Origin of the sequence: Streptomyces sp. NPDC001922 (genome assembly GCF_042891165.1) — a bacterium.
In the GTDB taxonomy this organism is placed as follows: Bacteria; Actinomycetota; Actinomycetes; order Streptomycetales; family Streptomycetaceae; genus Streptomyces.
In genome coordinates this window covers 277,479-392,821 of sequence record NZ_JBIASV010000006.1, presented here as the reverse complement: position 1 = coordinate 392,821, position 115,343 = coordinate 277,479, and the positions used below count along the sequence as shown (strand labels likewise).

The 115,343-nt window shown below is 72.5% G+C and carries 96 protein-coding genes and 1 pseudogene; 51 read left to right on the top strand and 46 right to left on the bottom strand.

Annotation, left to right across the window (positions count from 1 at the left end):
- Positions 1-184 precede the first annotated feature (184 nt).
- The 18 genes from rpmE (at position 185) to ACFYYR_RS13510 (ending at position 17,778) form a co-directional block, all read left to right on the top strand.
- Positions 185-403: a 50S ribosomal protein L31 gene (rpmE, locus tag ACFYYR_RS13595; RefSeq protein ID WP_388851215.1), complete on the top strand. Its 219-nt coding sequence runs from the start codon at positions 185-187 to the stop codon at positions 401-403.
- Between the two features lie 117 nt (positions 404-520).
- Entirely contained in the window at positions 521-1,597 is a 1,077-nt protein-coding gene (gene prfA, locus ACFYYR_RS13590) for a peptide chain release factor 1 (RefSeq protein WP_388851212.1), read from the top strand.
- A gap of 59 nt (positions 1,598-1,656) precedes the next feature.
- Positions 1,657-2,562, top strand: a complete 906-nt coding sequence (prmC, locus tag ACFYYR_RS13585; RefSeq protein WP_351509918.1) for a peptide chain release factor N(5)-glutamine methyltransferase — start codon at positions 1,657-1,659, stop codon at positions 2,560-2,562.
- Between the two features lie 74 nt (positions 2,563-2,636).
- On the top strand, positions 2,637-3,284 hold the full coding sequence (locus ACFYYR_RS13580; RefSeq protein ID WP_388851209.1) for an L-threonylcarbamoyladenylate synthase: 648 nt from the start codon (positions 2,637-2,639) through the stop codon (positions 3,282-3,284).
- Entirely contained in the window at positions 3,281-3,970 is a 690-nt protein-coding gene (locus ACFYYR_RS13575; protein ID WP_388851206.1) for a protein-tyrosine-phosphatase, read from the top strand. Before ACFYYR_RS13580 ends, ACFYYR_RS13575 begins: the two co-directional genes overlap by 4 nt.
- Before the next feature lie 442 nt (positions 3,971-4,412).
- Positions 4,413-5,705, top strand: a complete 1,293-nt coding sequence (glyA, locus tag ACFYYR_RS13570) for a serine hydroxymethyltransferase (RefSeq protein WP_388851203.1) — start codon at positions 4,413-4,415, stop codon at positions 5,703-5,705.
- 126 nt (positions 5,706-5,831) lie between these two features.
- A complete protein-coding gene (locus ACFYYR_RS13565; RefSeq protein WP_388851409.1) occupies positions 5,832-7,205 on the top strand; it encodes an MraY family glycosyltransferase in 1,374 nt (457 codons plus the stop codon).
- Between the two features lie 277 nt (positions 7,206-7,482).
- Positions 7,483-7,920 (top strand): hypothetical protein, encoded by a 438-nt coding sequence (locus ACFYYR_RS13560; RefSeq protein ID WP_351509912.1) that lies wholly within the window; start codon positions 7,483-7,485, stop codon positions 7,918-7,920.
- Positions 7,921-8,199: 279 nt separating this feature from the next.
- Positions 8,200-9,000: a F0F1 ATP synthase subunit A gene (atpB, locus tag ACFYYR_RS13555; RefSeq protein ID WP_388851406.1), complete on the top strand. Its 801-nt coding sequence runs from the start codon at positions 8,200-8,202 to the stop codon at positions 8,998-9,000.
- A gap of 78 nt (positions 9,001-9,078) precedes the next feature.
- Entirely contained in the window at positions 9,079-9,330 is a 252-nt protein-coding gene (locus ACFYYR_RS13550; RefSeq protein WP_351509907.1) for a F0F1 ATP synthase subunit C, read from the top strand.
- A gap of 42 nt (positions 9,331-9,372) precedes the next feature.
- The gene (locus ACFYYR_RS13545) at positions 9,373-9,915 is read left to right on the top strand and encodes a F0F1 ATP synthase subunit B (protein ID WP_388851198.1); all 543 of its coding nucleotides are present in this window, start codon (positions 9,373-9,375) and stop codon (positions 9,913-9,915) included.
- A complete protein-coding gene (locus ACFYYR_RS13540) occupies positions 9,912-10,727 on the top strand; it encodes a F0F1 ATP synthase subunit delta (RefSeq protein ID WP_388851195.1) in 816 nt (271 codons plus the stop codon). The genes ACFYYR_RS13545 and ACFYYR_RS13540 overlap by 4 nt, the downstream gene beginning before the upstream one ends.
- A gap of 143 nt (positions 10,728-10,870) precedes the next feature.
- On the top strand, positions 10,871-12,442 hold the full coding sequence (gene atpA, locus ACFYYR_RS13535; protein WP_388851192.1) for a F0F1 ATP synthase subunit alpha: 1,572 nt from the start codon (positions 10,871-10,873) through the stop codon (positions 12,440-12,442).
- Between the two features lie 2 nt (positions 12,443-12,444).
- A complete protein-coding gene (locus tag ACFYYR_RS13530) occupies positions 12,445-13,362 on the top strand; it encodes a F0F1 ATP synthase subunit gamma (RefSeq protein ID WP_388851189.1) in 918 nt (305 codons plus the stop codon).
- A gap of 5 nt (positions 13,363-13,367) precedes the next feature.
- Entirely contained in the window at positions 13,368-14,810 is a 1,443-nt protein-coding gene (gene atpD, locus ACFYYR_RS13525) for a F0F1 ATP synthase subunit beta (RefSeq protein ID WP_388851186.1), read from the top strand.
- Between the two features lie 124 nt (positions 14,811-14,934).
- Entirely contained in the window at positions 14,935-15,312 is a 378-nt protein-coding gene (locus tag ACFYYR_RS13520; RefSeq protein ID WP_351509896.1) for a F0F1 ATP synthase subunit epsilon, read from the top strand.
- Between the two features lie 151 nt (positions 15,313-15,463).
- Positions 15,464-15,940 carry a DUF2550 domain-containing protein gene (locus tag ACFYYR_RS13515; protein WP_388851183.1) on the top strand — a complete coding sequence of 159 codons (477 nt, stop codon included), beginning with the start codon at positions 15,464-15,466 and terminating at the stop codon, positions 15,938-15,940.
- 515 nt (positions 15,941-16,455) lie between these two features.
- A complete protein-coding gene (locus ACFYYR_RS13510; RefSeq protein ID WP_388851180.1) occupies positions 16,456-17,778 on the top strand; it encodes a M20 family metallopeptidase in 1,323 nt (440 codons plus the stop codon).
- Here the strand turns inward: ACFYYR_RS13510 and ACFYYR_RS13505 are convergent.
- Positions 17,775-18,437, bottom strand: coding sequence for a response regulator (locus tag ACFYYR_RS13505; protein WP_388851178.1), 663 nt, complete (start codon positions 18,435-18,437; stop codon positions 17,775-17,777). The two genes, ACFYYR_RS13510 and ACFYYR_RS13505, sit on opposite strands and share 4 nt — an antisense overlap.
- Positions 18,434-19,636 carry a sensor histidine kinase gene (locus ACFYYR_RS13500; RefSeq protein ID WP_388851175.1) on the bottom strand — a complete coding sequence of 401 codons (1,203 nt, stop codon included), beginning with the start codon at positions 19,634-19,636 and terminating at the stop codon, positions 18,434-18,436. Before ACFYYR_RS13500 ends, ACFYYR_RS13505 begins: the two co-directional genes overlap by 4 nt.
- A 155-nt stretch (positions 19,637-19,791) precedes the next feature.
- Here ACFYYR_RS13500 and ACFYYR_RS13495 point away from each other — a divergent pair, with 155 nt between their 5' ends.
- Positions 19,792-20,400 (top strand): hypothetical protein, encoded by a 609-nt coding sequence (locus tag ACFYYR_RS13495; protein ID WP_388851173.1) that lies wholly within the window; start codon positions 19,792-19,794, stop codon positions 20,398-20,400.
- A gap of 88 nt (positions 20,401-20,488) precedes the next feature.
- Here the strand turns inward: ACFYYR_RS13495 and ACFYYR_RS13490 are convergent, their stop codons facing one another.
- Genes ACFYYR_RS13490 through ACFYYR_RS13480 form a run of 3 tightly spaced genes read right to left on the bottom strand, consistent with a single transcriptional unit; the run spans position 20,489 to position 21,799 of the window.
- Positions 20,489-20,701: a DUF397 domain-containing protein gene (locus ACFYYR_RS13490; RefSeq protein WP_388851170.1), complete on the bottom strand. Its 213-nt coding sequence runs from the start codon at positions 20,699-20,701 to the stop codon at positions 20,489-20,491.
- Between the two features lie 37 nt (positions 20,702-20,738).
- Positions 20,739-20,954, bottom strand: a complete 216-nt coding sequence (locus tag ACFYYR_RS13485) for a DUF397 domain-containing protein (RefSeq protein ID WP_388851167.1) — start codon at positions 20,952-20,954, stop codon at positions 20,739-20,741.
- Positions 20,933-21,799: a Scr1 family TA system antitoxin-like transcriptional regulator gene (locus ACFYYR_RS13480; RefSeq protein WP_388851164.1), complete on the bottom strand. Its 867-nt coding sequence runs from the start codon at positions 21,797-21,799 to the stop codon at positions 20,933-20,935. The genes ACFYYR_RS13485 and ACFYYR_RS13480 overlap by 22 nt, the downstream gene beginning before the upstream one ends.
- Positions 21,800-22,136: 337 nt before the next feature.
- Between ACFYYR_RS13480 and ACFYYR_RS13475 the strand changes: the two genes are divergently transcribed.
- A complete protein-coding gene (locus ACFYYR_RS13475) occupies positions 22,137-22,487 on the top strand; it encodes a hypothetical protein (protein ID WP_388851161.1) in 351 nt (116 codons plus the stop codon).
- A 117-nt stretch (positions 22,488-22,604) separates the two neighbouring features.
- Here ACFYYR_RS13475 and ACFYYR_RS13470 read toward each other — a convergent pair whose 3' ends face one another.
- The gene (locus ACFYYR_RS13470) at positions 22,605-23,177 is read right to left on the bottom strand and encodes a cob(I)yrinic acid a,c-diamide adenosyltransferase (RefSeq protein ID WP_388851158.1); all 573 of its coding nucleotides are present in this window, start codon (positions 23,175-23,177) and stop codon (positions 22,605-22,607) included.
- A gap of 81 nt (positions 23,178-23,258) precedes the next feature.
- On the opposite strand from ACFYYR_RS13470, the gene ACFYYR_RS13465 reads away from it, so the two are divergent.
- The 4 genes from ACFYYR_RS13465 to ACFYYR_RS13450 all read left to right on the top strand — a co-directional run bounded on the left by ACFYYR_RS13465 (position 23,259) and on the right by ACFYYR_RS13450 (position 27,845).
- The gene (locus ACFYYR_RS13465) at positions 23,259-23,399 is read left to right on the top strand and encodes a hypothetical protein (protein ID WP_388851155.1); all 141 of its coding nucleotides are present in this window, start codon (positions 23,259-23,261) and stop codon (positions 23,397-23,399) included.
- Between the two features lie 152 nt (positions 23,400-23,551).
- The gene (locus ACFYYR_RS13460; protein WP_388851152.1) at positions 23,552-24,400 is read left to right on the top strand and encodes a 3-hydroxyacyl-CoA dehydrogenase family protein; all 849 of its coding nucleotides are present in this window, start codon (positions 23,552-23,554) and stop codon (positions 24,398-24,400) included.
- A gap of 136 nt (positions 24,401-24,536) precedes the next feature.
- Positions 24,537-24,860, top strand: coding sequence for an STAS domain-containing protein (locus ACFYYR_RS13455; RefSeq protein ID WP_388851149.1), 324 nt, complete (start codon positions 24,537-24,539; stop codon positions 24,858-24,860).
- A gap of 228 nt (positions 24,861-25,088) precedes the next feature.
- Positions 25,089-27,845, top strand: coding sequence for an ATP-binding protein (locus ACFYYR_RS13450; RefSeq protein ID WP_388851146.1), 2,757 nt, complete (start codon positions 25,089-25,091; stop codon positions 27,843-27,845).
- Between the two features lie 133 nt (positions 27,846-27,978).
- On the opposite strand, the gene nucS is transcribed toward ACFYYR_RS13450, so the two are convergent.
- Complete coding sequence (nucS, locus tag ACFYYR_RS13445; RefSeq protein ID WP_388851143.1) at positions 27,979-28,641, bottom strand: endonuclease NucS; 663 nt, start codon at positions 28,639-28,641, stop codon at positions 27,979-27,981.
- Positions 28,642-28,853: 212 nt separating this feature from the next.
- Here nucS and ACFYYR_RS13440 point away from each other — a divergent pair, with 212 nt between their 5' ends.
- Positions 28,854-29,246, top strand: coding sequence for an SCO5389 family protein (locus ACFYYR_RS13440; RefSeq protein ID WP_388851140.1), 393 nt, complete (start codon positions 28,854-28,856; stop codon positions 29,244-29,246).
- Between the two features lie 102 nt (positions 29,247-29,348).
- Here ACFYYR_RS13440 and ACFYYR_RS13435 read toward each other — a convergent pair whose 3' ends face one another.
- Positions 29,349-30,377 carry an LLM class flavin-dependent oxidoreductase gene (locus tag ACFYYR_RS13435; RefSeq protein ID WP_388851137.1) on the bottom strand — a complete coding sequence of 343 codons (1,029 nt, stop codon included), beginning with the start codon at positions 30,375-30,377 and terminating at the stop codon, positions 29,349-29,351.
- Between the two features lie 203 nt (positions 30,378-30,580).
- Here ACFYYR_RS13435 and ACFYYR_RS13430 point away from each other — a divergent pair, with 203 nt between their 5' ends.
- Positions 30,581-30,928 (top strand): ATP/GTP-binding protein, encoded by a 348-nt coding sequence (locus tag ACFYYR_RS13430; protein ID WP_388851134.1) that lies wholly within the window; start codon positions 30,581-30,583, stop codon positions 30,926-30,928.
- 41 nt (positions 30,929-30,969) lie between these two features.
- Here ACFYYR_RS13430 and ACFYYR_RS13425 read toward each other — a convergent pair whose 3' ends face one another.
- The 8 genes from ACFYYR_RS13425 to mce form a co-directional block, all read right to left on the bottom strand.
- A complete protein-coding gene (locus tag ACFYYR_RS13425) occupies positions 30,970-31,962 on the bottom strand; it encodes an ABC transporter permease (RefSeq protein ID WP_388851131.1) in 993 nt (330 codons plus the stop codon).
- Positions 31,959-33,221: an ABC transporter ATP-binding protein gene (locus ACFYYR_RS13420; RefSeq protein WP_388851128.1), complete on the bottom strand. Its 1,263-nt coding sequence runs from the start codon at positions 33,219-33,221 to the stop codon at positions 31,959-31,961. Before ACFYYR_RS13420 ends, ACFYYR_RS13425 begins: the two co-directional genes overlap by 4 nt.
- A 193-nt stretch (positions 33,222-33,414) precedes the next feature.
- On the bottom strand, positions 33,415-34,326 hold the full coding sequence (locus ACFYYR_RS13415) for a hypothetical protein (RefSeq protein ID WP_388851125.1): 912 nt from the start codon (positions 34,324-34,326) through the stop codon (positions 33,415-33,417).
- 64 nt (positions 34,327-34,390) lie between these two features.
- Positions 34,391-35,161 (bottom strand): ABC transporter permease, encoded by a 771-nt coding sequence (locus ACFYYR_RS13410; RefSeq protein WP_388851121.1) that lies wholly within the window; start codon positions 35,159-35,161, stop codon positions 34,391-34,393.
- Between the two features lie 3 nt (positions 35,162-35,164).
- Entirely contained in the window at positions 35,165-36,193 is a 1,029-nt protein-coding gene (locus ACFYYR_RS13405; RefSeq protein WP_388851118.1) for an ATP-binding cassette domain-containing protein, read from the bottom strand.
- 98 nt (positions 36,194-36,291) lie between these two features.
- Positions 36,292-37,227 (bottom strand): cellulose-binding protein, encoded by a 936-nt coding sequence (locus ACFYYR_RS13400; protein WP_388851114.1) that lies wholly within the window; start codon positions 37,225-37,227, stop codon positions 36,292-36,294.
- A 115-nt stretch (positions 37,228-37,342) separates the two neighbouring features.
- Positions 37,343-41,143, bottom strand: coding sequence for a polarized growth protein Scy (scy, locus tag ACFYYR_RS13395; protein WP_388851403.1), 3,801 nt, complete (start codon positions 41,141-41,143; stop codon positions 37,343-37,345).
- A gap of 227 nt (positions 41,144-41,370) precedes the next feature.
- Positions 41,371-41,811, bottom strand: coding sequence for a methylmalonyl-CoA epimerase (gene mce / locus ACFYYR_RS13390; RefSeq protein ID WP_351509850.1), 441 nt, complete (start codon positions 41,809-41,811; stop codon positions 41,371-41,373).
- Between the two features lie 136 nt (positions 41,812-41,947).
- On the opposite strand from mce, the gene ACFYYR_RS13385 reads away from it, so the two are divergent.
- Both ACFYYR_RS13385 and meaB read left to right on the top strand, forming a co-directional pair.
- Positions 41,948-43,159, top strand: coding sequence for an acetyl-CoA C-acetyltransferase (locus ACFYYR_RS13385; RefSeq protein ID WP_388851110.1), 1,212 nt, complete (start codon positions 41,948-41,950; stop codon positions 43,157-43,159).
- A 207-nt stretch (positions 43,160-43,366) separates the two neighbouring features.
- Positions 43,367-44,320 (top strand): annotated as a pseudogene (gene meaB / locus ACFYYR_RS13380) (methylmalonyl Co-A mutase-associated GTPase MeaB); the annotation flags it as partial.
- Between the two features lie 579 nt (positions 44,321-44,899).
- Here the strand turns inward: meaB and ACFYYR_RS13375 are convergent.
- Entirely contained in the window at positions 44,900-45,532 is a 633-nt protein-coding gene (locus tag ACFYYR_RS13375) for a PepSY domain-containing protein (protein ID WP_388851106.1), read from the bottom strand.
- 126 nt (positions 45,533-45,658) lie between these two features.
- Here ACFYYR_RS13375 and ACFYYR_RS13370 point away from each other — a divergent pair, with 126 nt between their 5' ends.
- Together ACFYYR_RS13370 and ACFYYR_RS13365 are read left to right on the top strand one after the other, a co-directional pair.
- The gene (locus ACFYYR_RS13370) at positions 45,659-46,324 is read left to right on the top strand and encodes a response regulator transcription factor (protein WP_388851103.1); all 666 of its coding nucleotides are present in this window, start codon (positions 45,659-45,661) and stop codon (positions 46,322-46,324) included.
- Positions 46,317-47,756 carry a sensor histidine kinase gene (locus ACFYYR_RS13365; protein WP_388851100.1) on the top strand — a complete coding sequence of 480 codons (1,440 nt, stop codon included), beginning with the start codon at positions 46,317-46,319 and terminating at the stop codon, positions 47,754-47,756. The genes ACFYYR_RS13370 and ACFYYR_RS13365 overlap by 8 nt, the downstream gene beginning before the upstream one ends.
- A gap of 80 nt (positions 47,757-47,836) precedes the next feature.
- Here the strand turns inward: ACFYYR_RS13365 and ACFYYR_RS13360 are convergent, their stop codons facing one another.
- The 4 genes from ACFYYR_RS13360 to ACFYYR_RS13345 form a co-directional block, all read right to left on the bottom strand.
- Positions 47,837-48,313: a MarR family transcriptional regulator gene (locus ACFYYR_RS13360; RefSeq protein WP_351509837.1), complete on the bottom strand. Its 477-nt coding sequence runs from the start codon at positions 48,311-48,313 to the stop codon at positions 47,837-47,839.
- A gap of 118 nt (positions 48,314-48,431) precedes the next feature.
- The gene (locus ACFYYR_RS13355; protein ID WP_388851096.1) at positions 48,432-49,220 is read right to left on the bottom strand and encodes an AIM24 family protein; all 789 of its coding nucleotides are present in this window, start codon (positions 49,218-49,220) and stop codon (positions 48,432-48,434) included.
- Entirely contained in the window at positions 49,217-49,867 is a 651-nt protein-coding gene (locus ACFYYR_RS13350; RefSeq protein WP_388851093.1) for an AIM24 family protein, read from the bottom strand. Before ACFYYR_RS13350 ends, ACFYYR_RS13355 begins: the two co-directional genes overlap by 4 nt.
- A gap of 130 nt (positions 49,868-49,997) precedes the next feature.
- Complete coding sequence (locus ACFYYR_RS13345; protein WP_388851090.1) at positions 49,998-50,636, bottom strand: AIM24 family protein; 639 nt, start codon at positions 50,634-50,636, stop codon at positions 49,998-50,000.
- A 155-nt stretch (positions 50,637-50,791) separates the two neighbouring features.
- Between ACFYYR_RS13345 and ACFYYR_RS13340 the strand changes: the two genes are divergently transcribed.
- Together ACFYYR_RS13340 and ACFYYR_RS13335 are read left to right on the top strand one after the other, a co-directional pair.
- Positions 50,792-51,136, top strand: a complete 345-nt coding sequence (locus tag ACFYYR_RS13340) for a DUF3817 domain-containing protein (protein ID WP_388851087.1) — start codon at positions 50,792-50,794, stop codon at positions 51,134-51,136.
- Positions 51,133-51,426, top strand: a complete 294-nt coding sequence (locus ACFYYR_RS13335; protein WP_388851084.1) for an MTH1187 family thiamine-binding protein — start codon at positions 51,133-51,135, stop codon at positions 51,424-51,426. Before ACFYYR_RS13340 ends, ACFYYR_RS13335 begins: the two co-directional genes overlap by 4 nt.
- A 70-nt stretch (positions 51,427-51,496) precedes the next feature.
- Here the strand turns inward: ACFYYR_RS13335 and ACFYYR_RS13330 are convergent, their stop codons facing one another.
- A complete protein-coding gene (locus ACFYYR_RS13330) occupies positions 51,497-52,486 on the bottom strand; it encodes an ArsR/SmtB family transcription factor (RefSeq protein ID WP_388851081.1) in 990 nt (329 codons plus the stop codon).
- A gap of 306 nt (positions 52,487-52,792) precedes the next feature.
- On the opposite strand from ACFYYR_RS13330, the gene ACFYYR_RS13325 reads away from it, so the two are divergent.
- The 3 genes from ACFYYR_RS13325 (at position 52,793) to ACFYYR_RS13315 (ending at position 55,509) form a co-directional block, all read left to right on the top strand.
- Positions 52,793-53,302: a MarR family winged helix-turn-helix transcriptional regulator gene (locus ACFYYR_RS13325; protein WP_388851078.1), complete on the top strand. Its 510-nt coding sequence runs from the start codon at positions 52,793-52,795 to the stop codon at positions 53,300-53,302.
- A 100-nt stretch (positions 53,303-53,402) separates the two neighbouring features.
- The gene (locus ACFYYR_RS13320) at positions 53,403-53,735 is read left to right on the top strand and encodes a DUF3817 domain-containing protein (RefSeq protein ID WP_388851075.1); all 333 of its coding nucleotides are present in this window, start codon (positions 53,403-53,405) and stop codon (positions 53,733-53,735) included.
- Positions 53,736-53,808: 73 nt separating this feature from the next.
- Complete coding sequence (locus ACFYYR_RS13315) at positions 53,809-55,509, top strand: methylmalonyl-CoA mutase (protein WP_388851072.1); 1,701 nt, start codon at positions 53,809-53,811, stop codon at positions 55,507-55,509.
- A 36-nt stretch (positions 55,510-55,545) separates the two neighbouring features.
- Here ACFYYR_RS13315 and ACFYYR_RS13310 read toward each other — a convergent pair whose 3' ends face one another.
- From ACFYYR_RS13310 to ACFYYR_RS13290, 5 genes are all read right to left on the bottom strand, one after another.
- On the bottom strand, positions 55,546-59,778 hold the full coding sequence (locus ACFYYR_RS13310; protein WP_388851069.1) for a caspase family protein: 4,233 nt from the start codon (positions 59,776-59,778) through the stop codon (positions 55,546-55,548).
- Positions 59,775-60,812 (bottom strand): antibiotic ABC transporter ATP-binding protein, encoded by a 1,038-nt coding sequence (locus tag ACFYYR_RS13305; protein WP_388851066.1) that lies wholly within the window; start codon positions 60,810-60,812, stop codon positions 59,775-59,777. The genes ACFYYR_RS13310 and ACFYYR_RS13305 overlap by 4 nt, the downstream gene beginning before the upstream one ends.
- Before the next feature lie 33 nt (positions 60,813-60,845).
- Complete coding sequence (locus ACFYYR_RS13300) at positions 60,846-62,306, bottom strand: sensor histidine kinase (RefSeq protein ID WP_388851063.1); 1,461 nt, start codon at positions 62,304-62,306, stop codon at positions 60,846-60,848.
- A complete protein-coding gene (locus tag ACFYYR_RS13295) occupies positions 62,303-63,031 on the bottom strand; it encodes a response regulator transcription factor (RefSeq protein WP_388851060.1) in 729 nt (242 codons plus the stop codon). Before ACFYYR_RS13295 ends, ACFYYR_RS13300 begins: the two co-directional genes overlap by 4 nt.
- 288 nt (positions 63,032-63,319) lie before the next feature.
- Positions 63,320-63,973 carry a TetR/AcrR family transcriptional regulator gene (locus ACFYYR_RS13290; protein ID WP_388851057.1) on the bottom strand — a complete coding sequence of 218 codons (654 nt, stop codon included), beginning with the start codon at positions 63,971-63,973 and terminating at the stop codon, positions 63,320-63,322.
- Positions 63,974-64,275: 302 nt separating this feature from the next.
- On the opposite strand from ACFYYR_RS13290, the gene ACFYYR_RS13285 reads away from it, so the two are divergent.
- The 4 genes from ACFYYR_RS13285 (at position 64,276) to ACFYYR_RS13270 (ending at position 68,281) form a co-directional block, all read left to right on the top strand.
- Positions 64,276-65,247 carry a tetratricopeptide repeat protein gene (locus ACFYYR_RS13285; RefSeq protein ID WP_388851054.1) on the top strand — a complete coding sequence of 324 codons (972 nt, stop codon included), beginning with the start codon at positions 64,276-64,278 and terminating at the stop codon, positions 65,245-65,247.
- Between the two features lie 570 nt (positions 65,248-65,817).
- Positions 65,818-66,435, top strand: a complete 618-nt coding sequence (locus tag ACFYYR_RS13280) for a DUF6230 family protein (protein ID WP_388851051.1) — start codon at positions 65,818-65,820, stop codon at positions 66,433-66,435.
- Positions 66,436-66,525: 90 nt separating this feature from the next.
- A complete protein-coding gene (locus ACFYYR_RS13275) occupies positions 66,526-67,020 on the top strand; it encodes a DUF6114 domain-containing protein (protein WP_388851049.1) in 495 nt (164 codons plus the stop codon).
- Complete coding sequence (locus tag ACFYYR_RS13270; protein ID WP_388851047.1) at positions 67,013-68,281, top strand: hypothetical protein; 1,269 nt, start codon at positions 67,013-67,015, stop codon at positions 68,279-68,281. The genes ACFYYR_RS13275 and ACFYYR_RS13270 overlap by 8 nt, the downstream gene beginning before the upstream one ends.
- Positions 68,282-68,682: 401 nt before the next feature.
- Here the strand turns inward: ACFYYR_RS13270 and pyk are convergent, their stop codons facing one another.
- From pyk to pta, 3 genes are read right to left on the bottom strand one after another with little or no spacing between them, the layout of a single operon-like run.
- Positions 68,683-70,110: a pyruvate kinase gene (gene pyk / locus ACFYYR_RS13265; protein WP_388851045.1), complete on the bottom strand. Its 1,428-nt coding sequence runs from the start codon at positions 70,108-70,110 to the stop codon at positions 68,683-68,685.
- Between the two features lie 60 nt (positions 70,111-70,170).
- On the bottom strand, positions 70,171-71,325 hold the full coding sequence (locus ACFYYR_RS13260) for an acetate kinase (RefSeq protein ID WP_388851042.1): 1,155 nt from the start codon (positions 71,323-71,325) through the stop codon (positions 70,171-70,173).
- Positions 71,322-73,424, bottom strand: a complete 2,103-nt coding sequence (gene pta / locus ACFYYR_RS13255; protein ID WP_388851039.1) for a phosphate acetyltransferase — start codon at positions 73,422-73,424, stop codon at positions 71,322-71,324. The genes ACFYYR_RS13260 and pta overlap by 4 nt, the downstream gene beginning before the upstream one ends.
- Positions 73,425-73,720: 296 nt before the next feature.
- On the opposite strand from pta, the gene ACFYYR_RS13250 reads away from it, so the two are divergent.
- The gene (locus tag ACFYYR_RS13250) at positions 73,721-74,746 is read left to right on the top strand and encodes an ATP-dependent 6-phosphofructokinase (protein WP_388851036.1); all 1,026 of its coding nucleotides are present in this window, start codon (positions 73,721-73,723) and stop codon (positions 74,744-74,746) included.
- 144 nt (positions 74,747-74,890) lie between these two features.
- On the opposite strand, the gene ACFYYR_RS13245 is transcribed toward ACFYYR_RS13250, so the two are convergent.
- Positions 74,891-75,349, bottom strand: a complete 459-nt coding sequence (locus ACFYYR_RS13245) for an ATP-binding protein (protein WP_388851033.1) — start codon at positions 75,347-75,349, stop codon at positions 74,891-74,893.
- A 200-nt stretch (positions 75,350-75,549) separates the two neighbouring features.
- Here ACFYYR_RS13245 and ACFYYR_RS13240 point away from each other — a divergent pair, with 200 nt between their 5' ends.
- From ACFYYR_RS13240 to ACFYYR_RS13230, 3 genes are all read left to right on the top strand, one after another.
- Positions 75,550-76,830 carry a hypothetical protein gene (locus ACFYYR_RS13240; protein WP_388851030.1) on the top strand — a complete coding sequence of 427 codons (1,281 nt, stop codon included), beginning with the start codon at positions 75,550-75,552 and terminating at the stop codon, positions 76,828-76,830.
- Positions 76,827-77,372: a GNAT family N-acetyltransferase gene (locus tag ACFYYR_RS13235; protein WP_388851027.1), complete on the top strand. Its 546-nt coding sequence runs from the start codon at positions 76,827-76,829 to the stop codon at positions 77,370-77,372. Before ACFYYR_RS13240 ends, ACFYYR_RS13235 begins: the two co-directional genes overlap by 4 nt.
- 286 nt (positions 77,373-77,658) lie before the next feature.
- Positions 77,659-78,771 (top strand): methyltransferase domain-containing protein, encoded by a 1,113-nt coding sequence (locus ACFYYR_RS13230; protein ID WP_388851024.1) that lies wholly within the window; start codon positions 77,659-77,661, stop codon positions 78,769-78,771.
- 120 nt (positions 78,772-78,891) lie between these two features.
- On the opposite strand, the gene ACFYYR_RS13225 is transcribed toward ACFYYR_RS13230, so the two are convergent.
- The 5 genes from ACFYYR_RS13225 to ACFYYR_RS13205 form a co-directional block, all read right to left on the bottom strand.
- On the bottom strand, positions 78,892-79,896 hold the full coding sequence (locus ACFYYR_RS13225; protein ID WP_388851021.1) for a carbohydrate ABC transporter permease: 1,005 nt from the start codon (positions 79,894-79,896) through the stop codon (positions 78,892-78,894).
- A gap of 1 nt (position 79,897) precedes the next feature.
- A complete protein-coding gene (locus ACFYYR_RS13220) occupies positions 79,898-80,851 on the bottom strand; it encodes a carbohydrate ABC transporter permease (protein WP_388851018.1) in 954 nt (317 codons plus the stop codon).
- Entirely contained in the window at positions 80,848-82,206 is a 1,359-nt protein-coding gene (locus ACFYYR_RS13215) for an extracellular solute-binding protein (protein WP_388851399.1), read from the bottom strand. Before ACFYYR_RS13215 ends, ACFYYR_RS13220 begins: the two co-directional genes overlap by 4 nt.
- A 248-nt stretch (positions 82,207-82,454) precedes the next feature.
- Complete coding sequence (locus ACFYYR_RS13210) at positions 82,455-83,156, bottom strand: response regulator (RefSeq protein ID WP_388851015.1); 702 nt, start codon at positions 83,154-83,156, stop codon at positions 82,455-82,457.
- The gene (locus ACFYYR_RS13205) at positions 83,153-84,994 is read right to left on the bottom strand and encodes an ATP-binding protein (protein ID WP_388851012.1); all 1,842 of its coding nucleotides are present in this window, start codon (positions 84,992-84,994) and stop codon (positions 83,153-83,155) included. Before ACFYYR_RS13205 ends, ACFYYR_RS13210 begins: the two co-directional genes overlap by 4 nt.
- Before the next feature lie 149 nt (positions 84,995-85,143).
- On the opposite strand from ACFYYR_RS13205, the gene ACFYYR_RS13200 reads away from it, so the two are divergent.
- Complete coding sequence (locus ACFYYR_RS13200) at positions 85,144-86,547, top strand: cation:dicarboxylate symporter family transporter (protein WP_388851009.1); 1,404 nt, start codon at positions 85,144-85,146, stop codon at positions 86,545-86,547.
- A 203-nt stretch (positions 86,548-86,750) separates the two neighbouring features.
- On the opposite strand, the gene glgB is transcribed toward ACFYYR_RS13200, so the two are convergent.
- The 5 genes from glgB to ACFYYR_RS13175 form a co-directional block, all read right to left on the bottom strand.
- On the bottom strand, positions 86,751-88,979 hold the full coding sequence (gene glgB, locus ACFYYR_RS13195) for a 1,4-alpha-glucan branching enzyme (protein ID WP_388851396.1): 2,229 nt from the start codon (positions 88,977-88,979) through the stop codon (positions 86,751-86,753).
- 637 nt (positions 88,980-89,616) lie between these two features.
- Positions 89,617-91,524: a maltokinase gene (locus tag ACFYYR_RS13190; protein ID WP_388851006.1), complete on the bottom strand. Its 1,908-nt coding sequence runs from the start codon at positions 91,522-91,524 to the stop codon at positions 89,617-89,619.
- Between the two features lie 390 nt (positions 91,525-91,914).
- Positions 91,915-93,657, bottom strand: a complete 1,743-nt coding sequence (gene treS, locus ACFYYR_RS13185) for a maltose alpha-D-glucosyltransferase (RefSeq protein ID WP_388851003.1) — start codon at positions 93,655-93,657, stop codon at positions 91,915-91,917.
- Positions 93,654-95,642, bottom strand: a complete 1,989-nt coding sequence (locus tag ACFYYR_RS13180; protein WP_388851000.1) for an alpha-1,4-glucan--maltose-1-phosphate maltosyltransferase — start codon at positions 95,640-95,642, stop codon at positions 93,654-93,656. Before ACFYYR_RS13180 ends, treS begins: the two co-directional genes overlap by 4 nt.
- 364 nt (positions 95,643-96,006) lie before the next feature.
- On the bottom strand, positions 96,007-97,218 hold the full coding sequence (locus tag ACFYYR_RS13175; protein WP_388850997.1) for a S8 family peptidase: 1,212 nt from the start codon (positions 97,216-97,218) through the stop codon (positions 96,007-96,009).
- 294 nt (positions 97,219-97,512) lie between these two features.
- On the opposite strand from ACFYYR_RS13175, the gene glgP reads away from it, so the two are divergent.
- Entirely contained in the window at positions 97,513-100,140 is a 2,628-nt protein-coding gene (gene glgP / locus ACFYYR_RS13170) for an alpha-glucan family phosphorylase (protein ID WP_388850994.1), read from the top strand.
- A gap of 161 nt (positions 100,141-100,301) precedes the next feature.
- Here glgP and ACFYYR_RS13165 read toward each other — a convergent pair whose 3' ends face one another.
- From ACFYYR_RS13165 to glgX, 4 genes are all read right to left on the bottom strand, one after another.
- Positions 100,302-101,945: a M4 family metallopeptidase gene (locus ACFYYR_RS13165; protein WP_388850991.1), complete on the bottom strand. Its 1,644-nt coding sequence runs from the start codon at positions 101,943-101,945 to the stop codon at positions 100,302-100,304.
- A 287-nt stretch (positions 101,946-102,232) separates the two neighbouring features.
- A complete protein-coding gene (locus tag ACFYYR_RS13160) occupies positions 102,233-104,446 on the bottom strand; it encodes a M4 family metallopeptidase (protein ID WP_388851393.1) in 2,214 nt (737 codons plus the stop codon).
- Positions 104,447-105,030: 584 nt separating this feature from the next.
- Positions 105,031-105,486 (bottom strand): NUDIX hydrolase, encoded by a 456-nt coding sequence (locus ACFYYR_RS13155; RefSeq protein ID WP_388850988.1) that lies wholly within the window; start codon positions 105,484-105,486, stop codon positions 105,031-105,033.
- 120 nt (positions 105,487-105,606) lie between these two features.
- The gene (gene glgX, locus ACFYYR_RS13150; RefSeq protein ID WP_388850985.1) at positions 105,607-107,937 is read right to left on the bottom strand and encodes a glycogen debranching protein GlgX; all 2,331 of its coding nucleotides are present in this window, start codon (positions 107,935-107,937) and stop codon (positions 105,607-105,609) included.
- Positions 107,938-108,103: 166 nt separating this feature from the next.
- Here glgX and ACFYYR_RS13145 point away from each other — a divergent pair, with 166 nt between their 5' ends.
- The 5 genes from ACFYYR_RS13145 (at position 108,104) to ACFYYR_RS13125 (ending at position 114,286) form a co-directional block, all read left to right on the top strand.
- Positions 108,104-109,312, top strand: a complete 1,209-nt coding sequence (locus ACFYYR_RS13145) for an Ig-like domain-containing protein (RefSeq protein WP_388850982.1) — start codon at positions 108,104-108,106, stop codon at positions 109,310-109,312.
- A gap of 365 nt (positions 109,313-109,677) precedes the next feature.
- A complete protein-coding gene (locus ACFYYR_RS13140) occupies positions 109,678-110,913 on the top strand; it encodes an Ig-like domain-containing protein (protein ID WP_388850979.1) in 1,236 nt (411 codons plus the stop codon).
- Positions 110,914-111,028: 115 nt separating this feature from the next.
- Positions 111,029-111,796, top strand: a complete 768-nt coding sequence (locus ACFYYR_RS13135) for an enoyl-CoA hydratase/isomerase family protein (RefSeq protein WP_388850976.1) — start codon at positions 111,029-111,031, stop codon at positions 111,794-111,796.
- 286 nt (positions 111,797-112,082) lie between these two features.
- Entirely contained in the window at positions 112,083-112,586 is a 504-nt protein-coding gene (locus tag ACFYYR_RS13130) for an ATP-binding protein (protein ID WP_388850973.1), read from the top strand.
- Between the two features lie 512 nt (positions 112,587-113,098).
- A complete protein-coding gene (locus ACFYYR_RS13125) occupies positions 113,099-114,286 on the top strand; it encodes a PQQ-binding-like beta-propeller repeat protein (protein WP_388850970.1) in 1,188 nt (395 codons plus the stop codon).
- Between the two features lie 64 nt (positions 114,287-114,350).
- Here the strand turns inward: ACFYYR_RS13125 and ACFYYR_RS13120 are convergent, their stop codons facing one another.
- Positions 114,351-115,001, bottom strand: coding sequence for a GNAT family N-acetyltransferase (locus tag ACFYYR_RS13120; RefSeq protein WP_388850967.1), 651 nt, complete (start codon positions 114,999-115,001; stop codon positions 114,351-114,353).
- A gap of 124 nt (positions 115,002-115,125) precedes the next feature.
- Here ACFYYR_RS13120 and ACFYYR_RS13115 point away from each other — a divergent pair, with 124 nt between their 5' ends.
- Complete coding sequence (locus tag ACFYYR_RS13115) at positions 115,126-115,338, top strand: EF-hand domain-containing protein (protein WP_388850964.1); 213 nt, start codon at positions 115,126-115,128, stop codon at positions 115,336-115,338.
- Positions 115,339-115,343 lie beyond the last annotated feature (5 nt).

Below are 115,343 nucleotides of genomic sequence, written 5' to 3'. Positions count from 1 at the left end.
GGAACACTGTTCCGGCAGGTCACCGACGGTGACCGGACCATCGGCGCGGCCGGTGGAATAGATGCGGCCGACCCCCGGTTTTGGGAGATACGGCCAGTGCTGGCAGACTGGTATGTCGGCCCCGGTTCACGCACAGGCATCCCGCCCGTACGACCCGGAGCCCTCCCGAACCTAGGAGAATCCCTTGAAGCGCGACATCCACCCGGAGTACGTGGAGACCCAGGTCAGCTGCACCTGTGGAGCCTCGTTCACCACCCGTAGCACCGTCACCGAAGGCGCCATCCGCGCCGACGTCTGCTCCGAGTGCCACCCGTTCTACACGGGCAAGCAGAAGATCCTCGACACCGGTGGCCGCGTGGCCCGCTTCGAGGCCCGCTTCGGCAAGGCCGCAGGCAAGAAGTAGCGACTCGCAGCGCCGGTCCTCGGTCGCCCCGCACAGGGGTGACCGGACCGGCGCTTTGTCGTCCCGCAGGCCCGGGCAACCCACGCATCCAGCCCTTCACTCAAGGAACGAGTCCCGATGTTCGAGGCGGTCGAGGAACTGATCGGCGAGCACGCCGATCTGGAGAAGCAGCTCGCCGACCCCGCGGTCCACGCCGACCAGGCCAACGCGCGCCGGCTGAACAAGCGGTACGCGGAGCTGACACCGATCGTCGGCACCTACCGGTCCTGGAAGCGGACCGGCGACGACATCGAGACCGCGCGGGAGTTCGCCGCCGACGACCCGGACTTCGTGGCCGAGGTCAAGGAGCTGGAGCAGCGGCGCGAGGAGCTGACCGAGAAGCTGCGGCTGCTGCTCGTCCCGCGCGACCCCAGCGACGACAAGGACGTCATCCTCGAGATCAAGGCGGGGGAGGGCGGCGACGAGTCCGCGCTCTTCGCCGGCGACCTGCTGCGCATGTACCTGCGCTACGCCGAGCGCCACAACTGGAAGACCGAGATCATCGAGGCCAACGAGTCCGACCTCGGCGGCTACAAGGACGTCCAGGTCGCGGTGAAGCTCAAGGGCAACGCCACCGCCGAGCCCGGCCAGGGCGTCTGGGCGCGGCTCAAGTACGAGGGCGGGGTGCACCGGGTCCAGCGGGTGCCCGCCACCGAGTCGCAGGGCCGCATCCACACCTCCGCCGCGGGCGTGCTCGTGCTGCCCGAGGCCGAGGACGTCGACGTCGAGATCAACGCCAACGACCTGCGGATCGACGTCTACCGCTCGTCCGGCCCCGGCGGCCAGTCGGTCAACACCACCGACTCCGCGGTGCGCATCACCCACATCCCCACCGGCGTCGTCGCCTCCTGCCAGAACGAGAAGAGCCAGCTCCAGAACAAGGAGCAGGCGCTGCGCATCCTGCGCGCCCGGCTGCTCGCCGCGGCGCAGGAGGAGGCCGAGAAGGAGGCCGCGGACGCCCGCCGCAGCCAGGTCCGCACCGTCGACCGCTCCGAGCGCATCCGGACGTACAACTTCCCGGAGAACCGCATTTCCGACCACCGGGTGGGGTTCAAGGCGTACAACCTGGACCAGGTGCTCGACGGCGAGCTGGACCCGGTGATCCAGGCCTGCGTCGACGCCGACTCCGCCGCCAAGCTGGCCGCAGCCCAGTAGGGCGCGGTCCGCCGCACCACCCGCAAGCCGTCAACCCTGAGCCGTCGTCGGAGGACCGGATGTCGCAACAGTCCGGGGGGCACCACGACCCCCAGCCGCTCCGTCGTGAGCCGCACCCGCGCTCGGTGCTGCTCGCCGAGGTGGCGCAGGCCACCCAGCGGCTGGCCGACGCCGGTGTCCCCTCGCCCCGCTTCGACGCGGAGGAGCTGGCGGCGTTCGTGCACGGGGTGAAGCGCGGGGCGCTGCACGCGGTGTCCGACGCCGACTTCGACGCCCGCTACTGGGAGGCGGTGGCCCGCCGGGAGGCCCGCGAACCGCTCCAGCACATCACCGGCCGCGCCTTCTTCCGCTACCTGGAGCTCCAGGTCGGCCCCGGTGTCTTCGTCCCCCGGCCGGAGACGGAATCGGTGGTCGGCTGGGCGATAGACGCGGTGCGCGCCATGGACGTCGTCGAGCCGCTCATCGTCGACCTGTGCACCGGCTCGGGCGCGATCGCGCTCGCGCTGGCCCAGGAGGTGCCGCGGTCCCGGGTGCACGCCGTCGAACTCGACGAGGGGGCGCTCCGCTGGGCGCGCAAGAACGTCGAGGGCTCGCGGGTGCGGCTGCACCAGGGGGACGCCTTCAGCGCGCTCCCGGAGCTGGACGGCCAGGTCGACCTGGTGGTCTCCAACCCGCCCTACATCCCGCTCACCGAGTGGGAGTACGTCGCCCCCGAGGCCCGCGACCACGACCCCCAGCTGGCGCTCTTCTCCGGCGAGGACGGGCTCGACACCATCCGCGGCATCGAGCGCACCGCCCACCGGCTGCTGCGCCCCGGCGGGGTGGTCGTCGTCGAGCACGCCGACACCCAGGGCGGCCAGGTGCCGTGGATCTTCACCGAGGAGCGGGGCTGGGCCGACGCGGCCGACCACCCGGACCTCAACAACCGTCCGCGGTTCGCCACGGCGCGCAGGGCCACGCCGTGAGCGCGCCCCTCGCCGCGACAGCGGCCGGACGACAGCAGACCCAGCAGGAGCCCCGGAACAGGGAGGCCCGTTAGATGGCACGGCGTTACGACTGCACCGACGCGACCGATCGCAAAACCGGTCTGCGGGAAGCCGCCTCCGCCGTCCGCCGCGGCGAGCTGGTCGTGCTGCCCACCGACACCGTCTACGGCATCGGCGCGGACGCCTTCAGCTCCGAGGCCGTCGGCGATCTGCTGGCCGCCAAGGGCCGCGGCCGCCAGATGCCCTCGCCGGTCCTGGTGGGCTCCCCGAACACCCTGCACGGGCTGGTCACGGACTTCTCCGAGCAGGCCTGGGAGCTCGTCGACGCCTTCTGGCCGGGCGCCCTCACCCTCGTCGCCCGGCACCAGCCGTCGCTCCAGTGGGACCTGGGGGAGACCCGGGGCACCGTCGCCGTGCGGATGCCGCTGCACCCGGTCGCGATCGAGCTGCTGACCGAGTTCGGTCCGATGGCGGTCTCCAGCGCGAACCTCACCGGGCACCCGGCTCCGCAGGACTGCGACGCCGCCCAGGAGATGCTGGGCGACGCGGTCTCCGTCTACCTCGACGGGGGCACCACCCCGGCCGCCGTGCCGTCCTCGATCGTCGACGTCACCGGCACCGTGCCGGTGCTGCTGCGCGCGGGCGCGATCAGCGCCGAGCAGCTCCGGGAGGTCGTACCCGACCTCGAGGTGGCCAATTGACACTCCCTGAGGGGCGTGGCATAGCGGATCGTGGCGCGGCCGGTGCGGACGGCACCGGCGCCGCGCGCGGCACCTTCCGCATCCTCCACGTCAGCACCGGCAACGTCTGCCGCTCGCCGATCACCGAGCGGCTGACGCGGCATGCCCTCGTGGACCGCCTCGGCGAGCCCCTGGGCCCGCACGGCACCCACGGCCTGATCGTGGAGAGCGCGGGCACCTGGGGGCACGAGGGGGCTCCCATGGAGGCCCACGCCGCCACCGTGCTCAGCGACCTCGGCGCGGACCCGGACGGATTCACCGGCCGGGAGCTCCTCGACGAGCACGTCATCCGCGCCGACCTGGTGCTGACGGCCACCCGCGACCACCGGGCGCAGGTCATCTCCATGGGCCACTCCGCGGGGCTGCGGACCTTCACGCTGAAGGAGTTCACCCGGCTGGTGCGTGCCATAGACCCCGCCACGCTGCCCGACCCGGAACCGGCGGGCGCGGTGGTGGACCGGGCGCGCTCCCTGGTCCGTGCCGCGGCGGCGCTCCGGGGCTGGCTGCTGGCCCCCAGCCCCGAGGCCGACGAGGTGTACGACCCGTACGGCGCGCCCATCACCTTCTTCCGCAGCATCGGCGAGGAGATCAACCAGGCCCTCGACCCGGTGGTCACGGCGCTCACGGGCGTCTCCGCGCGGGGCTGAGGCGCTTCCGGGCGGAGACGGCTCCGAGCGGCGGTCTCCGCCGAACGTCTCTCGCGACGGTCGCGCTCATCGGTGTCCTCGTACGGAGCCGGCGCGTCCGCACCGAGAGCCTGCGCAGGCGGTCGCCCTGGCCGGCGTTCCTGCACGGGCGAGGCGGCCCGCGCGGACACGTCCCCCAGCGGTGCTCCCCGCCGAGCACCTGCGGTGACGGCGCGGCGGTTCTACATTGGCTAGTGCTGTGACAGGGAAGGTCCGCCGGAGAGTTCACGGCGTCCGGGACCGGGTCACCTCCCGAGGCGGCGGGGGAGCCGTCCCGGGCGGCGGGCCGTCCCGTCACCGGACGGCTCCGGCACCGCAGCGAGGTGCCGTACCGGGCGCGACGGGCGCCGGTGAGCCCTCCCGGCCCCGGCACCGGACCACCCCTCCATGCCCGGAGTCAGCCATGCCGGTCAGCACCGCGGACACCACACGCACCCACTGGGGCCCCGACTTCGACGCGCTGCGCCGCCAGGACCCCGAGCTCGCCGGGCTGCTGCTCGCCGAGCTCGAACGCCAGTCGGCAGGCCTCCAGCTCATCGCGGCGGAGAACTTCACCTCCCCCGCGGTGCTCGCGGCACTCGGCTCCCCGCTCGCCAACAAGTACGCCGAGGGCTATCCGGGCGCCCGCCACCACGGCGGGTGCGAGCTGGTCGACCTCGCCGAACGGCTCGCCGCGGAACGGGCCACCGCGCTCTTCGGAGCCCAGCACGCCAACGTCCAGCCGCACTCCGGATCCTCGGCCGTGCTCGCCGCCTACGCCGCCCTGCTGCGCCCCGGCGACACCGTGCTGGCCATGGCGCTGCCCCAGGGCGGCCACCTCACCCACGGCTCCCCGGCGAACTTCTCGGGCCGGTGGTTCGACTTCGTCGGGTACGGGGTGCACCCGGCCGGCCACCCGGAGGCCGGCGTGATCGACTACGCCGCGCTCCGCTCCCTGGCCCGCCGGCACCGGCCGAAGGCGATCGTCTGCGGCTCGATCTCCTACCCGCGGCACCCCGACTACGCCGCGTTCCGGGAGATCGCGGACGAGGCCGGCGCCTCGCTGATCGTGGACGCGGCGCACCCCATCGGCCTGGTCGCCGGGGGAGCGGCACCCAGCCCGGTGCCGTACGCCGATGTGGTCTGCGCCACCACGCACAAGGTGCTGCGCGGGCCCCGGGGCGGTCTGCTGCTGTGCGGCGCCGGGATCGCCGAACGGATCGACCGGGCGGTCTTCCCGTTCACCCAGGCCGGCGCCCAGATGCACACCGTCGCCGCCAAGGCGGTGGCCTTCGGAGAGGCCGCGGCCCCCGCCTTCGCGGCCTACGCCCACCAGGTGGTCGCCAACGCGCGGGCGCTGGCCGACGGGCTCGCGGCGGAGGGGCTGGCGATCACCACGGGCGGCACCGACACCCACCTGATCACGGCGGACGTCGCACCGCTGGGCCTGGACGGGCGCACCGCCCGCGGCCGCTGCGCCGCGGCGGGGCTGGTGCTCGACACCTGCTCGCTGCCCTGCGGGGCGGCCCCGCCCGCCCCGGCGACAGGCATCCGGCTGGGCAGTGCCGCGGTGACGACCCAGGGGATGGGGGAGGCGGAGATGGCCCGGATCGCGAAGCTGCTCGGGGCGGCCCTGCGGGAGGACCCGGGGGCCGGGCCGGGCGTGGCCGAGCTGGCGGCGGCCTTCCCGCCGTACCCGGCGCCCGTGGCCGCGTAGTGGAGGGGCCGTGGAACCGCCGAGCCGGTCCGGGGTGTCCCACCTCATGTGCAGCCGTGTTCCGGCCACCCCGGCAGCCCTCCCGCGAGAAGCTAGGGTGAGGGGCTGAGATGGCCAGCGAAACCCCTGGGGCAGCCCGTGCGTGAATACCTGCTGACGCTGTGCGTGACGGCCGCGGTCACCTATCTTCTCACCGGACCGGTGCGCAAGTTCGCCATCGCGGCCGGTGCGATGCCGGAGATCCGCGCCCGTGACGTGCACCGCGAGCCGACGCCGCGACTCGGCGGCATCGCCATGTTCGGAGGGCTGTGCGCGGGTCTGCTGGTCGCCGCGCACCTCGCCGACGTCCGCAAGGTGTTCGAACTGTCCAACGAGCCCCGGGCGCTGCTCTCCGGCGCCGCCCTGATCTGGCTGCTCGGGGTGCTGGACGACAAGTGGGGCGTCGACGCCCTGATCAAGCTCGGCGGGCAGATGATCGCCGCCGGCGTGATGGTGATGCAGGGTCTGACGATCCTGTGGATCCCGGTGCCGGGTGTGGGATCGGTCGCACTCACCCCGATGCAGGGCACGCTGCTGACCGTCGCCCTGGTGGTCATCACCATCAACGCGGTGAACTTCGTGGACGGCCTGGACGGCCTCGCCTCGGGCATGGTCTGCATCGCGGCCGCGGCGTTCTTCATGTACGCGTACCGCATGTGGTTCGGCTACGGCCTGGAGGCGGCGGCCCCGGCGACCCTGTTCGCGGCCATCCTGATGGGCATGTGCGTGGGCTTCCTGCCGCACAACATGCATCCCGCGCGGATCTTCATGGGCGACTCGGGCTCGATGCTGATCGGCCTGGTGCTGGCCGCGGGCGCGATCTCCATCACGGGCCAGGTCGACCCCGACGCCCTGAAGCTGTTCACCGGTTCGGAGCGGGCGGCGGTCCACGCCACGGTGCCGGTCTACATTCCGCTGCTGCTGCCGCTGACGGTGCTGATGGTCCCCGTCGCCGACCTGGTCCTGGCGATCGTCCGCCGCACCTGGAAGGGCCAGTCGCCCTTCGTCGCCGACCGCGGGCACCTGCACCACCGGCTGCTGGAGATCGGCCACTCCCACAGCCGGGCCGTCCTCATCATGTACTTCTGGTCGGCGCTGATCGCCTTCGGCGCGGTCGCGTACTCGGTCAACTCGGCCAGTGTGTGGATCCTGCTGGTGATCGTCGCGCTGAGCGCCCTGGGGCTGGTGCTGCTGCTGATGCCGCGCTTCACCCCCAAGGCACCGCGCTGGGCCTACGCGTTCATCCCGCCGCGCTACCGCAGCGGCGGGGAGTCGACGGTGGCGGCGTCGGGGCCGGGAACGCTCGCTTCCGGTGCTGCTCCGGCGGATGCCGCGGCCTCCGGCAGTGCCGCCTCCGGCACCGACGGGGAGCCGGCGCAGCAGGAGGGCGAGGAGCTCGCCCCGATGCCGGCGGGCGTGAATGGTGCCACAGCGATCGGCGCCCGCTCCCGCAACTGGTAACAAAAGGGACACGATAAAACCCGGACATGCTGCCCCTTAGTAGACATTTCATCGGGCGTCAGCTCATCGGTGCGCGGGTTAGCTCGTATGTGTGACGGGTAGCACACCGACTAGGTAAAGACCTCATCAAATAGTTTGTGATACCGTTCACTAAACCCGGTGCTAGAGCAGAAGGACCGTCCTGTAGCGGCCCTTTGCTGTGAGGTACGCCCTCGGCCGGGCCCTACGCTCGTCCATGACGACACTCGTGCCCCCGTCTCCCGCCGGAGTTGCCGCCATGCCTGAGAACGACGCCCGCATGCTCCTACGAACTGCCGTGCCCACGGCCGCAGTCGGCGTGATCGCCGTCGTTGTCGGTTTCGTGCTGGCCGGTGGCAAGGGGGCTATCGGCGCGGCGGTCGGTGTGGTGGTGGTCTCCCTGTTCATGGGTATCGGACTGCTCGTTCTGCAGCGGACCGCGCGCACGTTCCCTCATCTGTTCCAGGCCATGGGCCTGTTGCTCTACACGACGCAGATTCTGCTGCTCTTCGTGTTCATGGCCGTGTTCAAGAACACCACGCTGTTCAATCCCCGGGCCTTCGCGATCGCGCTGATCGCGGCGACGCTGACCTGGGTCGGAGCACAGGTGCGTGCCCACATGAAGGCCAAGATTCTCTACGTCGAGCCCGCGTCCGCCGAGAGCCGGAAGTCCGAGCCGACAGGGTCGACGGCGTGACAGGTAGGGCCGGAATAAACACGGGCCTGAGCGCCTGCTATCGTCCGGTGCCAACTGCGGCATCGCGGGCGCAGGCGGCTGAGTCCCCCACTTTCACGGGACGGAACCGGCAGCCCATGCAGCTGATGCCTTTCAGGTCACTCGGCCCGGTGCCGACCAGCCGCCCTCACATTCGTAAGACCAGTCCAGTGCCGAACCGCGGCTGCGCGCCGCGCCGACACAACGAGGTTGCCGTACCCATGCGCCACGCTGAAGGAGCTCGCGGTGAGTGCTGACCAGATGCTCGCCTTCGAGACCGATTGCCACATCTTCGACGGGTGCGGCTTCAATGAAGTGTCCCCTGGCCTGCACTCCTTTGTCTTCAAGCCGATGTTCGAGGCCGGCGGCATCGAGTTCAACAAGCCGATGCTGCTCGCGCTGTTGAGCACGATCATCGTGGTCGCGTTCTTCTGGGCGGCGTTCAACAAGCCGAAGCTCATCCCCGGCAAGCTGCAGATGGTCGGCGAGGCCGGTCTCGACTTCGTCCGGCGCAGCGTGGTCTACGAGACCCTCGGCAAGCGGGAGGGCGAGAAGTACGTCCCGCTCATGGTCTCGCTGTTCTTCCTGATCTGGATCATGAACCTCTGGGCCATCATTCCGATCGCCCAGTTCCCCGCGCCCTCGATCATCGGATTCCCGGTCGCGTTCGCGGCGATCGTGTATGTGCTGTGGGTCAGCCTGACCTTCAAGCGGCACGGCTTCGTCGGTGGTCTGAAGAACATCGGCGGCTACGACAAGTCGCTCGGCCCGGTTCTTCCCGTGGTCATGTCGATCGAGTTCTTCTCGAACCTGCTGATCCGGCCGTTCACCCACGCGGTGCGGCTCTTCGCGAACATGTTCGCCGGTCACGTCCTGCTGCTGATCTTCACCATCGCCAGCTGGTACATGCTCAACGGCATCGGTATCGCGTACGCCGGCGTCTCGTTCGTCATGGTCATCCTGCTGACCGCCTTCGAGCTCTTCATCCAGGCGCTGCAGGCATACGTCTTCATCCTCCTGGCCTGCAACTACATCCAGGGTGCTCTCGCCGAGCACCACTGATCAGCAGCCAGCTCCCAAACCCGATAGGCGTCCGGTGGCCAACCCCCACCGGTCCGTGAAAGAGAAGGAAGATTCGGCATGTCCGCTCTCCAGACCCTCGCCGCAGACGCTGTCCAGATCAAGGGCAACCTCGGTTCGATCGGCTACGGCCTCGCGGCGATCGGCCCCGGCGTCGGCGTCGGCATCATCTTCGGTAACGGCACCCAGGCCCTGGCCCGCCAGCCCGAGGCCGCCGGTCTGATCCGTGCCAACCAGATTCTCGGCTTCGTCCTCTGTGAGGCGCTCGCGCTGATCGGTCTGGTCATGCCGTTCGTCTACCCGTACAAGTAATCGCGGCGAACGTTCCCGCCCGATTCGACGAAAGGCATTGATGTGAGCGCTCTGGTCCACCTGGCGCAGGAGGAGCAGAACCCCCTCCTCCCGGCGATCCCAGAGATCGTCATCGGCCTCCTCGCCTTCGCGATCGTCTTCTCCTTCCTCGCCAAGAAGCTCCTCCCGAACATCAACAAGGTTCTGGACGAGCGGCGCGAGGCCATCGAGGGCGGGATCGCCAAGGCCGAGGAAGCCCAGACCGAGGCCCAGGAGGTGCTCGAGCAGTACAAGGCTCAGCTCTCCGAGGCACGGCACGAGGCTGCCCGTCTGCGCCAGGAGGCGCAGGAGCAGGGTGCCGCGCTCATCGCCGAGATGCGTGCGGAAGGCCAGCGGCAGCGTGAGGAGATCATCGCTGCGGGCCACACCCAGATCGAGGCCGACCGGAAGCAGGCCGCTCAGGCGCTGCGCCAGGACGTGGGCAAGCTCGCCACCGACCTGGCCGGCAAGCTCGTGGGCGAGTCCCTCGAGGACTCCGCCCGGCAGAGCCGCACGATCGACCGCTTCCTCGACGAGCTCGAGGAGAAGGCCGAGGCCACCCGATGAATGGAGCGAGCCGCGAGGCACTGGCCTCCGCACGTGAGCGTCTCGACGCGCTGACGGACAACACGTCCGTCGACGCCGCGAAGCTCGCCGAGGAGCTGGCCGCCGTCACGAGGCTGCTCGACCGCGAGGTGTCGCTGCGCCGGGTTCTCACCGACCCGTCGCAGCCCGGTGAGGCCAAGGCGGAGCTGGCCGCTCGGCTGCTGGGCAGCCAGGTCGGCGGCGAGACCGTCGACCTGGTCTCCGGCATGGTCCGCTCCCGCTGGTCGCGCTCCCGTGAGCTGGTGGACGCGCTCGAGGAGCTGGCGGGCATCGCCGACCTCGTCGCGGCCCAGCGGAGCGATGCCCTGGACGACGTCGAGGACGAGCTGTTCCGGTTCGGCCGGATCGTCGCCTCCGCGCCGGACCTGCGGGCCGCGCTCACCGACCGGGTCGCCACCGTGTCCGCCAAGGCGGAGCTGGTGCGCACCCTGCTCGGCGGGCGTGCCAACCCGGTCACCGAGCGTCTCGTGGTGCGTCTTGTGACACATCCGCGGGGCCGTAGCCTGGAGGGAGGGCTCGACGCCCTCTCCAAGCTGGCCGCGGAGCGCCGGGACCGTATGGTCGCGGTCGTCACCTCGGCCGTGCCGCTCGGCGACGGGCAGAAGCAGCGCCTCGGCGCCGCCCTCTCGAAGCTGTACGGCCGCCCGATGCATCTGAACCTCGACGTGGACCCCGAGGTCCTCGGCGGGATCCAGGTCCGTGTCGGCGACGAGGTCATCAACGGGACCATCGCGGACCGCCTCGAAGAGGCGACCCGGCGGATGGCCGGCTGACGGTCACCAACTCAAAAGCAGCTGTAGAAAACGTACTGTTAGCGGCCCGAGTTGGGCCGTAGTCGCAGTGACATCTCGGGGGGTGACACCCCCGTACCCCCCAGAGAACACTTCGGGCCCAACAAGGAGAGCAGGGAACCCAGATGGCGGAGCTCACGATCCGGCCGGAGGAGATCCGGGACGCGCTGGAGAACTTTGTCCAGGCGTACAAGCCGGACGCGGCCTCGCGCGAGGAGGTCGGTACGGTCAGCGTTGCCGGCGACGGCATCGCTAAGGTCGAGGGCCTTCCCTCGGCCATGGCGAACGAGCTGCTGAAGTTCGAGGACGGCACCCTCGGTCTCGCCCTCAACCTCGAGGAGCGCGAGATCGGTGCGGTCGTCCTCGGCGAGTTCAGCGGCGTCGAGGAGGGCCAGCCGGTCACGCGCACCGGTGAGGTCCTGTCCGTGGCCGTCGGCGACGGCTACCTGGGTCGCGTCGTCGACCCCCTCGGCAACGCGATCGACGGCAAGGGCGAGATCGAGACCGAGGGCCGCCGCGCCCTCGAACTGCAGGCCCCGGGCGTCATGGCCCGTAAGTCGGTGCACGAGCCGATGGAGACCGGCCTCAAGGCCGTCGACGCCATGACCCCGATCGGCCGCGGCCAGCGTCAGCTGATCATCGGCGACCGCCAGACGGGCAAGACCGCCCTGGCGATCGACACGATCATCAACCAGCGCGACAACTGGCGTTCCGGCGACCCGGACAAGCAGGTCCGCTGCATCTACGTCGCCGTCGGCCAGAAGGGCTCCACCATCGCGTCCGTGCGCGGCGCGCTGGAGGAGGCCGGTGCCCTCGAGTACACGACGATCGTCGCCGCCCCGGCGTCCGACCCGGCCGGCTTCAAGTACCTCGCCCCCTACACCGGCTCGGCCATCGGCCAGCACTGGATGTACCAGGGCAAGCACGTTCTGATCGTCTTCGACGACCTCTCGAAGCAGGCCGACGCCTACCGCGCCGTCTCCCTGCTGCTGCGCCGCCCGCCGGGCCGTGAGGCCTACCCGGGTGACGTCTTCTACCTGCACTCCCGCCTCCTGGAGCGCTGCGCCAAGCTCTCCGACGAGATGGGCAAGGGCTCGATGACCGGTCTGCCGATCGTCGAGACCAAGGCGAACGACGTCTCGGCGTTCATTCCGACCAACGTCATCTCCATCACCGACGGTCAGTGCTTCCTGGAGTCCGACCTGTTCAACGCGGGCCAGCGCCCGGCGCTGAACGTGGGTATCTCGGTCTCCCGTGTCGGTGGCTCCGCGCAGCACAAGGCCATCCGCCAGGTCTCCGGCCGCCTCCGTGTGGACCTCGCCCAGTACCGCGAGCTGGAGGCGTTCGCCGCCTTCGGTTCCGACCTGGACGCGGCCTCCAAGGCGTCGCTGGAGCGCGGTAAGCGCATGGTCGAGCTGCTGAAGCAGGGCCAGTACGCGCCGTACTCCACCGAGGACCAGGTCGTCTCCATCTGGGCCGGCACCACCGGCAAGATGGACGACGTGCCGGTCGAGGACATCCGCCGCTTCGAGCGGGAGCTCCTCGACTACCTGCACCGCGAGCACAAGGGTCTGCTGACCGGTATCCGCGAGGGCGGGAAGATGTCCGACGACACGCTGCAGGCCATGGCCGACGCGATCGCGAGCTTCAAGAAGCAGTTCGAGACCGCGGACGGCAAGCTCCTGGGTGAGGGCTGAGTATGGGCGCCCAGATTCGCGTCTACAAGCGCCGGATCAAGTCCGTCACCGCCACGAAGAAGATCACCAAGGCGATGGAGATGATCGCCGCCTCCCGCATCGTCAAGGCGCAGCGGCAGGTGGCGGCCTCCACTCCGTACTCCCGTGAGCTGACGCGCGCGGTGACGGCGGTGGCGACCGGCTCCAACGACAAGCACCCGCTGACCACCGAGGCGGAGAGCCCGGTCCGTGCCGCGGTCCTGCTCGTGACGAGCGACCGTGGTCTGGCCGGCGGCTACTCCTCCAACGCCATCAAGGCGGCCGAGGCGCTGACCCAGCGCCTCACCGCCGAGGGCAAGGAGGTCGTCCCGTACATCGTCGGACGGAAGGGTGTGGCCTACTACAGCTTCCGCGAGCGCAAGATCGCGGATTCCTGGACGGGCTTCACCGACAGTCCGACGTACGCGGACGCCAAGAAGGTGGCCGCTCCGCTGATCGAGTCCTTCGTCGCGGACACGGCCGAGGGCGGCGTGGACGAGCTCCACATCGTCTTCACCGAGTTCGTGTCGATGATGACGCAGCAGCCGGTGGACAACCGTCTGCTGCCCCTCAGCCTCGACGCGACGGAGCAGAAGCCGGAGAGCGGCAAGGACGAGATCCTTCCGCTGTTCGAGTTCGAGCCGTCGGCGGAGGACGTCCTCGACGCCCTGCTGCCGCGGTACGTCGAGAGCCGGATCTACAACGCTCTGCTGCAGTCGGCCGCTTCCGAGCACGCCGCCCGCCGCCGTGCGATGAAGTCGGCGACCGACAACGCCGAAGAGCTCATCAAGTCGCTCACGCGGCTTGCCAACGCGGCCCGCCAGGCCGACATCACCCAGGAAATCAGCGAGATCGTCGGTGGCGCGAGCGCCCTGGCCGACGCGACCGCGGGGAGTGACTGACAACTATGACCACCACTGTTGAGACGGCCACGGCGACGGGCCGCGTCGCGCGGGTCATCGGCCCGGTCGTCGACGTGGAGTTCCCCGTCGACGCGATGCCGGACATCTACAACGCGCTGACCGTCGAGGTTGCCGACCCGGCCGAGGACGGCAAGCAGAAGACCCTGACCCTCGAGGTTGCCCAGCACCTCGGTGAGGGCGTGGTCCGCGCGATCTCCATGCAGCCCACCGACGGTCTGGTCCGCCAGGCCCAGGTGACCGACACCGGCGACGGCATCACCGTCCCGGTCGGCGACTTCACCAAGGGCAAGGTGTTCAACACCCTCGGTGAGGTGCTGAACGTCCCCGAGGAGAACGGCAACGAGTCCGAGCGGTGGGCCATCCACCGCAAGGCTCCGGCGTTCGACCAGCTCGAGTCCAAGACCGAGATGTTCGAGACCGGCCTGAAGGTCGTCGACCTGCTGACCCCGTACGTCAAGGGCGGCAAGATCGGTCTGTTCGGTGGTGCGGGCGTCGGCAAGACGGTCCTCATCCAGGAAATGATCATGCGTGTGGCCAAGCTGCACGAGGGTGTTTCCGTGTTCGCCGGTGTCGGTGAGCGCACCCGTGAGGGCAACGACCTCATCGGTGAGATGGAGGAGTCCGGCGTTCTGGACAAGACCGCGCTGGTCTTCGGCCAGATGGACGAGCCCCCGGGCACCCGTCTCCGCGTCGCGCTGGCCGGTCTGACCATGGCGGAGTACTTCCGTGATGTGCAGAAGCAGGACGTGCTGTTCTTCATCGACAACATCTTCCGCTTCACCCAGGCCGGTTCCGAGGTGTCCACCCTGCTCGGCCGTATGCCGTCCGCGGTGGGTTACCAGCCGAACCTCGCGGACGAGATGGGCCTCCTGCAGGAGCGCATCACCTCGACCCGTGGTCACTCGATCACCTCGATGCAGGCGATCTACGTGCCGGCGGACGACCTGACCGACCCGGCCCCGGCGACCACCTTCGCGCACCTCGACGCGACGACGGTGCTCTCCCGGCCGATCTCGGAGAAGGGCATCTACCCGGCGGTGGACCCGCTGGACTCGACGTCCCGCATCCTGGACCCGCGCTACATCACGCAGGAGCACTACGACTGCGCCTCGCGCGTCAAGGGGATCCTGCAGAAGTACAAGGACCTCCAGGACATCATCGCGATTCTCGGTATCGACGAGCTGGGCGAAGAGGACAAGCTGGTCGTCCACCGCGCCCGTCGTATCGAGCGGTTCCTGTCGCAGAACACCCACGCGGCGAAGCAGTTCACCGGTGTGGACGGTTCGGACGTGCCGCTCGACGAGTCGATCGCCGCGTTCAACTCGATCGCGGACGGCGAGTTCGACCACTTCCCGGAGCAGGCCTTCTTCATGTGCGGTGGTCTCGACGACCTCAAGAAGAACGCCAAGGAGCTCGGCGTCTCCTGAGCCCCGTGCTCGAACGGTGTCAGGGGCGGGCCCGCCCCGCCCCTGACATCCGCGCCCGTTACTCTTGACACCCCAGTCCTTTACTGGACGCCTGCCACGGCAGGCGGAGACCCGAGGAGCCACGTTGGCTGCTGAGCTGCACGTCGAGCTGGTCGCCGCGGACCGCAGTGTCTGGTCCGGCGAGGCCACCCTGGTCGTCGCACGTACCACATCGGGTGACATCGGCGTCATGCCCGGCCACCAGCCGCTGCTCGGTGTGCTGGAGTCCGGCCCGGTGACCATCCGTACGAGTGGCGGCGGTACTGTCGTCGCGGCGGTGCACGGCGGATTCATCTCGTTCGCCGACAACAAGCTTTCCCTGCTGGCGGAGATCGCCGAGCTGGCGGACGAGATCGACGTCGCCCGTGCGGAGCGCGCCCTGGAGCGAGCGAAGTCGGACACGGACGCCGCCGCCGAGCGGCGCGCCGAGATCCGGCTGGTCGCGGCGACGGGCAGCCGCTGACGGCCCGGCGACACGACACTCTCCCCCGGACCCGGTCCGGGGGTGCTTCCTCAGCCGCGGACCGGCCTGGACTCCTCCAGGACGGTCCGCGGCTGAGGTGGATCCCGAGGTCATACTGGCCCGGCGAGATGAGGCGAGGAGGTCGGTGCAGATGTTCCTCGCACTGCTGCTGAGCAGTGTGGGCATCGCGCTCGTACTGCTGGGGCTGTTCGTCTTCGGCCTGCGCCGGAGACTGATCCAGCGGTCGGGCGGGACGTTCGACTGCAGCTTGCGCTGGAACGTTGCCGGGAGCACCGACGAGGCCGAGGCCGGCCTGTCCGGACCGGAGCCCAGCGGCCGGGGCTGGGTGTACGGGGTGGCGCGCTACAACGGCGACCGGGTGGAGTGGTTCCGGGTCTTCTCCTACGCGCCCCGCCCGCGCCGGGTGCTGGAGCGCTCCGCGATCGAGGTGCTCTCGCGCCGGACTCCGCAGGGCGAGGAGGAGCTGGCGCTGCTGTCCGACGCCATCGTGCTCCGCTGTCTGCACCGCGGCACCCATCTGGAACTCGCCATGAGCGAGGACGCCCTCACCGGCTTCCTGGCCTGGCTGGAAGCGGCACCTCCGGGCCAGCGTGTGAACGTGGCCTGATTTTTTTCTCTCGGGCCCCAGGGCGCCTCCCCGGCCCCGGACTCTTCTCTCCCCCGGGCTCCTCGGCCCGGTTCCTCTCCCGGTCGGCCCCTCCCGGTCGGCCCCTCCCGATCCCGCCCGGCACCGGACATGCGCCTCCCGCTCGGAGCCCCGCCGGGCTCGCGGGGGCCTCATCGCCGCGGTCCGGACGCGACGAGCGGCCCCGGCCGACAGCTGCCCGCCTTCCGCGTCTCGGCGGCATCCCCCGGGCCGCTCCCGCGGACTCGCCCCATCGGCCACACGTGCCCCGGAGCGTGTCCGACGGGTCGCCCGACAGGTCTGCGTCCCATGGCTGGGGTTACCCCCACCCCCACGTGGTGGCTCGCCGGATGGGCAACGCCATCCGCGTGGAGTGATCGTTTACCGACAGGTCTTCCGCTCGCCGGGCGGCGACGGCACGACACGCAGTGCCGGGACGGAGCCGAATTCCGGCGGACGCTCCGGAAGACCACGTGACGGATCACGGAGGGGGAACCATGAAGCGTCCCACGGAGCACGCTCTGGAGCGCCGCACGCTGCTGGCCGGAACGGCGGCGGCCGGTGCGGCCCTGGTGTGGGGATCTGCGGGGAGGGCGGTCGCCGGCGCGTGGAGGGGGCCGGTGGCACAGGGCGCGGTGGACGCCGAGGTGGCGCGCGTGGAGCGCGGGTTGATCGAGCTGCGGCGGGACATCCACCGGCACCCCGAGATACCGGGGCAGGAGCGGCGTACCGCCGGCGTGGTGGCACGGGAGCTGCGAGCGGCCGGGCTGGCCGTCACCACCGGGGTGGGCGGCCACGGCGTCGTCGGTGTCCTGCGCGGCGCCCGTCCGGGCCGGACGGTCGCGTACCGGGCGGACATGGACGCGGTGCCGCCCAAGGACATCGTCGGGGGCGGCCCGGCGCCGGCCCACCTCTGCGGGCACGACATCCACACCACGGTGTCGATCGGCGTCGCACAGGTCCTGGCGCGGCTGCGGCAGCGACTGAGCGGCACGGTGGTGTTCCTCTTCCAGCCGGCCGAGGAGACGTTGTCCGGGGCCCGCGCAGTGCTCGACGCAGGCGTCCTGGAGCGCACCGGCGTCGAGGAGATCCACGCGCTGCACTGTGGACCCTTCCCCGTCGGCCGGTTCGCCGTGACCCCGGGCCACGGGATGCCGGGCCAGGACAAGGCGGAGGTGACCCTCCCCGGGCCGGACGCGCACGACGCCGCGCGGCGCCTGGCCGCCGAGATCGGCACGCTCGCCACGGTGTCACTCCCGCAGACCCCCGCGGACATCGAGCGGATCGTCGCCGACGCCCAGACGCCCAACGGGCCGCTGGCCCGGTTCGTGGCCGTGCGGGCCGGAGCACAGGGAGCCAAGGTGAGCGTCTCGTACCGTTGCTGGCCGCAGGAGCGTTACACGGAGGTACGCGAGGACATCCGCCGACTGGCCAGGTCGTACCCGGGGGCCGGGGTGAGCTTTCCCGGCGAGCCGTTCCCCGCCATGGTCTGCCCGGAACACGATGCGCGCATGCTCGCCCGCCGGCTGCGCCGCACACGGGGCCGGGACGCGGTCACCGTGCTCCATGCCGCGTTCCCTCCCTTCAGCGGCGAGGACTTCGCCCTCTACCTGGACCGTGTCCCCGGCACGTTCACCTTCCTCGGCGTCCTTGCCCCCGGCGCACCCGTCACCGCCGGCTACCCGCACTACCCCGAGTTCGCCCCGGACGAGCGGGCCATCGGCATCGGCGTACGGGCGATGACGGGCTGGATCGCGCAGCGGACCCACAGGGGCCAGGACCTGCCCGGCCGGTCAGCCGCCCCGGAGGACACCCCTTAGCGGCCCACGCCCAACTCCCGTGCCAGGACGGCCGCCTGCACCCGGCTGCGCAGCTCCAGCTTGGCGAGCAGCCGGCTCACATGGGTCTTCACCGTCGCCTCGGCCATGGTGAGCCGGACGGCGATCTCCGCGTTCGACAGGCCCTCGCCGATGCACGCCAGCACTTCCCGCTCCCTGCGGGTCAGCGCGTCGAGGACGGCCGGATCGGGGGTTTCCGCGGTCGGCGCGGGTGCCGCGCGGGGTGCGGCGAACTCCGTGATCAGCCTGCGGGTCACCGCCGGAGCGATCAGGCCGTCGCCGCGGGCCACGGTGCGCACGCCCTCGATCAGCCCGGCCGCGTCGCTGTCCTTGAGCAGGAACCCGGCGGCGCCCGCGCGGAGCGCGCCGAAGACGTATTCGTCCAGGTCGAAGGTGGTGAGCACCAGGACGTCGGCCAGCTGCTCGGTGACGATCCGCCGGGTGGCGGAGACCCCGTCGAGCCGGGGCATCTGGACGTCCATCAGGACCAGATCGGGCCGGAGCTCGCGGGTGAGCCGGACGGCCTCCTCGCCGTCCGCCGCCTCGCCCACCACCTCGATGCCGTCGGCGGAGCGCAGGATCAGCACCAGGCCCGCCCGGACGGCGGACTGGTCATCGGCCACGAGCACGCGGATGGTCATGGGGCGGGGACTCCTTCGTCGACGGGCAGTTCGGCGCGGACCTGCCAGATCTTCCGGTGGCTGGCGGCCGGGGCGGGGCCGGCTTCGAACGTGCCGCCGAGCAGCGCCACCCGTTCCTCCATGCCGACGAGCCCGGAGCCCGAGCCGGGTGCCCGCGGGCCGGAACGGTCCCCGGCCTCGCTGGTGACCAGGACGGTCAGCGGGCTGCCGGGCTCCCGCGCGATCCGGACGGCCACTTCGCCGGGGGAGGCGTGCTTGAGCGCGTTGGTGAGGGATTCCTGCACGATCCGGTAGGCCGCCAGCTCGACGGGCGCCGGAAGGGCCTGCCCGGGGGCGCGGCCGTCGTCCAGCGCGAACGTCAGTCCGCTGCCGGTGCCGTTCGTCCGTGCCTGGTCCAGCAGCGCGTCGAGGCCGTCGAGCGTGGGGGCGGCGGTGGGGGCCTCCGCGGCATCAGGGTCGCGGAGCAGCCCGATGAGGCGGCGCATTTCGGCCAGTCCCTGGACGCTGTTCTCCCGGATCACGGTGAGCGCCTCGTTCGCCGCCTTCGGCTCGCCGATGGACAGCGCGGCGGTGGAGTGGATGGCGATGGCGGAGAGGTGGTTGGCGACCAGGTCGTGCAGTTCGCGGGCCATCCGGGAGCGCTCGGCGGTCACGGCCTCCCGGCGGTCCATCTCGGCGAGCAGCGCGGTCTGCTCGGCGCGCAGCCGCGCGGCCTCCGCGGCGTCGCGGTGATTGCGGACGGAGGCGCCGGTCGAGGCCGGGCCGAAGGTGACCAGACCGGTCACCACGCCGATGAGCAGGGCCTCCGGCTGCCGGATCCAGACCAGCGCCACCAGGGTCGCGGCGACGGTGATGAAGCCGGTGATCACCGGGATGCGGCGGGCGGACGCGGGTGTTCCGTAGACCACGGCGGCGTACATGACGTCGGTGAACATCATCGTCGTCGCCAGACTGCCGGTGGTGAACTGGTCGCCGATCATCGCGGCGGTGGCGACCAGCAGGGCGACCGGTTGCGCGGACCGGCGGAACAGCTCGGTGGCGGCGGTCACCGCGATCGGGATCAGCGCGGTCCAGACCGGCAGGAGCGAGCGCCCTCCCCAGCTGTGCAGCCCGAGCGACCACAGCAGCACACCGCTGAGCAGCCCGCCGACGGCGAGCAGCACGTCGTCCCGGTGCGGGCGGGCGAAGGAAAGGGTCACCCCGCCATCCAACACGCCCGGCGGGAGCGGACGCCTCCACGCAGGGAGTGAGACCGGGTACATCGAAGGATGCAGTGGCGGTTCGTCACTGGCGACGACGAACGGGGCCCGGACCGCGGCGAAGCTGGAGGGGAACCCGCGAGGAGGTCCCCGTCGTGATCGTCATGCTGATCATCGCCTGTGAGGTCGGCTTCTGGCTGCTGCTGGCCGGAGGCCTGAGCCTGCGCTATCTGGCCAAGATGCCCCGGACCGGAGCGGCGGTCCTGCTGTGCGAGCCGCTGCTCGAACTGGTGCTGCTGGTGGTCACCGCGATCGACCTGAAGAACGGCGCGGAGCCGGACTGGAAGCACGGTCTGGCGGCCGTCTACATCGGCTTCACCGTCGCCATGGGCCACCACTTGATCAAGTGGGCGGACGCGCACTTCGCGCACCGCTTCTCGGGTGCGCCGAAGCCGGCCAAGCCGCCGAAGTACGGGATGGCACGCACCGTGCACGAGTGGAAGACCGCCGGCCGCTGGATCCTCGCCGGGGTCGTCGCCATCGGCCTCCTCCAGTGCGCGGCGCTCTACGTGGGCGACGACGGGAACACCGAGTCGCTGCGGGCGTGGCAGACCAGGATGGGCTGGCTGATCGGCATCAACCTGCTCATCGCCGGCAGCTACACGCTCTGGCCGAAGAAGGACCCGGGGGGCGCGGGCGGGGCCGCCGCGGACAGTCGCGAGAAGGAGCTGAGTTCGGGCCGGGTGACGCGCGAGCATCGGTGACTTCCGCAGCGGAGGGACGAAACCGGCTCCCCGCCCTCGTCCGGGGCGGGGAGCCGGGTGTCGTGGGTACGGATGCCCAGAGGGGGCGTCAGCCGGACAGCGAACCGTCCCGCATGCCCTCGACGAACGACGTCCAGGAGGCGGCGGGGAAGACGAGGGCGGGTCCGTGGGGGTCCTTGCTGTCGCGGACGGGGACGATGCCGGGGAGGTTCCTGGCAACCTCTACGCACTCGCCGCCGTTGGAATTGCTGTAGCTGCTGGTGTGCCACTGGGCGGTGCTCAGGTCAAGGGTGCTGCGCATGGCTGGTAGTCCTCCATCGTGATCGTCCGGCTCGCGGTCAGGCGAAGGGGAAAGCCTCCTCCTTGACGGCGTCGATGAACGACGTCCAGGAGGCGGGGGAGAAGACGAGGGCGGGTCCGTGGGGGTTCTTGCTGTCGCGGACGGGGACGATGCCGGGGAGGCCGTCGGCGACCTCGATGCAGTCACCCCCGTTGGTGTTGCTGTAGCTGCTCTTGCGCCAGTGGGCGGTGCTCAGGTCGGGGGTGCTGCGCATGGCTGGTAGTCCTCCATCACCGATCGAATCAACGCTGCCGACTCCGTCAGCGAGTGGGCGTTGGCCCGGAGCACATCGTAGTGACGGCGATGCTTGAACACCGCTTGTGGATCTTCGTAGAGACGGCCCGCCTCGATGCCCTCCTCGTAGACCACGGCCGAAGCGCCGGTAAGGGTCAGGATCGTCAACGACCCACCCAGCAAGGGGTGTGCACCGCTCTTGAAGGGCATGATCTGCACCTCGCTGGTGGCGGTCGCCGCCTGGTCGAGCAACGAGGCCAACTGTGCGTACATGCATGCACGGCTGCCGATCCGGCGCCTGAGTACGGACTCGTCGAGGATGGCCCATCGGTGCGGCGATGAATCGGACTTCAGCCTCTCCTGCCGGGCCATGCGAGCTGCGACACGCTCTTCGACCTGTTCGTGGGACAGGTCGGGCTGGCTGCGGAACAGCGCGCGGGCGTAGTCGGCAGTCTGGAGCGTGCCCGGCACCACATGCGCCACGTAGTTCTCGATGACGGTGGCCTTCGCCTCGAAGTCCATGAACCTGCGGTACTGATCCGGATGCGCCTCCCGCTTCGCCAGGTCGTACAGCCGGGCGAAGAGGCCGTCGGTTCCGAACGCCGCGTCCAGCGCCCGCGACAGCTCCGGCGGGGGCATCAGTTCGGCGGTCTCGACGCGTGCCAGGCCGCTCTTGCTGGAGTTCACGATCTTGGCCAGTTGCACCAGCGAGAGCTGCGCCGCCTCGCGGTGCCGGCGCATCTCCGCGCCGTAGAAGTGCCGTGCGGAGCGGTCGGGGGTCAGTGACTGCGACTGGAACTTCACGTTCGAAACCTCTCGTCCCACGTGCGAGTTCGGGACGGTGCCTGCCGTCCCGCGGCCGACAGAGGGACGGTCACCGCCCACTCGGGCCGGATGGCACAACGCGTTCGTTGCCACACTCAAAGTAGTCGCCGCGTGGTCACCCGACAGCGGAACGGAGCGGGAGGACCCGTAGGCGTGACGGACCCCCGGCGCCGCGTGCCGGGGGAGGGGCCGACCTGAGGAGAGCAGCCGACATGAATCAACGCATCGGGAGCCGGTGCCCGCAACGGCGCGGGCGGCGGCCACGGCCGACACCACCGGGGCAGTCCGCCCACGGCAGTGCGTGCCGTTGCGGGAAGGCGGTGGGACCGTGCGCCGGTTGACGTGTTCCGGGGAGTCGTTGCTCCCGTCGGCTCCGCTGCCCACTCCCGAGTCCCGGTTCCGGCTCCTGCCGTGGACGAGCCCCGACGGCAGGCCCTGCTATCTGAGTGCTGACAACCCCCGCAGCAGGCTGTCCCGGCTCGCGGACGATGTGGAGGCCGCGCAGCTGTCGTCCGGGGCTCAGGTGCTCGGCGGGGCCGAGGCCGTGCTCGCCGATCCCCGGGCCGGTGTCCGTGAGCTGCGCTTCACCACCGCGCGGCTGACCGAGTCCCTCCGGGACGCGCTGCGGGTCGCCGACAGCCGTGGCGGACGGCTGCCGGTGCCGACGGAACCGGAGGACGGGGGCTGAGTCCGTCACCGGCCCCTGGATGCCCCGGGCTCCGGAACGCCCCTGGCCCCCGGACCCGGCCCCCGAACGCCCCGGCTCCCGGAGTCCCGGGGCCGGGTTCCGGCCGGCCCGTCGTCCTCAGCGGTTCTCGCCCGGCACCCACAGCACGTCGCCGATCTCCTTGTTCGCCGTGCGGGCCAGGATGAACAGCAGGTCGGAGAGGCGGTTGAGGTAGGTCGCGGTGAGCGGGTTCATGAGGTCGGCGTGCTGCTCCAGCGCCGCCCAGGTGGACCGTTCGGCGCGCCGCACCACCGTGCAGGCCTGGTGCAGAAGCGCGGCGCCCGGGGTACCGCCCGGCAGGATGAAGCTGCGGAGCTTCTCGACGCCCTCCAGGAAGCGGTCGCAGTCCGCCTCCAGCTTGTCGACGTAGGTCTGTTCCACGCGCAGCGGCGGGTACTGGGGGTTCTCGACCACCGGGGTGGCGAGGTCGGCGCCCACGTCGAAGAGGTCGTTCTGCACCCGGACGAGGACCGTCACGATCTCCTCGGGCAGCTGCCCGAGGGCGATGGCCACGCCGATCGCCGCGTTGGCCTCGTTCGCGTCGGCGTACGCGGCGATCCGCGCGTCCGTCTTCGCGGTGCGGCTCATGTCGCCCAGGGCGGTCGTGCCGTCGTCCCCGGTCCGGGTGTAGATGCGCGTCAGATTGACCATGGGTCGAGCGTAGGCCCTGTCGTCGGATTCCCGCCTGACCCGCGGTGCCGTGCACGCATCCCCGGCTGGCTGCAGCACACCGTGATGCGCGGCGTGCGGCGGGCGATGACGTCCGGCATGGGGCCCGCCGAGGCGTCCCGGGCGGTGCTCGACCGGCTCGACGCGATCGAGGATCTGCTGAGTGAAAACGTGCTCAACTACGCAGTCCGGTCAGCCGAATGAGTCGCGTCCGTGTGATGTCCGTCATGTGAGACGTGACGCGCATCTCTTCCCCGCCATCCGGGCCCTCACGGACGCTAAGGTCCGCCGGAGAGTCGAATTGTTCAGGGTTACCGGGGGGCGCCCCCGGGCCGTCACGGCATGAGGGAGCAGCAGTGGCCAGGAAGCTCGCCGTCATCGGAGCCGGACTCATGGGGTCCGGTATCGCGCAGGTCTCGGCGCAGGCGGGGTGGGACGTCGTGCTGCGCGACGTCACCGACGAGGCGCTGACCCGTGGCACCGACGGCATCAAGGCGTCGTACGACAAGTTCGTCTCCAAGGGGAAGCTCGACGCCGAGGCCGCGGAGGCCGCGCTGGGCCGGATCACCACCAGCACCGACCTCGACGCGGTCGCCGACGCGGACGTCGTCGTGGAGGCGGTCTTCGAGAAGATCGAGGTCAAGCAGGAGATCTTCCGCGCCCTCGACGGCCTGGTGAAGGAGGACGCGGTGCTCGCGTCCAACACCTCCGCCATCCCGATCACCAAGATCGCGGCCGTGACGGACCGTCCCGAGAAGGTCGTCGGCGCCCACTTCTTCTCGCCGGTCCCGATGATGCAGCTGTGCGAGCTGGTGCGCGGCTACAAGACCAGTGACGAAACCCTCGCCACCACCCGGGAGTTCGCCGAGAGCGTGGGCAAGACCTGCATCGTCGTCAACCGCGACGTCGCCGGCTTCGTCACCACCCGCCTCATCTCGGCGCTCGTCGTCGAGGCCGCCAAGCTGCACGAGTCCGGTGTCGCCTCGGCCGAGGACATCGACATCGCCTGCAAGCTGGGCTTCGGCCACGCCATGGGCCCGCTCGCCACCACCGACCTGACCGGCGTGGACATCCTGCTGCACGCCACCGGCAACATCTACACCGAGACGCAGGACGAGAAGTTCGCCCCGCCGGAGAGCATGCGTCGGATGGTCGACGCCGGTGACATCGGCCGGAAGAGCGGACAGGGCTTCTACACCTACTGAGGCGCCGTCACCCTCAGGGGTCACCCCTGAGGGTGAAATCTGTACCGGTTCGCTTACAGGCGGCAACTTTGCCGTGCGAGAGGCAGTCAGTTCTGTAGACCTTTGACCACGCACGCACCACATTCGGGGAGCGCATATGCACATCAGGGGCGACCACGCCGAGCTGGTCGTCGGGGGCCGCCTCGACGTCCGCAGCGCGGCGGACGCCCGAACGGCCCTGCACACCGCCGTCGACACCGGCCGGGGCGATCTCGTACTCGACCTGACCGAACTCGACTCCTGGGACGCCACCGGTCTCGGAGTCATCATGGGGGCGCACCGCCGGGCCGGCCGGGCCGGCCGCCGGCTCGTGCTGCGCGGCGTACCGCCCCAGATGCAGCGCCTCCTGGTCGCCACCCGGCTGCACCGCATCCTCTCCATCGAGGGCGGCATCGAAGCCGAGTCGCTGCCCCGGGTCTGACCCGCCCGGCTCACCGGGGCGGCGCTCCGGGCGCCATCCTCATCAACATGTGACCTACTGCACCGCGTGGTTCCGCTCCTCGTGCTGGATACTGTGCGATGGTCCGCGGTTCGGCTCCCGTCGTGTTCGGGAGCCCGCGGCGGACCACCGGACCGGAAGCGGGCGGCGTGCGTGCGGAATGGCCGGGAGCACAACGGCACGCGACCCGGATCTGGGGGGCTTTGAGCGATGGACCCGAACGACCGGGAGCCGGAGGAGCACGGCCAGGACAGCGAGCTCCGACGCCACGAGCTCCGGGGCCACGACATCGAGGGCGGCGGGAACCAGGGCGGCGAGACCCAGGGCCGCGACATCCAGGGCCGTGAGCGTCCTGACGCCGCCCGGCCCGGCGGCGCTTCGCCCCGGTCGCCGCGCGAGGCGGTGGCGCCCGCCTTCGCGCCCGGTGAGCGGGACGGCGGCAAGGGCACCGGCACCGTCCGCACCGTCCAGCTCGAGGCGGACGCGTACCTGGTGACGGTCAATCCGGTCGACGGCAGCGAGATCGAGCGCCGCCCGCCCGGCTACCGCACCGAGGACACCCCGGGCGACGGCTCCGGCCGCCCCGGGCGCACCAGCGGCGAGGACCGCGACGCGCTGCGCCGGGCCGCCATGCCGCCGGTTCCGCCCGGCCCGGCCGCGCCCGCGCTGCCGCTGCTGGAGCGGGACGAGGAGCGCGAACGGCTGGTGCGGCTGCTCTCCCGCGGGCGGTCGGTACGCGTCACCGGCCCGTCGGGCTCCGGCCGCAGCGCCCTCCTCGACGCCGTCGCCGCCGACTGCGCCGACCTCGCCCCCGACGGGGTGGTCCGGCTCTCCGGCTACCGCAGGACCCCCACCGAACTGCTCCACGAGCTCTGCGCGACCGTCCACCACGCCCCCCGGTACCGGCCCGGACGGGACGAACTGCTGGCGACGGTGCAGGGGATCGGCGCCGTCGTCGTCCTCGACGACCTCGAATTCGGCGGCGGCGGCCTGGACGAACTGCTCGCCGCCACGCCCGAGTGCGCGTTCCTCCTCGCCGCCACGCCCGATGTGGCGGCGCCCGCCACGGACTCGCACCTCGAGGAGGTGTTCCTCGGCGGACTCAGCCGCGCGGCCTGCCTGGAGCTGCTGGAGCGGGCCGCGCAGCGACCGCTCTCCGAGGACGAGGCCGCCTGGGCGGCGGACCTCTGGTTCGAGTCCGAGGGGCTGCCGCTGCGCTTCGTCCAGGCCGGTGCGCTGCTCCGGCAGCACGACGCCCGGCGCGCGGAGCTCGACGGGCCGCTTGCCGATGAGGGCGACGAGCGCGATACCGGCGAGGGGACGGCGGACGCGGCCGAGGAGCCGTCCGGCGCCGCGCGGGACACCCCGCTGCCGACCCTGCCCGAGGCCGCGGCGCCCGCCGCGCTGCTCGCCTCCCGGCTGAGCGAGGCGGCCCGCGACACCCTGCGCTTCGCGGTCGCCCTCGCCGGCGAATGCCCCCACCAGGCCCATCTCCCCGCCCTCGTCGGCGACACCCGGGCCGACGCCGCCGTCGGTGAACTGCTGGCCTCCGGACTGCTCACCCCGGTGGGGGCCCACTACCGCCTCGCCGCCGGCGTCGCGGACCGGCTGGCGGACGCCGGCTACGCCGAGGACGCGGCCGGGCACGCCCACAGCGCCGCCCAGCACTACGCCTGGTGGACCGGGCACCCCTCCGTCACGCCGGAGCGGGTGGCGGCCGAGGCGGACGCGATCCTCGCCGCGATGGCCGTCCTCGTCGGCAGCGAGGAGGCCGGGCACCCCAGCGCGGCCGTGCTGCTGGCCCGTACCGCGGCCCCCGCGTTCGCCGCTTCCGGACACTGGGGCGCCTGGGAGCGCACCCTGCGGCACGGCCAGGAGGCCGCCCGGCTCTCCGGCGAGGTCGCCGAAGAGGCGTACTTCCACCACGAGTTGGGGGTGCTCGCGCTGTGCACCGGCCGGCTGGACCGGGCGCGCGCCGAGCTGGAGGCGTCCATCGCGCTGCGCGGCGCCCTGGCCGACCGCCGCGGCGCGGTGGCCGGGCGCCGGGCGCTGGCCCTCGTCGCCGACCAGGCCGCCGGGTTCGTGCCCGGCACGGGCAGCCCGGCAGCGGCCGAGGAGAGCGTGGAGACACCGGTCTCGCGGACGGCGCGGGTGACCGCGGCGCTCGCCCGGAAGTCGCCGGAGGAGCCGGCCCGCACCGTCCCGGCCCGGCTCTCCGGCGGTTCCGCCGCCGGGAAGGCCGAGGTCGCCGGGAGCGCGGTTGCTTCCGCGGCGGCCGGACCCGGGAAGCCGGGCCCCGCCGGGAAGCCGGGGACCGGGAAGCGGAGCGGCTGGCGGCACACGGTCCTCAGCGGCGCGCGGCGCAATGTCGTCGCGGCCGGTGCGGGCGCGCTGCTCGCGGCCGTGCTCGGCACCGTGGTGACCCTGGGCTTCGCCTCCGGCGGCGACGACCGGCAGCCGGACCGGGTGCGGACCGAACAGTCCGCCGACACCGACGACGGCCGCAACGGGCTGATCGCCGACGAGCCGCCCACCCAGGGGTCCACGAGCCGTCCCCGCACTCCGGTGGAGGACGCCGCCCCGGCCACGACGGGCGGCTCGCCGAGCACCGGCGGGACTCCGAGCGGCACGCCGTCGACGAGCGGTTCGCCCAGCCCGTCGGCGTCGAGCGAGGATCCGGACGAGCCGACGAGGCCGCCCTCCTCCAGCCGGCCGCCGTCCTCGTCCCGGCCGCCGTCCTCCCCGTCCACCTCGCGTCCGCCGTCCTCCCCGGCGCCGTCGGGGACCCCGTCGGCCCCGCCGAGCGGCACCACGTCGAACACCGCCGGCGGCTCCCCCTCGGGCACCCCCGACGGCACGCAGTCGGTGACCGGCAGCGCCCCGGCGCCGTCCGGCGCGGCGGTGCAGACGGCGGGCGGAGCCACGGAAACGGCGAGCGGAGGCACGGAAACGGCCCCGGTCGCCTGACCGGGGCCGCGCGGGGGCCTGTCGCGCAACGGTGCCGCGGGCGAGGGCCCGGGGCACCGGCGGTATGCGTGAAACGGCGGGCCGTCCCGCCGGGAGGGCCCGGCCGCTCGGGGGCTCCGGCCGGGCCGACGGCTCAGAAGAGCCGGAGCTTGTCGTCCTCGATGCCGCGCATCCCGTCGTAGTCGAGCACCACACAGCCGATGCCGCGGTCGGCGGCCAGCACCCGCGCCTGCGGCTTGATCTCCTGGGCGGCGAAGACACCCTTCACCGGGGCCAGATGCGGGTCGCGGTTGAGGAGTTCGAGATAGCGGGTGAGCTGCTCCACCCCGTCGATCTCACCCCGCCGTTTGATCTCCACGGCCACCGTGGTGCCGTCCGCGTCCCGGCACAGAATGTCGACCGGCCCGATCGCTGTGGGGTATTCACGCCGAATCAGCGAATAGCCCTCACCGAGGGTTTCGATCCGGTCCGCGAGCAGTTCCTGGAGGTGCGCCTCCACGCCGTCCTTGATCAGACCGGGGTCGACGCCCAGTTCGTGCGAGGAGTCGTGCAGCACCTCCTCCATGGTGATGATGAGCTTCTCGCCCGCCTTGTTCACCACGGTCCACACCTGGTCGTCGCCCTCTTTGAGGGTGCACGGCGGGGACATCCAGTTGAGGGGTTTGTAGGCCCGGTCGTCCGCGTGGATCGACACACTTCCATCGGCCTTCACAAGGATCAGCCGGGGTGCCGAGGGGAGGTGGGCGGTGAGCCGGCCCGCGTAGTCGACGGAGCAGCGGGCAATGACGAGACGCATGGTCGGCCACGCTACTCGACCGGGCCGGGTCCACGCGATTCGCCCTGGATGGACCCCTTCGGTGATGGCCGGTTGTGTGCCCATTCTCCTGGTGCCGGGGCGGTGCTGGACATACCTTTGACGCGGGAAGTCGCCGAATGGGCACGCTGCGTCGCGAACTCCCGTCCCTGCCCGTAAGACCCCGGGACCCGGGGTCGCGAGAGGAGAACCCCATGTCGCTCGACGTCTCACCGGCCCTGCTCGAGAAGGCCGAGCGAGGCGAGGTCGACGAAGCGGAATTCGTCGACTGCGTCCGGACCTCCCTGCCTTACGCCTGGGAGCTGATCAGCTCTCTGGTGGCCCAGCTCAAGGTGGACGGCGGCGAGTTCGCCGACAACCAGGTGCCCCCGCCGGACGAGCAGGCGCGCGGCCAGCTCCTCCGGGCGCTGGCGAGCGATGCGATACGCGGCGCGCTGCAGCGGCACTTCGGTGTGCGGCTGGCGTTCCAGAACTGTCACCGTGTGGCGGTCTTCCCGGTCGACCCGTCGGCGGACGAGCGACTGGCCCGGTTCACCTCCGTACGCGGGCAGCTCCTCAACCAGTCGCCCACCCTCCGGGACTGCTGACGGCGGCACCGCTCCGCGTACCGGGGAGGTGCATCGGGCAGGGACGGCAGCACCCGGCTGCCGGCGCCTGCGCGATGCACGGACCGGCGGGCCGCCGCTGCCTCAGCGCAGCATCGGCAGCACCTCACCGCCCAGCCGGCGCACATTCTCCTCGGTCGCGGCGAGGTCACCCGTGCCCTCGACCATCAGGGCGAACCGGCTGACCCCGGTGCTCTCCGCCGTGGCCGCCAGGCGGTCGGCGCAGAGCCTCGGGGGCCCCACCGGGTGGAGCCCGCACAGCAGCTCGGTGTAGGCGTGCGGATCGCGCATCCGGCGCGCCCGGCCGTCGACCGTGACATGGGCGCCCAGCCCCTGCTGCAGCCAGCCGGGCATCGCCTTGGCCAGCGCCTCGGACGCCTGCGCCCGGGAGTCCGCGATCTGCAGCACGCCCGCCGACACATGCCCGGCGGCCGCCACCTCCTCGGGGGAACGCCCGGCCGCCAGCGCCGTCCGGCGCCAGAGCGCGACCGCCTCGGCCTTCTCCTCGTCACCGCAGTGCATGCCCAGCAGCATCGGCAGCCCGCGCTCGGCGGCCAGCCGGACGCTCGCGGGGGAGGTGCAGGCGACCACCACCGGCGGGCCCTCGGGGGCTTCCAGCAGTTCGTCCGCCCGCGGTACGACGGGCACTTCGCGGAAGGAGTACCGCTCGCCGTCCGCCCCGACGCGCGGCTCCCGCAGCCAGCGCAGCAGCAGATCGAGGGATTCCGGGAACCCCGTCTCGTACGCCGGCAGGCCGGAGCCGAACACCTCCAGATCGATCCAGGGCCCGCCCCGGCCCACGCCCAGGGTGAACCGGCCGCCGGACGTCAGATGCAGCAGGGCCGCCTGCTCGCCCAGGGTCACCGGATGGCTGGTGGGCAGCACGCTGACCGCGGTGCCGACCCCGATCCGCCGGGTCCGGCCGAGCAGCAGCGCGGCCAGCGTGACCGCCGACGGGCAGACGCCGTACGGCACGAAGTGGTGCTCGGCGAGCCAGACCGCGTCGAGCCCCGCCTCCTCGGCGGCCTCGGCCGTCCGCACCGCGCGGTGCAGTGCCTCCCCCTGCCCCTGGCCCGGGAACTGGGCGGCCAGTGCAAACGTTCCTACGCGCATCGCCTTCTGCCTCCTTGCGGCCGACGCGGCTCTCCCCCCTGGTGGCATTAACGGCTGACACGTGCCAAAGGCACGGCCCGGAAAGAAGTTTTGCGGATTATCGGGGTGATCACGGGGCGGTCTCCGGGGTGCCTGCCGTCCCCGGTCCGCCGCGTACGCTGGGGCACGGCTCAGCAGACCCCGGAATGCTCGCGAGGTGCCCCGTGTCTCCGCGTCGAAACCGCCCCCGCGGCGGTGACCGCCCCACTCCGCACACCGACGGGGACCGCTCCGGCCCCCAGCGCCCGCTCCCCGGCCTCGCGGGCTGGGGCAGCACGGAGAGCTGGCAGGGCGAGGACTGGGTGGTGCGCCCGGTGGGCGGCGCGGCGGCGGCCAAGCACTACCGCTGCCCGGGGTGCGACCAGGAGATCCCGCTGGGTGTTCCGCATGTGGTGGCCTGGGCCCAGGCCCGGCCGGTCGACGACCGGCGGCACTGGCACCGGGCGTGCTGGAACGCACGGGACCGCCGCACCACGCGGGTGCAGCGGTCCCGTCAGGCTCCGCGGTACTGAACGACGTCCCCGGTGGCCCGGGGCTCAGCCGCCCGACCGGATCAGACGTCGCGCTGGTGCAGCATCGCGAACGCGCCGGCCAGCGCGGCCGCCGTGACGCCCGCGAGGATCCAGAGCAGGTCCCAGCCGGTGCCGTCGCCTCCGCCGCCCATCGGCATGCGGTAGAGCGAGGCGAGACCGTTCAGCGGGGAGTACTCGATCAGCTTCTCCCGCACGGTCTGCAGGCTCTCGGTGGCCATGAACAGGGCGAGCAGCAGCGGCAGCAGCACGACGCCGAGCATCGTGGTGATGGCGCCGGCCGAGTGCCGCAGCAGCGAGCCGACGGCGAGCGACAGCAGGCCGAGCAGCGCCACGTAGAGCCCTGCTCCGACGGTGGCGCCCAGCCACTCGCCGCTGGTGGCGATCACCACGCCGTCCACCACCGACCCCTTGGGGAGGGCGGCGAACTCGGACGGCTCCCGGCCGCCGAGCATGGACGACTGGATGAGCGCGGTCAGCCCGGTGGCCACCGTCGTCATGACGAAGGAGAGCAGGAAGAAGACCGTCGCCTTGGCCGCCAGCACCCGGCCGCGCGAGGGGCAGGCGGTCATGGTCGTACGGATCATGCCGGTGCCGAACTCGGAGGTCACCACCAGCACGCCGAGGGTGATGATGCAGATCTGGCCGAGCATCAGACCGAAGAAGCCGCCCGCGAGGAGCGGGGTCTGGGCCTGTTCCGAGGAGCCGAGCCCGGCCGCGGTCAGCGCTCCGACGCCCACCACGATCAGGAACATGATGCCGAGCGTCCACATGGTGGATCGCACGGTCCGGATCTTGGTCCACTCCGAGGCCAGTGCATGGAAGAAGTGGGTGCCGCGCACCGGAATCGGCGAGGCGTAGCCCCCGGGCGCCCCGGCGGCGAACTGCGGAGCCGGCGGCTGACCGGCGGGCCCCTGGTGCGGGGCGGGAGCGTGGCCCTGCCACCCCGGGGGCGGCACCGGTCCGCCCGGTCCGTCCGCCGGCGCCGTGCCCTGCTGCTGGTACGGGGTGCTCATCGGCCGTCCTCGCTGTCACGCTTCGTCATGTCGGGGGCGCCGGCCGGCGCCTGCGGCGCCGCCGGGGGAGCGGTGGGGGCGGGCTGCGCGGCCGGCTGCGGCTGCGCGTACGGGTTCGGCTGTCCGGGGGCGGCGCCGTACGGGCCCGGCTGCGGCGGCGCGAAGCCGCCGGGCGGCGGGGCGTAGCCGCCGGCCGGCACCGGACCGCCCGGTCCCGGCTGTCCCGGGGGCGCGTAGCCCGGCGCGGGCTGTCCCGGCGGGGCGTACCCGGGGCCGGCCTGACCCGGTATTCCGGCCTGACCCGGCACTCCGGGCTGCCCCGGGACTCCGGCCGGCTGGTCGAGGGTGGAGCGGTAGTCCACGGCGCCCTGCGTCATCTGCATGTACGCCTCCTCCAGCGACGCCTGGTGCGGCGACAGCTCCCACAGCCGGACGTCCGCCTCGTGGGCCAGGTCGCTGATCCGCGGCAGCGGAATCCCGCTCACCCGCAGCGCGCCGTCCGGCTCCGGCTGGATCTGGCCGCCCGCCTCGCCGAGCGCCGCCGTCAGCTTCTCCCGCTGCGCCTGGTCGCCCTCGGGGGTGCGGACCCGGGCGAAGTCGGCCGAGTTGGCCGAGATGAAGTCCTTCACGCTCATGTCGGCGAGCAGCTGGCCGCGCCCGATCACGATCAGGTGCTCGGCGGTGAGGGCCATCTCGCTCATCAGGTGGCTGGAGACGAAGACCGTCCGGCCCTCGGCCGCCAGCTTCTTCATCAGGTTGCGCACCCAGAGGATGCCCTCCGGGTCGAGGCCGTTGACCGGCTCGTCGAAGAGCAGCACCTGCGGGTCGCCGAGCAGCGCCGCGGCGATGCCGAGCCGCTGGCCCATGCCCAGGGAGAACCCCTTGGACCGCTTCTTCGCCACCTCGTGCAGGCCGACCAGGCCCAGCACCTCGTCCACCCGGGAGGCCGGGATGCCCGACAGCTGCGCCAGGCACAGCAGATGGCTGCGGGCGCTGCGGCCGCCGTGCACGGCCTTGGCGTCGAGCAGCGCGCCCACCTGGCGCGGGGCGTTCGGCAGCTTGCGGTAGGGATGCCCGCCGATCGTCACCTGGCCGCTCGTCGGCCGGTCCAGCCCCAGGATCATGCGCATGGTGGTGGACTTGCCGGATCCGTTCGGCCCCAGGAAGCCGGTCACCGTCCCCGGCCGTACCTGGAACGACAGGTTGTACACGGCCGTCTTGGCGCCGTAGCGCTTCGTCAGGCCGACTGCCTCGATCATTATCCGCCCCTCGCCGGATGGGTCGGGGACACGAACGTCTGCAGAGAGCCCCCGTAAGAGTTAGGAGGATAACGACAGCTTGACGGTTCCCGTCCAATCGCGCGGAGCGCCGGACGGGCCCGGACCGAGGCCGCCCGCCCACGGTCCGCGGTGGGGTCCGAACGTTCCTCCGCCGCGCGGAAACCCCTGGTGATCAGCCGGGCAGCGGCTCGTCGAGCGGCGGCAGATCGTCGTAGAGCGGCAGGTCGTCGTGGAGCGGCAGCCCGGCGCTCCGGGCCGGGTACGGGCCGAAGTCGGCCGGCGGCAGCAGCAGGCCCTCCTCGGCGAAGAGCCGGGTGGCCCGCCGGCGCAGCTCCGGATCGGCGCCCGCCCGGCGCACCCAGCTGAGCGCATCGGGCCCCAGCAGCGCCGTCAGCCGGGGCGAGGCGGCGAGCAGCGCGGTGAGCAGCGCGGCCTGGTCCTCCGTGCCGGGGCGCGGCCCCCCGTCCGGGCCGGCGAGCACACCGTGCCGGCTGACGTACAGTCCGGCGGCGGCCGGCCGTTCCCCCGACGGCAGGGTCATCGCGAAGCGGTCGCCGGGCAGCGTCACCCGCCGGTAGTTCGCGGCCTCCGACGCGTCCACCGCGGCCAGCTGCTCCGGGTCCAGCCAGCTCAGCACGGCGACGGCCGCGGCGTCCGCGGCGACCGCCGTCCCGGACGGGTACGGGGCCCGGGCCACGTAGCCGGGGCGGCTGACGTGCCCGGAGCAGCCCACGGCGACCCCCGTCACCCGGACCGGCACCAGCGGCACGACCGCGGACACCCCGCGGCCGGTGAGCTTGTGGACGAGCTGCGCGGGGGAGGCGTTGGAGCCGACCGCGATCACCGGATGCCGCCGGCCGGTGCCGGGCCGGCCCAGCGCGGCCAGCACGTCGTCGAGCGGGCGCCCCGGGCCGCCGGTGCCCGTCACCGGCCAGGCGCCCGGGCGCCGCCGCCGGACGGCGAGCGGCAGCAACTCCGCCCCGGTGAGCAGGTACGGCCCGGTGACCGGCCGGCCGGGGTAGCTCAGCGGCCGCTCGGCCGGGACCTCGGCGAACCCCAGGGCCGCCAGACGCCGGTCCGCCACGCGGTGCCCCTCTCCCCGCGCGGGGTCCGGGGCAACGGAGGCGCCCCGGCCGCGCGGACGCGTCTCAGGCGTCGCGGCTGCGGATCACCAGACAGCCGCCGACCAGCGCCGCCGCGACCCAGGCGACCATGATGGCCAGCCCGCCCCACGGTCCGTACGGCGGACTGTCGTCCAGCGGGGGAACCACCTGCATGACGGCGTTCCCGGCCTGGTCCGGGAGGTACTGGCCGATCTCGCGGGTGGCGTCCACATTGCCCAGGATGTTCGAGACCAGGAAGAAGAACGGCATCAGGATGCCGAGCGAGAGCAGCGGGCTGCGCAGCACGGCCGCGATCCCCATCGAGAACATCGCGATGAGCCCCATGTAGAGCCCGCCGCCGAACACCGCCCGCAGCACCCCGGGGTCGCCGAGCGCGGCCCGGTGCTCGCCCAACAGGGTCTGGCCGAGGGCGAAGGCGCCGAAGCTGGTCACCATGCCCACGGCGAGCGCGAGGGCCGAGGCCACGGCGACCTTGGAGAGCAGAAAGGTGCCGCGCCGGGGCACGGCGGCCAGCGAGGTGCGGATCATGCCGCTGCTGTACTCGGCGGAGACCACCAGCACCCCGAAGACGATCATCGCGAGCTGGCCGATGCCCATGCCCGCGAAGCTGAGGAACGTCGGGTCGAAGGTGAGCTGTTCCTCCGCCGACAGATCACCGAAGCTCGCGTTCGCCACGATGCTGATCAGCGCGCCCAGGGCCAGCGTCACCACGAAGGCCAGGCTCAGCGTCCACACCGTGGACCGTACCGACCGGAGCTTGGTCCACTCCGACCGGAGCACCTGCGACACCGCCATCGCTCAGCCTCTCTTCCGTCCGTCACGGCCCGCCCCGCGCCAGTCGGCGCCCCACGCGGCCCGCTGCCCGACGGGCACCCGCGGCCCGGCCTCCCCGGTCCCGGCCGCCGGGCCCGTCACCTCGCCGTCGCCGTGCGCGTGGTACTCCACCGACCCCGCGGTCAGCCGCATGAACGCCTCCTCCAGGGAGGCGTGCTGCGGACTCAGCTCGTGCAGCACCAGCCCGTTGCGGGCCGCCAGCTCGCCCACCGCGGCGGCGTCCGTGCCGTCCACCTCCAGCGCCCCGTCCACCCCGGCCGCCGGGGTCAGCCCGGCCGTGTGGAGCACGTCCCGCAGCCGTTCCGGTTCGGGGCTCCGCAGCCGGACGAACGAGCGGGAGTGCTCGGTGATGAAGTCCGCCATGGAGGTGTCGGCGAGCAGCCGGCCCTGGCCGATGACGACCAGATGGTCGGCGGTGAGGGCCATCTCGCTCATCAGATGGCTGGAGACGAAGACCGTCCGGCCCTCCGCCGCCAGCCGCTTCATCACATTCCGGATCCAGTGGATGCCTTCGGGGTCGAGCCCGTTGACCGGCTCGTCGAACATCAGGATCCGCGGGTCCCCGAGCAGCGCCCCCGCGATGCCCAGCCGCTGGCCCATCCCGAGCGAGAAGCCCTTGGCGCGCTTCCGGGCCACCGACGCCAGACCCACGGTGTCGAGCACCTCGTCGACCCGGCGGGGCGGAATCCCGTTGCTCTGCGCCAGTGCCAGCAGATGGTGGTACGCGCTGCGGCCGCCGTGCACCGCCCCCGCGTCGAGCAGGGCGCCGATGTCCGTCAGCGGGTCACGCAGCTCCGCATAGCGCCGGCCGTCGATCCGGACGTCGCCGGCGGTGGGGTGATCCAGACCGAGCACCATCCGCATGGTGGTCGACTTGCCGGAGCCGTTCGGCCCCAGAAAGCCGGTGACGACCCCCGGCCGCACCGTGACGGTCAGCCGGTCGACGGCCAGCGTGTCGCCGTACCGTTTCGTCAGCCCTTCGAGCTCGATCATTTCCACACGCTAGGCACAGCACGGCGCCCTCCGCCACCGGAGAGGGGCGGAGGGCGCCGCACACGGACCTCGCCGGACCGGGGGCCCGGCGCAGGGCTTCAGCGGGTCTGCTGGGCGGGGACCCCGTGCGTGACGGTCTCCTCGTCGGGGCTGCCGGCCGCGGCGACCGCCGCACCGGTCAGCGTCGCCAGCATCTCGCGGACGTTGGTCAGCTGCGCGTTGATGCTGTCGCGGCGGTTGGTGAGCGCCGCCAGCTCCCGCTCCGACTCGCTGCGGACCCGGTCGGCCTTCGCGTTGGCGTCCGCCACGATGTCCTCGGCCTGGCGCTGCGCGGTCTCGACCGTCTGGCGGGCCCGGCGCTCCGCGTCCGTCCGCAGCTTCTCCGCCTCCAGGCGCAGCTGCTCGGCCCGGTGCTCGATCTCGGCGAGACGCTTCTCCGCCTTGGCCTGACGGGACGCCAGGTCGCGCTCGGACTGCTCGCGGCGCTTGGCGAGGTTGGTCTCGAAGTCGGCCGCCGCCTGAGCGGCCTTGGCCCGGGTCTCCTCGAAGAGGGTGTCCGCCTCCTCGCGCTTGGACTGCGCGTCCTTCTGCGCCTCGGCCCGCAGGGACGCCGCCTCGCCCTTCGCCTTCTCGACGATCCGGGCGCCGTCGTCCTCGGCCTTCGCCTTCCGCTCGGCCGCGAACGTCTCGGCGTCGTTGCGCACCTGCTGCGCGGAGGACTCCGCCAGCTCCCGGTGCTGCTCGGCGGCCCGACGGGCCTCCTCGCGCAGGTCCTTCGCCTCTTCCTCGGCGAGCCGGAGGATCTTCTCCACCCGGGCGCCGAGACCGGCGTACGACGGTTCCGCGTCGTTGACCTGGGCCTGGGCATTCTGCGTCTCGAGATGCAACTCCTCGATGCGCTTTTCCAGAGAGGTGATACGGGAGAGTGCACTGTCACGGTCGGCGACGAGCTTCGTGATGCGGTCGTCCACCTGCCCGCGGTCGTATCCACGCCGCACGAGCTCGAAGCCGAAGGGGGAGGAAGTGTCGCTCATGAGGTTCCTGTCGAAAGAGACCGGTGAGGTGATAGGTGGAATCCTAGGGGCGCAAGCGGCGTGTCATCGAGTCAACGCAGGTTTGATCTGGAGAATGACCCCTCTTTCGGGTGGCTCACCCCTCGGACTGCTTGCCACCCGAACGCGAAGCGCCCGCTCCGGCAGCCGCCTTGACGCCGTTCTCCTTGGTGCCGCCCGGTGTCTCAAATGATTCCAACGCCTCCAGCACGTCCTGGACACGGGAGATCTCCGCATTGATGTCCTCACGGCGCCGCACCAGCTTTTCGAGCTCGCGTTTCCCCTCGTCGAGCATCCGCTCGGCCTCCTCCGAGGCCTCGGTGCGCAGCTGGTCCGCCTCCCGGAGGATCGCCGCCTTCTTCTGCTCGGCCTCCTTGAGCAGCCCCTCGGCCTTCTTCACCGCGGCGATCCGGACCTTGCTCGCCTCGCTCGTCGCGTCCGAGACCATCGACTTGGCCTTCTCCTGGGCCTCCGCCAGCTGGTCGTCCGCCGCCTTCACGAGCTTGTCCACCCGCTCGCCCGCGGACTTCAGGGCCTCCGCCGACTCCCGGCGGGCCCGCTCGTGCAGCTCCTCCATCTCGGCCTCGACCCGGGTCCGCAGCTCCTCGGCGCGCTCCCGGATCGCGGTGGCGTCCCGGCGGGCCTCGCCGAGCAGGGTGTCGGCGTCCGTACGGGACTTCTCCACCCGGGAGTTGGCCTCGTTCGTCGCCTCCGCGACGAGCCGGTCCGCCTCCGTGCGGGCGGCGCCCACCATCGTGTCGGCCTGCTCCTCGGCGGCAGCGGCGGTGCGCACCGCCTCCTCCTGGGCCTTGGCCATGAGCTGGTCCGCCTGCTCGGCGGCCTCGCCGCGGCGCTTGCCCGCCGCCTGCCGGGCCTCGTCCAGCAGCCGGTCCGACTCCTCCTGGGCCTCCTGGCGCATCCGCTCGGCCGCCGCCTCGGCGTCGGCCTTGATCCGGTCGGCCTCCGCCCGGGTGACCTGCGCGTGCTCCTGCGCCGAACCGACCGTGGCGGCCGCCTCGTTGCGCAGGTTCTCCGCCTCGTTCGCGGCCTCCGTCATCAGACGGTCGGCCTGCTCCGCGGCCTCGCCGCGGCGCCGGTCCGCCTCCGCACGGGCCTCGTCCAGCGTGCGCGTGGCCTCCTGCTGGGCCGACTCCAGCCCCTGGGCGGCCTCGGTGCGCAGCCGCTGGGCCTCCTCGGTCGCCTCGCCGACCGTGCGCTCGGCCTCGGCCGTGGCCTCCGTGACGAGCCGGTCCGCCTGCTCGGCGGCCTCGGAGCGCTTCTGGTTGGCCTCCTCGCGGGCCGCCGACCGCAGCCGGTCGGACTCCTCGATCGCCTCCGAAACCGTCCGCTCCGCCAGCGACTTGGCGGCCTCCGCCTCGCCCTGCGCCTCGCGCCGGGTCCGCTGCGCGTCCTCGGACGCCCGCTCCCGCTCCGCGTAGGCGTCGGAACGGACCCGGTCGGCCTCCTCCTGCGCCTCCGTGCGGGTGCGCTCCGCCGCGTGCTCGGCCGCCGACCGCAGCCCGGCGATCTCCTCCTCGGCCTGCTCGTGCAGCCCCGCGACGGAGTCCCGCACCTGCTGCGCGGTCTGCTCGGCCGCGGACACCAGCTCCGCGGACCGCCGCTCCGCCTCCTCGACCAGACGCTGCGCCTCGGCCTGCGCCTCCTCGACCCGGTGACGGGCCGTCGCCAGCAGCTCCTCGCTCTGCTCGCGCGCCGCCGACCGCTCCTGGTGCGCCTCCTCGCGGGCGTCGCCCAGCATCGTCTCGGCCTCGCGCCGGCGGCGGGACGCCTCCTCCTGGGCGGCGGCCAGCGCCTCCGCGGCCTCGGCGCCGGTGCGTTCGGCCGCCGCGGCGGCCTCCGCCCGCATCCGGTCCGCGGTCTCCAGGGCCTGCGCCCGCAGCTCCTCGGCCTCGGCCGCGGCCTCGCTGCGCAGCCGGACGGCCAGCGCCTCGCCCTCGGCACGGGAATTGGAGGCGTCCGCGGCGGCCTCGGTGCGCAGCCGCTCCGCCTCGGTCTCGGCCTGCTGCTGGAGCGTCCGCTGCCGCTCGGCGGCCTCGGTGCGCAGCCGCTCGGTCTCCTCGGCGGCCTCCTTCCGCAGCCGCTCGGCCTCGGTACGGGCCTCCCGCAGCGCCTCCTCGGCCTCGGTGACCCGCTCCTCGGCCGCGGTGTGCAGCCGGGTCAGCTCCTCCTCGGCCTCGGCCCGCCGGTCGCGGGCGGCCTGCTCGGCCTCCTCGCGCAGCTGCCGCGCCTCCTCGGCCGCCTCCTCCGAGGTCTTCAGGGTCTGCGCCGCGGCCTCCGAGCGCAGCTCCTCGGCCTCGGCACGGGCCCGCTCCAGGGCGTCCTCGGCCTGCCGGCGCAGCGTCGTGGCGCGCTCGATCGCCTCGGTGCGCACCCGCTCGCTCTCGCTGCCGGCGCTGGTCCGGAGCTGCTCGGCGTCCTCCTTGGACTTGGCGAGCAGCCCCTCGGCGGTGCTGGCCGCCTCCTCGATCTGCTGGACCGCCTCGCGCCGGGCCTCGCTGCGGATCCGCTCGCCCTCGGCGACCGCCTCCGACCGGAGCTGCTCGGCCTCGCCGCGCAGCCGGCGGGCCTCCTCCTGCAGTTCGACGGCCTTGGCGCGGTACTCCTTGGTGTCGTCCTTCGCCGCGCCCTTGAGCTGCTCCGCGCTGTCGTGCGCCTCGGCGCGCAGCCGGTCGGCCTCGGCCTCCGCCTCGCGGCGGATCCGGTCGGCCTCCTCGGTCGCGGCCCGGGTGGTGTCCTTGGCGTCCTCCGACGCCTTGGTCAGCACCTCCTCCGCGCTGCGGGCCGCCTTGGCGAGCTGTGCCGCGGAGTCCTCGGCGGCGCTGGTGCGGGCGGTCTCCTGGGCCTCGGCGAGGACCCGCTCGGCGTCCGCCTGTGCGTCGGTGCGCAGTTGCTCGGCCTCGGCCTTGAGCGCCTCGGCCTCCTTGGTGGCCTCGCCCACCAGCCGGGCGATCTGCGCCTTGGCGGTCCGGGTGCGCTGCTCGTTCTCCGACTCGGCGGTGCTGAGCCGCTTCGCCGCGGCGGCGGACGCCTCCTCGCGGACCCGGTCGGCCTCGGCCCGCGCCTCGCGCAGCGCCTCCTCGGCCTCCTTCATCCGCTGCTCGGCGGTCCGGGTCAGCTCGGTCGCCTGGCGGCGCGCCTCGTCCGACTCGGTGGTGGTGGAGGTGCGCAGCTGCTCCGCGTGGTCGGTGGCCTCCTGGGCCTGCGTCGACGCGGCGTTGAGCAGCCGTTCGGCGTCGGTCCGCGCACGGCGCAGAATGCTCTCCGCCTCGCTGCGGGCCGCCTCGGACTCCGAGACCAGCCGCTCCCGGGCCTGCTCGGCCAGGCGGTGGGCCTCGGCCCGGGCGGCGGCCAGCGCCTGCTCGGACTCGGCCCGGGACTCCTCCATGAGCCGGCGGGCCTGGGCCTCGGTCCGGGCCCGCAGCTGCTCGGCCCAGGCGACGTTCTCGTTGACGTGCGACTCGACGGTCTGCCGGCGCTCGGCCAGCTCCTCGTCCAGCCGCTGCCGCCGGGCCACCGCCTCGGCGTGCAGCTCGGCCTCCAGCCGGGCCTGCCGCTCGGCCTGGTCCTGCAGCAGGTGCTGGGTCTGGGCCCGGGCCTCGCGCAGCTCGCGCTCGGCGTCCGCCCGCAGCTGGTCCGCCTGGATCTGGGCATTACGGAGCATCTGCTCCGCCTGATAACCGATGTCCCCGGTGTCGTAGGCAGGACGGGTCGCGAGGTTGCGGCGCGCCTCGTGCAGCTTGGCGCGCAACACCTCGACCTGGTAGCCGAGGTCGTCGGCGTGCTGGACGGCCTTCTCCCGCTCGGTCTTCAGCCGCTCCATCTCGGCCTCGAACTTCGAGAGGTGGTCGTCAGCCTCGTAGCGGTCGTAGCCCCGCACTGCGCGGTCCCATCCGTCCCCTGGTCGCGTCGACACCGGCGATCGTCCTGCCTTTCCAGGAGCCGGCCCGTTCTCCGATCTGCACTGTCCTTCGCGGTACGTGCTCTGATGCTGCTCTAGTACGTGCCTGTCGGAGAATGGTGTCAGATCGTCGGCGAGGTATGGGTCACAGCCCCCAACCCGAACCCCGGCCGAGCGGCCACTCTACCGGCCGGGGGACGAAGAGGTCAGTGGTCGTCGGCGGAGGCGGGGTTGGCGGTGACCAGTTCGGTCAGGACACCGTGGCAGTCCTTGGGGTGCAGGAACGTGATCCGGGAGCCCATGGAGCCGGTGCGCGGCTCGTCGTAGAGCACCCGGACGCCCTTGCCGCGGATGTCCGCGGCGTCGGCGTCCACGTCCGCGGTGCCGAAGGCGATGTGGTGCACGCCCTCGCCGTTCTTGGCCAGCCACTTGGCGACCGTGGAGTCCTCCCGGACCGGTTCCAGGAGCTGGAGGTAGGAGGCACCGCCGTCCGAGGTCTCGTTGATCTTCAGCATGGCCTCGCGCACGCCCTGTTCCTCGTTGACCTCGGTGTGGAACACCTCGAAGCCGTACGTGGCACGGTAGAACTCAACAGTCTTGTCGAGGTCGAAACAGGCGATCCCGATGTGGTCGATTCGCGTCAGCATGGCTCCAGTGCACCGCCCGTTCATGTGGTTACGCAACGTGCGCGCGATCACACCTGCTGACCGGTGACCAGGCGCGTACCGCTCAGTACATTGACGAAAACCCTCGTTAACTTCCTTCCCCCGAAGGGGCCGCACCATGACTGGTACGACCGGCACCACCTCTGTGATCGTCGCAGGCGCCCGTACGCCCATGGGGCGTCTGCTCGGATCCCTGCGCAGCTTCTCCGGAGCCGACCTCGGCGGCTTCGCCATCAAGGCCGCGCTGGACCGGGCGGGCATCGGCGGCGACCAGGTCCAGTACGTGATCATGGGCCAGGTGCTCCAGGCCGGAGCCGGCCAGATCCCCGCCCGGCAGGCGGCGGTCAAGGCCGGAATCCCGATGAGCGTGCCCGCGCTGACGGTCAACAAGGTCTGTCTGTCCGGTCTGGACGCCATCGCGCTGGCCGACCAGCTGATCCGCGCGGGCGAGTTCGACGTCGTGGTCGCGGGCGGCCAGGAGTCGATGACCAACGCCCCCCACCTGCTGCCGAAGTCCCGTGAGGGCTACAAGTACGGCGCGGTGGAGATGCTCGACGCCATGGCGTACGACGGGCTGACCGACTCCTTCGAGAACGTCGCGATGGGCGAGTCCACCGAGAAGCACAACACCCGGCTGGGCATCAACCGTCCGGAGCAGGACGAGATCGCGGCCCAGTCCCACCAGCGGGCCGCCGCGGCGCAGAAGAACGGCCTGTTCGAGGCGGAGATCACCCCGGTGGAGATTCCGCAGCGCAAGGGCGACCCGGTGATCTTCGCCAAGGACGAAGGTATCCGGGCGGAGACCACCGCCGAATCGCTCGGAAAGCTGCGGCCCGCGTTCGCCAAGGACGGAACGATCACTGCGGGAAGCGCCTCGCAGATTTCCGACGGTGCGGCCGCCGTTGTGGTGATGAGCAAGGCCAAGGCCGAGGAACTGGGCCTGGAGTGGATCGCCGAAATCGGCGCCCACGGGAATGTGGCCGGTCCGGACAACTCCCTGCAGTCGCAGCCGTCGAATGCGATCGGACACGCCCTGGGCAAGGACGGACTGACCGTTGAGGATCTTGATCTGATCGAGATCAACGAGGCGTTTGCCGCGGTGGCGGTCCAGTCAATGAAGGACCTGGGAATCTCCTCCGAAAAGGTGAACGTCAACGGTGGCGCGATTGCCCTGGGCCACCCGATCGGCATGTCCGGTGCGCGGATCGTGCTGCACCTGGCGCTGGAGCTGAAGCGGCGGGGCGGCGGCACGGGTGCCGCGGCGCTCTGCGGCGGCGGCGGTCAGGGCGACGCCCTGATCATCCGGGTGCCGCGGAACGGCGCGAAGTAGTCGGCGGGACGGATGGATCCGGGCCGTGGGCCGATAGGGCCCGGGCCGCGGCCCGGACGGCCTTCCGGGCCGTGGAACGGTCCGGTTCGGATCCCCGGCCGGCAGGGCTCGGGCCACGGGCCGGCAGGGCTCGGGCTGCGGCCCGGGAGGCGGAACGGCAGGGGCCGGCGCTCGGCGCGACGGCCCGGGCGAGCGAGGAGCGGAACAGTGGTTGACGTCCCCACCCTGGTCGAGCAGGCACGCCAGGGGCGCCCCCGGGCCGTGGCCCGGCTGATCTCGCTGGTCGAGGGGGCGTCGCCGCAGCTCCGCGAGGTGATGGCGGCGCTCGCCCCGCTGACGGGCGGGGCGTACGTCGTCGGGCTGACCGGCTCCCCCGGAGTCGGCAAGTCCACCTCCACCTCGGCGCTCGTCTCCGCGTACCGGCGGATCGGCAAGCGCGTCGGGGTGCTCGCCGTCGACCCGTCTTCGCCGTTCTCCGGCGGTGCGCTGCTGGGCGACCGGGTGCGGATGAGCGACCACGCGTCCGACCCCGGGGTCTACATCCGGTCCATGGCCACCCGCGGCCACCTCGGCGGACTCGCCTGGGCCGCGCCGCAGGCGATCCGGGTGCTCGATGCCGCGGGCTGCGACGTGGTGCTGGTGGAGACCGTGGGCGTGGGGCAGTCGGAGGTCGAGATCGCCTCCCAGGCCGACACCAGCGTGGTCCTCCTGGCCCCCGGGATGGGGGACGGGATCCAGGCGGCGAAGGCCGGAATCCTGGAGATCGGCGACGTCTACGTGGTCAACAAGGCCGACCGGGACGGGGCCGACGCGACCGCGCGCGAGCTCAACCACATGCTGGGGCTGGGCGAGGCACGGGCCGCGGGGGACTGGCGTCCGCCGATCGTGAAGACCGTCGCGGCGCGGGGCGAGGGCATCGACGAGGTCGTCGAGGCGCTGGAGAAGCACCGGGCCTGGATGGAGGAGCACGGCGTGCTCTCCGAGCGGCGGGCGCGGCGGGCGGCGGGCGAGGTCGAGACGATCGCCGTCACCCGGCTGCGGGAACGCATCTACGACCTGCACGGGGACCGGCGGCTCGGGGCGCTCGCGGAGCGGATCGTGGCGGGGGAGCTCGATCCTTACGCGGCCGCGGACGAGTTGGTGGCCGGGCTGACGGAGGGGGCGCCGGGGGCGGCGGGCTCAGCGGGCTCGGGCTCAGCGGGCTCGGGTTCGGGCTCTGGGGGCTCGGGGAGCTGACTCGGCGGGCGCGGTTCGGCGCCCCTGGTACGTGGCGGAGCCCCCGAGGTGGTCCTCGGGGGCTCCGGTGTTGGGGGCGGCGGGTTGTGCGGGCGCGTTGTGCGGTGCGCGGTGTGCGGTGCGCGGGATGCGCGGGCCGGGTGGGGTGTGTGCTCGGGCGGTGCGTGGTGACGGGGGCCGGGGCACTCCGGGGTGGGGGGTCCTGGAACGTATATTTACGGGCCTGGCGGCCCACAAATACACGGCAGCTTCCAGGACCCCCCACCCCTGCGACCCCGGCCCCCTCCCGCCGGTGGGCAACTTTCCCGGCCCTGGGGCAGAGGTGAGGTGCTGCCCCCCTCGGCCGCCTGTTCCGGTCTTCGGGTGGGGAGGGTGGCACGGCCCCGGCCCTCGGGCGGGTGTGTGGTCTGCCCGCCGTCGGGCTGTGGTGCCGGCCGTTTCCCGTTACCGGATGGGGGAGCGGTCGCCGGGCTCCCCCATCCGGTGGGTGGTTGGCGGGGGCCGTCAGTCGTCGTCCGAGTCCTGGTCGTCGTCCGAGTCGTCGTCGTGGTCGACCGTGACGGTGGCCTTGGCGGTGTTCTGGTCGACGCGGACGTCCTGGTCCTGGCCCTGCTTGTTCCGGAGTTCGACCTCCCAGGCGCCGTCGTCGAACTCGACCGAGGTGACCTTGCCGGGGGCGGCCTTCTGGGCGGCCGCGATGGCTTCGCGGACGTCGGTCTTCGCGTTCTTCACGGCGTTGCCGTTGTCGTCCTCCTGCTCGGTGTGGTTGCCGAGCACCCGGCCGTTGCCGGCGTCCAGCTTCAGCTCGTGCCAGGTGCCGTCGGCGCCGAGGACGTCCACGTCCCAGACGACGCCCTGCGCGGTGTCGTCCAGCTCCGCCGAGGCGACGGTGCCCGGCTGGGCCTGCAGCGCCTTGGCCACGGCCTGTGCCGCGTCCGTCGTGGCGGCGCGGGCTTCGCGGACGTCGTCGGTGTCCCGGTCGTCCGCGTCCCGGTCGTCCGTGTCCCGGACGTTCGTGGACGTGGCGCTCGTCGGGGTCTGCGCAGCCGCGTCGTTGCCCGGGACGGCGAACGCCGTGACGGTGCCGCCGATCAGCGTCGCCGCGGCGACGGTGGCGATGACGATGTTGCGCTTCATGTGTTCCTCCCGCTGTGGTTCGGTATCGCAGTCGGTTGCGATGTGGACCACCGTGCCGAAGTGATGCTGAAGCGGGGCTGAAGCCTCCTGAAGCTCTCTTCAGGTGGGCTTTGGGAAGCTGGGCGCATGCGTTTGTTGATCGTGGAGGACGAGCGGCGGCTCGCGCTGTCGCTGGCCAAGGGCCTGACGGCCGAGGGGTTCGCCGTCGATGTGGTGCACGACGGGAGAGAAGGTCTGCACCGCGCGAGCGAGGGCTCGTACGACCTGATCGTCCTCGACATCATGCTGCCGGGGATGAACGGCTACCGGGTGTGCGGGGCGCTGCGGGCAGCCGGGGACGACGTGCCGATCCTGATGCTGACCGCCAAGGACGGCGAGTACGACGAGGCCGAGGGCCTCGACACCGGTGCCGACGACTACCTGACCAAGCCGTTCTCGTACGTGGTGCTGGTCGCCCGGGTCCGGGCCCTGCTGCGGCGGCGCGGGCGGACCGCCTCGCCGGTGCTGACCGTGGGCGGGCTGAGCGTCGACACCGCCGCCCGCCGGGTCACGGTCGACGGCGCGGAGGCGACGCTGACCACCAAGGAGTTCGCCGTACTGGAGCAGCTGGCGCTGCGCGCCGGTGAGGTCGTCTCCAAGGCCGAGATCCTGGAGCACGTCTGGGACTTCGCGTACGACGGCGACCCGAACATCGTGGAGGTCTACATCAGCGCGCTGCGGCGCAAGCTCGGCGCGAAGACCATCGGCACCGTGCGCGGGGCCGGATACCGGCTGGTGGGCGACCGTGCGTAGGGTCTTCGGCACCGTACGGGCCCGGGCGGCGCTGGGGGCGACGGCCGTGGTCGCGGCGGCTCTGATCGCCGCGGGTGTCGCCGTGCTGATGGTGCTGAGCGGCAATCTGCGCGACCAGGCGGACCTCCAGTCGCAGGTCGCGGCGCGGGAGGTCGCCGGGCAGGTGGCGACCGGGGTGCCGTACGGCCGGCTGGACCTGCCGGACGGTGACGAGCACCCCGTGCAGGTGGTCACCGAGGACGGGGTGCTGCGGGCGGCCAGTGAGGACCTGCAGGCCGTCACCGGCACCGGGACCGCCGCGGTGAAGCCGGGCGGCGCGGCCTCCCGGCCTCAAGAGGGCGAGGACGACGACGGGGACGAGGACGAGGAGGACGCCCCGCGGAGCGGTGAGATCTCCTCGGACGAGCGGGAGAGCCGCGGCGGCACCGCGACCGTGGAGGGCGAGAGGCAGGAGTACCGCTTCGCGTCCGTCGAGGCGACCACGCCACGCGGGGAGACCGTGACCGTCCACGCGGGCACCCCGCTCGCCACCGAGCAGGGGGCCGTCGGCGAGGTGCGCACGGCCATGCTGATCGGACTGCCGCCGCTGCTGCTCGTGGTGGCCGGGGTCACCTGGCTGGTCACCCGGCGGGCGCTGCGCCCGGTCGAGGGCATCCGCGGCGAGATGGCCGCCATCACGGCCTCGACCGACCTGTCCCGGCGCGTGCCGGAACCGGACTCCCGGGACGAGGTCGCCCGGCTGGCCCGGACCACCAACGAGACGCTGGCCGCTCTGGAGACGTCGGTGGAGCGGCAGCGGCGCTTCGTCGCCGATGCCTCGCACGAGCTGCGCAGCCCGATCGCCAGCCTGCGGACCCAGCTGGAGGTGGGGGTCGCCCACCCGGAGCTGCTGGACGTCGAGGGCGCGGTGGAGGACACCGTACGGCTCCAGCAGCTCGCCGCCGACCTGCTGCTGCTCGCCCGGCTCGACGCGGGGGAACGGCCCCGGGAGGGCGGCACGGTGGAGCTGGCCGCCCTGGTGCGGGAGGAGCTGGCCCAGCGCGGCGGAGGGCCGGTGCGGCTGCGGGCCGAGGCCGTGGAGGCACCCCTCGACGTGGCCGGTTCCCGGAGCCAGTTGGCGCGGGTGCTGGGCAATTTGCTGGACAACGGCCGGCGGCACGCGGCGACGGAGGTGACCGTCTCGCTGCGGACCGAGGGCGGCTGGGCGGTGCTCGGCGTCGCGGACGACGGCAGCGGTGTGCCCGAGGAGCAGCGGGAGCGGATCTTCGAGCGGTTCGTCCGCCTGGACGACGCCCGGAGCCGGGACGACGGCGGCGCCGGCCTCGGTCTGGCCATCGCCCGGGACGTCGCGGAACGCCACGGCGGCACCCTGACGGTCCGCCGGTCGGCGGCGGGAGGCGCGCTGTTCGAGCTGCGCCTGCCCGCCGGCTGAGGCCGGGAGGTGCGGGGCGGCCGGTCTGCCGCTCCGGGCACCTCCGGGGCTGTTGTTCGGGTCGGCCCGAACAACAGCCCTCAGCTGCGGCTGCGCTGGTCGCGGAGGTGGTCGGCCACCGGGGTCAGGGACTCCCGGAGCGCCTCCAGTTCGGCGGCCGGGAGCAGGTCGATGAAGTGCCGCCGCACCGAGGCGACATGGTGCGGTGCGACCCTCCGCATCGTGTCCGAGCCCTCGTCCGTCAGGCAGGCGTAGAGGCCGCGCCGGTCGGACTCGCAGTGCTCGCGGCGGACCAGCCCCGCGTTCTCCATCCGGGTGATCTGGTGGGAGAGTCTGCTCTTGGACTGGAGCGTGGCGGCGGCGAGGTCGCTCATCCGCATCCGCAGCTCCGGTGATTCGGAGAGGTTGACCAGGATCTCGTAGTCGTTGTTGGTCAGGCCGAACGGCTGCAGATCCTTTTCGAGCTGGTGCATCAGCAGCTTGTTGACGTCCAGGTGGGTACGCCAGGCGCGCTGTTCGTCGTCGCTGAGCCAGAGGGTGGCCGTCTCGGTCTCCATAGAATGATTCTACCTACAAAAGTTGAAATACGGACCATTTTTGGTGTGTGGCGTCCGTTCCCCCAGGACGCCCGCCCGTGTGTGCAGGCGTTCGACGTTACACTCCGCAGACTACCGCTCACAGCCCGAAGCGACGCTGGAGGCCCCCCAGTGAACCCGGCAGCTGGGGCAGGCCGGGGGCGCCGGCGGGGGTGCCGCCGTGGCCGCCGGAGTGACCGCCGCCCGGTACGCCCTCCTGGTGCGGCACCAGGCCGGTGTTCTGCTCGGGCATCAGCAGCTCCGTGGACTGGAGCAGCACCTGTCCCGCCCCCGCGAACTCGAATTGGTGCTCCTCGCCCGAGGTGCCTCCGATGCCGGTCAGCGCGCGCAGCCCGCCCATGACCCCGCGCAGGTAGCCGTGGTCGTAGTGGTGGCAGGGGGAGGGGCAGTCGGCCCAGCCCACCAGGGCCCGCGGGTCGACCCGGATCGGCGGCTCCACGAAGACGACCGGGCCGTTCGACGCGGCGACGAACGTGCCGGTGCCGATCAAGGTGAGGAAGCCCGGGACGATCGACTGCTTGAGGGACAGCCCCGGCTGGAAGGCCAGCAGGTTGCCGGCGCGGATGGTGAGATTGCCGTCCTCGAGGTCGTAGGAGTTGACGTCGAAGGCCCGGTCGGCGAGGAGCATCTTGCCCTGCCCCTCGGCGACCACCCAGTCCGAGGCGTGCAGCGGGGAGTGGAAACTGCCCGCGACCAGCCGGTCCAGACGGCCGTGGCCGACCCCCTCGAAGTCGATCCGCCCGTAGTAGGCGATCATCTTCCCCTTCTGGAGGAACCACTGTCCCTTCAGGTCGACACAGAAGGTGTAGGCATTGACGTTGTCGTTGACCGGCAGGGTGTGCGGGTCGTGGACGACGGGACCGGTCACAACTTCTCCTCGGAGGCCTGTACGTACACCGCGCCGCTGCCGGAGAGCTCCAGCTGGAACGCCTCGCCCGAGCCGCGCCCCACCATGTCGCGCCAGCCGAGCGCGGTGGACAGCTTGTTCCGCACGTCCCCGTGGTGCGCGACGTACGCCTGCGGGTCGACGTGCACGGGGCGGTCCGGGGTGATGGGCAGCTCGATCACGCCGCCGTGGGCCATCACCGCCACCGAACCGTGCCCCTTGAGGGTGGTGGTGAACAGGCCCTGGCCCGTCACCTGGCCGCGCACCATGCCCAGCACCCCGCCCTGCGAGCCCATGAACATCGTGCCCTGCTCCAGGGTGCCGTCGAAGGCGAGCAGCCGGTCCGCCTCGACGTACAGGGTGTCGCCCGCGAGCTCGATCACCTGGATGTGGTGGCCGCCGTGGCCGAACATCACGGTGCCGCTGCCCTCGACGGTCATCAGCGGCGCCGCCTCGTCGGCGATCCGGCGCCCGATCATCGAGGTCAGGCCGCCCTGGCCGCCCTGCGTGTTGGGCGTGAAGGTCACCTCGCCCCGGTAGGCGAGCATCGCGCCGCGCTGGCTGAACATCCGCTCGCCGGGCCGGACGCGGGCCTCGACCATCTTGGAATTGATCTCCTGAAAGGGCATCAGGCCCCCCTCTCGCTGTGCGGCCGGTGGATCCGGTGCTCCGGTGCGGCGGCGGACGGCTGCCCGCCGGCCGGACGCGGCACGGCCGGCGGTGCCGCGGCCGGGTGTCCGGCGGTCGGCCGGGTCGCGCTCACACCTCACCGCCGAGGGTGTTCCGCTCGCTGGGCTGGACGTAGACCAACCCCTCGCCCTCGAAGCGGATCTGGAACGCCTCGCCCGAGCCCTCCCCGAGGAACGTCCGGAAGGTGACGCCCGACTGGAAGTGCTGCTGCAGATTCCCGGTGTGCGCCACATAGGCGCCCGGGTCCACCTGGAGCGGGTAACGGTCGCTCACCCGCAGCACCACGGCGGGGCCGTCGGAGAGGATCGCCGCCTGGCCGGTGCCCTCCACGGTCGTGGTGAACAGGCCGTTGCCCTGGGAGGCGCCCCGTACCCCGGTGAACGAGGTGCCGGTGCGCAGGGCCGAGTCCGTGCACAGCAGATTGCCGGCCTCGACGTAGAGCGTCTCGCCGCGCAGCGACACCAGGTTGATCTCGCTCGCGCGGTCCGCGAAGTAGCAGGTGCCGTGCCCCGACACCTCCATGACCTCCATCTGTTCGCCGGTGAGCCGGCGGGTCACCATGCCCCGGATGCCCTCACCGCCGCCGGACATCTTCTTGAACGCCATCCGGCCGTCGTAGGCGACCATCGCGCCGTTCTTCGCCTTCACGGCGTCACCGGTCATGTCGACGGCGAGCACCTTGCTGCCTTGGAGTCGAAACTGAGCCACGGGGATGAAGGTATCCGCCCGAAGCGGGTCCGAACAGGGCCATCGGCTCGGACCGGACCCGGGGCGCGGCCCGGGCCCGGGCGGCTGGCACAATGGGCCTTCGCTTGTGCAAGTGTTCACAAGCCGTGCCCGCCCGCCACTCGGAAGAGGTTCCCGTGGACATCAAGACCGCCACTGCCGTCCGACGCCTGCGTCTGGTCTCGGTCCCCGAGGCAGTGTCCTTCCTCCTGCTGCTGGTCTGCTCCGTGCTCAAGCGGACCACCGAGTTCAACGCGGTGCCGGTCATGGGCGCGGTGCACGGCGTGCTCTTCGTCCTCTACCTGGTCTTCCTGCTCGACGCCTGGAGCAAGACCAAGTGGCCGCTGAAGACGGTGGCCCTCTACTTCGTGCTGTCGGTGCTGCCGGCCGGCGGTTTCGTCGCGGACCGGAAGCTCAAGCGCGAGGTCGAGGCCGAGGTGATCGCGAGCCGGGCGCGCCGCGAGGGGATCGTCAACGCATGATCGTCGCCTTCTCGGTCACCCCGCTGGGGGTCGGCGAGGACGTGGGGGAGTACGTCGCCGACGCCGTCCGGGTGGTCCGCGAGTCCGGGCTGCCCCACCGCACGGACGCCATGTTCACCTCGGTGGAGGGCGAGTGGGACGAGGTCATGGACGTCGTCCGCCGTGCGGTCGCCGCCGTGGAGGCCCGGGCGCCGCGGGTCTCGCTCGTGCTGAAGGCCGACATCCGCCCGGGGGTCACCGACGGGCTCACCTCGAAGGTCGAGACGGTGGAGCGGCACCTGTCGGCCTGACGGCACGTGAAGGCTTCGGCGGCCGGGTGTCCGTCCGCCTGCCCGCCGGGTGCCGCCGTGCCCGGTGCTCTCACGCCGCTTCGGACGCCAGCGCGATCCCGAGCGGCGTGCGCTCGTACAGCACCTGATGGCCGTAGCGGTTGGAGGTCAGCAGGCCCGCGTCGCGCAGCGCCGAGAGGTGCGCGGAGACCGAGGAGGGCGCGAGTCCCAGCCGCTGGGCGAGCCCCGTCGTCGTCGCCGGTTCGGCGAGGGCGGTGAGCACGGTGGCGCGGCCCCGGCCCAGCAGGGTGGCGAGCGCGTCGGGCGTGGCGCCGTCCGGCTCGGACCACAGTCCGGCGGCGCCGCGCGCCGGGTAGACCACGGTGGCCGGCCACGACGGGCCCACGTCGCACACCACGTCCGGCCGGACGAAGGCGCTCGGCATCAGCAGCAGCTCGTCGCCGTCGAGCGTGTGCTCCGGCGTGCCGCTGTGCCGCGACCGCACGGTGAGGGTGGTCTCCGACCAGGAGATCCGGGGGTGCAGCTCGGCGAAGAGCCGTTCGGGCCCGCCGTCGGCCAGCCGTCCGGCGTGGAAGGCGATGTCGGCCTCCAGCAGGGCGCGCAGCCGGGGCCAGTGCGGAGCGATCAGGACCTTCCAGGCCAGTTCCAGCAGGGCCGCGAGGTCGGCGGCCGCGCGGGCCGGGTCGGCGAGCAGGGCCCGGCCGGGCCGGGTGTCGGCCGCGCCGGGTGTGGCGGCCAGGGCCCGGATCAGCTCCGCGCGGACCCGCTCGGGGGCGGTGCCGCGCACCCGGTCCAGCTCGTCCTCGATCGTGGTGGCCGGGCCGCCCGGCGGCGGGCAGAGGAAGGCCGGGCCGCGGCCGCGCTCGGGCGTCAGCAGCCGGAGCGGACGGAGGTCGAGGCCGGCGGCGCCGTCCCGCAGCCGGCGCAGCCACGGGAGGTGGGAGCCGTGGCGGTACGGGGTTCCGAGGGCGCGCACCGCCTCCTGGAGCTCCCAGAGCGGGGACAGGGCGAACCGGCAGTGCGGCCGGTCGTCGGAGTCGAAGCGGAGATGGAACGGCACGGGGCGCCCTCCCTCCGGACCGAACTTTCGGCTCAGTCCGAAACTGTATGGTCGGGCCGCATTTACCCAGCAGGGTGCCGCTCATGCATCGGCCCCGTCCCGAACGGGCCGAACGGGTGACGCCGGGGACGGCCGGCGGGTGTGCGCGACGGTGGGCGGAGGCGTTCCGGAGGTCCGGCCGGCGCCCCCGCCGGCCAGCGGGTTCTCCGTGCGGCGGCCGGCGGGGGCGGGCTGCGGTGTCCGTCCCGCGGCCCGAGGGCTGAGACGGGGCTGACCGCCATATGGCCGACCGCTAAGGTCGGTGGCGTGCCGAAGCCCCTCAGCCTTCCCTTCGATCCCATCGCCCGAGCCGATGAACTCTGGAAGCAGCGATGGGGGTCCGTGCCGTCGATGGCGGCCATCACCTCGATCATGCGGGCCCACCAGATCCTGCTCGCCCAGGTCGACGCCGTGGTCAAGCCGTACGGCCTCACCTTCGCGCGGTACGAGGCGCTGGTGCTGCTGACCTTCAGCAAGGCGGGCGAGCTGCCGATGTCGAAGATCGGCGAGCGGCTGATGGTGCACCCGACGTCGGTGACGAACACCGTGGACCGCCTGGTGAGGTCCGGGCTGGTGGACAAGCGCCCCAACCCGAACGACGGGCGCGGCACCCTCGCCTCGATCACCGCGAAGGGCCGGGACGTCGTCCAGGCGGCCACCCGCGAGCTGATGGACATGGACTTCGGGCTGGGCGTGTACGACGACGAGGAGTGCTCGGAGATCTTCGCCATGCTGCGCCCGCTGCGGGTGGCCGCGGCGGACTTCGAGGAGCAGTAGGGCCTGCCGGGCCCGGGTGCCGAGGGGCCCCGCCGGGGCGCCTCGGGGGGAGCGGGAGGGCGGCCGAAGACCGCCCGGAACCTCCGGTTACGCTCGGGCCATGAAGAAGAGCGTGCTGACCCGCTACCGGGTCATGGCCTACGTCACCGCCGTGATGCTGCTCGTGCTGTGCACCTGCATGATCTTCAAGTACGGCTTCGACACGGGTGCGGACATCACGTTCGTGGTCTCCCAGGTCCACGGCGTCCTCTACATCATCTACCTGGTCTTCGCCTTCGATCTGGGCTCCAAGGCCAAGTGGGGGTTCGGCAAGCTGCTCTGGGTCCTCCTCTCCGGCACCATCCCCGGGGCCGCGTTCTTCGTCGAGCGCAAGGTCACCCAGGAGGTGGAACCGCTGGTCAGCGGCGGTACCCCGGCGGCCGCGCAGGCCTGAGGCGACCGCCCGCACCGGAGTGCGGGCGGTTTCCCATCGACAATTACTAGGACGTCCTAGTAAATTCGAGGGTATGGACGCCGACGCCATCGAAGAGGGCCGCAGCCGCTGGCAGGCCCGGTACGACGCAGCCCGCAAGCGGGACGCGGACTTCACCACGCTCTCGGGGGACCCCGTCGAGCCTGCCTACGGGCCGCCGCAGGGCTCGGACGTGCCCGGCTTCGAGCGGATCGGCTGGCCCGGCGAGTACCCCTTCACCCGGGGCCTGCACGCCACCGGCTACCGCGGCCGGACCTGGACCATCCGCCAGTTCGCCGGCTTCGGCAACGCCGAGCAGACCAACGAGCGCTACAAGATGATCCTGGCCAACGGCGGTGGCGGCCTCTCCGTCGCCTTCGACATGCCGACGCTCATGGGCCGCGACTCCGACGACCCCCGCTCGCTGGGCGAGGTGGGCCACTGCGGAGTCGCCATCGACTCCGCCGCCGACATGGAGGTCCTCTTCAAGGACATCCCGCTGGGCGATGTCACCACCTCGATGACGATCAGCGGCCCGGCCGTGCCCGTCTTCTGCATGTACCTGGTGGCCGCCGAGCGGCAGGGGGTCGACCCCGGGGTCCTGAACGGCACCCTCCAGACGGACATCTTCAAGGAGTACATCGCGCAGAAGGAGTGGCTCTTCCGGCCCGAGCCCCATCTGCGCCTCATCGGCGACCTGATGGAGCACTGCGCGCGCGGCATCCCCGCGTACAAGCCGCTCTCCGTCTCCGGCTACCACATCCGCGAGGCCGGGGCCACGGCCGCGCAGGAGCTCGCGTACACCCTCGCCGACGGCTTCGGCTACGTGGAGCTGGGCCTCAGCCGCGGTCTGGACGTCAACGCGTTCGCCCCCGGGCTGTCCTTCTTCTTCGACGCGCACCTCGACTTCTTCGAGGAGATCGCCAAGTTCCGCGCCGCGCGCCGGATCTGGGCCCGCTGGATGCGCGACGTCTACGGCGCCACCTCCGAGAAGGCGCAGTGGCTGCGCTTCCACACCCAGACCGCGGGGGTGTCGCTCACCGCCCAGCAGCCGTACAACAACGTGGTCCGCACCGCCGTCGAGGCGCTGGCCGCGGTGCTCGGCGGCACCAACTCGCTGCACACCAACGCGCTGGACGAGACCCTCGCCCTGCCGTCCGAGCAGGCGGCGGAGATCGCGCTGCGCACCCAGCAGGTGCTGATGGAGGAGACCGGCGTCGCCAATGTCGCCGACCCGCTCGGCGGCTCCTGGTACATCGAGGCGCTGACCGACCGCATCGAGGCCGACGCCGAGAAGATCTTCGAGCAGATCAAGGAGCGGGGACGGCGGGCCGTGCCGAACGGCGAGCACCCGATCGGCCCGGTCACCTCCGGCATCCTGCGCGGCATCGAGGACGGCTGGTTCACCGGCGAGATCGCCGAGTCCGCCTTCCGGTACCAGCAAGCCCTGGAGAAGGGCGAGAAGAAGGTCGTCGGCGTCAACTGCCACACCCCCTCGGTCACCGGTGACCTGGAGATCCTGCGGGTCAGCCACGAGGTCGAGCGGGAGCAGGTCCGGGTGCTGGCCGGACGGAAGGCCGCCCGGGAGGACGACCGGGTCCGCGCCGCGCTGGACGCGATGCTGCGGGCGGCCCGCGACGGCGGCAACATGATCGAACCGATGCTGGAGGCCGTCCGGGCCGAGGCGACCCTCGGGGAGATCTGCGGCGTCCTGCGCGACGAGTGGGGCGTCTACACCGAGCCGCCGGGCTTCTGAGCCGCGGCAAGGCGTGACGGGCCGTTCCCCCCGGGGTCACCCCAGGGGGAACGGCCCTCGCCGTGCGGGGTGCGCCGCGGCCCGTTCGAGGACGAGGACCTCGTAGCCGGTGCCGACGATCAGCTCGCCGCCGGCGCCGACGGCCACCGCGTTCGTCCGGTGGGGCAGCGCGTAGTGCTGGACGAGGCGGCCGCCGAGCAGGTCCCATACCTGGAGATCGTGGTAGCCGACGGCGGCGACGACGGGGGTGCCGTCCCGCACCGTGCAGGCGAGGGCGTTGACCCAGGGCATGCCGCCGTCGAGCCGGAAACGCTCCGTCCGGGTCCGCAGGTCCCAGACGCTCGCGCCGTGGTGCGCGGATCCGGTGATCACCAGGGGCGTGTCACCGACCACCGTGCACACCATCGCGTTGATCTGGTCCGTGCATCCCACCAGCTCGCCCTGGGTCTCGCCGGTGAGCAGGTCCCAGAGCTGGACGGTCCGGTCGCCCGACGGCAGCCCGCCGTGCACGACGGCGGTGGGTCTGCCGTCCAGCACGGTGCAGGCCAGGAGGCCGGCGCTGCCCGCCGCCACCGTGATGTTCGGGATCATCCGACGGGTCGACAGATTCCAGGCGCGCAGCGGCTGGGACTCCCGGCCGTGGGAGCGCTCGGCGATCACGGCGACCGGCTCGCCCCGCAGGACCGTGCAGGCGACGGCCGGCTTCCACGGGGACCCGGTGGCCACCGTCCACGCCGTGCCGTCGGTCAGTCCACGGACGCGCACGGTGCCGTCGTGGCCGCTCGTCACGGCCACCGGCGCGCCGTCCACCTGCACGCAGGCCACGGAGTCCACCCAGCCGCCGTGGTCCTCCCACCGGGCCAGCTGTCTGCCGCTCGCGAGGTCCCACATCCGGACGGAGTGGTCGTGGCCCGCGGACACCGCGACCGGGACCCCGCCGACGACACAGTCGGCCACGCTCTCCACCGAGCTGTTGTGCCCGCCCGGGTCGACCGCCTGCGGGCTCAGCACCAGGTCCCACAGCCGGACGGAACCGTCGCTGCTGGCGGTGACCACCACCGGGGAGCCGTCGAGCGTGGTGCACACCACGTGGTGCACCCAGTCGCCGTGGCCGTTGAGCCGGCCGAGCAGCGCACCGGTCCGCAGGTCGACGACCAGCACCCCGCCGTCGCCGAGACCCAGCACGGCGACCGCGGTGCCCTCGACCTCGGCGCAGGCGATGGCCGTGACCCAGCAGGCCGGCAGTGGGAGTTCCGCCCGCGCGGTGCCGGACTCCGGGTCCCACAGCATCAGAGGCCCGTTCCGGACACCGAGGAGCACGGTCGGCAGGCCGTCGAGCCGGGTGCAGGCGACGGCGTAGGCCTCGGGGTCCGGTGCCAGGGCGCGGGTGCGGCCGGTGCGCAGATCCCACAGCTGCTCGCGGGTGTCGGTGCCGGGAGCGACGGAGAGGACCGTGTCGTCCAGCGCCAGGCACGCGATGCCGACGTCCTTGCTCGACCACCGCGATTTCACCTCCGCGGTGCGACGGAGGGTGCCGGTGCGCAGCTCCCAGAGCCACCAGGTGCCCAGGAATCCGTGTCCCACGACCACGGGGTCGCCGTCCACCGCCGTGCACGCGAGCCCCACCACGTGGTCGCCGGAGACCGGGAACCGGCGCACCTCCGCCGCGGTCCCCAGGTCCCAGACCCGGACGGTGCCGTCCTCGCTGCCGGTCACCGCGACCGGGTCGCCGTCCAGCACCGTGCAGGCGATCGCGGTCACCGAAGCCGTGTGCCCACGCAGAACGGCGACCCGGCTCCCGGTGCCGAGATCCCGCACCTCGGCGAGGTCCGGCCGGGCGTTCGTCACGGCGACGGGCGTGCCGTCGACCACGGCACAGGCCAGCGCCGGCGGGTAGTCCGGATCCGAGGCGATCTCCGCGCGGAACGCGGTGCTCGTCTGACTGCTCGTCGCCCACCGGGGCCGCCACTCCAGCCGCCGGTCCAGCTGCTCCCGGTGGACCGACGAACGGAACCGGGCCGCGTCGACGGCCAGGATCTGCGCGCGCTCGGTGAACGTGGCGTGCCGGTACAGATGGGCGCTCGTCCGGTACATGGCCCGGACCGCCGTCGCCGCCGGATCGGTGACCTCCTCCAGGGCGGAGAGCAGGGCGTGGGGCTCGGTGTGGACCAGCAGCCCGGCGTCGCCCAGCAGCCGTTCGAACTCCCGGGCGGCCGTGGCGTGCCCCGGGAGGTGGGACAGGACGTAGGGGTGGGCGCGCGGCCAGTCGCGCTCCCCGTCCGGCTCCGCGGGCACCGACGCCAGCAGCGCGTCGGTGATCCGCCGCTGGTTCTCTGTGTCCCTGCGCGGGTTGCGCAGGTACTCCGCCAGGGCCTCGTGGAAGAGGCGGAACACGGACCGCTCGTCGTCGACCGGCACCTCGACGACGTAGGCCCCGGCGTGCCGGAACAGCCAGTCGATGTCCTCGTCCGAACAGGGCACCCCGGACAGCGCGGTGGCCAGCGGGCCCCACAGCGAGTCCCAGGGCAGGCCGTCGCCCTCCGCGTAGGCGAGCGGGGTGAGCAGCCGGCGGACCCGCTCCTCGTCCTCGCCGTAGCGGGCGAGGTAGGCGTGGAAGGCCTGGCCGGCCTCCGAGGGCAGCCGCTCCTCCCAGCCCGGGACCGTGGTGTCCACCACCAGGTCGCCGTGGAGCAGCGCCCGCACCGTCATCCGGGCGACCAGGAAGGACCGGCCCGCCCGGCGGGCCACCGCGGCCGCGACGACGGACGCCGGTTCGCCCGGCCCCCGGTACGCGCACCCCGCGGCGGGGCCGGCGCCGGTCAGCACGCTCCGGACGTACTCCTCGACGTCCTCGGGGCCGGTGTACGCGTCGGTGTCGAGGTCGACGATCTCCACCGCGCTGCCGAGGTCGGGCACCGTCTCGCGGCGGCTGCCCACGATCAGCCGGACCTGCGGCAGCGCGGAGAGCGGGCGGAGCAGTTCCCGGGCGATGCGCCGGGGTTCGCTGCCGCCGACGCCGGTGCCGGCCTCGTCGAGGGCGTCGATGAGCACGGTGCAGGGGGTGGCGCGGTCCGCGAGGCCGGAGAGCAACTGCTGGACGGTGTCGGCCGCGACGTCCAGCGTCGCGGCCAGCCGCTCGGCGAGGGCCTCCAGCGTGCTGCCGCGGGCGTGCACGGCGGCGGTGACGCAGCCGGGCGGCGGCAGCACATGGTCCGGAGCGGGGGGACGCCGGGCGGGGTCGGCGTCCGCCAGGGCCAGCAGTCGGCCCAGGACCGCCGACTTGCCGGATCCGGGGCCGCCGGTGACCACCCGGGCCCGGCCGTCGTGCTGCGGCCGGTGCAGCCATCCGGCGAGCACCGCCAGCGCCTGGAGCCGTCCGGTGAAGTGGTCCCCTTTCTCGCTGGCGTACTCCACGCCCCGGCTCCGCGGGTCGAAGTGGGCGGCCCACTCCCGGGCCGCCCGGATGTCCAGCAGGTCCGGCGGAAGGCCCGGCCGGTGGGCCGGGTTGGGGAAGAAGGGCGGCGGCACGCGCACATCGGTGGCGCTGCACCGGGCGCTCTGGTGCGGGTGGTGCGCGCGCAGGTGGGTGTCGACCCGGCCGGTGATCTCCACCGGGTCGAGGTGCGGCTGCCGCATCCCGGCCCGGCTGATGGCCAGCGCGTGTTCCAGCGCCGGGACGAACGCGTGGTCCACGGCCTGTTCCCGGGCCCGGGCGGCGGCCATCAGCCAGGGGCCGTCGCCGTCGTGGGGGCGGGCGGCGACCAGATCGTGGGCGACGGCGGCCATCTCCGCGGTCCCCGCGCCCGCGTAGCAGGTGTCGAGGAGCATCAGGACGTGGCCGACCGGGGACGAGGCGAGCAGCCCGGCGAGGTCGCCGGACCGGACCGCGGTGCTCTGCGGCAGCGCGATCCGGCTGCCGCCGCACATCAGATAGTGCTGCCGCCGCTGCGGGTGCTTGATGCCGTGGCCGGCGTAGTACAGGACCAGCACGTCCCGTTCGGAGCGGTCGGGGTGCTGGAGCCACTCCTCCAGCTCGGCCAGGAGCCGCTGGGCGTCCGGGTTGCGGCCCAGGTGGGGCAGGATCCGCTGGTAGCCGAGTGGTGCGAAGAGGGCGGTGACGCGGTCCACGTCCTCGTCGACCCCGGGGAGCTCGTCGAGTTCCGGCTCGGCAGGGTAGTGGCGGGTCCCGGCGGCGAAGAGGAACCGCTGTAACTCTCCCGGGTCCTGTCCCTGGTCCCCGCCGGGGCCGTGGGGCGGCGCGGCGGTCACGGCGCGGGCTCCCCGGGGGCGGCCGGCTCCCGGACGCCCGGACGCGTGCCGCCGGACGCCGCCCCGGTACCGCCCGGCTCGGCCGCGCCGGCACCGTCCGGTTCCGCCGCCCCTGCACCGTCCGGTCCCGCCGCTTCGGACAGTCCCTCGGCGATCGCGGCACCGGTCTCCACGGCCGTGAGATACGCCGTCATGCTGTGCATGGTGGTGCCGTTGTGCACCCGGTGGTCGCGGACGCGGGGACCGAACCGCGGGGCCAGGTCGCGGACCAGGGCCACGATGTCACCGGCGTCGGCGACGTTGTGCCAGTGCCGCAGGCCCGGGGGCCAGACGCCGGTGCCCTCGCGCGGAGGCGGCTGCAGCCGGTCGAACGTCAGGTTCCGGATGCCCAGCGGCGAGCCGAGCGTGACCAGCGAGACGACCTGGCCGGTCCGCCGGGCGCACAGTGTCTCGTAGGCGACGACCGAGCCCAGCGAGTGGCCCACCACCACCCGGGTGTCGGGGCCGATCAGCGCGTCGGTGCGGGCCCGGACCGCGGCCCGCAGATCGCCGTCCGTGAGGTAGCGGCGGAACTGCTTGAGGTCCGCGATCAGCAGCGAGTCCGACACGGCCCGGAAGAACCGGGAGCGGGTGAGCGCGTCCAGGGCGCGCTGCACGGTGGCGGTCGTCAGCGGCCGGGAGGCGGCGTAGCCGAGCATCCCGCGGGTGGCGGCGTCCGGGCCGAGCACGGCGGGGTCGGTCGCCGCGGCCGCCTCCCACCAGGCCAGCAGCAGCTCCGTCTCGAACCCCGGCTCGACGTCGGTGGCGTCGAAGTCCGGCACGCCGCCGCGCGCCCCGGACCGGCGGAAGAGGTGCCCGTAGCCCACGCACGCCACATCGCCCGCCGTCAGGGTCGGGACCCGGGCGGCGAGTGCCGGGTCACGCTCCAGGGCCAGGTTCAGCCCGCCCCGCAGCGCCGCTTCCAGAGCCGGCTGCAGTGTCTCGGCGGTGTCCAACTGCCGCCCGACTCCGTGCACTACGACGACGCGCGCCACCGGCGCCCCCTCCCGCTGCGGTGTGTCCCCGTCTCACCCTAGGGGCCCGAGAGGCGGTCGGTCCGGCGGTTGCGCCGCCGGGTGCTCAGCGGCCCCCGCCGCTTCCGTGAAGCGGACCCGGAACAGCGCGCCGCCGCCCGGGGCCCGTTCCGCCGTGGCCTCCGCGCCGTGGGCGAGGGCGATCCGGCGGACCATCGCCAGCCCCAGGCCCGAGCCGGGCAGGGCGCGGGCGGCGTCCGCCCGGTAGAAGCGGTCGAAGACGTGGGGGAGGTCCTCGGCGGCGATGCCCGGGCCGTGGTCCCGGACGGTGAGTTCGCAGCCGCCGCCGTGCGCGGTGAGCTCCACCTCCACCGGGCCGCCCGGCGGGCTGAACTTGGCGGCGTTGTCCAGCAGATTGCCCAGCAGCCGGCTGAGCCGGGCGGGCACCCCGGCCACCGTCAGCGGCCGCGCCCCCGGCTCGATGGCCACGGTGAACCCCACCGCGGGCCAGTGCTCCCGCGCCGTCCCCACCCCGTGCTCCAGCAGCGCCGACAGCCGGACGTCCTCCAGCAGCGGCTGCGGCTCCTCCTCCCGGGCCAGCTCGATCAGATCGCCCACCAGCCCGGTCACCTCCCGCATCTGCCGCTCCAGCGCACCCGAGGCACGCTCCCGCTGCGCCGGGGTCAGCCGGTCGCCGCGGGCCAGCAGTTCGGCGTTGGTGCGCAGCGCCGTCAGCGGGGTCCGCAGCTCGTGCGAGGCGTCCGCGACCAGCTGCCGCTGCGCCGCCACCGACTGCTCCAGCTCCCCGAGCATGGTGTTGAAGCTCGCCGCCAGCCGGGTCACCTCGTCCTGCCGGCCGGGCGGGCCCGGCGGCAGCTCGATCCGGTGCCGGGCGTCGCGGGTCGCCGCGATCCGCTCGGCCGTCGCGGTCAGCCGGGCGACCGGCGCCAGACCGGTCCGGGACACCCAGTAGCCCAGCGCCCCGGCGAGCAGCACCCCCGCGCCCCCGACGGCGCCCAGCATCCAGGCGGCCCGCCGCACGCCCTGCTGCACCGTGTCGGAGCGCAGCGCCACCTGGAGCGCCCGGTCCTCGCCGAAGGTGGTGGTGAGCATCCGGGCCGGGTGCCCCTCCACGCGGATGTTGCTGTAGTACGGGGCGCGGTCGCCGGCCGCGACCTCCCGGACGGGCGCGGTCACGGCCAGGGGATACGGCGCGGACGGATCGCGGGCCGGGTCGGCGGGGACGATCTGCGAGCAGGCGGGCGCCGAGAGGAAGACGCACTCGCCGTGCACCACTTGGGGTCCCTCGTCGCGGTTCTGCTGCTGCACCGGCGTCGCCGACTGGGTGAGGTGGAGGTCGAGCTGGTGGTACAGCTCGTGCCGGATCACCAGGAACGCCGCCCAGCAGACCCCGACCGCGACCAGGGCCACCGCGGCCGAGGCGACCGCCGCCAGCCGGGTCCGCAGCGGCCTGCGGCGGCGCCAGCGGGCACCGAGCGAGCGGCGGCCGGTCATGCGAGGTCCAGCCGGTAGCCGACGCCGTGCACGGTGTGGACGAGCCGCGGCTCGCCGCCCGCCTCCAGCTTGCGGCGCAGATAACCGACATAGACCGCCAGGGAGTTGGTGTCCGGGCCGAAGGCGGCGCCCCAGACCCGCTCCAGGATCAGCTCCCGCGGCAGCACCTGGCCGGGGTGGGCGAGCAGCATTTCCAGCAGGGCGAATTCGGTCCGGCTGAACTCCACCCGCCGTCCGCCGCGCGTCCCGGTCCGGGTCGCCGGGTCCACGACGAGATCGGCGAAGGCGCTCTGCCCCTCCTCGGGCCCGGCCGGCGGCGCGGCCCGGCGCAGCAGGGCGCGCAGGCGCGCGGTCAGCTCGTCCAGCGCGAAGGGCTTGACGAGGTAGTCGTCGGCCCCGGCGTCCAGGCCGTCGACCCGCTCGCGCACGGCGTCGAGCGCGGTGAGGACGAGGATCGGCGTACGGTCCCCGAGTGCCCGCAGCCGGCGGCACACCGCGAGGCCGTCCAGCACCGGCATCATCACGTCCAGCACCATCGCGTCGGGCTGCCGGTCGCCGACCGCGCGCAGTGCCTCCAGCCCGTCGGCCGCCCCGCACACGGTGAACCCCTCGACGCAGAGGCCGTCCTCGACGGCGGCCCGCACCTCGGGGTCGTCGTCGACGACCAGGATCAGGGGCGCGGGCGGGGCCGCCGGTGCGGGGCCCCTGCCCCGGCCGGAGGTCATCCGCGCACCGCGGGCCGGGCGGGCGGCGTCCGGCGGCCGCGGCGGGAGAGCTCGGTGTTCATGGTCCCAGGCTGCCAAACGGCGTTCTCAGAAAGTTCTTAGGACCGGCCGGCGCGACAGGAGCCCGGCGGCCCGGCGTGGCCGGCGCCTCGGCCCGTCCCCCGTCCGTCGGCGGCCCGTCCGTTCGCCGGCCCGGTGTCGGCCCGGCCGTCGGCTCGTCGGTCCGGTGCCCACGTGCTCCGCCCGCCCGGCCGGGGCCGGTTCCGCGGTGACCGGCCGGGACCCGGCTCAGCCCGCCCGGCCGTCGCGGGCCACCGCGGCCAGGCCGCCCAGCAGCAGGGTCGTGAAGTCGTGGGACCAGCCGGCGTCCACCGGCTCCGCGCTCACCAGCGTGCGGTGCACCACGGCTCCCGCGATCACGTCGTAGATCAGGTCCATGTTGCGGGCCGCGGCGGCCTCGCCGTCCGGGCCCGAGAGGTCGGGCGGCAGTTCACCGCGCTGCTGCGCGCGGTCCCGGCCGAGGACGACCAGGTCCTTCTGCCGGTCGACGATCGCGGACCGGATGCGCTCGCGCAGCGCCGCGTCGTGCGTGGACTCGGCGACCACCGCCATCAGGGCGGTCTTGGTCTCCGGCCGTTCCAGCAGCGCGCCGAACTGCAGCACCACGCTCTCCACGTCGGCCTGGAGGCTGCCCAGATCGGGGAGTTCGAGTTCGTCGAAGAGCACGGCGACCGCGTCCACGACGAGTTCGCTCCGGTTCGCCCACCGCCGGTACAGGGTGGTCTTGGCGACCCCGGCGCGTGCCGCGACATCGCTCATGGTGAGCTTGCCCCAGCCCAGTTCGACGAGCGCGGCGCGGGTGGCGTCCAGGATCGCGGCGTCCGCCTCGGCGCTGCGGGGCCGGCCCGTTCGGCCGGGGCTGCGGGGGGTGGTGCGGCACATGCGGGCGACCATACCGGTTGGTAGGGGTTCTGCCGGGGAAGACTGCCGTGAGCGAGATCACCGCCCATCGGGGGAGGCGGTCTTGTGGGCACGGGGTCGGATGCAGTTACGCTACGACTCGTAGCGAAAGAGCGACGATCACTCCGGCGCGCGGGTGGGGACCTGCCGCCGCCCACGAATCCACGATTCGGCCGTCTCCGCTCCGTCCGTCCCCGCATTCCGGCGGGTCACCGGGCGAACGCGGTGCGTGTATCGGCCACCGCACTTTTCCGATCTTTGCGCGGAAGGGGGAGGATGTACTCATGCAGCCACGGAACATGTCCATGAGCGGAGTCGTCGACCTCGCCGCGGTGAAGGCCGCCGGGGAAGCCAAGCAGAAGGCCGAGCAGGCCCGGGCCGAGTCGGCCCGCAACGGCGGCACCGGTGCCGCCGCCGCCCGTCCGGTCTTCGATGTCGACGAGGCGGGCTTCGAGCAGGATGTCCTGCAGCGCTCCACCGAGGTCCCGGTCGTCATCGACTTCTGGGCCGAGTGGTGCGAGCCGTGCAAGCAGCTATCCCCGGTGCTGGAGAAGCTGGCCGCGGAGTACGCGGGCCGATTCGTTCTGGCCAAGATCGACGTCGACACCAACCAGGCGCTGTTCCAGCAGTTCGGCGTGCAGGGCATTCCGGCGGTCTTCGCGGTGGTCGCCGGGCAGGCGCTGCCGCTCTTCCAGGGCGCGGCCCCGGAGTCGCAGATCCGCCAGGTGCTCGACCAGTTGATCCAGGCGGCCGAGCAGCGCTTCGGCATCGTCGGCGCCCCGATCGAGCCCGGCGCGGAGGGCGAGGCCGAGACCGAGGTGCCCGAGCGCCCCGCCGGTCCGCACGACAGCGCGCTCGCCGCGGCCCACGAGGCGCTGGACGCCGGTGATCTGGGCGGCGCGGTCCAGGCGTACCGGAATGTCCTCTCGGACGATCCGGCCAACACCGAGGCGAAGCTCGGACTCGCCCAGGCGGAACTGCTGCAGCGGGTGCAGGGTCTGGACCCGCAGGCGGTGCGCAAGGCGGCGGCCGACCGCCCGGACGACGTCGACGCCCAGGTGGCCGCGGCCGACCTGGATCTGGTGGGCGGTCATGTCGAGGACGCCTTCGGCCGGCTGGTGGAGACGGTGAAGCGCTCGGCCGGTGACGAACGCGAGAAGGCGCGGCTGCGGTTGCTGGAGCTCTTCGAGGTGATCGGCGGAGACGATCCGCGCGTGACCACTGCCCGTGGAGCGCTGGCTCGCGTACTCTTCTGATCGGTCGTCACCAGTGGTGACGTCGTGATCACAGCGGTCGCGTTTTACCAAAACTTGGTAATCGCGGCCGCTGTTACTTGTAGTAAGGGAACCGCGGGCGCTTGTCCGTGTATGTAGCTATTCCTCCTCCGGTATCGGGCGCATTCCCCGCGACGCTATGTGCCTGGCCGAGACCCATCGGCCATGCTTCGGTTATCTCGCCGTTACTCACTAGTAACGAGCCCCTTGTGTCGCGGCTTGTAATGCACCACGATCGGCCACGCTCGGTCCATTCCCGTCACCCGGCAACCAGTCGGTGTCATGGGGTTCCTGGGTCCCCACCGAGCGGCCGGCGGCAGATGGCGCCGGCCTTGGACAGGGGGGTCTCTGCCACCGGCAGGGCCTGTCCAGCAGGTTGCGCGGGAGCGTGGCCAGTGGTTGTCGCTCGGGGGTGATCGCCGGTGTTTTCGGACGCAGTTCGCGCCCGGAGGGCGGCGCTCTCCTTCCCGAGGACGTAGCACTTCTCCCATCCCAGACGGGGCCGTCCCATTGGCCCCGGCCGGAGATGTACGTCCGAGAAGGAGGAAACTCATGGAGTCCCAGGCTCGTGGCGGGACCAGATGGAAGCGGTTCGCCGTTGTCATGGTCCCGAGCGTCGCTGCCACCGCAGCGATCGGCGTGGCCCTGTCGCAGGGTGCGCTCGCGGCGTCGTTCCAGGTGTCCGGCCAGCAGTTCAAGGTGTCTGCTGAGCGGCTCGAAGGCAAAGGCTTCATCCAGTACGGGGCCTACGACGAGCAGGTCGGCGGGAAGAACCAGCCCGTCGCGGTCTCCGCGTTCAAGCACGCAGAGATCAACAAGATGTGCCAGTCCGTGGTCACCCCGGACATCCCGCTCGTCGGTACGGTCACGCTGCAGCTGAACGCCGGTGGCAAGGATCCGGTCACGGCCGAGAACCTGTTCATCGACGTTGCCCAGCTGGACGCGAACGCGACCTTCCGGAACATCAACATCGGTGTCGCGGCGGGGGCCAGCAACAAGGGCCCCGGCATCAACAAGGATGACCACGCCAGCCGCGGTGGCTTCGCTCAGGAGGCCGACTCGGCGACCCTGACCGACGTCAAGCAGACCGCGTGGGCCACCAGCGCCGGAACCTTCAAGCTGAGCGGGCTCAGCATGAAGATCCACAAGGGTGTCAAGGAGTGCTACTAAGCACTCGCCGGGCGGGCGGGGGCGGCTTCGTCCCCCGCCCGCCCCCCACCACTCATTTCGTACAACGCCGGTCCCAGGGAGCTGTTTTCCATGAGCGCCGAGTCACCAGGGCAGCGTGACCGAATCAAATACTGGCGGCTTCGCTTTCATGGTTGGCGCGGCAGCCGGCCGTTCTGGGCGGGCCTGCTGACGATGCTGGGCGGAGTGCCGATCGCCTATCTCCCGTACGCACACCTCAAGGTGGGCCAGCTGACCGTGCGGATGGCCACCACCGCCGGGGCGGGCTCGCTGATCATCGGCGTCCTGCTGATCACCCTCGGACTCACCATGTGGTACCACCACATCGTCCGGGTGTTCGCGGGCGTCGCCACCATCCTGTTGGCCCTGGTCTCGATTCCGGTGTCCAACCTCGGCGGCTTCATGATCGGCTTCCTGCTGTCGCTGGTGGGCGGTGGGCTGTCCCTCGCCTGGGCGCCGGGCGCCCCCGCCGAGAAGGCGGACACGTCCGGCACCGCGTCCGACGATCCGTTCACGGCCCCGAGCGGGAACACCGTCGAGGTCGCCGGCGGGAGGCACCGTGGGTAGCGACGAGGTCCCCTTCGGCGCCGCCGGAGGCGATGCGGCACGTGTGAGAACGGGGCCGCGCCACGCGGCCCCCAGGAAGTCGCTGCTCACCAAGCTGCAGATTCCTGCGAGCAAGGCACTGGCCCTGGCCGCGATGCCCACGGCGGTGTTCGTCGGCATGGGGCTCACGCCGAAGCTCGCTCAGGCCGACGAGATGCCCAACAGCCCCTTCGCGTCCGGTCCCTGTGTGACCCGTTCCGACGAGGCACAGGACGAGAAGAAGGACGAGAAGGAGCCGTCGGACAAGGAGTCGGCGACGCCCGGTGCCGGGCCGTCGGCCGGGCCGAGCACGAAGCCGTCGACCGAACCGTCCCCGGAACCGTCCTCCGGTGGTGACTCCGCGGAGAAGCCGTCCACCGGTACGGACGAGCCGGCCGGCGAGGAGCAGGAGCCCTCGGCCGAGCCGACGCCGGAGGAGACCAAGAACCCGCTGGACCCGCTGGGTGTCGGCGACAAGATCAAGGACCTCTTCGACGGGGACGACGACGAGGAGGAGCCCTCGCCGACCGCGAGCAGCTCCGCGTCGGACGAGCCGGATGCCACCAGCACGGCCGCCCCGAAGCCCGAGGAGTCGGAGAAGCCGGCCGCGGGCGCCGTCGAGGACACGACGGACAAGACCGAGAGCGCCATCCGCGACGCCGCCGGCAAGGCCGGGGCCAAGGTCGAGGACGTCTCCGAGAAGGCCAAGGAGTCCGCCGAGGGCGAGGAGTCCGGCGCGGAGGACGGCAAGAAGCCGTTCCCCTGCCCGACCCATGACGCCGAGGCGCTGGCCAACGCCGATCTGGACGAGGGTGCCCCCCTCCTGCCGGACGAGCCGTGGCAGCTGGAGAGCTCCAAGCTCACCCTGCGGGGCCTGGACTACAAGGGCATCGTCGAGGTCAAGACCTACAGCGGCAAGGTCAAGAAGGTCCTGAAGTTCACCGCTGAGGAAACGGACATCGACGACCTGCACCAGCTCGTCGAAGGGCCGCTGGGCACCACGAGCCACGTCCAGGCGCGCAAGGGCTCCAAGTCGACCATCCGCGACGGCACGGTCACCATGTACACCGAGGAGCTGAAGGGCAAGCTGTTCGGGCTGATCCCCGTCACCTTCAGCCCCGACACCCCGCCCCCGCTGAACGTACCCCTCGCCGTCTTCACCGATGTGCATGTGCGGCAGGCGGGCCAGTTCGGCGGCACGCTCACCGTGCCCGGTATGCACCTGTTCAACTCGGCGGGCTGAGACCTCCGGGACGGGCCGGCACCTCCGGGACGGGCTGAAGTCCCCGGGGCGGGCGGAGACCTCCGGGAGCCGCAACAGCAGTGGGGCACCCCTTCGGTGAAGGGGTGCCCCACTGCGCTGTCCGGCCGCCGTGCCCGCACTCGGCCCGGGGCGCTCGCGTCCGTGCCGGGCGCCGTGCGCTGTACCCGGCGAACCGCTCCGTGCGCTGTACGCCGGCGAACCGCGCCGTGCGCGGCCGGTGTTCGCGCCCTGAGCCGCAACTCGGCTCCACCGCCGCGCCCCCGTAGCTGCCCGGACGGATTCCGTATCGGTGCCCCAGGGCTGCGATTCCGCGCGGACGCCCGCGAACACGCCGGTGGGCGGCACCCCCCGGATGCCGCCCACCGCCGGTCCGTGCCGGGTCAGGCCTTCTCGCCGCCCAGGTGGTGCACCCGCACCATGTTGGTGGTGCCGGGGACGCCGGGCGGGGAGCCCGCCGTGATGATCATGGTGTCGCCCTCGGTGTAGCGGCCCAGCTTCAGCAGCTCGGCGTCGACCAGGTCGACCATGGAGTCGGTGTTCTCCACATACGGCACCACGAACGACTCCACGCCCCAGCTCAGGGTGAGCTGGTTGCGGGTCGAGGCGTCGGTGGTGAAGGCGAGGATCGGCTGCTGCGCGCGGTAGCGGCTCAGCCGGCGCGCGGTGTCACCGGACTGGGTGAAGGCGACCAGCGACTTGGCGCCCAGGAAGTCGGCGATCTCGCAGGCCGCACGGGCCACCGAACCGCCCTGGGTCCGCGGCTTCTTGCCCGGCACCAGCGGCTGGAGACCGCGGGAGAGCAGCTCCTCCTCGGCCGCCGCCACGATCCGGGACATCGTCTTGACCGTCTCGATCGGGTACTTGCCGACCGACGACTCCGCCGACAGCATCACCGCGTCCGCGCCGTCCAGGATCGCGTTCGCCACGTCGGAGGCCTCGGCGCGGGTCGGGCGCGAGGAGTTGATCATCGACTCCATCATCTGGGTCGCGACGATCACCGGCTTGGCGTTCCGGCGTCCCAGCTCGATGAGCCGCTTCTGCACCATGGGCACCCGCTCCAGCGGGTACTCGACGGCGAGGTCACCGCGGGCGACCATGACGCCGTCGAAGGCCATCACGATCTCCTGCATGTTGTCCACCGCCTGCGGCTTCTCCACCTTGGCGATGACCGGGACGCGGCGGCCGACCTCGTCCATGATCCGGTGCACGTCGCGCACGTCGGAGGCGTCGCGGACGAAGGACAGCGCCACCATGTCGCAGCCGAGGGCCAGGGCGAAGCGCAGGTCCTCGACGTCCTTCTCGGACAGCGCGGGGACGTTCACCGCCACGCCGGGCAGGTTGATGCCCTTGTGGTCGGAGACCACGCCGCCCTCGATGACGATGGTGCGCACCTGCGGGCCGTCGACCTCGACGACCTGGAGCGCGACCGCGCCGTCGTTGATGAGGATCGTCTCGCCCTTCGAGACGTCCCCGGGCAGCCCCTTGTAGGTGGTGCCGCAGATGCTCTTGTCGCCCGGCACGTCCTCGGTGGTGATGACGAACTCGTCACCGCGGACCAGCTCGACCGGGCCCTCGGCGAAGGTCTCCAGCCGGATCTTCGGGCCCTGGAGGTCGACGAGCACGCCCACCGCGCGGCCGGTCTCCTCGGAGGCCTTGCGGACGCGGTGGTACCGCTCCTCGTGCTCCGGGTGGCTTCCGTGGCTCATGTTGAAACGGGCCACGTTCATACCGGCCTCGATCAGCGCCTTCAACTGATCGAAGGAGTCGACGGCGGGGCCCAGAGTGCAGACGATTTTGGAACGGCGCATGGGGCGATCCTATCGGTTTGTTTCGGAGCGGAATATAGGTGCTGTGCGAAGATCCGAGGATCAAGCCTGGACCAGGGCGTATGCCTGGGTGGCGATCTCCATCTCCTCGTCGGTGGGCACCACGGCGACCGCGACCCGGCTCTCGGCGGCCGAGATCAGCCGGGCCGACGGGCTGCGGACGGCGTTGCGCACCGCGTCCACCTCGACACCCAGCGCCGTCAGACCCCGCAGCGCGGCCTCGCGCACGGCCGCGGAGTTCTCTCCCACGCCCGCGGTGAACGCGATGGCGTCTACCCGGCCGAGTACCGCGGTGTACGCGCCGACATACTTGCGCAGCCGGTGCACATAGACGTCGAAGGCGAGCTGCGCCGTGACGTCGCCCTCGCCCATCCTGCGGCCGATCTCCCGCATGTCGTTGTCGCCGCAGAGGCCGAGCAGGCCGCTCCGCTTGTTCAGCAGGTCGTCGATCTCGTCCGTGGACAGGCCGCCCACCCGCGACAGATGGAAGATCACCGCCGGGTCGATGTCGCCCGAGCGGGTGCCCATGACCAGGCCCTCCAGCGGGGTGAGGCCCATGGAGGTGTCCACGCAGGTGCCGCCGCGGACCGCGGACGCGCTGGCGCCGTTGCCCAGGTGCAGCACGATGACGTTCACCTCGGACGGGTCCTTGCCGAGCAGCTCGGCCGTGGCCCGCGAGACGTAGGCGTGCGAGGTGCCGTGGAAGCCGTAGCGGCGGACGCCGTGCGCGTCGGCGGTGGCGGTGTCGATCGCGTAGCGGGCCGCGTACTCCGGGAGCGTGGAGTGGAAGGCCGTGTCGAAGACGGCGACCTGCGGCAGGTCCGGCCGCAGCTCGCGGGCCACCTTGATGCCGGTGATGTTGGCCGGGTTGTGCAGCGGGGCGAGCGGGACGAGCTCCTCGATCGCCGTCACCACCTCGTCGGTGATCAGCGTGGGCTCGGTGAACCGGATGCCGCCGTGCACCACCCGGTGGCCCACCGCCGCCAGCTCGGGGGAGTCCAGCCCGAGCCCCTGGGCGGCCAGCTCGTCGGCGACCTGCTTGAGCGCCGCGGCGTGGTCGGCCACCGGACCGTCGCCGATCCGCTCCACCAGGCCGGACGCCAGCCGGGTGCCGCCGGCCATGTCGAGCAGCTGGTACTTGACCGACGAGGAGCCGGAGTTGAGGACGAGGACGCGGGTGCCTGGGGTGCGGTTCACGCGGTCTGAGCCTTCTGTGTACGGGCCTTCTGGTTCTGGGCCTGGATGGACGTGATGGCGACGGTGTTGACGATGTCCGAGACCAGGGCGCCGCGGGAGAGGTCGTTGACCGGCTTGCGCAGGCCCTGGAGGACCGGGCCGACCGCGACCGCGCCCGCCGAGCGCTGGACCGCCTTGTAGGTGTTGTTGCCGGTGTTCAGGTCGGGGAAGACCAGCACGGTGGCCTGGCCCGCGACCTGCGAGCCGGGCAGCTTGGTCGCGGCGACGGCGGCGTCGACGGCGGCGTCGTACTGGATCGGGCCCTCGACGGGCAGGTCGGGGCGCCGCTCCCGGACGATCTCGGTGGCCTTGCGCACCTTGTCCACGTCGGCGCCGCTGCCGGAGCTGCCGGTGGAGTAGGAGAGCATCGCGATCCGCGGCTCCACCCCGAACTGCGCGGCGGTGGCGGCCGACTGGATGGCGATGTCGGCGAGCTGCTCGGCGTTGGGGTCGGGGTTGACCGCGCAGTCGCCGTAGACGAGCACCCGGTCCGCCAGGCACATGAAGAAGACCGAGGAGACGATCGCCGCGTCCGGGGCTGTCTTGATGATCTCGAAGGCGGGCCGGATGGTGGCGGCCGTGGAGTGCACCGCGCCGGAGACCATGCCGTCGGCCAGGCCCTCCTGGACCATCAGGGTGCCGAAGTAGGAGACGTCGGCGACGATGTCGTGGGCCAGCTCGTAGCCGACGCCCTTGTGCGCGCGGGCCGTCGCGTACAGCTCGGCGAACCGTTCCCGCAGCGGGGAGGTCTGCGGGTCGATGAGCTGCGCGTCGGCCAGGTCGATGCCCAGCTCGGCCGCCCGCTTGCGGATCGCCTCCTCGTCGCCGAGCAGCGTCAGGTCGCAGACGTCGCGCCGCAGCAGGACGTCGGCGGCCCGCAGCACCCGCTCCTCGGTGCCCTCGGGCAGGACGACCCGGCGCCGGTCCGCTCGGGACCGCTCGATCAGGTCGTGCTCGAACATCATCGGCGTGACCCGGGCCGAGCGGGCCACGGAGATGCGGTTCGTCAGCGCCACCGTGTCCACATGGCGTTCGAAGAGGCCCAGCGCGGTCTCGGCCTTGCGCGGCGAGGCGGCGTTGAGCTTGCTCTGCACCGCGAACAGCTCACCGGCGGTGGGGAAGCTGCCGCCCGGCACCGAGACCACCGGGGTGCCGGGGGCCAGCCGGGAGGCGAGCGCCATGATGTCCGGCCCGGGCCGCTCATCCAGGGTGAGCAGGACACCCGCGATCGACGGGGCGTTGGCGGAGTGGGCCGCGAGCGAGCCGATGATCAGGTCCGTGCGGTCCCCGGGGGTGACCACCAGGCAGCCCTCGGTCAGGGCGTTGAGGAAGTTCGGCAGCATCGCGCCGCCGAAGACGAAGTCGCGCGCGTCCCGGGCGAGTCCGGCCGCGTCGCCGAGCAGCACCTCGGCGTCGAGGGCGTGCACGATCTGCTGCACGGTGGGGGCGGACAGCGAGGCGTCCTCGGGGAGCGCGTAGCAGGGGACCGGCAGCCGCGCGGTCAGCCGCTCCGCGACGGCCGTGCGGTCCGCGGGGGCGACCCGGTTGACGATCATCGCCGAGATCTCGCAGCCGAGCGCGTGGTAGGCGGCGTACGCGTTGCGCACCTCGGCCCGCACCGACTCGGCGGGCTGGTTCTGGCCGCCGACGACCGGTATCACCGAGGCCCCGAACTCGTTCGCCAGCCGCGCGTTGAGGTTGAGCTCGGCGGGCAGGCTGGTGGCCGCGAAGTCGGTGCCCAGGACCAGCACGAACTCGTACTCGCGGGCCACGCGGTGGAAGCGCTCCACGAGTTGGGAGACCAGCTCGTCGGTGCCCTTCTCGGCCTGGAGCGCCCCCGCCTCGCCGTACCGCATGCCGTACACGGTCTCCGCGGGCTGGCTCAGCCGGTAGCGGGCGCGGAGCAGGTCGAAGAGCCGGTCGGGGCCGTCGTCGTGCAGCAGCGGGCGGAACACCCCCACGCGGTCGACATGGCGGGTCAGAAGTTCCATGACTCCCAGCTCGACGACCTGGCGGCCGTCTCCCCGGTCGATCCCGGTCACGTACACGCTGCGCGTCACGTGTGCTCTCCGATCTGATTCTCGTGTCCGGCCCGCGGAGTTTCTCGTCTCCGGCTCGCGGAGTGCGGGTCCGCGGGGCCGCAGGACGCCTGATCTGCGAACCACAGGGTGCCTGGCCTGCGAAAATGACAAACGGAATGGGTCTGTCCTCTTGACAATACCTGTCGCGATGGGTAAGGCGCTCGTCCGGGTCCGGGGGGCGCGGGCACCGCGCGTGGCGTGGAACAATCGAACTGGCCCAGATGTATCACTCCGGCCCCGGCAGAGGGACCCCACCAGCCAGGAGACACAGCACGATGCGCATCGGAGTTCTCACCGCAGGCGGCGACTGCCCCGGACTGAACGCCGTGATCCGGTCGGTCGTGCACCGGGCCGTGACCGAGCACGAGGACGAGGTCATCGGCTTCGAGGACGGATTCAAGGGCCTGCTCGAACGGCGCTACCGCAAGCTGGACCTCGACGCGGTCAGCGGCATCCTCGCCCGCGGCGGCACCATCCTGGGCTCGGCCCGGCTGGAGCGCGCCCGGCTCAGCGAGGCCACGGACAACGCCGAGGAGCTCTGCCGGGAGCTGGGTCTGGACGCGCTGATCCCGATCGGCGGCGAGGGCACCCTCACCGCCGCCCGGATGCTCGCCGACGCCGGGATGCCGGTGATCGGCGTGCCGAAGACCATCGACAACGACATCTCCTCGACCGACCGCACCTTCGGGTTCGACACCGCGGTCGGGGTCGCCACCGAGGCCATCGACCGGCTGAAGACCACCGCCGAGTCGCACCAGCGCGTGATGGTCGTCGAGGTCATGGGCCGGCACGCGGGCTGGATCGCGCTGGAGTCCGGCATGGCGGGCGGCGCGCACGGAATCTGCCTGCCGGAGCGCCGGTTCGCCGTCGACGACCTCTGCCGGATGGTGGAGGAGCGCTTCGCGCGCGGCAAGAAGTTCGCGGTCATCTGTGTCGCCGAGGGCGCGCACCCGGCCGAGGGCTCGATGCCGTACGAGAAGGGCGCCATCGACCAGTACGGGCACGAGCGCTTCGCCGGCATCGGCAACCGGCTCGCCGCCGAACTGGAGCGCCGCGTCGGCACGGAGGCGAAGCCGGTCATCCTCGGCCACGTCCAGCGCGGCGGCACCCCCACCGCCTACGACCGGGTCCTCGCCACCCGGTTCGGCTGGCACGCCGTCGAGGCCGCCCACCGCGGCGAGTTCGGCATGATGACCGCGCTGCGCGGCACGGACATCGGCCTGGTGCCGCTGGCGCAGGCGGTCACCGCGCTGAAGACCGTCCCGGCGGACCGGATGGCGGAGGCCGAGTCGGTCTTCTGAGCGGGGCCTTCCGGTGAGCGGGGCCCTCTGCTGAGCGGGCCGTCCGGGGCCGGGGGCTTTCCCGGTTCCCGTGCGAGGACCCTTCAGCCCCCCCTCAGCCCTTCACCGCTCAGCCCTTTTCCCCTCAGTCCTTCAGGCCCACCGTCACCGGTCGCTCCGCTGTGCCCGCAGCTGCGCCCACACGCGTTTGCCCCAGTACCGGCGCGGCGGCCCCAGGCGGTCGTACCCCCATCGGTCGGCCAGCGCGTCCACGAGCATCAGGCCCCGGCCGCCGTCCTCCCGGTCCGAAGGCACGCGCAGCTCCGGCAGGCGATAGGCGGCCCGGTCGACGACCGCCACGTACACTTGGTCATCGGCCGGGCGCTCGATGATCACGCGCGCGCCGGTGCCCGTGCCGTGCACGAGGGCGTTGGTGAACAGCTCCGACACGATCGTGGCGGCCGTTTCGCGAGTCTCCTCGCCGATGCCCCAGCACTCCAGTGACCTGCGCACGGCGAGTCGGGCGACGGCCACGGACTCCTCCACGCGGGTCAGGGTCGTGGTGTAGCCGGGGTGGCCGGACGGGCGCGGGGTGAGCAGTGGTGGTCTTGCCGGCGTCGTCATTCGTGCCTCGCTGCCGTGGTCGATTGCGTCCCCGGCTGCACCCGAAGAAGTTCCGGGCGCAGCCGCGTCGTACACGACACCTAACCGAGAGTCACTACGTCGGCGGTAGGTGATACGGCGAGTCGCCAACCCGCCGTCCCTAGGGGGAATTGACTATCCATCCACCTACGGGGGGATGTCCGACCCCGTACCGTGCGGTCATGGAGACCACGCGTAACGCAGCGCTCGAAGCGTGGATGGCCGAGCACGGTCACAGTTCCAACAGCTTTGCCCGGGACCTGAACAGGGCGCTCGAAGACATCATCGGGCGCCCCGGGAAGTTCGACGGCCGCACGGTCCGGGACTGGAAGGCGGGCCGGGTGCAGTGGCCCAACGCGGCAACCCGAGAGGCGATGAAGCAGGTCACCGGGCGGAATGTCACCGACCTTGGGTTCACGCCACGGGGAAAGACCCCTGTCACCTCATCCCCCTCAGCACCGTCGGAGGACCCCTTGCACCGCCGGACCTTCGTGACTCGCCTCCCGGCCGCCACCCTCGCCGCCATCCCCATCGCCGCACGCCCCGCCATCGGCACCGCCGATGTCCAGCGCCTGCGCCGAAACCTCGCAGATCTCTGGGAGATGGACGACCAGCACGGCGCCGGCCCCACGCTGGAGAAGGCAGCCATAGGACTCAGCACCCGTACCGAAGAACTCCAGCGCACCGGCACCGCGACGTCACGGATCCGCTCCCGCCTGTACGCCCTCGCGGCCACCTTCACCGCAACCGCCATGTGGGCCGCCGTCGATTCCCGCCAACTCGACCGCGCTCAGCGCCACATGGAAAAGGCCATCGCTCTCGCGGGCCTCTCGGGCGACGGGCAGGTACAGCACCAGATCTGGCGGTACGCCTCCATGCTCGCCGGCCAGCGGGAACGCTGGGTCGATGCCGTGGCCGCTTCCGAGGCCGCCATGTCCGCCGGCGCGCACCGCAAAGATCCCCTGTATGCCTCGCTCAGCCACGCGCGCCTGGCGGTCTCCCTCCCCGGGACCGGCGACCACCCCCGCGCGCTGCGCGCGCTGGAACGGGCGGAGACGGCGTTCGAACGCGCCGACCCCGGCGAGTGGCGCCCGGCCTCTATGGACTTCTACACCCGCAGCGAACTCGACGGCCTCATCGGCATCACCCATCTGCGCCTGGGCCGGCCCGAGCACGCCGAGTACCACCTTCACCGCTGCATCGCCGCCTTGCGTCCCGACCAGCACCGAAACCGCGCCTACTACGCCGTCCACGTCGCCTTCGCCCAGCTCGGCCAGGGCGACGCCGAGCAGGCATGCACCACCGCCGTCGGCATCATTCCCCCGCCCGGCTCCACCAACGCCGGCCGCATCCCCCACCTGCTGACCACCTTCACTGCCGAGCTCAACGCCACGGCACCGGGCGCACGCATCACCCGCGAATGGAATGCCCGAACCGCCCAACTGGAAGGACCTGCCACGTGACCACCGTGGAACTGCGCCGCTACGGCCGCCGCGATCTCGACAGCATCCGGCAGACACTCACGGACATGTACGCCGAGGTCTATGCCGACCGGCTCTCCGACCCCTTCTTCTCCGTTGAACGGTTCGAGGAACGGTTGGAAGGTCACGTCTCCCGCGACCCCTGGGAAGTCATCATCGGCTGGGACGGCACGGAACCGGTCGGCTACGCCTACGGATCCCCCCTCCCGCCTCGCTCCCGCTGGTGGGCCGGAATGCTTCGGCCACTGCCGGAGGCGATGACAGCCGAGGACGGCACACGGACCATGGCTCTGTTCGAACTGCTGGTGCGCCGGCCCTGGCGCAAGACCGGAACGGCCCGGCGCATCCACGAAGAACTGCTGTCCGGCCGCGCGGAAGAACGGGTGACGCTCCTGGTCGAGCCGACCCACCCGAAGGTCAAGACACTGTACGAGTCGTGGGGGTACGAGAACATCGGCGATCAGCAGCCGTTCCCCGACGCCCCGGTGTACGCGACCATGCTCCGCATGCTGCGGTCCGCTTGAACCGACGCACCTTGGTCCGTGACAGCGTCAGGGAGCGGCTCCGTACGCGCCGTGCGGGCGCTGTCCGGCGTGCACAGGTTCAGCTGGCTCGCACGGTGCGCCCGTGCGCCCTGCCGTGCCCCTCGATCCAGCGCCACGATGGACGCCCACATACGACCGAAGGGGCTGTTATGGGGAAGCACGAGAAGCCGCCGCCGGACCCGGGCCAGGGCAATCCGCCGCCGGGCAACAGCGATGGGCAGGTGCCACCGCCCCCGCCTGGAGACGGAAAGCACAAGAAATGACCATGGGGCATGAGCTGCGCGCCGCGCTGGATGCCGTCATGGACCAGCTCGGCGCCTGGCCCGACCGGTCCCCGTGGATTCGGCACGCTGTCGCCGCAGTGCCCCGGGAGCAGTTCGCGCCGGGTCGGCTCTGGCGCTGGGACGGCCACACCTACATCCCCATCGACCGCACCGCTGACCCCGACGCGTGGGAGGCCGAGGTGTACGGCTCGCCCGACACGGCGGCCGTCACCCAGGTAGCCGGGGGCGTGCCGTCCTCCAGCCTGTCCTGTCAGGCCGTGGTCGTCGACATGCTGGACTCCTTGCTGCTGGAGCCCGGTCACCGGGTGCTGGAGCTGGGTGCCGGCACCGGCTGGAACGCAGCGCTCCTGAGCCGACGGGCCGGGCGGGGGCGGGTGGTCAGTGTCGAGGTGGACGCGGAGTTGGCGACAGCCGCTGCCGAGCGGCTGAAGCTCTCCGGTGCCGATGTGGCGGTGCAGGTCGGCGACGGCGCGGCGGGCTGGCTGCCGGGAGCCCCGTACGACCGGGTGATGGCCACTTATGGGGTCGACCGCGTTCCCTGGCCGTGGGTGGAGCAGACACGGCTCGGCGGGCGGCTCGTCGTCCCGTGGGGGCGGCTGGGGCACGTCGCGCTCACCCGCGCTGCCGACGGCCGGTCCGCGAGCGGATGGGTGCAGGGGCTGGCTACGTTCATGCTCGCCCGCGGCTCAGACCTCGGCCGGAATTTCAGGCAGGTACGCGCGGCAGCCCCGGATGAGCAGGAGCGGCCTTTCACGCGCGATCTGGCGCCGCTCCAGGCCGACTGGCACCTGCGGTTCGCCCTCCGGGTCACCCTGCCGGACATCCGGATCACCATCGGTGAGGACGACGACGGGCTGAACGCCTGGCTCCACGACGGCTCCACATCGTGGGCGATGCTCGCCGCTGTCGGCGGCGGCACGGTCGCCTACCAGGGCGGTCCCCGACACCTGGCGGACGAGCTGGAGCGGGCCTGGGACGAGTGGCACGCGCTCGGTGAGCCGGAGCTGTACGACTTCGGCCTGATGGTCGAACCCGACCGGCAGTACGCGTGGTGCAGGGACGCGATCACGGGGCCGCGCTGGCCGACCGCGTAGTCTCGGACGCAACAGGCCCCCGGCGAACTGCATGACCGACACCAGCGCCGGCCTGCTTCGGCGACCACGTCACCCTCAGCCCTTCACTGCTCAGTCCGTCACTGCTCAGTCCTTCGCCGCTCAGCCCTTCACCGCGCCGCCGAAGGCGAAGCCGCCGCCGAGCCGGCCGGCGATCAGTGCGTAGAGCAGCACCACCGGGGTCGAGTACAGGATCGAGAACGCCGCCAGCTGCCCGTACGCCACGGCCCCGTGGTTGCCGAAGAAGGTGAAGATGCTCACCGAGGCGGGCAGCTGCTCCGGGGTGAGCAGCAGCATGAAGGGGACGAAGAAGTTGCCCCACATCATGATGAAGCTGTAGATCGCCACCACCGCCAGGCCCGGACCCATGAGCGGCAGCACGATGCGGACCAGGGTCTGCCGGCCGGAGGCGCCGTCGGTCCGGGCGGCCTCCTCCAGGACCGCCGGCACGCCGTCCATGAAGTTCTTCATCAGCCAGATCGCGAACGGGAGTTGTGCGGCGGCCAGGAACAGCGCCGTGCCGTGCAGGGTGTCGATCAGCTCCACCTGCACGAAGATCCCGTAGGCCGGAACCATGATCGCGGTGACCGGCAGGCAGGTGGTGAACAGGACGGTCAGCAGGTAGGGGCGGTTCAGCCGGGAGGGGAACCGGGACAGCGGGTACGCCGCCAGGGCGGCGCAGCCGAGGGTGAGTGCGGTCGCCCCGCCGCACAGCAGCAGGCTGTTGAGCATCGGCCGGTAGGTGATCTCCGGGTCCAGGACGGCCGCGAAGTGGTCCGCCGTCGGCGGGGACGGCACGGCGACGCGCAGCCCGGCGTCCGCGTCCACGGAAGCCAGCACCAGCCAGGCCAGCGGGACGGCGAACGCGGCGGCCAGCACGAGCAGCGCCGCGTCGGCCGCCAGCCGGTGCCGGGTGCGGCGGTCGACCAGTGGGCGGCGGGGCCGGCGGGGCGCGTCCTCCTGCCCGGCCCCTGTCCCGGCCGGGCGTGGCTCCGCACCGTTTCCGGCCCGGCGGGGCTCGGCACGGTCGCGGGTGCGGGTGCGGGTGCGGGTGCGGGTGCCGCGCGTGTGGCGGGGCTCCGGCCGGTGCCGGGTGCGGCGGGCCATGTCACACCTCCGTCCGCAGCAGCCGCAGCCAGGCCACCGAGAACACCGCTCCGACCAGTAGAAGCAGCAGCGCCACCGCCGTGCCGTAGCCGATCAGGGCCTTGCCGAACGCCTGGTCGTACATGAACACCGGCAGGGTCTGGCTGCGGCCGGCCGGCCCGCCCCGGGTCATGGCCCAGATCAGCCCGAACACCGAGAGCGTCTGCAGGGTGTTGAGCATCAGATTGGTGCCCAGGGAACGGCGGATCAGCGGCAGCGTGATGTGCCACAGCCGCCGGAGCCCCCGGGCGCCGTCGACCTCCGCCGCCTCGGTGATCTCCTGCGGTATCCCGGCCAGCGCGGCGGAGTAGACCAGCATGGAGAACGCGGTGCCGCGCCAGACGTTGGCCAGCGCCACCGCGAGGATGGGCAGCGTGAACAGCCAGTTCTGGGCCGGGAGACGCAGCAGGTCCAGGACCGCGTTGAGGGTGCCCTCGCGCCGGAAGAAGGCGTAGAGGAGGAAGCCCGCGACGATCTCGGGCAGCACCCAGGCCGCGACGACGAGCGAGCCCGTCAGGGTGCGGACCGGTTTCGAGGCCCGCCGCAGCAGCCCGGCGAGCGCCAGGCCCAGGGTGTTCTGCCCGAGCACCGACGAGATCAGGGTGAAGACGAGGGTGAGGACGACGGCGTTGCGGAAGCCGTCGTCGGCGAAGGCCCGCCGGAAGTTGTCCAGGCCGACGAACTCGGTCGTCGACGCGCCGGTCAGCCGCATGTCGGTGAAGGCGATCCCGACGCAGTAGCCGATCGGCCCGCCCAGGAAGAGCAGCAGCAGAAGTGTGGCCGGGACCAGCGGTAACCGTCGCAGGGCGCGCTGCCGTCGGCGGTGCTGGTGCTGGTGCTGGTCCCGGGAGCGCCGGCCGGGGGCCGTCCCCGCCGCCGGGCGGCCGGACGCGGGCCGGGCCGCCGCGGTGCTCATCCGGACCCGCCGGTCACCGCGCCGTCGGTGATCGACGCCAGCTGCTCGTCGTAGGCCCGGGCGGCCCGGGCGGGGGAGGCGTCACCGGTGGTCACCGACTCCATCGCGGTGCCGATCGCCGTGGAGACCTGCGGGTAGACGGGCAGCGCGGGGCGGTAGTGGGTGTGCCGCACCAGACCGGTGAAGAAGTCGATCCCCGGCATCGACCGACGGTACTCCCGGTCCGCGGCGACATCCTCGCGGACGGCGATCTGGGCGTCGCGGACGGCCCAGTCGACGGCGTTCCGCCGCGTCTGGAGGGTCTTCAGGAACGAGAACGCCAGGCCCGGATTGCGGGACTTGGCCGGGACCGCCCAGACCCAGCCGCCCGACATGCTGACCACGCCCGGCGGCCGGCCGTCCCGGGTGGGCATCGGCGCCCGGCCCAGCACCGAGGGCCACGCGGGCCACGGCTTGCCGCCGCTCTTCCGCCACTGCTGGCCCATCCAGGAGCCGTCGAGGGCGATCGCGAGCCGGCCCTCGGGCAGCAGCTCGGTGGCGACCCGGGTGTTGATGTTGGGGTCGAGCGCGTCGGAGGGGTCCGGGCCGAGCTTCTCGCCGTAGACGGTCCGGATGAAGCCCAGCGCGTCCCGGAAGCCCTTGCCGCCGGTGACCCACTTCTTCACCCGCGGGTCGTAGAGCGGGTCCTCGCCCGTGCCGTACAGCAGCATCTCGAAGCCCTGCATGACGGCGGCCTCGCCGGGCCCCTTGCCGGTGTAGACGTTCAGCGGGATGACCCCGGGCACCTTCTTCTTGATCGTCCGCGCCGCGTCGAGGATGTCGTCCCAGGTGGACGGGCGCCAGTCGCGGGGCAGTCCGGCCCGGGCGAAGATCTTCCGGTTGAACCACAGCCCGCGGGTGTCGGTGCCGGTGGGCACGCCGTACGTCCTGCCGTCCCCGCCCCGGGCCGCCCGGCGCGCGGTGGCGGCGAACCGGTCCCAGTCGGGCCACTGCTTCAGATAGCGGTCGAGCGGGCGGAGATGGCCCGCCTCGATGTCCGACCGGACGCGGAAGGTGTCCTCGTAGACCAGGTCCGGCGCGGTCCGGGAGGAGCGCATCATCTGCTGGACCTTGGCGGCGTAGTCGTCGTCCTGGGCCTGCACCGGGACGAGCTTCACGGTCTTGCCCGGGTGCGCCGCCTCGAACTGCTTCTTCACGGACGCCAGATACGCGTCCTTGTACCGGATCGCGTTGTCGGTACTGCGGTTGTAGGCGACCCGGACGGTGTCCGGATCGCTCCCGGAACCGCCACCGCAGGCGGTGAGCGCGGTGGCGGCCAGGACGGCGGCGACGATCAGCGGAGCGGTGGAGCGCACGGGCACGACCTCCTCCTGGCCTGGCCTCGGTGGGCTGCCTGGCGACCGTACGAGGCCCTCACCGGCCGGTCAATGGCTGTGGATGACTACCCGTCAGGGCGGCGACAAGTCGTCATGAAAGCGTCAATCCCCGGTGGCGGGGGCGCACTTCGGCGATCCGCACCGCCCCCGGTGGAGCCCGGCGCGCCACGGGGGCGCGACCGGGGGAGGAGTGGTGGGGTCCGGTCCGGGAGCCGGCGGTACCCGGTTCAGCGCGGGGTGAGCCAGCGGTAGCAGAGCTCCGGGCGCCCGATCTGCCCGTACTGGGGGCTGCGTTCGGCCCGGCCCGCACCGACCAGGTGCTCCAGGTAGCGCCGCGAGGTGATGCGGGAGATCCCCACCGCCTCGCCGGCGGCGCTCGCGGTGACCCCCCGGGGTCCGGACTCCCGGAGCACCCGGGTCACCGCCTCCAGGGTGGGGCCGCTCAGCCCCTTGGGCAGGTCCGCCGGCTGCGGCGCCCGCAGCGACGCGATGGCCCGGTCGACCTCGTCCTGGCCGCTGGCCTCCCCGGCGGCCCCCCGGAACTCGGCGTACCGGACGAGCCGGTCCCGCAGCGTGGTGAAGGTGAACGGCTTCAGGACGTGCTGCACCACGCCGAGCGAGACCCCCTCCCGGACGACCGCCAGATCCCGGGCCGAGGTCACCGCGATCACGTCCGCGGTGTGCCCGGCCGCCCGCAGCGACCGGACGAGCTGCAGCCCGTGCCCGTCGGGCAGATACAGGTCGAGCAGTAGCAGATCCACCGGCTGCCGGTCCAGCGCCCGCCGTGCCGCGCCGCCGGAGTGCACGGTCCCGGCGACGGTGAAGCCCGGGACCCGGCCCACGTAGAGCGCGTGCGCGTCGGCCGCGACCGGGTCGTCCTCCACGACGAGGACGCGGATCGGGCCGTCGCCCTGCTGTGGCTCGGTCATCCGGCTGCTCCGGCGGTTCTTCGGGGGGCGGCGGCTGCGGAGCCGGTGCGGACCGGGAGCCGTACGGTGAACTCCGCTCCGCCTTCCGGCGCCCGCCCCAGTTCGATCGTCCCACCGTTGCGGCGGACCGCCTGGCGGACGAGGGCGAGGCCCAGGCCCCGGCCCGGCCCGGCGGCCGGCCTCGGACCGCCGTCCTGTGCCCCGTCCTCCGGTGCCCCGCCGTCCGGTGCGGCCGGCAGCTTGGTGCTCCAGCCGCGCCGGAAGACCGCGTCGGCCGCGGCGGGGTCCACGCCCGGACCGGTGTCCGCGACCCGCAGGGTCAGCTCCCCGTCAGCGGCGCGGGCCGTGACGGTGACCCGGGGCCGCGGCCCTGCCGCCGCCCGGCCCGGGGCGTCCCCGCACTCCCCGCCGGATCCGTTCGCGCTGGACCCGTCCCCGCCGGATCCGTCCGGGCCCGATCCGTCCGCGCCGGGAGCGTCCGCGCTGGGCGGGGCCGCACTCGGTCCCTCCCGGTACGCGCCCTCCGCCGCCGCGTCCAGGGCGTTGTCCACCAGGTTGCCGAGCACCGTGACCAGGTCCCGGGCGGCCAGCGAGTCCGGCAGCAGCCCGTCGTCGATCCGGCTGTCCGGCGCCAGCACCAGCTCGACCCCGCGCTCGTTGGCCTGCGCCGCCTTGCCCAGCAGCAGTGCCGCCAGCACCGGTTCGCCGACCGCGGCGACCACCTGGTCGGTGAGCGCCTGCGCCAGTTCCAGCTCCGCCGTGGCGAACTCCACCGCCTCCTCCGCCCGCCCCAGCTCGATCAGCGAGACGACGGCGTGCAGCCGGTTCGCCGCCTCGTGCGCCTGTGAGCGCAGCGCCTCGGTGAAGCCGCGCACCGAGTCCAGCTCGCCGGAGAGCGCCTGGAGCTCGGTGTGGTCCCGGAGGGTCACCACCGTGCCGCGCTGCTCCCCGCTGGAGACGGGCGAGGTGTTCACGACCACGATCCGGTCGGCGGTCAGATGCACCTCGTCCACCCGCGGCTCCGCGGCCAGCAGGGCCCCGGTGAGCGGCGCCGGCAGCCCCAGATCGGCCACCGAGCGGCCCACCGCGTCCTCGTCCACCCCCAGCAGCTCGCGCCCGCCGTCGTTGATCAGCGCGATCCGCCGCTGCCCGTCCAGCATCACCAGCCCCTCGCGCACCGCGTGCAGCGCCGCCTGGTGGTAGTCGTGCATCCGGCTGAGCTCGGTGGCGTTCATCCCGTGGGTGTGGCGGCGCAGCCGGGCGTTGATCACGTAGGTGCCGATGCCGCCGAGCGCCAGCGCGCCCGCCGCGACGCCGAGCAGTCCGGTCATCTGCCGCCGCACCTGGTCGCTGATCCGCTCGACGGTGATGCCCGCGCTGACCAGTCCGACGATCCGCCGGCCGTCCCGGACCGGGGCCACCACCCGGACCGAGGGGCCCAGGGTGCCGGTGTAGGTCTCGGTGAACGTCCGGCCCGCCAGCGCCGGACCGGTGTGGCCCAGGAACTCGCCGCCGATCCGGCCGGGGTCCGGGTGGGTCCAGCGGATGCCCTCCCGGTTCATGATCGTCACAAAGGCGACCCCGCTGTCCCGGCGGACCTGCTCGGCGTACGGCTGGAGCGCGGCCGAGGGATTCCCGCCCCGGATCGCGGCGCGTACCGAGGGCGCGTCCGCGACGGCCCGCGCCGCGGCCGTCGTCTGGTGGCGCGCCGCCTCCTCGGCCTGGCGCAGGGCGGTGACGTACGCGAACACCGCGCACCCCGCGACCGCCGCCGCGACCAGCACGACCTGCATCGCGAAGAGCTGGCCCGCCAGGCTGCGGGGTCGGGGTATGCGCATGGGGCCAGTCTGCCGGGTCCGCGGCGGATGGCCGGAAACGGTCTGTGAACGATATGAACGCAAGGGTGACCGTCGTCACACGGCAGTGGATATTCAGCGGAACGTCCAGGACGTGAGCCGCACGTACTGCGCCAGGACAAGGAGACGACGTGGCTGCGCAGACCTTGCCACCGGAGCCGGCACCGGACCGGCCGGGAAAGACCGGGAAGCGGGACCGGACCCACTTCCTGTACCTCGCCGTGATCGGCGCGGTGCTCCTCGGTATCGCGGTGGGCTTCGCCGCTCCGGGGGTGGCGGTCGAGCTCAAGCCGCTCGGCGCCGGATTCGTGAAGCTGATCAAGATGATGATCTCGCCGGTCATCTTCTGCACGATCGTGCTGGGCGTCGGCTCGGTGCGGAAGGCCGCCAAGGTCGGAGCGGTGGGCGGGCTCGCGCTCGGCTACTTCATGGTGATGTCCACCGTGGCGCTGGGCATCGGCCTGCTGGTGGGGAATCTGCTGGACCCGGGCTCCGGGCTGCACCTCACCGAGGCCACCCGGAGCGCCGGTGAGGCGCAGGCCGAGGGCGCGAGCAAGTCCACCGCGGACTTCCTGCTCAGCATGATCCCGACCACCATGGTCTCCGCCTTCACCAACGAACTGGTGCTCCAGACGCTGCTGGTCGCGCTGCTCGTGGGCTTCGCCCTGCAGGCGATGGGGCCCGCCGGCGAGCCGGTCCTCCGCGGGGTCGGCCACCTCCAGAAGCTGGTCTTCCGGGTGCTGGCCATGATCATGTGGGCGGCCCCGGTCGGCGCCTTCGGCGCGATGGCCGCGGTGGTCGGGGAGACGGGCATCGACGCCCTGAAGTCGCTCGCCGTCATCATGGTCGGCTTCTACCTCACCTGTGCGCTCTTCGTGGTCGTCGTGCTGGGGACGCTGCTGCGGCTGGTCGCCGGGGTGAATCTGTTCCTGCTGCTGAAGTACCTGGCCCGGGAGTTCCTGCTGATCCTGTCGACCTCGTCCTCTGAGTCGGCGCTGCCGCGGCTCATCGCGAAGATGGAGCACCTGGGCGTCAGCAAGCCGGTGGTCGGCATCACCGTGCCGACCGGCTACTCCTTCAACCTCGACGGCACCGCGATCTATCTGACGATGGCCTCGCTGTTCGTCGCCGAGGCGATGGGCGACCCGCTCTCCCTCGGCGAGCAGGTCTCGCTGCTCGTCTTCATGATCATCGCCTCCAAGGGGGCCGCGGGCGTCACCGGCGCCGGCCTGGCGACCCTGGCCGGCGGGCTCCAGTCGCACCGGCCGGAACTGCTGGACGGCGTCGGGCTGATCGTCGGCATCGACCGCTTCATGAGCGAGGCGCGTGCCCTGACGAACTTCGCGGGCAACGCCGTGGCGACCGTCCTCGTCGGCACCTGGACCAAGGAGATCGACAAGGAACGGGTGGCCGAGGTGCTCGCCGGACGGGTGCCGTTCGACGAGACGACGCTGGTGGACGACGCCTCCGCCGCACCGCCCGCGGACGTGCCCGAGCCGCGGGAGCCGGCGGGCAAGGAGCCCGTCGCGGGCTGACCGCCGGCTGAGGGCGACCGCCGGCCGCGGGGACGGCGCGGCCCCGGCCCCGGCCTCGTCCGCCGGCCGCCCCGGCCCGGTGCACGGGCGGTCCGGACCATCGGCCGCGTGAACGGAGCGCCGGGGCCGCGGAGATGATCCGCGGCCCCGGCGCCCTGCGTGGTCCGGTCCGGCCCCGTTCCGCACGGACCCGGACCGGCCCGCTACACCGGCCGGAACCAGACCGTCGCCAGCGGCGGCAGCACCGGCGTGATGCTCGCCGGCCGTCCGTGCCACGGTGTCGCCTCGGCCTTCAGCAGGTCCGGGTTGGTGACGTCGCTGCCGCCGTACCGCGCCGCGTCCGTGTTGAGGACCTCCTGCCAGCCGCCGTCCCGGGTGGGCACCCCGATCCGGTGGCCGTGGCGCACCACCGGCGAGAAGTTGCTGACGCACAGCAGCGGATTGCCGAACGCGTCCAGGCGCAGGAAGGCGAAGACGTTGTCCTCCGCCGCGTCCCCGTCGATCCAGGCGAACCCGGCGGGGTCGGTGTCGCGCTCCCAGAGCGCGGGCGTCTGCGTGTAGGTCCGGTTGAGGTCGCGGACCAGGTCCCGGAGGCCGCGGTGGTCGCCCGCCGAGTGGTAGGTGTCGTCCAGCAGCCACCACTCCGGGCCGTGCTCCTCCGACCACTCCGCCCCCTGCGCGAACTCCTGCCCCATGAACAGCAGTTGCTTCCCGGGGTGGGCCCACATGAAGCCGAGGTACGCCCGGTGGTCTGCGCGCCGCTGCCACCAGTCGCCCGGCATCTTCGTCACCAGCGACTGCTTGCCGTGCACCACCTCGTCGTGGGAGATGGGCAGCACGTAGTTCTCGCTGTAGGCGTACACCATCGAGAACGTCATCTCGTGGTGGTGGTACTTGCGGTGCACCGGCTCGTGCTGCACGTAGCCCAGCGAGTCGTGCATCCAGCCCATGTTCCACTTCAGCCCGAACCCGAGGCCGCCGAAGCCGCCGGGGCCGGGGTGGTGGGTGGCCCGGGTGACGCCGTCCCAGGCCGTGGACTCCTCGGCGATCGTCACCACACCGGGGCAGCGCCGGTAGACGGTGGCGTTCATCTCCTGGAGGAAGGCCACCGCGTCCAGGTTCTCCCGGCCGCCGTGCGCGTTGGGCGACCACTGGCCGTACTCGCGCGAGTAGTCCAGGTAGAGCATCGAGGCCACCGCGTCCACCCGCAGCCCGTCGATGTGGAACTCCTCGCACCAGTAGACCGCGTTGGCCACCAGGAAGTTGCGGACCTCGCGGCGGCCGTAGTCGAACTCCAGGGTGCCCCAGTCCGGGTGCTCGGCCCGGGCCGGGTCGGCGGGCTCGTACAGCGGGGTCCCGTCGAACCGGGCCAGCGCCCAGTCGTCCTTCGGGAAGTGCGCCGGGACCCAGTCGACGATGACCCCGATGCCCGCCCGGTGCAGCGCGTCCACCAGGTGTTTGAAGTCGTCCGGGGTGCCCAGCCGCGCGGTCGGCGCGTAGTACGAGGTGACCTGGTAGCCCCAGGAACCGCCGAACGGGTGCTCGGCCACCGGCATCAGTTCGACGTGGGTGAAGCCGAGGTCCTTGACGTAGGCGGGCAGCTGCTCGGCGAGCTCCCGGTAGCTCAGCCCCGGCCGCCAGGAGGCCAGGTGGACCTCGTAGACGGAGAACGGCGCCTCGTGCACCCGCCGGTCGGCGCGGTGCCGCAGCCACTCCTCGTCCTCCCAGGTGTGGTGCGAGGCGGCGACGACCGAGGCGGTGCGCGGCGGGCACTCGGTGCGCCGGGCCATCGGGTCGGCGCGGAGGGTGCGGGACCCGTCGGGCCGGGTGATCTCGAACTTGTACAGGGTCCCCTCGCCGATGCCCGGCAGGAACAGCTCCCAGACGCCGGAGGACCCCAGCGAGCGCATCGGGAAGCCGGTGCCGTCCCAGGCGGTGAAGTCACCGGTGACCCGGACGCCGCGGGCGTTGGGCGCCCAGACGGTGAACCGGGTGCCCGTCACCCCCTGGTGGGCCATCGGCCGGGCGCCCAGCGCGTGCCACAGCTGCTCGTGACGTCCCTCGCCGATCAGATGCAGATCGAGATCGCCCAGCGCCGGGAGGAAGCGGTACGGGTCGTGCACGGGCTCGCCGTCGCCGCCGTCGTCCTCGCCGTAGGACACCAGCAGCCGGTAGCCGGGGATCTCGCTGAGCGGCAGGAAACCGGAGAAGAGGCCGTCACCCTCGGAGACCAGCTCGGCGCGCAGCCCCTCGGCGACGACGGCCACGGACCGGGCGAACGGACGCAGGGCGCGGAACACCACCCCGCCGCGCGCCGGGTGGGCGCCGAGCAGCGCGTGCGGATCGTGGTGCGCGCCGCCGAGCAGCCGGTCCCGGTCCCCGGGGTCCAGCGGGGGCGCGGGTCGCACGCCCGCGCGCCCGGAGGCGGTCACCGACGTGCTCGCCGAACCGCTGCCCGTCGCCGGGCCGGTGCCGGTCGCCGGCGAACTGCCGGACCCCGCCGCGCCGTCCGGACCAGGCCTGCTCTCGGTCGCCACCGGTACAGCGGCAGCGGGCGAGGCACCGTTCGCCGCACCACTCGTGCGCGAGCCGTCGGCCGGGGCCTTCGCGCCACCGGACGTACCACCGGCCGCGCCACCGGACGGACGACCAGCCGTGCCACCGGAAGCGCCGCCGGGCGCCGTCGGCGTCCCCGACGCGGACGGGCGGGGCTTCCGGGACGCGGCGGCCGGTACGCCGGAACCGCGCGCGCCGGCGCGGTGCGCGGCAGCCGGTGCGCCGTCGTCCTGCTGCTGCCCGGTGCGCCCGGTGCGCTCGGTGCGCCCGGTCGACGGGACGGCGGACGTCGGCCGCCCGCCGGACGGGCCGGGCGCCGCGGCCGGCGGCGGTGACGGACGGGGGTCGGACGAGCTGCGACGGGGGGTCACGGTGGGTCCTCCTCAAGAGGATCGAGCCGGGGCGGGTACGCCCTGCGGCGGTGGGGACGCTCCTCGGCACGGGAGCCGGAGCGCCGGACGGAGCACCGGACCGCCACCCCGCCGGGGGCGGGTGACCCGGACTCCTCGGGGGTCATGCGGGCGGTGCCGGCGGAACTCCCGGCGCGGGCCGGTCTCCTGTACGGGCCGCATCGCCCGGTGCCGCACCGCCTGTGCGGGCCGCATTGCCTGCGCGGTCCGCATCGCCGGTGCGGGCCGCACCGTCCCGCCGCGCCGCATCGCCCGTGCGGACCGCACCGGCCGGGCGCGGGCCGAGGGGCTCCGGCGCGGTCCACGCGTCCGGGGTGTGCGACAGCTCGGGCGGCGGCCCCCCGTCCCGGAACCCGGCGAGCCGGTGGATCGCGGCCATCGGGACCGGCAGCCAGTCCGGCCGGTGCCGGGCCTCGTACAGCACCTCGTACACGGCCTTGTCGGTCTCGTAGGCGCGCATCAGTTCGGGCTCGTCGCGTGGGTCGGCGCCGGCCGCCGCCGCATAGCCCTCGCAGTAGGCGGCACGATTCCGCGCCGCCCACTCCTGCGACCAGGCGGACGTGCCGGGCGCCGGCCGGTGCGTGCGGGCCGCGTAGTCGAAGGACCGCAGCATCCCGGCGATGTCGCGGGCCACCGGCTGCGGGCGGCGCCGCTCGGCGATGGGCCGGGCGGGCTCGCCCTCGAAGTCGATGAGCGCCCAGCGGCCGTCGTGCGCGGTGCGCAGCGTCTGGCCCAGGTGCAGATCGCCGTGGATCCGCTGGGCGGGCCAGGCGCGTCCGCGCCGGCCGAGGGCGGCGAACGCGTCGAACGCCGCGCGCAGCGGCTCGCGGTACGGGCGCAGCGCGGGAACGGCCGCCGCGGCCGCCTCCAGCCGCTCCGTCATCCCCGCGGCGAGCAGGTCGATCTGCTGCCGCCGCAGCACCGCGGTGGGCAGCGCCGAGGCCAGCGCGGTGTGCACCTCGGCGGTGGCCCGGCCCAGCGCCCGTGCCGCCCCGGTGAAGTCGGCCCGTACGGACAGGGAGTTCAGCGCGAGCTGCCAGCCGTCCGCGGACCCGGGCAGGAACGGCTGCAGAATGCCCAGGGTCATCGGCTCCGCCTCGGGCGCGGCGGCTGCCTCCCGGGCCGCTGCCTCCCGGACCGCGCCCTCCCGGGCCGCTGCCTCCCGGACCGCGCCCTCCCGGACCGCGCCCGGCCCGGAGTTCCCGGCCGGGCCGGGGGCGGTGGCTTCGGCGGACACCGAGTGCCGGACACGGGGCGCGCGGCCGGATCCGGTGAGGCCGCCCGCCGGGCCGGGGTCCGTCTCGAACCAGGCCGTCGGATGCGGCACCCGCCCGCAGCCGGCCCGGGCCAGCGTCAGCGGCAGCTCCAGATCGGGATTGGTGCCCAGGCCCACCCGCCGGAAGACCTTGAGGATGTACGCATCCCCGTACACCACCGAGGAGTTGGACTGTTCGGTGGTGACCGGCCGGGGGAGCAGCCCGGACGGGATGGCGGTGGACGGGGCGCGGGTGAACCGCAGCGTGCCGATCCGCCCGGGGGCGCGCAGCCGTTCCAGCAGCAGCCCGGCCAACCGGGGGTCCTGCAGGGCGTCGTAGACGGTGCGGCCGTCCAGCGGCCCGCCGCCGGGCCGCCCGATCACCGCGTGGGCGAGCTGCGGCGGCGGGTCGGAGCGGACGCCGAGGAGCAGTTGGTAGCAGTCCGGCGGTGCGGGCCGGTCCGGCGGGGCACCGCCGGACTGCTCGGCGCGGACCAGCAGATGGAGCAGGCCCGGGGCCGGACCGCCGGGGGCGGACGGCAGCAGCTCGGTCGCGGAGACCAGCGAGAAGCCCGTGATGGGCCGGCCCTTGCCCGCGAACCACCGCTGCCGGGGCAGCCATTCACGCAGCAGCGGGACGAGGGAGGGGAGTAATCCACGGGCCGGTCCGGCAGTGGGAGGGGGGCCGGCGGCGGGAGCCACAGGCGCAGGGGTGGCCGCACGGGTCGGGTTGGCGCGGGTCGAGCCTTCCGACATGGCGTCGCGTCCTTTCCCCGGGTACACCACGATGCGCTCAGTGCCCCGGTCTGCTTGGGGGGCACCCCCATGCTGGAAGCAATGGGGGAGGCTGTCCGGCGGTGCGGGACGTGTCGGGTGAGGATCGTCCGTACAGGTCAGGCGATCGGCCTAGGACCTGTCTGACAAATCCCGCCTGCCCCGCGGGCGACGGCGCTATTTGTCGGACAGGCCCTTCCCTGTGCGGTGACGAGGAGCGCGGTACGGGTTGTCGAGTGCCCCTGGCGGGGCGGCGGAAACCGCTGCCCCGGCGGGACGGCGGAAACCGGCAGCGGGCCGGGGCGGACCGGAGGTGACCGGTTCGCGACGGCGGTCCGCCGCCGGAGGTGCTGCCCCGCCCCGGGCACGCCGTCAGCTCCCGGCGCCCTCGCCGGCCGGGGCGGTGTCCGGCCGGCGCAGCCGGAACCAGTAGAAGCCGTGGCCGGCCAGGGTGAGCAGATAGGGCAGCTCCCCGATGGCGGGGAAGCGCACCCCGCCGATGAGTTCCACCGGGTGCCGGCCGTTGAAGGTCTGCAGATCGAGCTCGGTCGGCTGCGGGAAGCGGGAGAAGTTGTTGACGCAGAGCACCACGTCGTCGCCCCCGCCCGGCAGCCGGATCTCCCGCAGGAAGGCGAGCACGGCCGGGTTGCTGGACGGCAGCTCGGTGTAGGAGCCGAGGCCGAACGCCGGGTTCTGCTTACGGATCTCGATCATCCGCCGGGTCCAGTGCAGCAGCGAGGACGGGCTGCTCATGGCCGCTTCCACATTGGTGACCTGGTAGCCGTAGACCGGGTCCATGATGGTCGGCAGGAACAGCCGCCCCGGATCGCAGGAGGAGAAGCCCGCGTTGCGGTCCGGCGTCCACTGCATCGGGGTGCGCACCGCGTCCCGGTCGCCCAGCCAGATGTTGTCGCCCATCCCGATCTCGTCGCCGTAGTAGAGGATCGGCGAGCCGGGCAGGGAGAGCAGCAGGGCGGTGAAGAGCTCGATCTGGTTGCGGTCGTTGTCCAGCAGCGAGGCCAGCCGCCGCCGGATGCCGATGTTGGCGCGCATCCGCGGGTCCTTGGCGTACTCCGCGTACATGTAGTCGCGCTCTTCGTCCGTGACCATCTCGAGGGTCAGCTCGTCGTGGTTGCGGAGGAAGATGCCCCACTGGCAGCCGGAGGGAATGGCCGGGGTCTTGGCCAGGATCTCCGAGACGGGGTAGCGGGACTCCCGCCGCACGGCCATGAAGATGCGCGGCATGACGGGGAAGTGGAACGCCATGTGGCACTCGTCGCCGCCCTTGTCGTAGTCGCCGAAGTAGTCGACGACGTCCTCGGGCCACTGGTTGGCCTCGGCGAGCAGCACGGTGTCCGGGTAGTGCGCGTCGATCTCGGCGCGGACCCGCTTCAGCAGGTCGTGGGTGCGGGGCAGATTCTCGCAGTTGGTGCCCTCCTCGGCGTAGAGGTAGGGCACGGCGTCCAGCCGGAAGCCGTCGATGCCCAGGTCCAGCCAGAACCGCAGTGCCGAGACGATCTCCTCCTGCACGGCCGGGTTCTCGAAGTTGAGGTCCGGCTGGTGGGAGAAGAAGCGGTGCCAGTAGTACTGCTTGCGCACCGGGTCGAAGGTCCAGTTGGACGCCTCGGTGTCGATGAAGATGATCCGGGCGTCCTGGTACTGCTTGTCGTCGTCGGCCCAGACGTAGTAGTCGCCGTACGGCCCGTCGGGGTCGGTCCGCGACTGCTGGAACCACTCGTGCTGGTCGCTGGTGTGGTTCATGACGAAGTCGATGATGACCCGCATGCCCCGCTGGTGGGCGGCGTCGACGAACTCCACGAAGTCCGCGAGGTCGCCGAAGTCGGGGAGGACGGCGGTGTAGTCCGACACGTCGTAGCCGCCGTCGCGCAGCGGCGACTTGAAGAACGGCGGCAGCCAGAGACAGTCGACCCCGAGCCACTGCAGGTAGTCCAGCTTGGCGGTGATGCCCTTGAGGTCGCCGATGCCGTCGCCGTTGCTGTCCTGGAAGGACCGCACCAGGACTTCGTAGAAGACGGCGCGTTTGAACCAGTCGGGGTCCCGGTCCTTGGCCGGGGTGTCCTCGAAGGTGTCCTGGACGGGCTCATTGACGATCATGGTGTGGGTGACCCTCCGATCGGTGAGGACGGTCGCAGGGTGAACACGTGCGCGGGCCTGACGCCCGGCTCGAGGCGCACATAGTTGTCCCTGCCCCAGTGGTAGGTCTCACCGGTGAGCTCGTCGCGCACCGGGACGGACTCGTGCCACCCCAGGCCGAGTTCCGGCATGTTCAACGAGACCGTGGCCTCCTGGGTGTGGTGGGGGTCGAGGTTGACCACGGTGAGCACGGTGTCGTTCCCCGCGCGCTTGGAATAGGCGATCACCGTGTCGTTGTCGACCGGGTGGAAGTGCAGACTGCGCAGCTGCTGGAGGGCCGGGTGGCGGCGCCGGATCCGGTTGAGCGCGGTGAGCAGCGGGGCGATCGTCCGGCTCTCCCGCTCGGCCGCCTCCCAGTCGCGCGGCCGGAGCTGGTACTTCTCGGAGCCGAGGTACTCCTCGCTGCCCGGCCGCAGCGGCTGGTTCTCGCACAGTTCGTAACCGGCGTAGACGCCCCACGTGGGGGAGAGGGTGGCGGCCAGCACGGCGCGCGCCTCGAAGGCGGGCCGCCCGCCGTGCTGCAGGTGGGCGTGGAGGATGTCCGGGGTGTTCACGAACAGGTTGGGCCGCATCCAGGCCGCCGCCTCACCGGACAGCTCGGTGAGGTACTCGGTGAGCTCCTGCTTGCTGTTCCGCCAGGTGAAGTAGGTGTACGACTGCTGGAAGCCGATGGCGGCCAGGGTGTGCATCATCGCGGGCCGGGTGAAGGCCTCGGCGAGGAACACGACGTCCGGATCCGTCCCGTTGATCTCCGCGATGACCCGCTCCCAGAAGACCACCGGCTTGGTGTGCGGATTGTCGACCCGGAAGATCCGCACCCCGTGGTCCATCCAGAAGCGCAGCACCCGCAGCGTCTCCCGGACGATTCCGTCCATGTCGGCGTCGAACGCGACCGGATAGATGTCCTGGTACTTCTTCGGCGGGTTCTCGGCGTACGCGATGGTGCCGTCGGCCCGGTGACGGAACCACTCCGGGTGCTTGCTCACCCAGGGGTGGTCCGGCGAGCACTGGAGCGCGAAGTCGAGGGCGATCTCCAGCCGCAGCCCGGCCGCCTTCCGCACGAAGTGGTCGAAGTCCCGCAGCGTGCCGAGGTCGGGGTGGACGGCGTCGTGCCCGCCGTCCGGGGAGCCGATCGCCCAGGGCGAGCCCACGTCGTGCGGCCCGGGCGACAGGCTGTTGTCCGGCCCCTTCCGGAACGCGGTGCCGATGGGGTGGACCGGCGGGAGATAGACCACGTCGAAGCCCATGGCGGCGATGGCGGGGAGCCGTTCGGCGGCGGTGCGGAAGGTGCCGCTGACCGGCGGCTCTCCCTCCTTCACCACGGCCCCCTCGGACCGGGGGAAGAACTCGTACCACGACCCGTACAGCGCGCGGCGGCGCTCCACCAGGAGCGGCATCGGCGGGGAGGCGGTCAGCAGTTCGCGCAGCGGGTGCCGGTCCAGCGCGGCGACCACCTCGGGGGCCAGCGCCGCGGCGAGCCGGGCCGCGGCCGGCCGGGCGGTGTCCCGCAGCGCGTCGGCGGCGGCCAGCACGCCCTCCCGGCCCTCGCTCTTGGGGACCCCCGCCGCGGCCTCCTCGTGCAGCGCGGCCCCCTCGCCGAGGACCAGTTCGGTGTCGATCCCGGCCGGGACCTTGATCCCGGCGTGGTGGCGCCAGGTGGCGACCGGGTCGCTCCAGGCCTCGACCGTGAACGTCCACCGGCCCTCGGCGTCGGGCGTGACCTCGGCGCCCCACCGGTCGGTGCCGGGGGCGAGCTCGTGCATCGGGGTCCACGGCCCCGCGCGGCCGGCCGGGTCCCGCAGCACCACATTCGCGGCGACCGCGTCGTGGCCTTCCCGGAACACGGTGGCGCTGACCGGGAAGGTCTCGCCGACGACCGCCTTCGCCGGGCGGCGCCCGCAGTCGACGAGCGGGCGGATGTCCAGAACGGGGATGCGTCCGATCACGGGATCACCTGGAGGCGTTGCGGTTTCAGCCACGGTGTGGGCCTTTGTCCTTACTATCTGCTCCGTTGACGGTGTGCCGGCTGCGGGCATGGCCGCTCCTGTCCGCGCGTTCACTCAAGTGGGCGACTGCGTCCTGCGGGCTGTGCCGGGGGTGTTCGGTGGTGCGTGGCGGTCGTACGCGAGGGCGGTGCGGAGAGGTTCCGGTGGTGCCGCGGGCGGCTACCGGTGGAGCCTGCCCAGGGGGTACCGGCGGGCAATCCGGCCGGGCCCGGGCTACCGGCGCGTAACGGCAAAAACGCGGACCGGTCCCGCGCCGAGGGCGTCGGGACCGGTCCGGGAGACATCGGACTCCTGTGTCAGTCGGTCAGTCGTGCACCTGCAACAGACGGTTGGGCGAGGTGAGACCGGCGCCGGTGACCTTGCCGGAGACCGACCGGCCGACCAGCGCCGCGGAGACCTCCGCCGGGCTCGCCGACGGGTGGTCACCGAGGTGGAGCGCCGCGGCGCCGGCCGCGTGCGGAGCCGCCATCGAGGTGCCGGAGAGGGTCTTCGACGCCGTGTCGGACGTGTTCCACGCCGAGGTGATGTCCACACCCGGGGCGAACAGATCCAGCCGCCCGCCCCAGTTGGAGAACGAGGCCCGCGCGTCGGTGCGGTCGGTCGCCCCGACGGTGACGGCCTCCCGCACCCGGGCGGGCGAGGCGAGGTCCGCGGGCAGGCCGTCGTTCCCGGCGGCGACGGTGAAGGTCACCCCGGCGGCGATCGCGTTCCGGACGGCCGCGTCCAGCTGCGGGCTGACCGTCCCGCCCAGGCTCATATTGGCCACCGCGGGCTTCTTCGCATGGTGGGTCACCCAGTCGATCCCGGCGATCACCTGGGAGGTCGTGCCGGATCCCTGGTCGTCGAGCACCCGTACGGCGACGACGCCGGCCTTCTTCGCCACCCCGTGGGAGCGCCCGGCGATCGTCGCCGCGACATGCGTGCCGTGCCCGTTGCCGTCCTGGGCCGTGGCGTCGTCGTCGACGAAGTCCCAGCCGCTCCGGGCCCGCCCGCCGAAGTCCTCGTGCGAGGTGCGCACCCCGGTGTCGATGACGTACGCGGTCGCCCCCGCGCCGCCGCCGGCCGGCGGGGTGTAGGAGTGGTCCAGCGGGAGGGCGGGCTGGTCGATACGATCCAGGCCCCAGGACGGCGGGGCGGACCGGCTGCGGTCGATGCTCACCCGGGTGTCCTGCGCGACGGTGGCCACCCGGGGGTCGGCCGCGAGCCGCCGGGCCTGCGCCGCGTCCGCCCGTACGGTGTAGCCGTTGAGCGCGGTGCCGTACGTGTGACGTATCCGGGCCCCGTACGTCCGGAGGAGGTCCCGGCCCGCCGTGGAGGGAGCGGTGATCCCCCCTGCGCCGGACTTCAGCGTGACGATGTAGCTGCTGCCCACCGCGCCGGGCGCGCCGGCACCGAGAACGCGCCCCTCCGCGGGGGCCGCGTGCGCGGGCAGGGTGATGGCTGAAAGAACCGCTGCCGTGATCACTGATGTCACGGCACCGAACCGCCTCCGACGGCGGTGGTGCGCCATGGCCATGTACGAAGTCCCCTTCTCGACCGCTCCTTGACAGAGAAAAGCGTCTCGTCCACTACCGGCCGGTACAACGGTGCGGACCAGGGGGAATCCGCGACTTCCGAGGGGAGCCGGTGAAGGTTGCGACGGTTTCCGGCCGTGTCGATGCACGGTCGCCGTTCGAGCGCCGGGCGGCGGCGCCACGCGTGCGCCGTGTCCCGCCGCGACGGGCCGCGGCTACCGTCGAAGAGTGAAGGCTCCGTGCACTGTGGTGAGCGTCCGTCAGGTCCGGCCGGAGCCCTGCGAAGGTGGAGAACTGTGAAGGCCATTCGTCGATTCAGTGTGCGTCCCGTCCTTCCGGAACCCCTACGACCGCTCAGCGAACTGGCGCGAAACCTGCGCTGGTCCTGGCACCCCGAAACCCGTGACCTGTTCCAGGCCGTCGACCCCGACGGCTGGTCCGCCGCCGGCGGCGACCCGGTACGCCTCCTCGGCTCGGTGTCCGCCGCCCGCCTCACCGCGCTCGCCGCGGACCGCCGCTTCCTCCGGCGGCTCACCGCGGCCGCCGACGACCTGGAGGACTACCTCTCCGGCCCCCGCTGGTACCAGTCCGCCGACCCCGACCTCCCCGCCGCCGTCGCCTACTTCTCCCCGGAGTTCGGCATCACCGCCGCCCTCCCGCAGTACTCCGGCGGTCTCGGCATCCTCGCCGGCGACCACCTCAAGGCCGCCAGCGACCTCGGCGCCCCCCTCATCGGCGTCGGACTGCTCTACCGGCACGGCTACTTCCGGCAGTCCCTCTCCCGGGACGGCTGGCAGCAGGAGCAGTACCCCGTCCTCGACCCCCACGAGCTGCCGCTGGCCCTGCTCCGCGAACCGGACGGCCGGCCGAGCCAGGTCGTGCTCGGCCTGCCCGGCGGCCGGTCCCTGCACGCCGCCGTCTGGCAGGCCCGGGTGGGCCGGGTGCCGCTGCTGCTGCTCGACTCGGACGTCGAGGAGAACGGGCCGGGCGAGCGCGACGTCACCGACCGGCTCTACGGCGGCGGCAGCGAGCACCGGCTGCTCCAGGAGATGCTGCTCGGCATCGGCGGCGTCCGGGCCGTCCGCGCCTACTGCCGGCTCTCCGGCCACCCCGCACCCGAGGTCTTCCACACCAACGAGGGGCACGCGGGCTTCCTCGGCCTGGAGCGCATCCGCGAACTGGGCGAAGCGGGCCTCGGCTTCGACGCCGCTCTGGAAGCGGTCCGGGCGGGCACCGTGTTCACCACCCACACACCCGTCCCCGCCGGTATCGACCGTTTCGACCGCGAGCTGGTCGCCCGGCACTTCGGCGAGGGCGGCGCGCTGCCCGGCGTCGACCCCGGCCGGATCCTCGAACTCGGCCGGGAGACCTACCCGGGCGGCGACCCCGACCTGTTCAACATGGCCGTGATGGGGCTGCGCCTGGCCCAGCGCGCCAACGGGGTCTCCACGCTGCACGGCAGGGTCAGCCGGGAGATGTTCGCCGGACTGTGGCCCGGCTTCGACCCCGGGGAGGTGCCGATCACCTCCGTCACCAACGGGGTGCACGCACCCACCTGGGTCGCTCCCGAGGTCCTGCGGCTCGGCGCCCGCCGGGTCGGCACGGACCGGGCCGAGGACGTCCTGGTCACCGGCGGCGCGCCGCGCTGGGACGCCTTCGCCCGGATCCCCGGCGCCGACCTCTGGGAACTCCGCCGGACCCTGCGCGAGCAACTGGTGACGGAGGTCCGGGAACGGCTCCGCGCCTCCTGGCGGCAGCGCGGCGCCGGAAGCGCCGAACTCGGCTGGATCGACGGCGCCCTCGACCCCGACGTGCTCACCATCGGCTTCGCCCGGCGCGTCCCCTCGTACAAGCGGCTCACCCTGATGCTGCGCGACCGCGAACGGCTGACCCGGCTGCTGCTCCACCCCGAGCGGCCGGTGCAGATCGTCGTCGCGGGCAAGGCGCACCCGGCGGACGACGGCGGCAAGCGGCTGGTGCAGGAGCTGGTGAAGTTCTCCGACGACCCCCGGGTGCGGCACCGGCTGGTCTTCCTGCCCGACTACGGCATGGCCATGGCCCAGAAGCTCTACCCGGGCTGCGACGTCTGGCTGAACAACCCGCTGCGCCCGCTGGAGGCCTGCGGCACCTCGGGCATGAAGTCCGCGCTCAACGGCGGGCTCAACCTGTCGGTGCTGGACGGCTGGTGGGACGAGTGGTTCGGGCCCGACTTCGGCTGGGCGATCCCCACCGCCGACGGCACCGCCACCACCGACGAACGGCGGGACGACCTGGAGGCCGAAGCCCTGTACGGGCTGGTGGAGGACCGGGTGGCACCGTGCTTCTACGAGCGCGGGCGCGGCGGGCTGCCCGACCGCTGGATCGAGATGGTCCGGCAGACCCTGGTCTCGCTCGGCCCCAAGGTGCCGGCCGGCCGGATGGTCCGGGACTACGTGGAACGGCTGTACGCCCCGGCCGCCCGCGCCCACCGCGCCCTCGTCCCGGAGACCGCGGCCGCCCTGGCCGACTGGAAGGCGCGGGTCCGGCGCTGCTGGCCGCGGGTGGCCGTCGGCCATGTGGAGACGGGGACGGCCCCCGGCACGGGCGGCGTCGCCGAACTGGGCTCCACGCTCTCGCTCCGGGTCCGGGTCGCACTGGACGAACTCACCCCCGAGGACGTCGAGGTGCAGGCCGTGGCCGGACGGGTCGACGGGGAGGACCGGATCACCGACGGGGCGGCGGTGGCGCTGAAGCCGGCGGGCGGCCGGGACACCGAGGGCCGCTGGCTGTACGAGGGGCCGCTCGCGCTGAACCGCACCGGGCCGTTCGGCTACACGGTGCGGATCCTGCCCGCCCATCCGCTGCTGGCGAGCGGGGCGGAACTCGGCCTGGTCGCCGTGCCGCCGGAGAACGGCGGCGAGGCGGCGGGCGTGCTGCTGCGCTGACCCGCTGCCACTGCGCGCCCGCAGGGCACCCGGCGTGGGGCGTGCAGCGGACATGTGGAAGGGCGGTGCCCGGGGACGAGGAAGGACGCCCCCGGGCACCGCCCGGTTCGTTTCGTCACCGCCGGTCCGGGATCACCGGGCCCCGCGGGGACGGAAGGAGGTCACTTGACGTTGACGCCCTTCCAGGCGGCCTCGACACCCTTGACCTCGGCGCTGTCGGCCTTGTACAGGTCGGTCGCGGCCTTCACGGTCGCCTCGCGCGCACCCTTGTAGTCGGTGTTCGAGGTCATGTAGCTGGTGAGGGCCTTGAACCAGATCTTCTCGGCCTTCTCCCGGCCGATGCCCTCGACCTTGGAGTCGTCGGCGGTCGGGCTGTCGTACTTGACGCCGTTGATCTCCTTCGCGCCGCTGCCCTCGGACAGCAGGTAGAAGAAGTGGTTGGCGACGCCCGAGGAGTGGTGCACGTCCTCGTTGCCGACGTCCTTGGACCAGTTGTCCGCGGACGAGCCGTCCTTGCTCGGCTTGTCCATGTAGCGCAGCGGCTTGCCGTCGCCCGCGATGTCGATCTCCTCGCCGACGAGGTAGTCGCCGACGTCCTCCTTGTTCTTGGCGCTGAACTCGACGGCAGCACCGAAGATGTCGGAGGTGGCCTCGTTCAGGCCGCCGGACTCACCGCTGTACTCCAGACCGGCGGTGGCGGAGGTGACGCCGTGCGTCATCTCGTGTGCCGCCACGTCGATCGAGGTGAGCGGCTTCTTGTCGCCCTCCCCGTCGCCGTAGGTCATGCAGAAGCAGCTGTCCTCCCAGAAGGCGTTGACGTACGCCTTGCCGTAGTGGACCCGGGAGGTGGCACCCTTGCCGTCGCCCTTGATGCCGTTCCGGTTGTGCACCTTCTTGTAGTAGTCCCAGGTCAGCTGGGCGCCGTAGTGGGCGTCGACGGCGGCGGTCTGCTTGTCGTCCGCCTTGCCGCTGCCCCACTTGTCGTCCTCGTCCGTGAGGGTCTTGCCCTCGCCGGACTCGCTGTTGCCGAGGTCCTTCGTGGTGTGGTCGCCCCGGTCGCCGTCCTTCATGGCGAAGCCCGAGCCGTCCTTGGTGGTGGTCAGCTCGACCTTGCCGCTGTACTGGCTCTCGCCGGCACCGGTGTGGACGGCCTGGTACTCGTGGAGCTTCTTGCCGGTCTTCGCGTCGGAGATGACGTGCAGCTCGCTCGGCGTGCCGTCCTTCTGGAAGCCGCGGGTGACGGTCTCCCAGGCGAGGACGGGCTTGCCGGAGGCGGCCCAGATCACCTTGCGGGGCTCGGCGCCCTTGGCGGCCTTGGCACCCTCGGCGCGGACGGCGCTCTTCAGCGCGCTCTTCTCGGCGGTGGCCGGCGCGACGGTCGCCTTGGTGCCGGCGACGGCGATGGTGGCCTTCGTGGACTTGGTGACGCCCTCGGACTTACCGCTCTTCGCCTTGTGGACGATCATGTCGCCACCGAGGACCGGAAGGCCCTCGTAGGTGCGCTCGTAGCGCGTGTGGGTCGTGCCGTCGGCGTCCTTCACGACGTCCCGGACGACCAGCTTCTCCTTGGCCCCGAGGCCGAGCGCCTTCGCGTCCGCGGCCTTGGTGGCGTTGGCCTCCTGCAGCAGCGTGACGCGCTGCGAGGCGGAGAGCTTCATCGGCTGCGCCTTGGAAGCGGTGTCCCCGGCGGGAACGGCGTCGGCCGAACCCGCGATCCCGGCGGCGAGCAGTCCGCCCGCGGCGATGGAGGCCGCGACGATGCGCACGCGGTTCTTGCGGGATATGTGGGGGGTAGCAGAGCTCACTCGAACTCCTCCTGATGTGTGGGGGGTTAGGAGGTGCGGGTGTTGATGTGGTGCGAGGAGAGACTCCCATTGCGATGCGAACATGTCATCGGGTGAGACCCAGGTTGGCCGGAAATCGTCCGTTACCCAAAGATCGCGGTCCGGAAGACGGACAGGCCCCGGCGGGCACGGCCGGGCCAATGGCCCCGCGAAGCCCCGGAAAAGCGCAGGCGGCGGCGCCCGGGGAGGGGTGCTCCCCGGGCGCCGCCCGGTGCTGCCAGGAGTTCCCGACTGCCGGAAAGGACCCGTCAGAAGGTCAGCTTCCAGCTGTTGATGCGGCCGGTGTCGACCGAGTACACGTCCTGGACCTTGAGCTTCCAGGTGCCGGTGGCCGCCTCGGAGGAGGCGTTGACGGTGTACGTGGTCTTCACGTCGGCGGCCGAGTCGAACGCGCTGGAGTTCTTCAGCCGGTAGGCCGTCCCGTCCGGCGCGACCAGGTCGATGACGAGGTCACCGCGGTAGCTGTGGATGATGTCCACGTCCACCTTCAGGGCGCTCGGCGCGTTGCCGGCGCGGCTGACATTGATCGGTGAGGTGACCGCGGCACCGGCGTCCGGGATGGCCACGTCGTCGGTGTTCTCGAAGACGCTGCCGCCGCCGCTGGTGCTGACGGTCCAGGTGAACGCGGCCGTACCGGTCTTGCCGGCCGAGTCCTTCACCGTGACGGTCACATTGCTGGTGCCCGCGGTCGTCGGCGTACCGGAGATCAGACCGGTCGAGGCGTTGATGGACAGGCCCGCCGGGAGGCCGGTCGCGGAGTAGGTCAGCGCGCCCGTGGTGCTGCTGGTCGCCTTGATCTGCAGGCTGGCGGGCTGTCCGACGGTGCTGCTCTGGTTGCCCGGGCTGGTGACGGAGACGCCGTCGGTGATCCGGGTGCCGACGTTCACCGCGGCCCAGGTGTTGGCCACCGTGTTGTACGTGGCGCTGCCCTGGCCGAACAGGTCGGCCGCGGCCTGCAGGGTGGCCGTCCGGGCGGCGGCGTAGTTGGTGTTGGCCGTCATCCGCTCGGTGAGCGCCTTGAACCAGATCTTCTCGGCGTTGGCGCGGCCGATGCCCGGGACGGGCTGGTTGTCGTAGGTCGGGCTGTCGTAGGAGACGCCGTTGACGACCTTCTGGCCGCTGCCCTCGGACAGCAGGTAGAAGAAGTGGTTGGCGACGCCCGAGGAGTAGTGGACGTCCACGTTCCCGATGCCGGAGTACCAGTTGTCCTTGGACGAGCCGTCCTTGCTCGGCTTGTCCATGTAGCGCAGCGGGGTGCCGTCGCCGTTGATGTCGATCTTCTCGCCGACCAGGTAGTCGCCCGGGTCCGAGGTGTTGTTCGCGTAGAACTCCACGGTGGCGGCGAAGATGTCCGAGGTCGCCTCGTTGAGGCCGCCGGACTCGCCGCTGTAGACGAGCTTGGCGGTGGCCGCGGTCACGCCGTGGCTCATCTCGTGCGCCGCGACGTCCATGGAGGTGAGCGGCTTGGCGTTGCCGGAGCCGTCGCCGTAGGTCATGCAGAAGCAGGAGTCCTGCCAGAAGGCGTTGACGTAGTTGTTGCCGTAGTGCACCCGGGAGTACGCACCGACGCCGTCGCCGCGGATGCCGCTGCGGCCGTGCACGTTCTTGAAGTAGTCCCAGGTCTCCGCGGCGCCGTAGTGGGCGTCCACGCCCGCGGTCTGGGTGTTGGACGGCTTGCCGTCGCCCCAGACGTCGTCGGCGTCGGAGAAGAGCGTGCCGGTGCCCGACGACCCGTGGTTCAGGTCGTAGGTCTTGTGGCTGCCCCGGGTGGTGTCGGTCATCGTGTACGACGGCGCGGTGCCGATGGTCACCTTGCCGCTGTACTGGCTGTTGCCGGTGCCGTTGACCACGGCCTGGTACTGGTACAGGGTCTTCCCGGTCCGCGCGTCGGTGATGACGTGCAGCTCGTTGGGGGTTCCGTCGTGCTGGAGGCCGCCGACGACGGTCTCCCAGGCGAGGACGGGCTTGCCGTCGGCCACCCAGACCACCTTGCGCGGGGCCCGGTCGGCGTCGGCCCGCTTCGAGCCCTCCGCCTTCGCGGCCTTCACCGCGGTGCGCTCGGCGGTGCCGGCGGACACCCGCGGGGTGGTGCCGGCGACGGCGATCCGGGACTTCACCGCCTTGGTGACGCCCTCGACCGCACCGCCCTTGGTCTCGTGCACGATGAGGTCGCCGCCGAGGACGGGCAGACCCGCGTAGGTGCGCTCGTAGCGGGTGTGCGTGGTGCCGTCGGCGTTCCGCACGACGTCCCGGACGACCAGCTTCTCCTTCGAACCGAGGCCGAGGGTCTTCGCCGTCGCGGCCTTGGTGGCGTTGGCCTCGCGGAGCAGCTCCGCCCGCTGCGCGGGGGAGAGTTTGGCGGGCAGCGCGCCCGGGTCGGGCTTCGCGGACGCGGCGGTGGTCCGGGCGTTGCCGTCCGGGCCGGCCGCGGCGGTCCCGGCCTGGACGCCGACGGCGAGCATGGCCGTGACGGCGACGAGGGCTCCGGTCGCGACGGCGCGGCGTTGGGGTATGCGGGGGGTTCGTCTCACGCGGAACTCCTTCTGCTGCGGCCGTGCCAGGGTGTGCGCGGCCAGGGGGACCGGACGGCCTGGGGTGCCGCCGGGCAGAACAAGCAGTTCGCAGAACAGGTGGAACCTGGAAGAGCAGGCAGGACCTGGAAGAACAGGTGGAACCCGGAGCTACAGGTGACCTGGAGGTGCAGGTGGACCTGGCAGTACAGGTGGACCTGGGGATGTGCCGAGGTGCGGACCGCGGGGCACGGCGCTGGGGCTGTGGGGGAGCCGTGCGGCGGTCGAGGGAAGAGTCCCACCCCGCACCCGTGAATGTCAGGAGCGTGTCAACAAGTTGGCCGGAAAACGTTCGTTGGGCAAGGAACGGCGCCCGCATAGCGAACGGCCGGGCGGCGCCGGCCCGGACGGCCGGGGGAGGCCGTGCGCCCCGGGGGAACGACCTGCCGGCCACCGGCCGGTCCGGGCGGACCCGAGGGCGGAGGGCCGGTCCGGGGCGGGGCTCCGGAGCCCCGAAGCCCTGACGTGCCGAAGGCTCAGGCCGCTCTGCCGCGCCAGACGGCAAGGACGGCCCGGACGGCCTCGCTGACGCTCTGCTGCTGACCGCGGTCGGCCCACAGGTGCGCGTCGTGCTCCGTGAGCGTGACCGTTCCACCGGCGGCGCCGACGGTGAAGTTGAACTGCCGGGTGGGCCGGCCGCTCTTGGAGACGTAGTCGAAGTGGCCGAGGTACGCGCCGACGGCGGTGGCGGTCAGTCCGGTCTCCTCCGCGACCTCGCGGCGCAGGGCCTGGGTGAGGGACTCCCCGGCGTCGACACCGCCGCTGGGCAGCTCCCACAGCCCGCCGAGGTAGTCGTCCGCGGCGCGGTGCAGCAGGAGGACCCTGCCCTCCGCGTCGGCGATGACGGCGCCGACCACGTGTTTGGTGATGCGGTCAGCGGCAGCGGTGCGGAGGAGGCCGTCCAGCAGGGCGGTGTCGACGGGGGTGTTCATCAGGGCGAAACGGAATCGGCGGCGGGATCGAAGGCGTTGCCGGACGGGGCGTCCGGCGCGGAGCCGTCGGCGCGGTGGGCAGTCATCACCGGCGAGACTACGGCCGGCCACTGACACCCTTCATCCGGTCTTCGGCCGGTCCGGGCGAGTCTCCACCGGGTGGCCGACCGCCCGGAACAGCACCGCGGCCCGGGCCGGCAGCAGGAACGGCGAGCCGGCCGCATGCCGGGTGCCCGGCGCCTGGCTCTGGTCCTCCCGCGCGGTGTCCACCAGCAGTTCGTACCCCGTCGCCCAGGGCCCGCCCGGCAGCACGAAACGGCCGGGCTCGGGGTCGGCGTGCAGCACGGCCAGGAAGCTGTCGTCGGTCAGCGGCCGGCCCTGCTCGTCGCGCTGCGGCAGGTCCCGCCCCGAGAGGTACATCCCGAGCGTCGCGGTCGGGGCGTACCAGTCGGCTTCGGTCATCTCCCGTCCCTCCGCGGTGAACCAGGCCAGGTCCCGCAGCCCGCCCGGCCCCTGCGCGCGGCCGGAGAAGAACGCCCCGCGGCGCAGCACCGGATGGGCGTGGCGCAGCGCGATCAGCCGGGAGGCCAGCTGGGTCAGGGCCCGCCAGCCGGGGTCGTCCAGCAGCGACCAGTCGACCCAGCCGGTCTCGTTGTCCTGGCAGTACGCGTTGTTGTTGCCGCCCTGGGTGCGGCCGAGTTCGTCGCCCGCGACCAGCATCGGCACCCCCGTGGACAGCAGCAGGGTGGTGAGCAGGCTGCGCAGCTGGCGGCGGCGGAGCGCCAGGACGGCGGGGTCGTCCGTGGGGCCCTCGGCGCCGCAGTTCCAGGACCGGTTGTCGTCGGTGCCGTCGCGGTTGCCCTCGCCGTTCGCCTCGTTGTGCTTGCGCTCGTAGGACACCAGGTCGCGCAGGGTGAACCCGTCGTGCGCGGTGACGAAGTTGACGGAGGCCTGCGGGCGCCGGCCGCCCCAGGCGTAGAGGTCGCTGGAGCCGGAGAGCCGGTAGCCGAGGTCCCGGACGTCCGGCAGCGCGCCGCGCCAGAAGTCGCGCACCGCGTCCCGGTACCGGTCGTTCCACTCGGTCCACAGCGGGGGGAACGCCCCGACCTGGTACCCGCCGGAGCCGACGTCCCACGGCTCCGCGATCAGCTTCACCCGGCGCAGCACCGGGTCCTGGGCGATCACCGCGAGAAAGGGGGAGAGCATGTCGACGTCGTGCATGGCACGGGCGAGTGCCGAGGCCAGGTCGAAGCGGAAGCCGTCGACGCCCATCTCCGTCACCCAGTAGCGCAGCGAGTCGGTGATCAGCCGCAGTACGGGGGGCTGGAGGACCTGGAGGGTGTTGCCGCACCCGGTGTAGTCGGCGTAGCGCCGGGGGTCCTGCTGCAGCCGGTAGTAGCCGCGGTTGTCGATGCCGCGCAGCGAGAACATCGGCCCCAGCTCGCCCGCCTCGGCCGTGTGGTTGTAGACCACGTCGAGGATGACCTCGATGCCGGCGGCGTGCAGCGCCCGCACCATCCTCTTGAACTCGCCCACCTGCTGGCCGCGGGTCCCGGACGCGGAGTACGCGCCGTGCGGCGCGAAGTAGCCGACGGAGTTGTAGCCCCAGTAGTTGCGCAGGCCCCGCCGCAGCAGATGGTCCTCGTGCGCGAACTGATGCACCGGCAGCAGCTCCACGGCCGTCACCCCGAGCCGGGTCAGATGCTCGACGGCGGCCGGGTGCCCCAGCCCCGCGTAGGTGCCGCGCAGCCGCTCCGGCACCCCCGGGTGGCGCATGGTGAAGCCGCGCACATGCAGCTCGTAGATGACCGAGTCGGCCCAGGGCGTCTTGGGACGGCGGTCGTCGGACCAGTCGTCGTCGTCATGGACCACGACGGACCTGGGGACGAACGGCGCCGAGTCCCGGTCGTCCCGGACGGTGTCCGCGACGTGCTGCTGCGGCCAGTCCCGCACGTGCCCGTAGACCTCCGGGGGCAGCGGCCCGCCGCCCCCGGGGCCGGTGAACTCCCCGTCCACGGCGCGGGCGTACGGGTCCAGCAGCAGCTTGGCGGGGTTCCAGCGGGCGCCGGTCCACGGGTCCCAGCGGCCGTGCACCCGGAAGCCGTACCGCTGCCCGGGGCGCACGCCGGGGACGAAGCCGTGCCAGATCTCGTGGGTCAGCTCGCCCAGCGGGCGGCGGGTCTCGGTGCCGCCGGCGTCGAACAGGCAGACCTCCACCGCCTCCGCGCCGCGCGCCCACAGGGCGAAGTTGGTCCCGGCCGTCCCGTCGGCGGCGGTCCGGAACCGGGCGCCGAGCGGCTGCGGGCTGCCGGGCCGGACGGCCGGCGGCGCCGCGGCCGTCCCGGGCGCTGCCGGGGCCACGGCCTGCGGCCCCGGTGAGCCCGGGTACGGTCCGTCCGCCGCCGCGGGAACCCCGTCCCGCACGTCCGCCTGTTCGGGTGCGCTCGACACGTGGCAGCCTCCCGCGGCTCATGACCGGGCCGGGCCCGCGGCGTCCCGGCCGCGGCCCGACCCTGCTGGTCCTTCCCCCTGTTCTGCCCGCTCGGGGGCCCGCCCTCACACCGGCGTCCGGCCTCACGTTCGTTTCCCTCACGGGGGTGCGATCGTTGGGCTCCGCGTGGAAAAGGTTGCGAGGCGCCTATGGCGCGCGGCTGCGGGGCTCGGCACGGCCGCCCTGCTGGTGGCGGCGGCCGCGTGCGGCCAGTCGGGCACCGCCCTGAGGGAACGGCCGCTGTCCGCGGACCGCCCCGTCATCGCCGTCACGCCGCTGGACGGCGCCCGGGGGGTCCGGCCCCGGTCGCCGGTGCGGGTCACGGTGTCCGAAGGCCGGCTGGAGCGGGTCCGGGTGGTCCGGACGGGGGACGCCCGGGACCGGCCCGTCGCCGGGCGCATCAGCGGGGACGGCCGCCGCTGGCGCCCGTTGGCCGGCCGGTTCCGGCTGCGCGGCCGGTACACCGTGGACGCGGTGGCGGTCGACCGGCATGGCCGCCGCACCGCCCGGCACACCACCTTCACCACGTTCGTGCCCCGGCACCGGTTCATCGGCTACTTCCGGCCGGAGCACCGGTCCCTGGCCGGCACCGGCATGATCGTGTCGTTCGAGTTCAACCGGCCCGTCACCCGCCGCGCGGCGGTCGAGCGCGGGATCCGGGTGACCGCGCGGCCCCCGGTCGCCGTCGCGGCGCACTGGTTCGGCGGCCGGCGGCTGGACTTCCGGCCGCGCGCGTACTGGAGGCCCGGCACCGAGGTCTCCGTCCGGCTGCGGCTGCGGGATGTGCAGGGCGCGCCGGGGGTGTTCGGCGTGCAGCACAAGACGGTGCGGTTCACCGTGGCCCGCAGCCAGGTCAGCCGGCTGGACGCGGCCGCGCACACGCTCACCGTGTGGCGCGACGGCCGGCGGGCCGCGACGCTGCCGGCCACCGCCGGCGAACCGGCCAACCCGACCTACAACGGACGGATGGTGATCATGGAACGGCACGAGGTGACCCGGATGAACGGGGACACGGTCGGCTTCGGCGGCGAGTACGACATCGAGGACGTGCCGCACGCCATGCGGCTGACCACCTCGGGGACCTTCCTGCACGGCAACTACTGGGCCCCGCCCAGCACGTTCGGCGTGGCCAACACCAGCCACGGCTGCATCTCGCTGCGCGATGTGCGGGGCGGCGGCGCCCCGACGCCCGCCCGCTGGTTCTACGAGAGTTCGCTGATCGGCGATGTGGTGGAAGTGGTGCGCAGCGCCGAACGCACGGTCGCCCCGGACAACGGCCTCGGCGGCTGGAACATGCCCTGGCAGCAGTGGCGGGCGGGCTCGGCCCTGCGCTGAGGCGTCCTGTGCTGGGGCGTCCTGTGCCGGGGCGTCCGTGCTGAGGCGTCCTGTACCGAGGGCCTCGGAGACACGGTTCCGCACGGACCCGCCACGGAACCGCCCGTACCGCTCTCCACTGCCGAAACCGCCCCGCACGGAACGGAGTCCGCCTTCCCGCCGTCTCTCCCTGCGAAGCCCCGCACCGCCGCCCACGGGTACCCCCGCGCATCCGCCGGACGCCCGGCCGACTTGGGACTGATCCGTGACCTTCACGGGGATTTCTCTTCCACGGCGGTGTGGTTATCTAGCAGCGTGCGCGCCCTTTTGCGCGTGCGGGGGAAGCGTGGCGGGCCGTACCGGGGCCCGTGCGAGGGGAGAACCAAGTGAACGTGCAGCCGATATCGGGGGCGCCGGGCGTTCGGCGGAGTCGGCAGGGGGCCAGGGCCCTGCTCGCAGTGGTGAGCGGGGCCTTTCTGCTGGCCGTGACCGGGTGCGGCCCGGGCGCCGGGGCGGACGACGGCAAGGGCGGGGGCGACGACGGCTCGAAGCGGTCCGAGGCCGTGGTCGGCATCGCCCCCAAGGACGGCGCCAAGGACGTGGACACCAGCGACGGTCTCGAGGTCACCGCCGAGAAGGGCCGGCTCAGCTCGGTCAAGGTCCGGGACTCCAAGGGCAATCGGATCGCCGGGAAGGTCACCGAGGGCGGAAAGCTCTGGAAGCCCACCGGGCACCTGGCCGCGTCGACCGAGTACACCGTGGACGCGGTCGCCGAGGACTCCGAGGGACGGCAGTCCGCCGAGCACTCCAGCTTCACCACGCTGGTGCCGAAGAACACCTTCGTCGGCCACTACACGCCGGAGAACGGCGCCGAGGTCGGCGTGGGCATGCCGGTCTCCATCCGGTTCAGCCGGGGCATCACCGACCCGGCCGCCGTCGAGCGGGCCGTCAAGGTGAAGGCCTCGCCGGCGGTGCCCGTCGAGGGCCACTGGTTCGGCAACGACCGGCTGGACTTCCGTCCGGAGAAGTACTGGAAGCCCGGCACCGAGGTGACGCTGAGTCTGAACCTCGACGGGGTCGAGGGCCGGCCGGGGGTCTACGGCAAGCAGGTGAAGAAGGTGAAGTTCACCATCGGCCGCAGCCAGGTGAGCACCGTCGACGCCAAGAAGAAAACGATGACCGTCGAGCGCGACGGCAAGGTGATCAAGACGATCCCGATCACCGCGGGCGCCCCGGCGACCACCACCTACAACGGTGCGATGGTGATCAGCGAGAAGCACGAGGTGACCCGGATGAACGGGGACACGGTCGGCTTCGGCGGTGAGTACGACATCAAGGACGTGCCGCACGCGATGCGGCTCAGCAACTCCGGAACCTTCCTCCACGGCAACTACTGGGCCGGGTCGTCGGTGTTCGGCAGCGTCAACGCCAGCCACGGCTGCGTCGGTCTCTCCGACATCCGGGGCGGTGGCGACAACGGGACCCCGGCCGCCTGGTTCTTCAACAAGTCGATCCTCGGCGACGTGGTGGTCGTGAAGAACTCCGACGACAAGGAGATCGCGCCGGACAACGGCCTCAACGGCTGGAACATGGACTGGGACGAGTGGAAGGCGCCGCAGTAGCGCCCGAACTCCCGTGGCGGGCCCGGCGCCGCCGGTCTCCGGCGGCACCGGGCCCGTCGGCGTCCGCCCCCTTCCGGGGGGAGACCCCCCGGCGCCCGGCCGTTAACCTGCGGGCATGACTGTGCATCTTGAGGTCGCCGACGGCGTCGGCACCATCCGGCTCGACCGCCCGCCGATGAACGCACTGGACATCGCCACCCAGGACCGGCTCAAGGAGCTCGCCGAGGAGGCGACCCGGCGGGACGACATCCGCGCGGTGATCCTCTGGGGCGGGGAGAAGGTGTTCGCGGCCGGCGCGGACATCAAGGAGATGCAGGCCATGGACCACCCGGCCATGGTGGCCCGGTCCCGCGCCCTGCAGGACTCGTTCACGGCCGTCGCCCGGATCCCCAAGCCGGTGGTCGCCGCCGTCACCGGGTACGCCCTCGGCGGCGGCTGCGAACTGGCGCTCTGCGCCGACATCCGCATCGCCGCGGAGAACGCCAAACTCGGCCAGCCGGAGATCCTGCTCGGGCTGATCCCGGGCGCGGGCGGCACCCAGCGGCTGTCCCGGCTCGTCGGCCCGTCCCGGGCCAAGGACCTGATCTTCACGGGCCGCCAGGTGAAGGCGGACGAGGCGCTGGCCATCGGACTGGTCGACCGGGTCGTCCCGGCCGGTGAGGTGTACGAGCAGGCGCACGCCTGGGCCGCGAAGCTCGCCCAGGGCCCGGCCATCGCGCTGCGGGCCGCGAAGGAGTCGGTCGACGTCGGGCTGGAGACGGACATCGACTCCGGCCTCGCCGTCGAACGGAACTGGTTCGCGGGCCTGTTCGCCACCGAGGACCGGGAGACCGGTATGCGCAGCTTCGTGGAAGAGGGGCCGGGCAAGGCCAAGTTCCGCTGATGTCCGGTGTGTTGGTCCCCCGCGGCGGCGGAAGCGTCACCCTGTGGCGCCTCCGGGGAACTCGTCCGGGGGACCGGCCGCGCCTTAAATCAGCCTTAAGGCGCATCCGGCCCGGAACGCACAGCGACCGGCTGCATGCAGGGTGTCAGTGCAGGTCGGGCCGGAATTCGGGGGTCGCTCCTGCCGCTGGCACATGCCCCGGGCGGTGCGCGCAGGCACGTGATCCACTCAAAGTAATCCCTTGGTTCCGCCCCGTGATCCCTTCCGGACGGCCATGATGGAGGGCATGGCGGGCCTCGAGGGAGTGGAACAGCCGCGGCGGCGCACCGGCACCACCGCGGTGCGGTGGGTGCCGTCCGTGGCGGACGAGCGGGCGGTGCAGGCGCTCGAAACGGTCGGCGATCCGACGGTCGACGAGGTGCGGCTGCCGTCCCTCCCCGAATCCGCGGCCACCGCGCGCCGGCTGACCCAGGCGGTCGTGCTGCGGCACTGGGCGCTCTCCGCCCAGCTCGCCGAGCACGCCGTGCTGCTGGTCTCCGAACTCGTCGGCAACGCCGTACGGCACACCGGCGCCCGCACTTTCGGGCTGCGGATGCTGCGCCGCCGCGGCTGGATCCGGATCGAGGTCCGCGACCCCTCGCGCGGTCTGCCCTGCCTGATGCCGGTGCGTGAGATGGACACCAGTGGCCGCGGGCTGTTCCTGGTGGACAAGCTCTCCGACCGGTGGGGCGTCGACCTGCTGCCCCGGGGCAAGACGACCTGGTTCGAGATGCGGGTCACCGACCGCTGAGCCCCGGTCACCGGGCCTGGCCGCCGGACTGTTCGTGTCCGTGTGCCCTGCGGTCGGTCAGGCCTGGGGGTGCCGGTTCTGCCGGTTCCGGAGGGGCGCGAGGGGGCTGTCCGGTCCGTCGCCGCCACTCTGCCCCGGATGTACGAAGAGGCCCCCGGTGCGTCGTCGTGCGACGGCGGCGGGAGCCTCTTCGTTCTCCGCCGGGAGCGAGGGGGTGTGTCCACGGCGGAGCGAGACGACCGTGCCCGGGTCAATGGGGTGGCGCGTCGCTGATGACTATGGCAGACGGGGTGCCGCCAGCCAAAGGTTCATATCCCGGTATTGACCCATATGAGCGATAGAAACTTCAACGATCAAAGGCTGCTCGCGCCGTCGGCCTCGCAAACGTCGGAGAATGGTGTAACAGCCATACGATTCCTTGATCGCGGCTACTCTGTGTGACGGTGACACGCATGGCCTCTCATTCCACTCAATAGCGGTCATGTCGCACCGGCTGGCCTTCAATGGGCCGCGTGAGATCCCGCCTCGTCCGCGCCACCCTGCTGCTCGCCGCCGCGGCTCTCGCCGCCGCCGGCTGCTCGACCGGCTCCGCCGGCAGCCGCACCGCCGTCGACGGCACCCGCTCCCCGTCCCCCGGCGGTTCCGCCCGGGCCGCCCGCGCCGCGGCGACCGGGCTGCCCGGCATGCCGCCGGTGCTCGACCCGCGGGACGTCTACGCCGCCGACCGGCCCGGCCGGCTCTCCCCGGTGGTGAAGGACTTCCCGTCCCGGGTCTACGTGCCGAACACCAACTCCGGCACCGTGTCGGTCATCGACCCGAAGACCTACAAGGTGGTCGACACCCTGAAGGTCGGGGTCCAGCCGCAGCACGTGGTGCCGTCCTGGGATCTGAGGACGCTCTGGGTGAACAACAACCGCGGCCACACCCTGACCCCGATCGACCCGGCCACCGGCAGGGCGGGCAAGCCCGTCGACGTGCACGACCCGTACAACCTCTACTTCACGCCCAACGGCCGGTACGCGGTGGTGATGGCCTCCCTCGACCGGGAGCTGGTCTTCCGCGACCCGCACACCATGGCCGTGAAGAAGAAGGTGCCGGTCTCCTGCTACGGCGTGAACCACGCCGACTTCTCCGCCGACGGCCGGTACTTCGTCGTCTCCTGCGAGTTCTCCGGGGAACTGCTCAAGGTCGACACCGAGCGGATGAAGGTGATCGGACAGCAGCGGCTGCCCTTCCGGGGCGCGATGCCCCAGGACGTCAAGATCTCCCCGGACGGGCGGACCTGGTTCATCGCGGACATGATGGCGCACGGCGTCTGGGTCCTCGACGGCGACCGGTTCACCACGCCGAAGCTGCTGCCCACCGGCAAGGGCGCGCACGGGCTCTACGTCAGCCGGGACTCCCGGACGATGTACATCTCCAACCGCGGCGAGGGCACGGTCTCCCTCTACGACTTCGCCTCCCGCAAGCTGACGGAGAAGTGGCGGCTGCCGGACGGCGGCAGCCCCGACATGGGCGGCGTCTCGGCCGACGGCAAGGTGCTGTGGCTCTCCGGCCGGTACGACTCCGAGGTGTACGCGATCGACACCCGCACCGGGAAGCAGCTGGCGCGCATCCCGGTCGGTGGCGGCCCGCACGGCCTGGCCGTCTATCCCCAGCCGGGCCGGTACTCGCTCGGGCACACGGGCATCTTCCGCTGACGCCCCGGCTCTCCGCTGGGGCCTGTCCGGCACCGCCGGGCAGGCGGGATGTGCCGGACAGGCCTCAGGCGCCGTCGGCCGGGGCCAGCAGTGCCTCGGCACCGACCGGCCGGTACCCGGCGGCCTGGAACGCCCGGACGCTCGTGGCGTTGCCGGGTGCCTGCTGGGCCCAGAGCGGGCCGCCCTCCGGCACCAGGTGACGGGCGGCCAGGGCGAGGGCCCGGCCCAGGCCCCTGCCGCGGGCGACGGGATCCACCTCGACCGCCGCCTCCCACCGTCCGGCGACTCCCCGGCCCAGTACCAGCACGCCGCCGTCGGCCGACCAGACCCGGACGTCGTCCCGGAAGGCCAGGGCGCGGACCACCCGGGGGTGTTCCCGGTCCTCGATCCGGGTGAGCGGCAGGGGCGGTGCGCCGGGCAGCGGGCCGGCGACGGTGAGCAGATCGGTGTTGCCGACCGCCCGGCCGGTACGGGCGGTGAGGGCGGTGAGGAAGAACGGGCTCAGTGCGGCGGCCAGGGGGTCGCCCGGTGCGGCCGCGAGCGTCTCCCGGATCCACTCCGGCTCCTCGTCCGTGAAGATCACGGCGTGCGCGCTGAGGGAGAGGACACCCGCGTCCCGTTCGTTCGGCTGCGGCAGGACCGTCGCCGAGCCGTCGGACGGCGGGAACTCTCCGCGGGCCGCGGCGGTCAGTAACTCCCCGAAGGTCTCGGTCACCCTGGTGGCTCCCCGAAAGTCTTGGTCATCCGGCGGATGGTAGTGCCGCACCGGCCCCCGGGGGCCGGAACGGGGAGCGGATAATCTGTGCGCGTCAGCAAGAAGACACCGAAGGGGTGGACCAGTGGCGGACATCGACGAGGCACGGCGCGCGTTCGACCGGTACGACGTGAACAAGGACGGCCTGATCTCGGCCACCGAGTACAAGAGCGTGATGGCTCAGCTCGGCGACCCCTTCGTCACCGAGACCGTGGCCCAGGCCGTGATCAACAGCGCCGACGGCGACGGCGACGGCCTGCTCTCGTTCGACGAGTTCTGGTCGACCCAGCAGCACTGACCTCG

What these genes read in the sequence shown, in the direction of transcription:
- nucS (WP_388851143.1), bottom strand. Translation starts at nt 28,641, where the DNA reads ATGCGTCTCGTCATTGCCCGCTGCTCCGTCGACTACGCGGGCCGGCTC.
- ACFYYR_RS13425 (WP_388851131.1), bottom strand. Translation starts at nt 31,962, where the DNA reads ATGAGCACCCCGTACCAGCAGCAGGGCACGGCGCCGGCGGACGGACCG.
- ACFYYR_RS13375 (WP_388851106.1), bottom strand. Translation starts at nt 45,532, where the DNA reads ATGAAGCGCAACATCGTCATCGCCACCGTCGCCGCGGCGACGCTGATC.
- ACFYYR_RS13245 (WP_388851033.1), bottom strand. Translation starts at nt 75,349, where the DNA reads ATGACGACGCCGGCAAGACCACCACTGCTCACCCCGCGCCCGTCCGGC.
- ACFYYR_RS13295 (WP_388851060.1), bottom strand. Translation starts at nt 63,031, where the DNA reads ATGACCTCCGGCCGGGGCAGGGGCCCCGCACCGGCGGCCCCGCCCGCG.
- ACFYYR_RS13400 (WP_388851114.1), bottom strand. Translation starts at nt 37,227, where the DNA reads ATGAGCGACACTTCCTCCCCCTTCGGCTTCGAGCTCGTGCGGCGTGGA.
- ACFYYR_RS13135 (WP_388850976.1), top strand. Translation starts at nt 111,029, where the DNA reads ATGACTGTGCATCTTGAGGTCGCCGACGGCGTCGGCACCATCCGGCTC.
- ACFYYR_RS13285 (WP_388851054.1), top strand. Translation starts at nt 64,276, where the DNA reads ATGCAGCCACGGAACATGTCCATGAGCGGAGTCGTCGACCTCGCCGCG.
- ACFYYR_RS13315 (WP_388851072.1), top strand. Translation starts at nt 53,809, where the DNA reads ATGGACGCCGACGCCATCGAAGAGGGCCGCAGCCGCTGGCAGGCCCGG.
- ACFYYR_RS13370 (WP_388851103.1), top strand. Translation starts at nt 45,659, where the DNA reads ATGCGTTTGTTGATCGTGGAGGACGAGCGGCGGCTCGCGCTGTCGCTG.
- ACFYYR_RS13385 (WP_388851110.1), top strand. Translation starts at nt 41,948, where the DNA reads ATGACTGGTACGACCGGCACCACCTCTGTGATCGTCGCAGGCGCCCGT.
- pyk (WP_388851045.1), bottom strand. Translation starts at nt 70,110, where the DNA reads ATGCGCCGTTCCAAAATCGTCTGCACTCTGGGCCCCGCCGTCGACTCC.
- ACFYYR_RS13560 (WP_351509912.1), top strand. Translation starts at nt 7,483, where the DNA reads ATGCCTGAGAACGACGCCCGCATGCTCCTACGAACTGCCGTGCCCACG.
- ACFYYR_RS13320 (WP_388851075.1), top strand. Translation starts at nt 53,403, where the DNA reads ATGAAGAAGAGCGTGCTGACCCGCTACCGGGTCATGGCCTACGTCACC.
- ACFYYR_RS13155 (WP_388850988.1), bottom strand. Translation starts at nt 105,486, where the DNA reads ATGAACACCCCCGTCGACACCGCCCTGCTGGACGGCCTCCTCCGCACC.
- ACFYYR_RS13275 (WP_388851049.1), top strand. Translation starts at nt 66,526, where the DNA reads ATGAGCGCCGAGTCACCAGGGCAGCGTGACCGAATCAAATACTGGCGG.
- atpB (WP_388851406.1), top strand. Translation starts at nt 8,200, where the DNA reads ATGCTCGCCTTCGAGACCGATTGCCACATCTTCGACGGGTGCGGCTTC.
- ACFYYR_RS13540 (WP_388851195.1), top strand. Translation starts at nt 9,912, where the DNA reads ATGAATGGAGCGAGCCGCGAGGCACTGGCCTCCGCACGTGAGCGTCTC.
- mce (WP_351509850.1), bottom strand. Translation starts at nt 41,811, where the DNA reads ATGCTGACGCGAATCGACCACATCGGGATCGCCTGTTTCGACCTCGAC.
- ACFYYR_RS13410 (WP_388851121.1), bottom strand. Translation starts at nt 35,161, where the DNA reads ATGGCGGTGTCGCAGGTGCTCCGGTCGGAGTGGACCAAGCTCCGGTCG.
- ACFYYR_RS13205 (WP_388851012.1), bottom strand. Translation starts at nt 84,994, where the DNA reads ATGCGCATACCCCGACCCCGCAGCCTGGCGGGCCAGCTCTTCGCGATG.
- ACFYYR_RS13505 (WP_388851178.1), bottom strand. Translation starts at nt 18,437, where the DNA reads ATGACCATCCGCGTGCTCGTGGCCGATGACCAGTCCGCCGTCCGGGCG.
- ACFYYR_RS13435 (WP_388851137.1), bottom strand. Translation starts at nt 30,377, where the DNA reads ATGCGCGTAGGAACGTTTGCACTGGCCGCCCAGTTCCCGGGCCAGGGG.
- atpD (WP_388851186.1), top strand. Translation starts at nt 13,368, where the DNA reads ATGACCACCACTGTTGAGACGGCCACGGCGACGGGCCGCGTCGCGCGG.
- ACFYYR_RS13190 (WP_388851006.1), bottom strand. Translation starts at nt 91,524, where the DNA reads ATGTCGGAAGGCTCGACCCGCGCCAACCCGACCCGTGCGGCCACCCCT.
- atpA (WP_388851192.1), top strand. Translation starts at nt 10,871, where the DNA reads ATGGCGGAGCTCACGATCCGGCCGGAGGAGATCCGGGACGCGCTGGAG.
- ACFYYR_RS13490 (WP_388851170.1), bottom strand. Translation starts at nt 20,701, where the DNA reads ATGCGCAGCACCCTTGACCTGAGCACCGCCCAGTGGCACACCAGCAGC.
- ACFYYR_RS13455 (WP_388851149.1), top strand. Translation starts at nt 24,537, where the DNA reads ATGCACATCAGGGGCGACCACGCCGAGCTGGTCGTCGGGGGCCGCCTC.
- treS (WP_388851003.1), bottom strand. Translation starts at nt 93,657, where the DNA reads ATGATCGTCAATGAGCCCGTCCAGGACACCTTCGAGGACACCCCGGCC.
- ACFYYR_RS13470 (WP_388851158.1), bottom strand. Translation starts at nt 23,177, where the DNA reads ATGGTCAATCTGACGCGCATCTACACCCGGACCGGGGACGACGGCACG.
- ACFYYR_RS13440 (WP_388851140.1), top strand. Translation starts at nt 28,854, where the DNA reads ATGTCGCTCGACGTCTCACCGGCCCTGCTCGAGAAGGCCGAGCGAGGC.
- ACFYYR_RS13240 (WP_388851030.1), top strand. Translation starts at nt 75,550, where the DNA reads ATGGAGACCACGCGTAACGCAGCGCTCGAAGCGTGGATGGCCGAGCAC.
- ACFYYR_RS13160 (WP_388851393.1), bottom strand. Translation starts at nt 104,446, where the DNA reads ATGCTCGCCGTCGGCGTCCAGGCCGGGACCGCCGCGGCCGGCCCGGAC.
- ACFYYR_RS13405 (WP_388851118.1), bottom strand. Translation starts at nt 36,193, where the DNA reads ATGATCGAGCTCGAAGGGCTGACGAAACGGTACGGCGACACGCTGGCC.
- ACFYYR_RS13510 (WP_388851180.1), top strand. Translation starts at nt 16,456, where the DNA reads ATGAAGCGTCCCACGGAGCACGCTCTGGAGCGCCGCACGCTGCTGGCC.
- ACFYYR_RS13420 (WP_388851128.1), bottom strand. Translation starts at nt 33,221, where the DNA reads ATGATCGAGGCAGTCGGCCTGACGAAGCGCTACGGCGCCAAGACGGCC.
- prfA (WP_388851212.1), top strand. Translation starts at nt 521, where the DNA reads ATGTTCGAGGCGGTCGAGGAACTGATCGGCGAGCACGCCGATCTGGAG.
- ACFYYR_RS13210 (WP_388851015.1), bottom strand. Translation starts at nt 83,156, where the DNA reads ATGACCGAGCCACAGCAGGGCGACGGCCCGATCCGCGTCCTCGTCGTG.
- ACFYYR_RS13175 (WP_388850997.1), bottom strand. Translation starts at nt 97,218, where the DNA reads ATGGCCATGGCGCACCACCGCCGTCGGAGGCGGTTCGGTGCCGTGACA.
- ACFYYR_RS13485 (WP_388851167.1), bottom strand. Translation starts at nt 20,954, where the DNA reads ATGCGCAGCACCCCCGACCTGAGCACCGCCCACTGGCGCAAGAGCAGC.
- ACFYYR_RS13225 (WP_388851021.1), bottom strand. Translation starts at nt 79,896, where the DNA reads ATGGCCCGCCGCACCCGGCACCGGCCGGAGCCCCGCCACACGCGCGGC.
- ACFYYR_RS13335 (WP_388851084.1), top strand. Translation starts at nt 51,133, where the DNA reads ATGATCGTCGCCTTCTCGGTCACCCCGCTGGGGGTCGGCGAGGACGTG.
- glyA (WP_388851203.1), top strand. Translation starts at nt 4,413, where the DNA reads ATGCCGGTCAGCACCGCGGACACCACACGCACCCACTGGGGCCCCGAC.
- ACFYYR_RS13580 (WP_388851209.1), top strand. Translation starts at nt 2,637, where the DNA reads ATGGCACGGCGTTACGACTGCACCGACGCGACCGATCGCAAAACCGGT.
- ACFYYR_RS13280 (WP_388851051.1), top strand. Translation starts at nt 65,818, where the DNA reads ATGGAGTCCCAGGCTCGTGGCGGGACCAGATGGAAGCGGTTCGCCGTT.
- ACFYYR_RS13360 (WP_351509837.1), bottom strand. Translation starts at nt 48,313, where the DNA reads ATGGAGACCGAGACGGCCACCCTCTGGCTCAGCGACGACGAACAGCGC.
- ACFYYR_RS13350 (WP_388851093.1), bottom strand. Translation starts at nt 49,867, where the DNA reads ATGCCCTTTCAGGAGATCAATTCCAAGATGGTCGAGGCCCGCGTCCGG.
- ACFYYR_RS13530 (WP_388851189.1), top strand. Translation starts at nt 12,445, where the DNA reads ATGGGCGCCCAGATTCGCGTCTACAAGCGCCGGATCAAGTCCGTCACC.
- ACFYYR_RS13130 (WP_388850973.1), top strand. Translation starts at nt 112,083, where the DNA reads ATGGCGGGCCTCGAGGGAGTGGAACAGCCGCGGCGGCGCACCGGCACC.
- ACFYYR_RS13300 (WP_388851063.1), bottom strand. Translation starts at nt 62,306, where the DNA reads ATGACCGGCCGCCGCTCGCTCGGTGCCCGCTGGCGCCGCCGCAGGCCG.
- ACFYYR_RS13220 (WP_388851018.1), bottom strand. Translation starts at nt 80,851, where the DNA reads ATGAGCACCGCGGCGGCCCGGCCCGCGTCCGGCCGCCCGGCGGCGGGG.
- ACFYYR_RS13515 (WP_388851183.1), top strand. Translation starts at nt 15,464, where the DNA reads ATGTTCCTCGCACTGCTGCTGAGCAGTGTGGGCATCGCGCTCGTACTG.
- ACFYYR_RS13550 (WP_351509907.1), top strand. Translation starts at nt 9,079, where the DNA reads ATGTCCGCTCTCCAGACCCTCGCCGCAGACGCTGTCCAGATCAAGGGC.
- prmC (WP_351509918.1), top strand. Translation starts at nt 1,657, where the DNA reads ATGTCGCAACAGTCCGGGGGGCACCACGACCCCCAGCCGCTCCGTCGT.
- ACFYYR_RS13450 (WP_388851146.1), top strand. Translation starts at nt 25,089, where the DNA reads ATGGACCCGAACGACCGGGAGCCGGAGGAGCACGGCCAGGACAGCGAG.
- ACFYYR_RS13290 (WP_388851057.1), bottom strand. Translation starts at nt 63,973, where the DNA reads ATGTGCCGCACCACCCCCCGCAGCCCCGGCCGAACGGGCCGGCCCCGC.
- ACFYYR_RS13230 (WP_388851024.1), top strand. Translation starts at nt 77,659, where the DNA reads ATGGGGCATGAGCTGCGCGCCGCGCTGGATGCCGTCATGGACCAGCTC.
- ACFYYR_RS13250 (WP_388851036.1), top strand. Translation starts at nt 73,721, where the DNA reads ATGCGCATCGGAGTTCTCACCGCAGGCGGCGACTGCCCCGGACTGAAC.